Source organism: Klebsiella oxytoca NBRC 105695 (assembly GCF_001598695.1).
GTDB classification, from domain to species: Bacteria; Pseudomonadota; Gammaproteobacteria; order Enterobacterales; family Enterobacteriaceae; genus Klebsiella; species Klebsiella oxytoca.
The window spans coordinates 1-115343 of sequence record NZ_BCZK01000011.1 but is presented as its reverse complement, the minus strand read 5'-3'; the positions used below and the strand labels follow the sequence as shown (position 1 = coordinate 115343).

Below are 115343 nucleotides of genomic sequence, written 5' to 3'. Positions count from 1 at the left end.
TAACTGACCACAATCCCAACAAAAATCAAAAACGCAAATGCGCCCTCCTTAATACTCAGGCACTTCTCCGTCGTTCGACAATAGCCAGTCGAAACGGGCCAACTTTTGTGTCGGGAGTACTCATGACGCTGCCTTTCAAACCCCACGTGCTCGCCCTGCTTTGCAGCGCCGGGCTACTCGCCGCCGCGGGTACGCTGTATGTAAAAAGCCGGGAACCGCAAACCGCTGCCGAGCCCCCTGCCGTTACGCAGACGGCTCAGGCAACCGCCGCCGCTCAGCCGGTGACTACCGCCTTGACTCCCGCGCAGATAGATCAGTGGGTCGCGCCGATTGCGCTCTATCCCGACAATCTACTGTCACAGGTGCTAATGGCTTCGACTTATCCGGGCAACGTCGTGCAGGCGGTGCAGTGGTCGCAGGATCATCCGACGATGAAAGGCGATTCGGCGGTACAGGCGGTGGCAAATCAGCCCTGGGATCCCAGCGTAAAATCGCTGGTCGCCTTCCCCGCTCTGCTGGCGTTAATGGGGGAAAACCCGCCATGGGTGGAAAACCTGGGGAACGCATTTCTTGCCCAACCTCAGGACGTAATGGACTCGGTGCAGCGCTTACGCGCCATTGCCCGGCAAACCGGAACGTTAAAATCCACGCCGCAGCAGAAAATCATTACCGCCACCAACTCCGCGGTTCCGTCAACGTCAACGTCAATGACCACCGCTTCCCGCAGTAGCAGCGCCGTCACCTCCTCCGCCCCGGCGCCAGTGATTATTAAGATCGAATCCACCGATCCGAATGTCGTGTATGTGCCGGCCTATAATCCCTCGGTGGTTTATGGCGCCTGGCCTGACGCGGCCTATCCACCGGTCTACCTGCCGCCGCCTCCCGGCGAGCAGTTCACCAATAGCTTTGTAAAAGGTTTTGGTTTTAGCCTCGGCGTCGCCACCACCTACGCCTTATTCAGCAATATCGACTGGGATGACAATGACCATCATCATGATGACGATCATCACCATCACGATGATGATCATCACGGCGGCTACTCGCACAACGGCGATAACATCCATATCAACGTGAATAATTTCAACCATATCACCGGGCAAAACCTGCCGGGGAATCATGCCAGCTGGCAGCATAATCCCACCTGGCGCGGTAATATTCCGTACCCAAACGACAACATTGCGCAGCAATTCCATCAGACCACTGTTCCCGGTGGGCTGAGCGCGACCCGACATCAGCCAGTCGATCGCAACGCACAGCGTCAGGCTGCAATGACTCAGCTGCAGCAGCGTACCGGCCCGGCGTCAGCAGCAGGTCACTCGAACGCACATGCGCCTTACCGCGATGCCCAGCGTCAGGCCGCATCGCAGCAGCTGCATCAGCTGACCCAGCGCAATAACTATCGCGGCTATGACCAGGCGCAGGCGGTTAATCATAGCGCCGTACAACCGCAACATCGGGAAGCGCTAAAAACGCAAATCCAGACTTCCACAGGGCAGCAGCAGCGCCGCGAACAGTTGCGGACCGCAACGCCCGAGCAACGCCAGCAGAAGCTAAATGACCTCCACGTCAATGCACTCAGCGGTAACGACATCCGCTCTCCCGACTGGCAGTTGCAGCGGGAACGCGGCCTGCAGAGCCGTCATATCTCAGGTTTAAACAGCGAGCAGCGCAGCGCGGTCAGAGAGCACTTATCCGCCCATCGTGAACTGCGCCATCGCTGAGGATACGCAAATGAAAAAATTATTAAAAATGACGCTGCTGGCCCTGGCCCTGACGCCCGGCATGGCGCTAGCTCAGCAGCAGTTTTCCTCCCCTGATGAGGCCGCAAGCGCGCTGGCTGAGGCAATCGGCAGGCATGATGAATCTGCTCTCAACGAGCTGCTCGGCGATAGCTGGCAGCAATTTTTACCGCCAGATGGCATCGACCCTGACGCCGTCGCTCGCTTTCAGCGTGACTGGAAGGTTGGCCACCGTATCGTTCTGCAGGAAAATACCGCCTGGCTGGAGGTAGGCCGGACAGAGTGGCGTCTGCCGATACCCATCATCAAAGATAACGATGGCTGGCATTTTGATATGGCCGCGGCTGAAGATGAGATTCTCACGCGCGCAATTGGTCGTAATGAACTGTCAGCCATTCAGGCTATGCACGCTTACGTTGACGCTCAGCAGGATTTTTATCAGTTAAACCACGCCTGGGCGCAGAAGATTATCAGCAGCGACGGCAAGAAGGATGGGCTCTACTGGCCCGTCGCGCCGGGAGAGGCAGCCAGCCCGTTAGGGCCGGCCTTCAGCCCCGTTGAACCCGGGGAGGGCTATCATGGCTATCGTTTCCGTATTATCAAAGATGGGGGCAATCATGGCGTCGCCCTGCTGGCATGGCCCGCGACATGGGGGAAAACCGGCATCATGAGCTTTATGGTCAACCAGGATGATCGCGTTTATCAGACTAATTTAGGTGAAGAAACGCCGAACAAGGCGCAGGCCATTTCTCAGTTTTCACCTGATAATGGCTGGCAGGCCATCGATCAGTAAAAAAGCCCGGCGCGCGATAACGCCGCCGGGCCATATCGCCGTGATGAGTTAGCCCTGATGAGGCATCAGAGACGGGTCGCCCGCAAAAGCCGGTTTAGTGCTGCTCAACGCCGCTTCGTCAGCGCTGATGCTACCGGAATTCGCCGCCCACACGCCTTCGCGAGTCTTCGTAATCTGCTGATGCTGCATATTTAAATCCTGGCCCATAGCCGCAATATGCGTACTTTCAGTACCGCCGCTGTTATCAGCCCAGGGGATAACGGCATCAGCTGCGCAGGCCATGCCCGAAACTAAGGTTGCTGCCAACAGCGTCGTCGTTAAAAATCTTTTCATCACACACCTCACATATAGTTAATTAGCTATAAGTTTATAGAGTTACTATTTTTCAAGTATTAATAAGGTATGCAATTTTATTAACAGCGACACAGTTCTAAACATCAGGCATAAAAAAAGCGGCTCACTGAGCCGCTTCTTCATTTTGCCTGAAAGAAAAACTTACTTTTTCTTCGCTTTCGCGTTCGGCAGGTCGGTGATGCTACCTTCGAAGACTTCCGCAGCCAGGCCAACGGACTCGTGCAGAGTCGGGTGAGCATGGATAGTCAGCGCGATGTCTTCAGCGTCACAGCCCATTTCAATCGCCAGACCGATTTCACCCAGCAGCTCGCCGCCGTTGGTGCCGACAATCGCCCCGCCGATAACGCGATGAGATTCTTTGTCGAAAATCAGTTTGGTCATACCGTCAGCGCAGTCAGAAGCGATAGCGCGGCCAGAAGCCGCCCACGGGAAGGTGGCGGTTTCATAGCTGATACCTTTCTCTTTCGCTTCTTTCTCTGTCAGACCAACCCATGCAACTTCTGGTTCGGTATAAGCGATAGACGGGATAACTTTCGGGTCGAAGTAGTGCTTCATACCGGCGATAACTTCTGCGGCAACGTGGCCTTCGTGAACGCCTTTGTGCGCCAGCATCGGCTGACCAACGATATCGCCGATCGCGAAGATGTGCGGCACGTTAGTGCGCAGCTGTTTGTCGACGCGGATAAAGCCACGCTCGTCAACTTCAACGCCTGCTTTACCGGCATCGAGGTTTTTACCGTTCGGCACGCGGCCGATAGCGACCAGAACGGCATCGTAGCGCTGCGCTTCCGCCGGGGCTTTTTTGCCTTCCATGGAAACGTAGATACCGTCTTCTTTCGCTTCAACGGCGGTCACTTTAGTTTCCAGCATCAGGTTGAATTTCTTGCTGATACGCTTGGTGAAGACTTTCACCACGTCTTTATCGGCAGCCGGGATAACCTGGTCGAACATTTCAACCACGTCAATCTCTGAACCCAGCGCGTGATATACGGTGCCCATTTCCAGACCGATGATACCGCCGCCCATAACCAGCAGACGTTTTGGTACGGTTTTCAGCTCCAGCGCATCGGTGGAGTCCCATACGCGCGGATCTTCATGCGGAATGAACGGCAGTTCAATCGGACGGGAACCCGCCGCGATGATAGCGTTGTCGAAGTTGATCACGGTTTTGCCGTTTTCGCCTTCCACTTCCAGGGTGTTAGCGCCGGTAAATTTACCCAGGCCGTTAACCACCTTCACTTTACGACCTTTGGCCATGCCAGCCAGACCACCGGTCAGCTGAGTGATGACTTTTTCTTTCCAGGTGCGAATCTTGTCAATGTCGGTTTTCGGCTCACCGAAAACGATGCCGTGTTCGGCCAGCGCTTTCGCTTCTTCGATAACTTTTGCAACGTGCAGCAGTGCTTTAGAAGGGATACAGCCGACGTTCAGGCATACACCGCCGAGGGTGCTGTAACGTTCTACGATGACGGTTTCCAGACCTAAATCAGCGCAACGGAAGGCAGCAGAATAACCTGCGGGACCTGCCCCAAGTACCACGACCTGAGTTTTGATTTCAGTACTCATCATGACCTCTGTAATTTGTATCCGGCGGGTCTGACGCTATAGTTTTTACGCCCATGTCCACCGGGACGTTCTATCCGCAAGCATTTTACAAAATTGTTAACAATTTTGAAACAACAAACGGCAAACGATTTTGTCCTTTATTGCTGGTAACTTCAAAACGCAGAAGAGATTACCAGAAAAAAGCCGGCCGTCAGGCCGGCTTTTCGCTTACATCACCAGGCGGCGAATGTCGCTCAGCATATTGTTGATGATGGTGATAAAGCGCGCACCATCAGCACCGTCGATCACGCGGTGGTCGAAGGACAGAGAGATCGGCATCATCAGACGCGGAACAAACTCTTTACCATTCCACACCGGCTCCATCGCGGACTTGGACACGCCGAGGATAGCCACTTCCGGCGCGTTAACGATCGGCGCGAAGTGGGTGGTACCCAGGCCGCCGATGCTGGAGATAGTGAAGCAACCGCCCTGCATTTCGCCAGCGGTCAGCTTACCATCACGCGCTTTCTTAGAAATCACGGTCAGTTCACGAGACAGCTCGGTTACGCTCTTCTTGTTCACATCTTTAAAGACCGGAACCACCAGGCCATTCGGGGTATCAACCGCCACACCGATGTTGATGTATTTCTTCAGCGTCAGACGCTGGCCATCTTCAGACAGCGAGCTGTTGAAGCGCGGCATTTGCTCAAGCGCAGCGGCAACGGCTTTCATGATGAAGACAACCGGAGTGAATTTCACGTCCAGTTTACGCTTCTCAGCTTCGGCGTTCTGCTGTTTACGGAACGCTTCCAGATCGGTGATATCGGTTTTGTCGAAGTGAGTAACGTGCGGGATCATCACCCAGTTACGGCTCAGGTTAGCACCAGAGATTTTCTGAATGCGGCCCAGTTCAACTTCTTCCACTTCACCAAACTTGCTGAAGTCCACTTTCGGCCACGGCAGCATGCCCGGGATACCGCCACCGGTTGCCGCAGGCGCAGCTTCAGCGCGTTTAACCGCTTCTTTCACGTAAGCCTGAACGTCTTCGCGCAGGATACGGCCTTTGCGACCCGTACCTTTCACTTTCGCCAGGTTGACGCCGAACTCGCGCGCCAGGCGACGAATCAGCGGCGTTGCATGAACGTACGCGTCGTTTTCAGCGAACTCAGATTTGCCTTCCGCTTTAGCAGCAGGAGCTGCAGCAGGTTTCGCCGCCTGAGCCGGAGCTGCCGCAGGTGCAGCGGCTTCTTGCTTAGCCGGAGCCGCTGCAGGCGCTGCGCCTTCCACTTCGAAGACCATAATCAGGGAGCCGGTTGAGACTTTGTCGCCGGTGCTGATTTTGATCTCTTTCACGGTGCCCGCAAACGGCGCCGGAACTTCCATAGAGGCTTTATCGCCTTCTACGGTGATCAGCGACTGTTCAGCGGCAATCTTATCGCCCACTTTAACCATCACTTCAGTGACTTCAACTTCATCACCGCCGATATCCGGAACGTGAACTTCTTTAGAACCCGAAGCTGCCGGTGCAGCAGCAGCCGGAGCGGCTTCCGCTTTTGCCGGAGCTGCGGCAGGCGCTGCGCCCGCTACTTCGAAGATCATGATCAGAGAGCCGGTTGAGACTTTATCGCCGGTGTTAATCTTGATCTCTTTCACGGTACCCGCGAACGGCGCCGGAACTTCCATAGAGGCTTTATCGCCTTCTACGGTGATCAGCGACTGTTCAGCGGCGATGGTGTCGCCCACTTTAACCATGATTTCAGTGACTTCAACTTCATCACCGCCGATATCCGGTACGTGAACTTCTTTTGCGCTCGCGGCTGCAGGCGCAGCGGCGGCCGGAGCGGCTTCTTTCTTCTCTTCCTGCGCAGGTGCAGCGGCTGCTGCACCATCGGCGGAATCGAAAATCATGATCAGTTTACCGGTCTCGGTTTTGTCGCCGACGGAGACTTTAATCTCTTTAACAACGCCAGCCTGCGGAGACGGGACTTCCATAGAGGCTTTGTCGCCTTCTACGGTGATCAGCGACTGTTCAGCTTCAACTTTGTCGCCAACTTTGACCAGAATCTCGGTGATTTCAACTTCATCAGCCCCGATGTCCGGTACTTTGATTTCGATAGCCATTATTCTTTTACCTCTTACGCCAGACGCGGGTTAACTTTATCTGCATCGATGTTGAATTTAGTGATGGCTTCCGCAACCACTTTCTTATCGATTTCGCCACGTTTAGCCAGTTCGCCCAGCGCTGCTACCACCACGTAGGAAGCATCAACTTCGAAGTGGTGACGCAGGTTTTCACGGCTGTCAGAGCGACCGAAGCCGTCGGTACCTAGTACGCGGTAATCATCAGCCGGTACGTAAGTACGAACCTGCTCAGCGAACAGTTTCATATAGTCAGTAGACGCAACTGCCGGAGCGTCGTTCATCACCTGAGCAATGTACGGAACGCGCGGAGTTTCCAGCGGGTGCAGCATGTTCCAGCGTTCACAGTCCTGGCCATCGCGCGCCAGTTCGGTGAAGGAGGTAACGCTGTACACGTCAGAGCCTACGCCGTAGTCGTTGGCCAGGATCTGCGCTGCTTCACGCACGTGACGCAGGATAGAACCGGAGCCCAGCAGCTGAACTTTACCTTTGCTACCTGCAACGGTTTCGAGTTTATAGATACCTTTACGGATACCTTCCTCGGCACCTTCCGGCATCGCCGGCATATGGTAGTTTTCGTTCAGCGTGGTGATGTAGTAGTAAACGTTCTCTTGCGCTTCACCGTACATACGTTCCAGACCATCCTGCATGATGACCGCAACTTCGTACGCGTAAGACGGATCGTAAGAGATACAGTTCGGGATAGTCAGAGACTGAATGTGGCTGTGGCCATCTTCGTGCTGCAGACCTTCGCCGTTCAGCGTGGTACGACCGGAAGTCCCGCCGATCAGGAAGCCGCGAGCCTGCTGGTCGCCAGCCTGCCAGCACAGATCGCCGATACGCTGGAACCCGAACATGGAGTAGTAGATGTAGAACGGGATCATCGGCAGGTTGTTGGTGCTGTAAGAAGTCGCAGCAGCCAGCCAGGAGGCGCCGGCACCCAGTTCGTTGATACCTTCCTGCAGAATCTGGCCTTTTTCGTCTTCTTTGTAGTAAGCAACCTGCTCACGGTCCTGCGGAGTGTACTGCTGGCCGTTCGGGCTGTAGATACCAATCTGACGGAACAGACCTTCCATACCAAAGGTACGCGCTTCATCGGCGATGATCGGCACGAGGCGGTCTTTGATGGATTTGTTCTTCAGCATCACGTTCAGGGCACGTACGAACGCGATAGTGGTCGAGATCTCTTTGTTCTGCTCTTCCAGCAGCGGACGGAAATCTTCCAGGGTCGGCAGCTCCAGCTTCTCAGTGAAGTGGGTCTGACGGCTCGGCAGATAGCCGTGCAGTTTCTGACGCTGGGCGTGCAGATAAGTGTGCTCTTCGGAACCTTCCGGGAAGGTTACATACGGCAGTTTTTCGATATCAGCATCGGCAACCGGCACATTGAAACGATCGCGGACGTAGCGTACGCCGTCCATGTTCATTTTCTTAACCTGGTGAGCGATGTTTTTACCTTCGGCGGTGTCACCCATGCCGTAACCTTTGATGGTATGGGCAAGGATTACGGTAGCTTTGCCTTTGGTTTCCTGCGCTTTTTTCAGTGCAGCATAGACTTTCTTCGGATCGTGACCGCCGCGGTTCAGGGCCCAGATCTGCTCGTCAGTCCAGTCGGCAACCAGCGCTGCGGTCTCCGGATATTTACCGAAGAAGTGCTCACGCACGTAAGCGCCGTCTTTGGATTTGAAGGTCTGGTAATCGCCGTCAACGGTTTCTTCCATCAGCTGGATCAGTTTACCGCTGGTATCTTTACGCAGCAGCTCATCCCAGCGACCGCCCCAGATAACCTTGATAACGTTCCAGCCAGCACCGCCAAAGATGCCTTCCAGTTCGTTAATGATCTTGCCATTACCGGTAACCGGACCGTCGAGGCGCTGCAGGTTACAGTTGATTACGAAGACCAGGTTGTCCAGCTTCTCACGGGTTGCGATGGTGATCGCGCCTTTAGATTCCGGCTCGTCCATCTCACCGTCGCCGAGGAAAGCGTAAACGGTCTGTTTAGAGGTGTCTTTCAGGCCGCGGTGTTCCAGATATTTCAGGAATTTAGCCTGATAAATCGCACCGATTGGGCCCAGACCCATAGAGACGGTCGGGAACTGCCAGAATTCAGGCATCAGTTTCGGGTGCGGATAAGAGGACAGACCTTTACCGTGAACTTCCTGACGGAAGTTGTTCATCTGCTCTTCAGTCAGACGACCTTCCAGGAAAGCACGCGCATAGACGCCCGGAGAGATGTGGCCCTGGAAGTAAACCAGGTCGCCGCCGTCCTGCTCGTTGCGTGCGCGGAAGAAGTGGTTAAAGCACACTTCGTAGAAGGTTGCGGAAGACTGGAAAGAAGCCATGTGGCCGCCCAGTTCGAGATCTTTTTTCGATGCGCGCAGAACGGTCATGATGGCGTTCCAGCGGATCGCAGAACGGATACGACGTTCCAGATCCAGATTACCCGGGTATTCCGGCTCATCTTCAACGGCAATAGTGTTCACGTAGCCGCCGGTCGATGCGCCAGCAGCCACTTTCACCCCGCCTTTGCGGGCTTCAGAAAGGAGTTGGTCAATAAGATACTGAGCGCGCTCAACACCTTCTTCACGGATGACCGATTCGATCGCCTGTAGCCAGTCGCGAGTTTCGATCGGATCCACGTCATTTGGTAAACGTTCTGACATGGGGGGTATTCCTTATCTATCTAATCGTTGATTAATCTGGAACCTGTCCCATTGCGCTCTTTGTTCTTCATGCTTCTGGCTGTCTCTTTGTTGGCTTCGCTACCTCACTCCAGTCGCATAGTTCACTATGCTCCCGGGGATTCGCGCGCTTGCCGCCGCGATACACCCAAAATTATTTTGAACAACTAAAAGTGCAATAAGACAGGTTCTGCGTTTAGTTGCCGCGCTCTAAAAATGGCGCTTAAGAACCGGAGTTCTCATCCTTTCGTTGCTGTAAACGACGCAGTGAGCGTTCACGACGGCTCTGCTCACGGCTACGATCCAGCAAAATTTCCTCTATGAACGCCAGGTGACGATGCGAGGCTTCACGCGCCTGCTCCGGCTCCCCGGCGATTATCGCCTCAAAAATTCGAGTGCGATGATTGCTGACCTGCGGGAGCATTTCCCGGCGGGCGTACAACAATTCAAAATTCTGGCGAACGTTCTGAGCCAGCATTGGCTCCATACAGCGTAGTAGATGGAGCAGCACAACATTGTGCGCCGCTTCGGTGACGGCTATTTGATACTGGACGACGGCATCGGATTCAGCATCAAGATCGCCCGACTGCTGAGCCCGCTCGATAGCCTGATGCAGCTCGCGAATGCGTTCGCGATCTTCATCATTGCTGCGCAGCGCTGCGTAATATGCGGCAATGCCTTCAAGCGCGTGACGGGTTTCCAGCAGATCAAATTGGGATTCAGGGTGGTCGGACAGTAGCTCTACCAGCGGATCGCTGAAGCTCTGCCACAGGCGGCTTTGTACAAACGTTCCGCCCCCCTGGCGACGAAGCAACAACCCCTTAGCTTCGAGGCGTTGAATAGCCTCACGTAGCGAGGGTCGGGAAACGTCAAACTGTTTTGCCAGTTCACGTTCAGGCGGGAGCTTTTCACCGGGGCGCAACGTCCCCTCAAGGATTAAAAACTCCAGCTGCTGCTCTATCACATCGGATAGTTTTGGTTGGCGGATCTTGCTGTAGGCCATATTCCCTGTCTCTGCCATTAGCCCGGAGTCAATTGGTCTTACCAATTCATAGTTCGTATCGCTAAAGTAACAAAGTATTCACCTTCTGTCCATACAGGTTTTGATTGAAATCATTAAACCCGGCACGTTTTAACAACCTTACAGAAATAACATTTCATAAATGTAACTTTGCACAAATGTTGTGTTTACTCACAAGGAGGTAGCATTAACTAAATGGAAACGAAAAATTACGCTATCTGAACCGATTCAACGCCTTTTTTAATGAATATAAATTCACTTAACATGAATAACAGAGAAGAAAGGAGTAGATGCGGAGTATGCTGGCATAATTTACAAATGGTTTCTTTTTGCTCGCTTCGTCATCATCCCTTCATAAAGCAGGTGCATTCAGCGGCGCTTATCACTATTCTCCATGTTACGAAAGGCCTTTTCATGAATTACCCTCTCTGCCTTGCGTAAACAAATAAGTACACATACGGAATTTGATAATTACACACATACAATAATATGTGCGCTACATCACTCGGGGCAAAACGGGGCGCAGGCTCAGTGAAACTTCGCTGACTATGCTATCAGGCAGGGATGGACAGCGAAGAAGTCACCTGATGGATGACGCATACAAACATAATAACCATAACCACACACGAGGTTTCATGATGGAAGGTCAACAGCATGGCGATCGGCTAAAGCGCGGCCTTAAAAACCGCCACATTCAGCTTATTGCGCTGGGAGGCGCTATCGGTACCGGTTTGTTTCTGGGTAGTGCATCCGTCATCCAAAATGCAGGTCCCGGTATTATTCTGGGCTACGCAATTGCCGGTTTCATTGCCTTCCTGATCATGCGTCAGCTGGGCGAGATGGTGGTAGAAGAGCCGGTAGCCGGTTCATTTAGTCATTTCGCCTATAAATACTGGGGCGGCTTTGCGGGCTTTGCTTCCGGATGGAACTACTGGGTTCTCTACGTTCTGGTGGCCATGGCCGAGCTGACCGCGGTCGGGAAATACGTTCAGTTCTGGTGGCCGGAAATTCCCACCTGGGTTTCTGCGGCTATTTTCTTTATCGCCATCAATGCTATCAACCTGACTAACGTCAAGGTGTTTGGCGAAATGGAGTTCTGGTTCGCGATCATTAAAGTTGTCGCCGTTGTGGCGATGATCCTGTTCGGCGGCTGGCTGTTGTTCAGCGGCAACGGCGGTCCGCAGGCTACCGTACGCAACCTGTGGGAGCAAGGCGGGTTCCTGCCGCACGGCTTCACCGGGCTGGTGATGATGATGGCGATTATTATGTTCTCCTTCGGCGGCCTTGAGCTGGTGGGTATTACCGCCGCAGAAGCAGATAACCCGGAGCAAAGTATCCCGAAAGCGACCAACCAGGTTATCTACCGCATTCTGATTTTCTATGTAGGATCGCTGGCCGTTCTGCTCTCTCTGCTGCCGTGGAGCCGCGTGACCGCCGATACCAGCCCGTTCGTCCTTATCTTCCACGAACTGGGCGATACCTTCGTCGCTAATGCCCTGAATATTGTGGTATTAACCGCAGCGCTTTCCGTTTACAACAGCTGCGTATACTGCAACAGCCGTATGCTGTTCGGTCTGGCCCAGCAGGGGAACGCGCCAAAAGCGCTGATGAGCGTCGATAAACGCGGCGTGCCGGTTAATACGATCCTCGTTTCCGCGCTGGTCACCGCGCTGTGCGTACTGATTAACTACTTCGCGCCGGAATCCGCGTTTGGTCTGCTGATGGCGCTGGTGGTTTCTGCGCTGGTGATCAACTGGGCGATGATTAGCCTGGCGCACATTAAATTCCGCCGCGCTAAGCAGCAGCAGGGCGTGGTCACCCGCTTCCCGGCGCTGTTTTATCCGTTAGGCAACTGGATCTGCCTGCTATTTATGGTCGGGGTACTGGTTATTATGCTGATGACTCCGGGCATGGCGATTTCCGTCTATCTGATCCCGGTGTGGATTGCCGTTCTCGGCGTCGGTTATCTGTTCAAGCAGAAAACCGCCAGCGCCGTTAAAGCATAATCATACATCACCTGAATCTGTGCCCGCCCGCCGCTGGCGGGCACAGCGCATTGTTATCTGCTTCACACTTTCCTCGTCATAACCCATTTATCCATATCGTCGACCCTATCCTGCAACGCAATCATCTCTTACCCGACTAATAATCCTCTCCATACCGCAACGGGGAGATCGTCGCTATGAATGGCAATAAGCTTTCAGTTAAAGAGAAAATAGGCTACGGAATGGGCGATGCCGGATGTAATATTATCTTCGGCGCCATCATGTTGTTTGTTAACTATTTTTATACGGATATTTTTGGTCTCGCACCGGCGCTGGTCGGGGTGCTTCTGCTTTCCGTACGCGTTATTGATGCCGTGACCGACCCGATTATGGGGGCAATGGCAGACCGTACCCGCAGCAAATATGGCCGTTTTCGCCCTTGGCTCCTGTGGATCGCTTTCCCGTACGCGCTGTTCAGCGTCCTGATGTTTACCACCCCGGAATGGACGTACAATAGCAAGGTTATCTATGCTTTCGTCACCTACTTCCTGCTCTCTCTGACCTACACCGCGATCAACATCCCCTACTGCTCATTGGGTAGCGTGATTACGAACGACCCGCAGGAACGCGTGGCCTGTCAGTCATATCGTTTCGTATTGGTCGGCATCGCTACCCTGTTGCTCTCCCTGACGCTGCTGCCGATGGCGGACTGGTTCGGCGGCGAGGATAAAGCCAAAGGCTACCAGATGGCGATGACCGTGCTGGCGATTATCGGTATGTGCATGTTCCTGTTCTGCTTCGCCACCGTCCGTGAACGCGTAAAACCCGCAGTCCAGACCAACGACGAGCTGAAAAAAGATCTAAAAGACGTCTGGAAAAACGACCAGTGGGTTCGCATCCTGCTGTTAACGCTGTGCAACGTCTGTCCGGGCTTTATCCGTATGGCTGCGACCATGTACTACGTCACCTGGGTTATGCAGCAAAGCACCCACTTCGCCACGCTGTTTATCAGCCTCGGGGTTGTCGGAATGATGATCGGCAGTATGCTGGCTAAAGTCCTGACCGACCGCTGGTGCAAACTGCAGGTGTTTTTCTGGACCAATATCGTCCTGGCGATTTTCTCCTGCGCGTTCTATTTCTTCGACCCGCACGCCACCATGATGATTATGGTGCTCTATTTCCTGCTGAACATTCTGCACCAGATCCCGTCGCCGCTGCACTGGTCGCTGATGGCCGACGTTGATGACTACGGCGAATGGAAGACCGGTAAGCGCATCACCGGCATCAGCTTCTCCGGCAATCTGTTCTTCCTGAAAGTCGGCCTGGCCATCGCCGGCGCGATGGTTGGCTTCCTGCTCTCCTGGTACGGTTACGATGCCGGCGCGAAGCAGCAAAGCGCTTCCGCGATTAACGGTATCGTATTGCTGTTCAGCGTTATCCCCGGCGTCGGCTATCTGATTACCGCCGGCGTGGTGCGTATGCTGAAGGTAAACCGCGAATTTATGCGGCAAATTCAGTCCGACCTCGAAAAACGTCGGATTAACTACAGCGAGCTCAACGACTATCAGGAACTGAAAACCGGCGAACATGTAAGGAAAGCATAATGAAAAACTGGCCGAACCCATTTATTGAACAACGCGCGGACCCTTATATTCTGCGCCATCAGGATAGCTACTACTTTATCGCCTCGGTACCGGAGTATGACCGTCTGGAAATCCGACGCTCAGCCACCCTTGAAGGCTTGCGCGACGCGCAGCCGGTGGTCGTCTGGCGTAAGCCGGACAGCGGCCCAATGAGCCAGCTCATATGGGCCCCGGAGCTGCATAAAATTAACGGCAAATGGTATATCTACTTTGCCGCCAGCCACACGCACGATCTGGATGCGCTGGGTATGTTCCAGCACCGCATGTTCGCGCTGGAATGCGCGGACAGCGACCCGTTAACCGGTAAATGGCAGGAAAAAGGCCAGATTAAAACGCCGCTTGATACCTTTGCGCTGGATGCCACGACTTTCCGCCATCAGGGTAAGCAGTGGTATCTATGGGCGCAAAAAGATCCTGAAATTAAAGGCAATACCAACCTCTATCTGGCTGAACTGGAAAATCCGTGGACGCTAAAAGGTCAGCCGGTCATGCTGAGTCAACCCGAGTTCGACTGGGAGTGCCGAGGTTTTCTGGTGAACGAAGGCCCGGCGGTACTGTTCCATGGCGACAAGCTGTTCGTCAGCTATTCCGCCAGCGCCACCGACGAAAACTACTGCATGGGCCTACTGTGGATAGACGTCAGCGCCGACCCTCTCCGCCCGGAAAACTGGCATAAAGCGCCGCAGCCGGTATTTCGTACCAGCTATGAGAATCGTCAGTATGGGCCAGGCCACAATAGCTTTACGCAAACGCCGGAGGGAGAAGATGTGCTGGTGTACCATGCGCGCAACTACACCGAAATCGAAGGCGACCCGCTGTATGATCCGAATCGCCATACGCGCCTGAAGCTGATTCGCTGGCAAGAAAACGGGATGCCTGATTTTGGCATCCCGGCAGCAGAGACGAATTAAAAGCGGAACCTGCCCGCCAGCGGGCAGGTGCTTAAATCAACGTACCGTAAATCGTCAGCAGCGCCATAATCACGACCACCACCAGCGATGTTTTTTTCGCCATTGAGACTGCCGCCTTCGGCGTTGCCACTTTATCCACATGCGGCTCGCGCGCAAGTGAATACTGCGCCAGGCGCGTCAGCACCTGATACTGCGAAGAGTGGCGGTCGCCCAGCGAAGCAAACCACGCAGGCAAAGCCTTTTCCCCGTGTCCAATCAGCGCGTAGACCACGCCGACCAGACGTACCGGAACCCAGTCGACTACGTGCAAAATGCCGTCAATCCCCGACTGTAAGCGATGACGCGGCGTCTGATAACGCGCCAGCCAGGTCTGCCAGGCCCGCAGCGTACAATAGGCCACCAGAGTTAGCGGCCCCCACGGTCCGCCGACAACGAACCAGAACAGCGGAGCGAGATAGTAGCGGTAGTTAATCCACAGCAGCGCGTTTTGCAGCTCGCTCAGATATTCACGCTGGTCGCAGCCGGGCGGCACGCCGTGGATCAGGGTGAGCTCGCTGGCCATCGCATCGCAGGCGCGGCTATCGTCGCGCGCCGCGGCTTTCAGATAGGCGTGATAGTGCAAACGCACTTTACCTGCGCCAATACACAGCAAACCAAGCAGGATCCAGAACACCAGCAAAGGAACGTTAAACAGCTGCCCTTGCAGCAGGCGCTGAATAACATACACGACCGCCGCCGCCGCTGCCGTCATCAGTACGGTGGTCAGCAGGGAATAATGCTTAACCCGGCGAAACAGCACTTCCAGCCGGTGATCGAGCTGCCAGTGCTCGCCAAGCTTAAACAAACGCTCGGCTATAAGTACTAACAGCGTAGTGAACAACGTCATGGCATCTCCTTATTCTGACGACGGGGTTAACAGACTGCGAAATTTAGCCCAGTCAAAGGCCGGACCGGGATCCGTTTTACGCACGGGCGCAATATCGCAATGGCCGGTGATATGGTCAGCTATCGCCGGATAAAGCAAGATAAGCTGACGGGTAACCGCAACCAGTTGCTGATACTGCGCGTCGGTATAGGCCAGCGTATCGGTCCCTTCCAGCTCAATGCCGATGGAAAAGTCGTTGCAACGTTCTCGGCCGCGGTAGCTGGAAACGCCCGCGTGCCAGGCACGCTTATCAAAAGGGACATACTGCACGATTTCACCATCGCGGCGAATCAGACAGTGTGCCGAAACGCGAAGATGAGCTATTTCAGCAAAAAAAGGGTGCGCATTCGGATCGAGCGTCCCGCTGAACAGGGCATCAATCCATGGCCCGCCAAACTCACCTGGCGGCAGGCTAATATTATGCACCACCAGCAACGAAGGGGTTTCATTATCCGGACGGCTATCGTAGTGCGGCGAAGGAACCCGACGCGCTTCTACCAGCCATCCCCCGTTCAACTGCATGTTGATCTCCTTATTACTAGCTTATGCATTCGCGGCACCGTGGCCATCGCATCCCCGGCATCATTTGCGCTCTTCTTCAGTTGGCTAACGCCAAAAACTCCACGCTGAAAACCACCGGCGAAATGAAGCGGATGTGGTACGGAAACGTCGTTCAGGTTAGCATGTTTCCCACTTCTGAATCTTATCTATCTGGAGCTTTCTCATGACGCCTCGTCGCTACAATCCCGACCGCCGCCGTGACGCGCTGCTGGAGCGTATTAATCTTGATATTACCGATGCCGTGGCCCAATCCCTGCGGGAAGATTTAGGCGGCGAAGTGGATGCCAATAATGACATTAGCGCCCAATTGTTGCCGCAGGACGCACGCTCGCACGCGGTAGTGATCACCCGTGAAGACGGCGTATTTTGTGGTAAACGCTGGGTGGAAGAGGTCTTTATTCAGCTTGCGGGCGATGATGTTAACTTCACCTGGCATGTTGCCGATGGCGATGCGGTAAAAGCCAATCAGCCGCTGTTCGAGCTGGAAGGCCCTTCGCGTATTTTGCTTACCGGCGAACGTACCGCGCTTAATTTCGTGCAGACACTCTCCGGGGTGGCAAGCGAAGTTCGTCGCTATGTCGACCTGCTGGCCGGCACTAAAACTCAGTTGCTCGATACGCGCAAAACGCTGCCTGGACTGCGCACGGCGCTAAAATATGCCGTTCTTTGCGGCGGCGGCGCCAACCATCGTCTGGGTCTCTCCGATGCCTTTCTGATTAAAGAGAACCATATTATCGCCTCCGGCTCGGTACGGCAGGCGGTAGAAAAAGCGTTCTGGCTGCACCCGGATGTTCCGGTAGAAGTCGAAGTTGAAAACCTTGAAGAGCTGGATGAGGCGCTGAAAGCCGGTGCCGACATTATTATGCTCGATAACTTCACTACCGATATGATGCGCGAGGCAGTCAAACTCACCAATGGCCAGGCAGCGCTGGAAGTCTCCGGCAACGTCACATTCGACACCATTCGTGAATTCGCTGAAACCGGCGTCGATTACATTTCCGTAGGCGCATTGACCAAGCACGTCCGCGCTCTTGATCTCTCTATGCGTTTCCGCTAATTCCCTCGCCCCGGTTTGCACTTCATGCCGGGGCGCACTTTTGCGAACCGACTCGCACGCCAGTAATCTCTCGCTGCAACCCGCAAAAAAAGCCTGGAAGCCTGCTTCCTTAGGCGCGATCCGCTGCTCGTATCGCAGAATAAAGCCCGGCAAAGTGCTCCCGAGGATAACAAGGAGCAACTTATGGACAAACAACGTGGTTTTACTTTAATCGAACTGATGGTGGTCATCGGAATCATCGCGATACTCAGCGCAATCGGCATTCCGGCTTATCAGAACTACCTACGAAAAGCAGCGCTTACCGATATGCTGCAAACCTTCGTCCCTTTCCGCACCGCCATTGAGCTTTGCGCGCTTGAGCACGGCGGCATAACCACCTGCGATGGCGGCAGCAACGGTATCCCTTCGCCCGCGACTACTCGCTATGTCTCGGCCATGACCGTGGCGGCAGGCGTTGTCACGCTCACCGGACAGGAGAGTCTCAATGGCTTAAGCGTCACGATGACGCCGAACTGGGATAACGCTAACGGCATTACCGGCTGGCAGCGCGTGTGCAATATTACCGGTGATAGCGCACTCAAGCAGGCCTGTGAAGACGTGTTCCGTTTTAACTGAGGCCGCAGCAATGAAAACTGAACAATTAATACCTCTCTGCCAGCGCTATCACGCCTTGCTGCTTGACAGCAATGAACACACTATCGCTATCGCCGTGGTTGATTCCCCTGCCCCGGAGCTGCTGGAGGCGCTACGTTTTGCGACTCAGAAAAGGATTGATATCGAATGCTGGAGCCAGGATCGGATGGACAAGCGGCTGCAGGCACCGGGAATAGCAACGCTTGCCCCGCCTGTCGAAGCGTCAGCCAGCATCGTTGAACAGGTCAATAATCTTCTGGAACAAGCTCTGCGCCAGCGCGCATCGGATATTCATATCGAACCAGGCGAACAGCAACTGAGAATTCGCCTGCGGGTAGATGGCGTACTACATTCTCTGACGCCGCTGGCCCCGGAACTTGCCGCACCTATTACCGCCCGGCTTAAGGTGCTCGGCAATCTGGATATTGCCGAACATCGAACGCCGCAGGACGGCCAGTTCACCCTTACGCTCTCAGATCGTCCGATCTCGTTTCGGATCGCTACGCTTCCCTGCCGTGGAGGAGAAAAAATCGTTCTTCGCCTGTTACACCAGGTCGAGCAGACGCTGGACCTCGAAGCGCTGGGGCTCTCTTCACAACAGCTTGCCGCCTTTCGTTCGGCGCTTAACCAACCTCAGGGACTGATACTGGTCACCGGTCCGACGGGAAGCGGAAAAACCGTCACTCTTTATAGCGCGCTGCAGGCGCGAAATCGTGATGAGGTCAACATCTGTAGCGTGGAAGATCCGCTGGAGATCCCCATCGTGGGAATGAATCAAACGCAGATTAACCCACGCGCGGGACTCACCTTTCACAGCGTGCTGCGCGCCCTGCTACGTCAGGATCCCGATATCGTTATGGTGGGAGAGATACGCGATGCTGAAACCGCGGAAATTGCGATAAAAGCAGCGCAAACCGGGCATCTGGTACTCTCAACGTTGCACACCAATTCAACGTGTGAAACGCTGGTTCGCCTGCAGCAGATGGGCGTTGCGCGCTGGATGGTCTCATCCGCGCTCTCGCTGGTTGTCGCTCAACGCCTGGTACGGAAACTGTGCCCGCACTGCCGCCGTGAAACCGGCAGTTCGACCAACGTCCCGCATAGCCTGTGGCCGCGATCGCTTCCTCAGTGGCAGGCTCCGGGCTGCCAGCACTGCTATCACGGCTACTACGGTCGCCTGGCACTCTTCGAACTGCTGCCGGTTAATACCGCACTGCGGCAGGGGATTACCCAGGGCCTTAGCGCTGAGGAAATCGAAACGCTGGCGCGGGAATCCGGCATGATGACGCTGTTTGAAAGCGGCTGTCTGGCTGTAGAGCGTGGGATGACAAGTCTGGAAGAAGTGGTACGCGTTTTAGGGATCCCGCATGGCGACTAAACGACTCTGGCGCTGGCACGGTATCGATGGTCAGGGGATGCCCTGCCAGGGAACGCTCTGGCAGGATAATCGCCCTGAGGCATTGCAAAGCCTGGAGCGAGAACGAATCATCCCGCTTACGCTGCGCCGCTGTAGTGTGCAAAAGTCCCTCTGGCATCCACGCTACAGCGGTGAGGTTATTCGCCAACTGGCCGCCCTTCTCCAGGCCGGTCTTCCCCTTGCTGAGGGGCTTGGACTGCTGGCGCAGCAGCAGCCTAACGCGCAGTGGCAGGCATTGCTGCAAACCCTGGCTGAGGATCTGGCGCAAGGCATTTCGCTTTCAGGCTCCCTTGAAAAATGGCCCGAAGCTTTTCCTCCGCTTTATCTGGCAATGATCCGCACCGGAGAACTTACCGGTAAACTGGAGCTATGCTGCGCGCAGTTAGCTCATCAGCAGCGAGAACAGCGACTGCTTAGCGAAAAAGTCAAAAAGGCCCTGCGCTATCCGCTGATTATTTTGTCCCTGGCGCTACTGGTGGTGATGGGAATGCTGTGCTTTGTTTTGCCAGAGTTTGCTGCCATTTATCAAACCTTCAATACCCCGCTACCGCTGCTGACCCGCGCGGTCATGGGCATTGGCGAAGGGTTAACTCACTATTGGCCATTGCTCGCTGCGCTGCTCGTTTTACCTGCGATACTCAACCGGCTGATTTGCCAGAGGCCCAACTGGCTGCTGTATCGTCAGAAACTTCTCCATAAGCTGCCGGTGTTTGGCAAACTGCTGTGCGGTCAGCGGCTTAGCCAGATATTTACCGTACTCGCATTGACGCAAAGCGCCGGTATCAGCTTTCTGCAGGGCCTGCAAAGCGTGGAAGAAACCCTGAGCTGTCCGCTATGGCGACAAAGGCTGCAGCAGGTTTCCCGGCAAATCACTCACGGCGCGCCCATCTGGCAGGCGCTCACTGACAGCGGAGGATTCACGCCGCTCTGTTTGCAACTGATACGTACCGGTGAAGCTTCGGGTTCGCTGGATACCATGCTGGAAAATCTGGCTCGCCATCACAGTGAGCAGACGCAACAGCAGGCGGATAACCTGGCCACCTTACTGGAACCGATGATGCTGGTCGTTACCGGAACGATTGTCGGCGTACTGGTAGTCGCGATGTATTTACCCATTTTTCATCTGGGCGACGCCATTAGCGGGATGGGGGGATAGCGCTGGCGCAGACGCGCCAGCGAGTTGCGTTACAGGCTGTTGAACACGCGGTTCTCTTGTTCCTGTACGCGAATAAAAGTCGTGCGTTTAGTCAATTCTTTCAGGCGTGAAGCACCAACGTAGGTGCATGCGGAACGCAGGCCGCCAAGGATATCGCGCGCGGTATTTTCAACCGGGCCGCGCAGAGGCAGCTTAACGGTTTTGCCTTCAGCCGCACGATACTGCGCTACGCCGCCAACGTGACGGGTCATCGCCGACTCGGAGCTCATACCGTAGAACAGCATAAATTTTTCGCCGTTCTCTTCAACTACGGTACCGCCGCTTTCTTCGTGACCGGCCAGCATACCGCCAAGCATCACGAAATCCGCGCCGCCGCCGAATGCTTTAGCCACATCGCCCGGCATAGTACAACCGCCGTCGCTGATAATCTGCCCGCCCAGGCCGTGCGCCGCGTCGGCGCATTCAATTACGGCGGAAAGCTGCGGATATCCGACGCCAGTTTTTACGCGAGTCGTACATACGGACCCCGGACCAATGCCAACCTTCACAATATCGGCGCCAGAAAGAACCAGCTCTTCACACATTTCACCGGTCACAACGTTACCCGCAATAATAGTTTTCTGCGGCCAGGCTTCGCGAGCTTTGGCCACAAACTGCACGAAGTGCTCGGAGTAACCATTCGCCACATCAATGCACACAAAGCTAAGCTGCGGGTTCTGCAGCAGTATCTGCTTCGTTTTTTCGAAATCCGCATCGGAAGTGCCGGTTGAGACCATGACATGCTGCAGGACATCCGCAGAAACGCCCTGAACAAACGCCTGCCACTGTTCAACGCTGTAATGCTTATGAACTGCGGTCAGAACGCCAAAAGAAGCCAGCGCTTTGGCCATAGCAAACGTGCCCACCGTATCCATGTTGGCGGCAATGATCGGCACACCAGACCAGGTCTGGCCAGAATGTTTGAAAGTGAATTCACGTTCCAGCTGTACATCAGAACGGCTTTTGAGGGTAGAGCGTTTCGGGCGGATAAGAACGTCTTTAAAACCAAGCTTCAGATCTTCTTCAATACGCATGTGCGAATTCCTGGGGTTAATTGCATTATTGTGAGAGCACAACTCCAGTGACGTTATCATACGCACGAATCATGGCCGCGCAAGACTGCGATTTTCACTTTTTTTACGCTACAATCGTATAAATTTACCTGGTGAATAGACAAAAGCGAACCCGCGATATTTAATCGCCAGCGTATCATTTTTAACCACTTGATTTACATGTGTAAAAAGAATCAGAATGCGTAGTGACAGCAGATTATCGGTTTGATATTACGTCGATAAAACAGCTGCGGCGTCGCTGTCATGTCGTAAATAACGGCGCTGTTAGTTGAAAATATGCATGTAGTCAGTTTCAGGATCGAGGTGTATGACGTACACGGTGGCGTTAACAGGCGGCATTGGCAGCGGTAAAAGTACCGTAGCCGATGCGTTCGCACAGCTCGGCGTTAACGTTATTGATGCTGACATTATCGCGCGCCAGGTGGTGGAGCCCGGTACACCGGGGCTAAGCGCTATTGCTCAACGCTTTGGTGCGCAGATGCTCAACGAAGATGGTACCCTGAACCGTCGTGCTCTGCGCGAGCATATTTTTGCTCATGACGAGGATAAGCGCTGGCTAAACGCGCTGCTGCACCCGCAAATTCAGCAGGAAACGCGTCGGCAGATACAGCTTGCCACCTCGCCTTATATTCTCTGGGTTGTACCTCTACTGGTCGAAAATGGTTTGTCCGCCAAAGCCGACCGCGTACTGGTTGTCGATGTGCCAAAAGAGACGCAAATTGAGCGTACGATGCTTCGCGATCGGGTCAGTCGGCAACATGCGGAACATATTCTTGCCGCTCAGGCGACGCGCGAGCAGCGCCTTGCCGTAGCGGATGATGTTATTGAAAATATGGGTTCACCTGATGTCATAGCATCAGCTGTCGCCCGCCTGCATGCAAAGTATCAACGTCTGGCATCGCAGGCCGCCTCACAGGAAAAACCGTAATGCATACCCCTGTTCTTTTTGAACATCCGCTTAATGAAAAGATGCGCACCTGGCTACGCATTGAATTTTTACTTCAGCAGTTATCCGTTCATCCGGCGATTACCACTCATGCGGATGCGCTGCATTTCTTCCGCAATATCGGCGATCTTTTAGATGTTTTAGAACGCGGTGAAGTCCGTACCGATCTGATGAAAGAGCTGGATCGCCAACAGAGGAAACTGCAATCCTGGGCAGAAGTACCTGGGGTCGATCAGGATCGCATCAATGAATTACGCCAGCAGCTAAAACAATCCGGCAGCACATTAATGTCCGCCCCGCGGATCGGCCAGTATCTGCGAGAAGACCGTCTGATCGCCCTGGTGCGCCAGCGCTTAAGCATCCCAGGTGGCTGCTGTAGCTTTGACCTCCCGACGCTGCATATCTGGCTGCATATGCCGCAGGCATACCGCGATGAGCAGGTCGGTAAGTGGCTGACAAGCCTTGAACCTTTAACGCAATCCTTGCTGCTTGTTCTCGATCTCATCCGCAACTCGGCACCTTTCCGTAAGCAGACCAGCCTGAACGGTTTTTATCAGGACAACGGCGAGGACGCCGACCTGCTGCGTCTGCGCCTGGATCTTGCCAGCCAGCTCTACCCGCAAATTTCAGGTCATAAGAGCCGTTTTGCCATCCGCTTTATGCCGCTGGACAGCGAGCACGGTATTGTGCCGGAACGTTTTGATTTTGAACTGGCCTGCTGTTAAGGAGCGAAAATGTCAGAAGAGATAACCGTTAATTGCCCAACCTGCGGCAAAATTGTGATCTGGAATGAACAGAGTCCACATCGTCCGTTCTGCTCCAAACGCTGTCAGCTCATTGATTTAGGCGAATGGGCGGCGGAAGAGAAACGCATCCCGAGCAGCAGCGATCTGTCAGATAGCGATGGCTGGAGTGAGGATAAAGAGTAAAACCGGGCTAGCCCAAAGATACCTTGCCGGATCGCGGTCTCGCCCGGTCCGGCTTAACTCCCGGCCGCTAGTTTTGCTATCACGGGTTCATTTGCCGGAGGAAAATCTTCGGCGACGAGCGCGCTTTGCGCTATCCAGCGCCCTGGCTGCCCCTCTTTCCCCCACGGCTCGCCATCCCAGCTTTCCACCAGCCAGAACCACAGCGTTATATGACGGTCGGGAAACTGATACTCCAGCTTATCGAACAGGCTGGAAGCTCTCACTGTAATACCCACTTCTTCCTGTAGTTCACGCACTAAGGCCTGCTCTGACGACTCGCCCTCTTCAATTTTCCCACCAGGAAATTCAAGCTTATTCGCCATATGCGCGTCGGCAGCTCGCTGGGTGATGAAAATTTCGCCTCGCGCATTGCGGATAATACCGACGGAAATCTGTAGTGTTTTCATTGTGCTTCTTCCATAAAAAAGGCGCAGATATCTGCGCCCTTGTATTCAACGTTGTTGAGCTTAGCTCAGACGACCGTGGCACTGCTTATATTTTTTTCCAGAGCCGCACGGACAAGGATCGTTACGGCCCACTTTACGCTCGCCGGTTTGTTCAGCCAGCGCGGCCGCAGCTGCGCTCTCATCGTCCTGATGGCTCAGCTGTTGCATCTGCGCCAGACGCTCAGCGTCTTCACGACGCTGCTGCTCCATCGCTTCCACCTCTTCCGGCATCCGCACCTGAACTTTGCTCAGCGTGCTGATCACTTCGTATTTTAGTGATTCCAGCATTGCAGCAAACATAGAGAAGGATTCACGCTTATATTCCTGCTTCGGATCTTTCTGCGCATAGCCGCGCAGATGGATACCCTGACGCAGGTAGTCCATCGCCGCCAGGTGCTCTTTCCACAGTGAGTCCAGCGTTTGCAGCATGACGCCTTTTTCGAAGTGACGCATCATCTCAGCGCCAACCACTTCTTCCTTACGCTGATAGGTTTCAATGGCGCTCTGCAGAATGCGCTCGCGTAGCGTTTCTTCATGCAGCTCCGGTTCTTTATCCAGCCACTCTTTGAGCGGCAGATCGAGGTCGAAGTCATTTTTCAGACGTTCTTGCAGTCCTTCCACATCCCACATTTCTTCCAGCGACTGCGGAGGAATATGGGCATCGATAGTGGCTTTAAATACGTCTTCACGAATGCTGTTGATCGTTTCGCTCACGTCGGTCACGTCGAGCAGTTCATTACGCTGGGTGTAAATAGCGCGACGCTGGTCGTTGGCCACGTCATCATATTCCAGCAGCTGCTTACGGATATCGAAGTTGCGGCTCTCGACTTTGCGCTGGGCATTGGCAATCGCCTTGGTCACCCAAGGATGCTCGATAGCCTCACCCGGCTTCATACCCAGTTTACGCATCATGCCGGACACGCGGTCAGACGCGAAGATGCGCATCAGGGCATCTTCCATCGACAGATAGAAACGGGAAGAACCCGCATCCCCCTGACGACCTGAACGGCCGCGCAGCTGGTTATCGATACGGCGAGATTCATGGCGCTCGGTCCCGATGATATGCAGACCGCCGGCGGCCAACACCGCATCGTGGCGAACCTGCCAGTCGGCTTTGATCTGAGCAATCTGTTCCGGCGTCGGGTCTTCCAGCTGGGCGACTTCCGCCTGCCAGCTACCGCCGAGCATGATATCAGTACCACGGCCCGCCATGTTGGTCGCAATGGTCACTGCTGATGGGTAGCCCGCCTGAGCAACGATGTCCGCTTCGCTGGCGTGGAATTTCGCATTCAGCACGTTGTGCTTGATGCCCGCTTTCGTCAATTCTTTGGAGACCACTTCTGATTTTTCGATTGAAATGGTACCCACCAGCACCGGCTGACCCGCAGCGGTACGCTCTTTAATATCTTCGATAATGGCCTGAATTTTTTCCGCTTCGGTCATATAAACCAGGTCCGCCATGTCTTTACGAATCATCGGGCGGTTGGTCGGAACCACAACGGTATCCAGCTTGTAGATCGAGCTAAATTCAAACGCTTCGGTATCGGCGGTACCGGTCATTCCTGCCAGCTTCTCGTACAGGCGGAAATAGTTCTGGAAGGTAATTGAAGCCAGCGTCTGGTTCTCGTTTTGAATCTCAACGCCTTCTTTCGCTTCCACCGCCTGGTGCAGGCCATCAGACCAGCGACGTCCCTGCATCGTACGGCCGGTATGCTCGTCGACGATGATAACTTCGCCATCTTTAACGATATAGTCAACATCACGGGTAAACAGCACGTGCGCGCGCAGCGCGGCGGTCACGTGGTGCATCAGCATGATATTGGTCGGAGAGTACAGCGACTCGCCTTCATCCATAATGCCTTCATTGACCAGCAGCTCTTCAATCAGCACCAGACCGCGTTCGGTCAGGTTAACCTGGCGCGCTTTCTCATCAACGGAGAAATGCCCTTCGCCGGTAAAGGTCTCGGAGTCTTCTTTTTCCTGGCGGATCAGATGCGGGATGATTTTGTTCACTTTCTTATACATTTCCGAACTGTCTTCAGCCGGGCCAGAAATGATAAGCGGGGTACGTGCTTCATCGATGAGGATGGAGTCGACTTCATCCACCAGCGCATAGTGCAGTTTGCGCTGTACGCGTTCTTCAGGGCTGAACGCCATGTTGTCGCGCAGATAGTCAAAGCCATATTCGTTGTTGGTGCCGTAAGTAATATCGGCGGCGTAGGCTTCGCGCTTGGCTGGCGCAGGCAGGCCAGACATGTTAATCCCAACGCTCATACCGAGGAACTCAAACAGCGGACGGTTGTTCTCCGCATCACGCTGCGCCAGATAGTCGTTGACGGTGACCACGTGAACACCTTTGCCGGTCAGCGCATTAAGATATGCTGGTAAGGTGGCGGTCAGGGTTTTACCTTCACCAGTGCGCATTTCCGCAATGCAGCGCTCGTTGAGGACCATGCCGCCCAGCAGCTGAACGTCAAAGTGACGCATGCCGAAGACGCGCTTACTGGCCTCACGTACAACGGCAAAGGCTTCCGGGATCAGGCTCTCAAGGCTTTCACCTTTTTCCAGACGCGCGCGGAACTCAGCGGTTTTCGCTTTCAGTTCGTCATCGGAAAGTTTTTCCATGGCCGGTTCCATGGCGTTGATAACGTTGACGGCTTTGCGCATACGACGCAGCGTACGGTCGTTACGGCTACCGAATACTTTAGTTAATAATTTGATTAGCATAATAAAATCTCAAACGCCCCGCAGTGCGGAGTCACAAAAAATGGAATGGTCCGTATTTGTTTCAGCTGAGACGTTGAGGCCCGGCGCGTATGCCCGTAACCTGGCTTATCCAGGTACAGACGCGAAACGCACATTGGGAGAAGGTGGGATTGTATGCCACCAGGTGAACGATGACCGGAGGTTTACTCTCCTGCGTCAACAGCGCGCTAAGCGTATCGAGGAGCGCGAGATGCTGCGCCTGCAGCGGTGAAGACTCCTCAGCTACCGGCAGCGCCTGCGGCGCCATCGCAAAAGAGAGATGGCGGATGACCGTACGAATGGCATGCTGATGCCAGTAATCAACGGTAAAATTTGGCCGACGACTGGAAGACTCCAGTAGCGCGAGCTGAGAAAAATTGACTTTAGCAGGGTTGTGGTTGCTGGAAGTTGTTTTTGCCGGCGACGCGGTCTCATGCTCATGGCCGTTGCTAAGCGCAGGCAGGCCAAGGCTAGCCGCGACCATCCCCAACAGGAGATGCGGCCAGAAATACCTTCTGCCAAACTGTCGCCAGCGCGTCAGCAATCCACTCACTTAACTTACCTTTTGTTGGTAACAACCCTGATAAATATTTTGCGTCCAAATACTAACATTAATACGCCATCACGGCAGCAGGAATGAGGGCTCGGGCGGGGTAAAAACGTCTAAAAAAGGAACGAACGCGCAGTAAAGACGGGTAAAACTGGAAGCTGGGTGCAGCGGAAACGCAAAAAGAAAACGACTGGTTCCCTGGCCGGAGAGAGTACCAGGTTACCAGTCGAATTTACTACAGGATCTGGCTTATGCCAGAACCAGTGTCGGCGCGCGGAACGCCAGCGGCATCTCTGCGTCGTCCTCGAAGGTCACATACTCCCAGGCTTCCTGTTTTGCCAGAACAGCCTGCAGCAGTTTGTTATTCAACGCATGGCCGGACTTGTACGCCGTAAATGCACCGATAATATTGTGACCGCACATAAACAGGTCGCCAATCGCATCCAGCATTTTATGACGGACAAATTCGTCTTCAAAGCGCAAACCGTCTTCGTTCAGTACGCGATAATCGTCAACAACGATGGCACAATCGAAGCTGCCGCCCAGGCACAGGCCGCGGGACTGCAGATATTCGATATCGCGCATGAAACCAAAGGTACGCGCACGGCTAATCTGGCGCATAAACGCATCGGCCGAGAAGTTCATTGCGTAGCGCTGGCTGCTGGAGTCAATCGCCGGATGGTTAAAATCAATGGTGAAGTCCAGTGAAAAACCATTATACGGTTTGAATTCAGCCCATTTATCGCCATCTTCGACGCGAACGGTCTCTTTGATACGCACAAATTTCTTAGCGCAGTTCAGTTCATCGATGCCGGCATCCAGCAACAGATAAACGAACGGAGCCGCACTACCGTCCATAATCGGGACTTCCGGGGCATCGACTTCAATAATAATGTTGTCGATACCTAAGCCAGCCAGGGCAGCATTAAGGTGCTCAACCGTCGATATCCGCACGTCATGCTCGTTGACCAGGCAAGTACAGAGCATGGTATCACGCACAGATTTGGCATCAGCCGGAAAATCAACCGGTGGATTCAAGTCGGTGCGACGATAGATGACCCCGGTATTTGCCGGCGCAGGGCGTAACGTCAGGGTGACTTTCTTGCCGGTATGCAAACCGACGCCAGTCGCCTGAACGATACGTTTAAGAGTCCTTTGTTTGATCATCGTATAATCTCGCCAAGTTACCTATCCAACCGAAGTGTACTATACATTCGGCAGGCCAGTTTAGCACAAAGAGCGCAGATGCCCAACTTCCAGCCAATTCTTAATCGGCTTGCTTACGCAGGAAGGCTGGAATATCCAGATAATCCGGCTCTTTTGCGGTTTGCGGCGTATTGTCGTTTACCACTTTCGAAACCGGTTTCTGCTCTTGATTCAGTGGGGACATGCCGTGCTGCTGGTAACGATCCATCACCGGCTGCTGAACCTGCTTGTTGGTGACCAGGGTAATTTCCGGACGTTTGTCCATACCGATACCGGTGGCAACCACGGTTACGCGCAGTTCGTCGTTCATATCCGGGTCCAGAGAGGTACCGATAACCACGGTCGCGTTATCCGAAGCAAATGCACGGATCGTGTTACCCACGGTTTCGAACTCATCGAGACGCAGATCGAAGCCAGCGGTGATGTTAACCAGGACGCCGCGGGCGCCGGACAGATCGATATCTTCCAGCAGCGGGGAAGAGATAGCCATTTCAGCCGCTTCTTCCGCACGGTCTTCACCGCTCGCTACGCCGGAGCCCATCATCGCATAGCCCATTTCAGACATCACGGTACGTACGTCCGCAAAGTCGACGTTCATCAGGCCTGGGCGCGTAATCAGTTCAGCGATACCCTGCACCGCGCCTTTCAGCACGTCGTTAGCCGCACCGAAGGCGTCAAGCAGCGAAATACCGCGCCCCAGAACTTTCAGCAGCTTATCGTTCGGGATGGTGATCAGAGAATCCACGTGCTTGGACAGCTCGGTGATACCCTGCTCGGCGAATGCCATACGCTTCTTGCCTTCAAAATTGAACGGCTTAGTCACGACGGCAACGGTCAGGATGCCTAAATCTTTGGCGACTTCAGCAACCACGGGCGCAGCACCGGTTCCGGTCCCGCCGCCCATACCTGCTGCGATAAACACCATGTCGGCGCCATCAAGAGCAGCACGCAGCGCTTCACGGTCTTCATCCGCTGCGTTACGACCCACTTCCGGGTTTGCGCCTGCGCCCAGCCCCTTGGTAATACCGCTGCCGATCTGGATAGTCTGGCCAACAGCCGTTTTGCGCAGTGCCTGCGCGTCGGTGTTCACCGCGAAAAATTCAACACCCTCAATGCGCTCGCGCACCATGTGCTCAACGGCGTTACCGCCGCCGCCACCGACGCCGATGACTTTAATCACCGCGTCGTTGGTCAGTTCCATAGGTTCAAACATAATTTCTCTCTCCGTTGTGCCTGTCGCCTGAGAACGCTAATTTTCTGCGTTCTCTTAAAAAATTAAAACTCTTTTCGCAACCAACTGTTGAGTCGTTTGATCCACGACCCGACCGTTACGCGTTTTTCCACTTCTGCTTCACCACTGAGATGAGATTCCTTCCCGTAGTGCAGCAGCCCAACCGCCGTCGAGTAATACGGTTCCTGGGCATAATCCGTTAATCCGGTAATGTTCAGCGGCGCGCCAATTCGCACCTGCGTGTGAAACACGCGCTGCGCACAGGCGGCAAGCCCTTCAATTTGCGCCGCACCGCCGGTTAATACAATTCCTGCCGCCAGATGATGCTTGACGCCCTGCTGACGAAGCTGTTCCTGCAGTTGCAGAATCTCTTCATTCACGAGGTTGAGCAATTCGGTATAACGCGGCTCAATAACCTCTGCCAGAGTCTGACGCTGCAGGCTGCGGGGTGGACGCCCACCCACGCTCGGCACTTCGACGTTTTCATCTTTACCAACGATGGAGCCCAGCGCGCAGCCGTGGCGCACTTTAATGGCTTCGGCATCGCTCGGCGGCGTACCGAAAGCGTAAGCAATATCGCTGGTCACAACGTTCCCCGCATAAGGGATCACTTTGGTATGACGCAGCGCGCCGCCGGTATACACCGCGATATCCATTGTACCACCGCCGATATCCACCACGCAGACACCCAGTTCACGTTCATCTTCCGTTAATACGGAATAGCTGGCGGCTAAACCGGCGAAAATGAGCTGGTCGACTTTCAGACCGCAGCGCTCCACCGCTTTGACAATATTTTTCGCCATATCGTTATGGCAGGTAATCAAATGCACTTTTGCCTGCATACGTACGCCAGACAGGCCGACGGGGTTTTTTATCCCCTCCTGGTAGTCAATAGCGTACTCTTGCGGAATAACGTGCAGAACGCGGTGTTCATCGCGCACGCGAACCGATTTGGCGGTATGCACCACGTTCTCGACGTCATCCTGAGTGACTTCTTCTTCAGAAATCGGCACCATACCAATTTCATTTTGACAGCTGATATGCTTGCCTGAAAGCGCCAGATAGACTGACGAGATCTGGCAATCCGCCATCAGTTCAGCCTGGTCAATGGCGCGCTGTACGCATTTCACCACGGATTCCAGGTCGTTCACTCCGCCTTTATCCATACCACGCGATGGGCAACTGCCCACGCCAATGATATTAATCATACCGTCGGGCAGAACTTCCCCTACTAAAGCGGCAACCTTAGCGGTGCCAATCTCCAGTCCAACTACCAGTTTTCTGTCCGTCGCCTTGATCATTGTTGTTCTGCCTGTGCCTGATTCTGTTGTTGATTAGTTTCCTCTGCGGGAACCGGTACCCAACCGACTGCCGCTCCCGAGTCATAACGCAAATCAACGTAGCTTATCCGTTTGCCGTCGGTCTGCGCCTGCTGCTGAAGAACCGGGTAGAGTTCCATAAAGCGCTGAAGCCGTTTCATGGTGTCGCCTCGGCCAAGATTGAGCTTAATATCGTTATTAAGCGTCAATTGCCAGGAGCGACGCGCGGTCATTGCCGCCACTTTCAACGTGAATTTATCCTTTGCCAGCACCTGCCCCATGTCACGGTACCCCTGAAGAACTTCGTTCTCACTACCTTCCGGGCCGTATAACATCGGTAAATTCTGTTTACTGGTGCGATCTGACGGCACGCTGAAAGAATTGCCTTCGACGTCTACCATATGCTGATCATTCCAGCGCGCAATCGGCACATATTCAACCAGATGAATCTTCAATTCGTCCGGCCATTGCTTTCTGACGCTCGCCTGCTTAATCCACGGCAGGCGTTCAATCTGGCTTTGAATAATATTGACGTCCTGAGTCATAAAGGTGCCCGGCGACCCCAATGCCAGTATCGCCTGACGGATATCATCGTTGCGCGTGTAGTGACGCTCTCCGGTGACGACCATCTTCGACAGCGGTAACCGCTGTGCATCTTCCATCCAGCCCAGAACCATCCAGCCGCTGACCAGCACGGTACAGAGCACCGCCAGCAGGAAGAAAATACCTGCCAGACGAGAGCCATTACTTCGACGCGAAGAAGATTCTTCTTCCTCTTCGTGGTTCCGCGTATTCAGCGCAGCCTGCGACATATCACCCCGCCAGGTCCAGAATTCGTACAACAAGCTGCGAGAAGCTCATCCCTGCCTGACGCGCCGCCATCGGCACCAGGCTGTGGCTGGTCATGCCAGGAGAGGTGTTAGCTTCCAGCAGATAAAACTGGCCATCGCTGTCCAGCATCACGTCAATTCTTCCCCATCCCTTGCAGCCAAGGCTATCCCAGGCTTTTTGCACCAGAGCCTGGATTTCTGACTCACGCGCGGGATCTTCGAAGCCTGGGCAGAAATATTGCGTCTCATCAGAGAGATACTTTGCTTCATAATCATAGAAGGTTCCAGCCGCCTGGATACGTATTGACGGCAAAATTTCTTCTCCAACCATAGCGACGGTAAATTCCGGACCACTGAGCCATTTTTCAATCAGAACTTCATCATCATGCTGAAAAGCCAGCGCCAATGCATTTTGTAATGCGCAACTTTCGCTGACTTTTGACATACCGACGCTGGAGCCTTCCCGGCTCGGCTTAACAATCAGCGGCAGTCCGAGAGCCAGGAGTTGCTGTTCAACGTCAGCAGAAAGCCCTGCCTCGAACTGTTTACGGGTTAGCGCAACCCACGGCGCAACCGGCAGTCCGGCGCCCTGCCACAGTAATTTGCTGCGCAGCTTATCCATTGAGATCGCTGAAGCCATCACCCCGCTGCCGGTGTAGGGAAGCTGAATCAGCTCCAGCAGCCCCTGCAACGTACCATCTTCACCGCCGCGACCATGCAAGGCAATAAACGCTTTCTTAAAGCCCATATTTTTCAATTGGGTAATATCAACGTCGCGCGGGTCGACCGGGTGCGCATCAACGCCGGCTTCACGCAGGCCGGCGAGCACCGCAGAACCTGAATTGAGAGAGACTTCACGTTCAGCGGAGGTTCCGCCAAAGAGGACCGCGATTTTATCAGCCATGGCGCTCCTCCTGCGTTTTTTGCGGTTGCAATTTGATTTCCGCCAGGTGACGGGCGATTTTACCGATATTTCCCGCCCCCTGCACCAGCACCAGATCGTTGCCGGTCAATACTGATGCCAGCATCTCTGCCGCTTGCGCCGGATCGGAAACCAGAATCGGGTCGACTTTTCCGCGGCCGCGAATCGTACGGCACAGCGAGCGGCTATCAGCGCCAGGAATGGCGGCTTCGCCAGCAGAATAAACGTCCAGCATCAGCAGAGCATCAACCTGGGTCAGTACGTTGGCAAAATCGTCGTACAGGTCGCGCGTACGGGTAAAACGGTGCGGCTGAAACAACATCACCAGATTTTTATCCGGCCAGCCCGCTCGCGCCGCTTTGATAGTGGCATCCACTTCCGTAGGATGGTGGCCATAATCATCGATCAGCATCGCGGTTCCCGTTTTACCGTTAACCTCAGCTAACGGATATTCGCCGAGGAAATCAAAACGACGCCCGGTACCCTGGAAGCTTTCCAGCGCGCGCAGGATCGCTTCATCATCAATGCCCTCTTCCGTCGCAACGGCCACCGCTGCCGCTGCGTTAAGCGCGTTGTGGCGACCCGGTGCGTTCAGCGTCACCTGAATGACGTCTTTATCCTGACGGACCAGGCGGAAATGCCCCTGAGCGCCGACCTGACGATACTCTTCCACGCGAACGTCAGCATCATCGCTAAAACCGTAGGTGGTGAGCTGGCGACCAACGCGCGGCAGCAGCTCGCGAATCACCGGATCGTCCACGCACATCACCGCGCGTCCATAGAACGGCAGGTTATGCAGGAAGTTGATAAACGTCTGCTTCAGGTTTTCGAAGTCGCCGTGGTAGGTATCCATATGATCGGCTTCGATATTGGTCACGATAGCAACCATCGGCTGTAAATGCAGGAACGAGGCGTCGCTTTCATCCGCTTCGGCAATCAGGTAACGGCTGTGTCCAAGGCGCGCATGCACGCCAGCGGCTTTCACCAGACCACCGTTCACGAAGGTCGGATCAAGTCCAGCCTCTGCATAAATACTTGAGACCATCGCCGTAGTTGTGGTTTTGCCGTGCGTGCCGGCAATGGCAATGCCGTGGCGAAAACGCATCAGTTCCGCCAGCATTTCAGCGCGACGAATAACTGGAATACGCGCTTCGTGAGCGGCGACGATTTCCGGGTTATCCGCAGAAATCGCGCTGGAAACCACGACAACGCTCGCATCGCGCACGTTTTCAGGGCGATGATTGAAATAAATCGTGGCGCCAAGCTGAGTCAACTGTTGGGTCACCGGATTCGGCGCCAGGTCGGAGCCGCTAATCTGATAACCTTCATTGGCCAGAACTTCGGCAATACCGCCCATGCCGGCACCGCCAATGCCAACAAAGTGAATGTGCCGGACGCGACGCATCTCGGGCACTATGGAACGCAGTTTTGCCAGATCTTGTGTATTCATTCTTTACGCCATCAACTTCTTTATTCGGACGGTGATCATCACCGCGATTAGCGCGCCAGTGCTGCGGCGCTCACTTCTTCCGCTACCCGTTCGGTAGCATCCGGAATCGAGGCTCTACGCGCTCGCTCCGCCATATCCAGCAGCGTTTCGCGATCCCAGCCAGCCAGGGTTTGCGCGACGGCATCCACGGTAAACTGCGGCTGCTCGAGGATCTTCGCTGCACCTGCCTTCTCTAACGGCAGGGCATTCCAGTACTGCTGACGATCTTTGTGCTGGAAAGGCACAAACAGCGCCGGTAAACCCGCGGCGGCAATTTCGCTCACCGTCAGCGCCCCGGAACGACACACGACAACATCGGCCCAGGCGTAAGCCGCCGCCATGTCGTCAATAAATTCGGTCACTTTGTGCTGCGGCTGCCCGGCATCGGAATAGGCCCGCTGTACGGTTCCCTGCCCACCTTTACCGCTCTGGTGCCAGATGGTGACAGTAGAGCCCAGCTTCGCCGCCACCTGCGGCATCGTCTGATTGAGCACGCGAGCGCCCTGCGAACCGCCGACGACCAATACGCGAATTGGCCCCTGACGCCCGACTAAGCGCTGTTCCGGCAGCGGGAGCGCCAGCACATCGGTGCGAACCGGGTTGCCCACAACATCGGCATGCGGGAAAGCGCCGGGGAATGCCTGCATCACTTTTTTGGCAATTTTCGCCAGCCACTTATTCGTCAGACCGGCAATTCCGTTCTGTTCATGCAGGACCACCGGGATCCCCAGCGACCATGCCGCCAGTCCGCCGGGGCCGGACACATAGCCGCCCATTCCCAGCACCACGTCCGGTTGAAAACGCTGCATAATCGCCCGCGCCTGGCGCCAGGCGTTGAATATCCTAACCGGCGCCAGCAGCTGCGCCTTCAGGCCTTTGCCGCGCAGGCCGGAAATCTGAATGAAGTCAATTTCAATGCCGTTCTTCGGCACTAAATCCGCTTCCATACGATCCGCGGTACCCAGCCAGCGAACCTGCCAGCCCTGGTCCATTAAATGGTGCGCAACCGCCAGCCCCGGGAACACGTGTCCTCCGGTACCGCCCGCCATCACCATTAACCGCTTTTCCTGACCGCTCATCGAACACCCCGTGTAAACGCCTGGGCTTTTTCCAGACGCGTTTCATAATCAATTCGTAACAGCAACATGATGGCCGTCGACATAATCAGCAGGCTCGAGCCACCGTAGCTGATCAGCGGCAGCGTCAGGCCTTTAGTTGGCAGCATTCCCGCTGCCGCGCCGACGTTAACCAGCGCCTGAAAGCTGAACCAGATCCCAATGGCGCAGGCCAGAAAACCGGAGAAACGGTGGTCAATCTCCAGCGCTTTGCGGCCAATGGACATGGCGCGAAAAGCGACGAAGAATACCATTAAAAGTGCGAGTACCACACCGATATAACCGAGTTCTTCACCGATAATGGCGAAGATGAAATCGGTGTGCGCCTCGGGCAAATATTCGAGCTTCTGGACCGAGTTACCCAGGCCCTGCCCCCACATTTCGCCGCGGCCAAAGGCCATCAGCGACTGGGTGAGCTGGTAGCCGCTGCCGAATGGATCTTCCCACGGGTTCCAGAAAGAGGTCACGCGGCGAATACGGTACGGTTCAGCCAGAATCAGCAGTACGACTGCCGAAAGCCCCATCCCGATAATCGCGATAAACTGCCACAGCTTGGCCCCCGCAAGGAACAGCATGGCCAGAGTCGTGACAAACAGCACCACGACGGTACCGAGGTCAGGCTGCGCCAGCAGTAAAATCGCCAGCACGAAAATCACGCCCATCGGCTTTAAGAAGCCGCGCAGGTTGTTACGCACTTCGTCGCCTTTACGCACAAGGTAGTTGGCGATATAGCAGAACAGCGACAGCTTGGTGAACTCCGCAGGCTGGATACGCAGCGGCCCCAGCGCAATCCAGCGCGAGGCCCCGTTAACCGAGCTGCCGACCACCAGAACAATCAGCAGCATGACGATAGAAGCAATCAGCATTGCAGTACTGTGGCGCTGCCAGAACTCCATTGGCAGGCGCAGCGTCACCATCGCCAGCCCTAGCGCCAGCAGAATGTATAAGCCATCGCGCTTGGCAAACAGAAACGGATCGTTCGCCAGACGCTGGCCTACCGGCATCGACGCCGAGGTCACCATGATGAAGCCGATTGCGGCCAGGCCAAAAGTCAGCCACAGCAGCATCCGGTCATACATCACCAGGCTATCGGTATCTTTTTGCCGTGAGCCCATCACCCAGCCTTTCAGCGCGGCGAACAGCCATGCGAAAATAAACATTCCCGGCAGACGCGGCAGTCTTAGCCGTGGCATTTTCAGGCGCGGGAGTGATAAACGCATCAACCTAACTCCTTCGCCAGGCGAGCAAAGATGTCGCCGCGTTGTTCAAAGTTTTTAAACTGATCGAGGCTGGCGCACGCGGGAGACAGCAGCACCATATCGCCCGGGACAACCTGCGGCGCAATCTGGCGCATCGCCTGCTCCATCGTTTCCGTTTGCACAGCGACATCCGGGCGCAGCGCCGCCAGCTGCGCGCCGTCGCGTCCGAAGCAGTACAGGCGAATGTTGTCGCCGGTCAGGTAACGGCTTAACGGCGTGAAATCAGCGGATTTCCCGTCTCCGCCCAGCAGCAGATAGAGCGTTCCATCAAGATGCAGCCCATTGAGCGCCGCTTCGGTACTGCCGACGTTGGTGGCTTTAGAATCGTTGATCCAGCGCACGCCGTTGTGCTCCAGCACCAGTTGGAAACGATGCGCCAGCCCGGTGAATGTGGTTAGCGCTTTCAGGCTGCTGGCGCGCGGCAAACCCGCGGCGTCAGCCAGGGCCAGGGCCGCAAGAGCGTTACTGTAGTTGTGCTGGCCGCTAATCTTCATCTCTTTGACGTTAAGCACTTTTTCGCCTTTGACGCGCAGCCAGGTTTCGCCCTGCTGGCGGTTCAGGTGATAGTCGCCAACGTCAACGCCGAAGCTGATGCAGCGCTCGTCCGCGCCGCGTACCGGCATGGTTAACGCATCGTCGGCATTGACGATACAGGCCCGCGCATTCTCGTAAATTCGCAGTTTGGCGGCGCGGTACTGCTGAAGCCCCAGCGGATAGCGGTCCATATGATCTTCGGTGACGTTCAGGATCGTCGCCGCTACCGCCCGCAGGCTGGAGGTAGTTTCCAGCTGGAAGCTTGAAAGCTCCAGAACATAGAGTTCGCGTTCAGGATCCAGCAGCATCAGCGCCGGCAGGCCAATATTGCCCCCAACGCCAACGTTCATACCCGCTGCTTTCGCCATTTCTCCCACGAGGGAAGTCACGGTGCTTTTACCGTTAGAGCCGGTGATCGCAACGACAGGCGCCTGCGCCTCGCGGCAAAACAGTTCGATATCACCGACAATTTCCACCCCAGCATCCGCCGCGGCGCTCAGGGAAGGATGCGCCAGAGCGATACCCGGACTGGCGACAATCAGGTCTGCCGTCAACAGCCAGTCTTCATTAAGACCGCTAACATAGCGCTCAACAGCTTCCGGCAGTTTATCCAGCCCCGCCGGCGCAACGCGGGTATCCATCACCCGCGGCGTCACGCCGCGAGCCATGAAAAAGTCCACGCATGACAGGCCGGTCATACCCAGCCCAATAATGACGACTTTTTTACCCTGATAATCTGCCATGATTAACGTACCTTCAGCGTCGCCAGGCCAATCAGCACCAGCATCAGCGAAATAATCCAGAAACGCACGATAACGCGCGGTTCCGGCCAGCCTTTCAGTTCATAGTGATGGTGAATCGGCGCCATGCGGAAAATGCGCTGACCGCGCAGCTTGAAGGAACCGACCTGCAGAATCACCGAGAGCGTTTCCACCACAAATACGCCCCCCATAATCACCAGCAGGAATTCCTGGCGCAGCAGCACGGCGATAATACCCAGCGCGCCGCCGAGTGCCAGCGAACCCACATCGCCCATAAAGACCTGTGCCGGATAGGTGTTAAACCACAGGAAGCCCAGACCCGCGCCAACAATCGCCGTACAGACGATCACCAGTTCACCGGCGTGACGCAAATAAGGAATATGCAGGTAGTTGGCGAAGTTCATGTTACCGGTCGCCCAGGCCACCAGTGCGAAGCCGGCGGCAACGAATACGGTTGGCATAATCGCCAGCCCATCGAGGCCGTCAGTCAGGTTGACCGCATTACCGGTCCCAACGATAACAAAATAGGCCAGCAGGACGTAGAACAGGCCCAGCTGCGGCATCACGTCTTTAAAGAACGGCACCACCAGCTGAGTCGCCGGCGTATCTTTACCTGCCATATACAGCGCAAAGGCAACGCCCAGCGCAATCACCGACATCCAGAAGTACTTCCAGCGCGCAATCAGGCCTTTGGTATCTTTACGCACCACTTTGCGATAGTCATCGACAAAGCCGATGATGCCGTAGCCGACGAGAACCGTCAGTACGCACCAGACGTAGGGGTTGGATGGGTAAGCCCACAGCAGAACGGAGACAACAATGGCGGTCAGGATCATGATCCCGCCCATGGTTGGCGTACCGCGCTTACTAAAGTGAGATTCCGGGCCATCGTTACGTACAACCTGGCCAAAGGAGAGTTTTTGCAGACGGGCGATCATGCGCGGGCCCATCCACAGCGAGATGAACAGCGCGGTCAGCAGGCTGACAATGGCGCGAAACGTCAGGTAGGAAAAGACGTTAAAGCCTGAATAATATTTGACCAAATGTTCGGCCAGCCATACTAACATGTTCCGTTCTCCTGTAATGCGCGTACTACCACTTCCATGGCGGCACTACGTGAACCTTTCACTAAAATGGTCATAATTTTATGTTCTGCGGTAAGCTCGCGCAGGCGAGTCACCAGCGCGGCCTTCTCGCTAAAATGTTCGCCAACTCCGCTGGCGCCGCTGATTTCTGCGCTCAGCGTACCGACGCTCAGTACGCGATCGAGCCCGGCCGCTTTTGCCGCTTCGCCCACCTGACGATGGCACGCCTGGCTTTCCGCGCCGAGTTCAGCCATATCGCCGACGACCAGTACCCGATAGCCCGGCATCTCAGACAGCACCTGTACCGCGGCGGTTAGCGAGCCAACGTTGGCGTTATAGGAATCATCCAGCAGGAGCTGGCTGTCGGTCAGTTGGATCGGGAATAAACGCCCTGGTACTGCTTGCAGATCTTTCAGACCCGCTTTGATCGCCTCATGCGTCGCACCAACCGCCATTGACAGCGCCGCTGCGGCCAGCGCATTAGCGATGTTATGGCGCCCCGGGAGCGGTAGCAGGACATCAACGCTGCCCGATGGGGTTTGCAGGGTAAATTCAGTCCCATGCGACGTCACGTGTACGTTGGTTGCGGTGAAATCGCTGTTGGCGGCATTCGGCGAAAAACGCCAGGTTTTACGCTCGCCAATTACGCTTTGCCAGTTCAGCCAGTCATTATTGTCGGCGTTCATAATCGCGATGCCGTTGAGCGGCAGGCCGGTGTAAATTTCGCCTTTAGCTTTCGCCACGCCTTCCAGAGAGCCAAAACCTTCCAGGTGGGCAGCGGCCAGGTTATTCACTAACGCGGCTTCGGGGCGGGTCAGGCTAACGGTCCAGGCAATTTCGCCCTGATGATTAGCGCCTAACTCGATGACCGCGTAGTCATATTCCTGGGTGAGGCGCAGCAACGTCATCGGCACGCCGATATCGTTGTTCAGGTTACCTGCGGTATACAGCGTATTCCCGCACTGGCTCAGAATCGCCGCGGTCATCTCTTTGACCGAGGTTTTTCCGGAAGATCCGGTCAGCGCGACTACGCGCGCCGGAACCTGCTGACGCACCCATGCGGCCAGTTCGCCAAACGCGAGGCGCGTATCCTTCACCACTACCTGCGGTAAATCGCAGGCCAGCTGACGACTGACCAGCAGCGCGCCCGCGCCGGCAGCTTTCGCCTGTTCGGCAAAATCGTGAGCATCAAAACGCTCGCCTTTTAGCGCCACGAACAGGCAGCCCGCCGTGACTTTACGGGTATCGGAGGTGACGTCATCAATCGCCACATCGCGGCCGTGCAGCTCGCCGCGCGTGATGTCGGCGAGCTGGCTGAGAGTCAAGCGAATCATGCTACCGTCCCCAGCAAACGCGCCACGGTGACACGGTCAGAATAATCGAGCCGGCGATTGCCGACGATTTGATAGTCCTCGTGGCCTTTGCCCGCCACCAGAACGACGTCGTTTTCTTTCGCCTGCATCACTGCATTCGTCACCGCTTCCGCACGCCCCTCCACCGCTCTGGCATGGCCCGCGTCCAGCATGCCGGCCAGAATATCGTTAATAATCACCCGCGGCTCTTCAGTGCGCGGGTTGTCATCGGTGACAACCACAATATCGGCAAACTCTTCGGCGATAGCGCCCATTAGCGGACGCTTGCCTTTGTCGCGATCCCCGCCGCAGCCGAATACGCACCACAGCTTACCGCTGCAGTGCAGACGCGCCGCCTGCAGCGCCTTTTCCAGCGCATCGGGCGTGTGGGCATAATCAACGACCACGGTCGGTTTACCCGGCGCGGCGAACACTTCCATACGCCCGCATACCGGCTGCAGGCGCGCGGCGGTTTTCAGCAGATCGGCAAGCGGATAACCCAGCGCCAGCAGGGTGGCTAACGCCAGCAGCAGATTGCTGACATTAAAGGCGCCCATCAAGCGGCTTTCTATCTCGCCGTTACCCCAGCTGGAAGCAAACTGAACGGTTGCGCCGCTGTCGTGATAGTTCACTGCAGTGGCTTTGAGCCAGCGGCCACGGCAGTTCGGGTTAATGTGATCTTCCATCGATACGGCAACCGCATCCGGCAGTTTCGCCAGCCAGCGGCGACCGACTTCATCGTCCGCATTAACAATCGCCTGACCGCAATGGTGAGTTGAGTAGAGCAGCCATTTTGCCGCTTCGTAATGCTCCATATCACCGTGGTAATCAAGGTGATCGCGGCTCAGGTTGGTGAAGACCGACGCGGCAAACTGCAGCGCGGCGACGCGGTGCTGCACCAGGCCGTGAGAGGAAACTTCCATCGCGGCGAACGTTGCCCCCTGCCCTGCCAGGCCAGAAAGGACGTGCTGAACGTCAACAGCCGAACCGGTGGTGTTTTCCGTTGGGATAACTTTCCCCAGCAGGCCATTGCCTACGGTTCCCATTACCGCACTGGTTTCGCCAAGCAGCTGCGCCCATTGCGCCAGCAGTTGCGTCGTGGTGGTCTTACCGTTAGTTCCGGTGACGCCCACCAGGCGCAGTTGTTCTGAAGGCTGATGGTAAAAACGCCCGGCCAGCGCGGATAAGCGCTCGTTGAGTTGGCTGAGATAGATAACCGGCACCCCGTGCATTTCACGGATCTCGCCGTCATGGGCCTCATCTTTGGCCTCAGCAATAATGGCAGCAACACCTTGCGCTATCGCCTGCGGGATATAACGACGCCCGTCCGCCTGATGACCTAAAACCGCGACAAAAAGATCGCCAGAAGCAGCCACCCGGCTGTCCAGCGTCATTTCTCGCAGAATTCGCTCCGGCGCATTTGGCACCCACGGAGCGAGAAGGTCGCGCAAATTACGATCTGCCACCTGTTCCCTCGCCTTGATTAATCACTAATTCACTTTTTTCAGCCGTTGCCAGCGCATCCGGTTCAATGTTCATGGTACGCAGCACGCCGCCCATGATGGCACCGAAGACCGGCGCGGAAACGGCGCCGCCGTAGTATTTGCCCGCCTGCGGATCGTTGATCACCACCACCAGCGCAAAGCGCGGATGGCTGGCGGGCGCAACGCCTGCGGTGTAAGCAATATATTTGTTGATGTAGCGGCCATCCGGCCCTACTTTTTTCGCCGTACCGGTTTTAATGGCGATGCGATAGCCTTTGATCGCCGCCTTCACGCCGCCGCCGCCGGGCAACGCCACGCTTTCCATCATGTGAACAACGGTACGAACGAGTGATTCCGGGAAGACGCGCTCGCCCGGAACCGGTGGATCAACTTTGGTAATCGACAGCGGGCGATAGATGCCGTAGCTGCCGATCGTTGCGTAGACTCGCGCTAACTGTAACGGGGTTACCATTAGCCCATAGCCGAAAGAAAAGGTGGCCCTCTCTATGTCAGACCACCGTTGTTTTTGAGGGTATAAGCCACTGCGTTCTCCGACCAACCCCAAATTGGTCGCTTTTCCAAGCCCAAAACGTGAGTAAGTATCTACTAACGCTGAGGACGGCATCGCTAACGCCAGCTTAGAAACACCGACGTTACTCGACTTCTGTAGCACCCCGGTCAGGGTCAATTCGCTGTAGCGCGCCACGTCTTTGATTTCGTGGCCGTTAATTCGGTAAGGTATGGTATTCAGCACGGTATTTTCGTTAACAATGCCGCGCTGAAGGGCCGTCATCACCACCATCGGCTTCACCGTTGAACCCGGCTCAAACACGTCGGTAATGGCGCGGTTACGCATGGTATCTTTAGACGTGCCGGCGAAATTATTCGGGTTGTACGAAGGACTGTTAGCCATTGCCAGCACTTCGCCGGTGTTGACGTCGACCAGAACCGCTGTGCCTGACTCCGCCTTGTTGAACGCCACTGCATTGTTCAGTTCGCGATAAACCAGCGCCTGGAGGCGTTCATCGATGCTCAGCGCCAGGTTATGCGCGGCCTGGCTATCGGTGGACGAAATATCTTCTATTACCCGGCCATAGCGGTCTTTACGTACGATACGCTCGCCGGGCTGGCCGGTGAGCCACTTATCGAAGCTCTTCTCAACGCCCTCAATCCCCTGGCTATCAACGTTAGTGAAGCCAATGAGGTGAGCGGTTACTTCGCCCGACGGATAGTAGCGGCGGGACTCTTCCCGCAGGTGAATCCCCGGCAGCTTCAATTTACGGATGTAGTCGGCCATATCAGGGTTCACCTGACGCGCCAGGTAGATGAAACGCATCCGTGGGTTGGTATTGATGCGCGATGCCAGCTGATCCAGCGGCATATTCAGCGCATCGGCCAGCGCCTTCCAGCGGTTGTCCAGGGTGACGCCGCCCGCTTCATGCAGCTCTTTCGGGTCAGCCCAGATCGCTTTTACCGGTACGCTCACCGCCAGCGGACGGCCGGAACGATCGGTTATCATTCCGCGCGCGGTAGAAACCTCCTGCACGCGCAGAGAACGCATATCGCCCTGGCGTACCAGCATGTCCGGGCTAATCACCTGTAGCCAGGCCACGCGGCCCAGCAGGAAGCCCAGCGCCAGCAGAATACAGCCGCACAGCAACGCAAAACGCCAACTGATAAAGTTGGCCTGTTCTTCCTGACGTTTTGCTTTTGGCGTTTTCGGCGCTGCTTTCATGCGTCGCAATAATCCTTATTTCTGTACAACGATATTTTCTTGTGATGGATCGACGTGCTGCATCTGCAGCTTCTCGGTCGCGATCCGCTCAACCCGACTGTGATCGCCGAGAGCATTTTCTTCGAGGATCAGGTTGCGCCATTCAATATCCAGCGCGTCGCGTTCCAGAACCAGTTGTTCGCGCTGCGCCGTTAAGAGGCGAGTATGGTGCGCCGTTGTCACCACCGTAATCGCCGTAATAATGATGCAAATGAACAGGCAGAGTGGCAGCTTCCCGAACCGCAGAAGGTCGTCTCCGATCACGCCAGGCAAAGCATGGCGCTCGTTGCTTCCTATCGACCCTTTAACCTTGCTTAGGGCTTCTGTCACTCTGCCGATCATGCGTTCGTCCTCTCTGCAATACGCAGAACTGAACTACGGGCACGAGGATTTTCAGCTACCTCTTTTTCACCCGGCATCAACTTGCCTAATGCTCTTAGCTCACGGCCGCCCAGTTTTTTAAGCTGCTCTTCGGTCATCGGTAACCCAGCCGGAACCTGCGGACCGCGGCTTTGCTCGCGCATAAAACGCTTCACAATACGGTCTTCCAGCGAGTGGAAACTAATAATTGAGAGCCGCCCGCCCGGGGCAAGCACGCTGAGCGAGCTTTTTAGCGCCTGCTCTATCTCCTCCAGTTCACTGTTTACCCAAATGCGCACCGCCTGGAAGGTACGGGTCGCGGGATGTTTGAATTTGTCTTTCACCGGCGTTGCCGCCGCAACGACCTCCGCCAGCTCTTTGGTGCGCGTCATCGGTTCGATGCGGTTACGTTCGACGATGGCGCGGGCAATACGTTTACCAAAACGCTCTTCACCAAAAGTTTTGATGACCCAGGCGATATCGGCTTCGTCGGCGGTTTGTAGCCATTCAGCGGCAGATTGGCCGCGCGTCGGATCCATACGCATATCCAGCGGGCCATCACGCATAAAAGAAAAGCCGCGTTCAGCGTCATCCAGCTGCGGCGAGGAGACGCCAAGATCGAGCAAAATACCGTCGATCTTGCCGGTCAGGTTGCGCTCGCCTACATAGTCGGCCAGCTGAGAAAATGGACCATGAACGATGGAAAAGCGGGGATCATCGATAGTTTTCGCGACGGCGATAGCCTGTGGGTCACGATCGATCGCCAGCAGGCGTCCCTCCGCTCCCAGTTGGGAGAGGATCAGACGCGAGTGACCGCCGCGGCCGAAGGTACCATCAATGTAGATACCGTCAGGACGAATATTCAGGCCGTTAACGGCTTCATCCAGAAGTACCGTAGTGTGTTTATAATTTTCCATCATTTTACAAAGACAAATCCTGCAGGCGCTCCGACAGTTCCCCGGAAGCGGACTGCTCAGCGTCGATATCTTCCTTGACCCGTTGATACCAGGTCGTTTCATCCCACAGCTCAAACTTATTGAACTGCCCGACCAGCATCACTTCTTTTGTCAGCCCGGCATGTTGCCGCAGCACCGGGGCTATTAATAGCCTCCCGGCGCTATCCATCTGACATTCGCTGGCATGTCCCAAAAGCAAACGCTGTACGCGCCGCTCGGTGGGGTTCATGCTCGATAAACGCGATAATTTTTGCTCGATGATTTCCCACTCAGGCAAAGGGTAAAGCAGCAGGCATGGGTGATGGATGTCAATGGTGCACACCAATTGACCGGAAGCGTCCTCGATCAGCCCGTCGCGGTAGCGCGTCGGCACGGCCAAACGGCCTTTACTGTCGAGATTGACTAACGTTGCCCCACGGAACATGCCAGCCTCACCCCTTTTCGCCACTTTACCCCACAAATTCCCACAAGAAGGAGTTTACGGAGCGGAGGAAAAGCTTGTCAAGCCAGCACGAATGCCAACAGAGCTCAAAAACCCATTATTTACAGCCGATATTCGCCCTGAGGAAAAATCAACCAACAAACGAGGCAAATTAACGTTATGAATATCGGTAAGAAAACAACCAACAAACTTGTAACAGTTAAAAGCAGCAAAATATCTTCTGAGGGAAAATATAAAGTGTCAGTTTGCGACGCGAGCGGCATTTTAGGCCATTCTGATGACCGTTAACAGCACCAGTTTTCATTGGGGAGGCTCTCTTACTGCGGGGTACAGCGCTTTTGGCGAGCATAAGCGTGAGGAAATGAGTGTTAATTCAGCAACTCATCCGCCGAATGTAACAAAATAATACAAATAAATACGCTAATCCTTTTATCGGTTAATTAAACCGCTAAATAAATGGCGCTAAGAATAGAATTAAAAGAGATGTCAGGAAGATTAAGGATTTGTCTGAAAGATCCTTAACCCTGCAATTTTTACGTCATTTATCCAGATTATCGCCAGACGCGTCTCCGTCTGGCGAATTTGCTACGAATAATCCTGGTATTGCGCTCAGCGACGGTTCAGGCTGCCGCGACGATAAAGGTTGCGCCGTATGCGGCTTAAACCCGGTTTGGGCTTCCGCGGTTCATCAAGGCTGGCGAGCACGATCTCCAGCACGCGTTCCGCGACATCGCGGTGGCGCTGAGCCACGGCCAAAACGGGGCACTGGAGGAAATCCAGCAGCTCGTTATCGCCAAAAGTGGCAATGGCCAGTTCAGAAGGCAGCTTCCCTTCCCGGCGCAGCGTGACGTCCATCACCCCCTGCAGTAACGGAAATGAAGTTGTAAATAGCGCCTGAGGCATCGGATGAGTTTCCAGCCACTTTTCGAAAAGCTGGGCCGCGGCTTCTCGCTCATAGCTATTTGCATAGAGGAAATGTACCTCTCGGGGATCGTCCTTCCACGCCGTACGGAATCCCTGCTCGCGCAGGAAGCTCACGGAAAGCTCCGGCAAAGCGCCGAGATACAGCACCGTTTCAGCGGGAAACTTACGCAGCTCCGCACCAAGCATTTCGGCATCATCCTGATCGGCGCCAACTACGCTGGTGAAGTGTTCTCGATCGAGAGCGCGGTCGAGGGCGACAATCGGGAAAGGATCGTTAGCCCAGCGCTGATAGAACGGATGTTCAGGCGGTAATGAGGTGGAAACGATAATCGCGTCGACCTGTCGCTGCAGCAGATGCTCAATACAGCGCATTTCGTTATCCGGCTGATCCTCGGAGCAAGCGATCAATAGCTGATAGCCGCGCTGGCGCGCCTGACGCTCCAGGTAATTAGCGATGCGCGTATAGCTGGTGTTTTCCAGGTCCGGGATAACCAAACCGATAGAACGCGTACGTCCTGCACGCAAGCCTGCAGCAACCGCGTTGGGGTGATAGTTGTGCTCACGAACGACCGCCATCACCTTCTCAACAGTTTTATCGCTAACGCGATACTGCTTCGCTTTACCATTAATCACATAGCTAGCGGTCGTTCGCGAGACGCCGGCCAGCCGGGCGATTTCATCCAGTTTCACAATTGCCCCTTGGGTAATAAGTACAGAACATAACCATTCTTCAGGTACGAGCTCGTTTTTATAACATCTAAGCGCAGAAAAGTAAGCGCAGCAACCGCTTTAGTCCACAGTTCCCACCGAATTCGCAAAAAAATAGCCCGGCACGCTGTGTCGGGCTATTTTTACGTCAGTTTCAGGGCTCAACGCATGATTTTGTCACCGCGAGATAAACCAACCACGCCCGAGCGGGCGACTTCAACAATTCGCGCCACGTCGCGCAGAGAAGCCAAAAACGCATCCAGCTTGTCGCTGGTTCCCGCCAGTTGAACAGTATAGATAGACGGCGTGACATCGATAATTTGCCCGCGGAAGATTTCCGTATTGCGTTTCACCTCATCGCGTCCATAGCCGCTCGCCTGCACTTTCACCAGCATAATTTCACGCTCTACGTGCGCGCATTGCCCAAGCTCGTTAACGCGCAGAACGTCGACCAGCTTATGCAGCTGCTTTTCGATCTGCTCAATGGCTTTCTCATCACCAACGGTTTGAATCGTCATGCGGGAGAGCGTCGGATCGTCCGTCGGCGCTACCGTCAGACTTTCAATATTATAACCACGCTGGGAAAAGAGGCCGATCACGCGGGATAAAGCACCCGATTCGTTCTCCAGTAATACTGATAATATCCGGCGCATAATCAGGTCCTCTCCGTTTTGCTCAGCCACATCTCGTCCATACCGCCGCCGCGGATCTGCATAGGGTATACATGCTCACTGCCATCAACCGTCACATCGACAAAAACCAGTCGATTGTTACGCACCTGCGCCAGCGCCTCAGCGAGTTTCGCTTCCAGTTCCTGCGGGTCGCTAATACGAATGCCCACATGGCCATAGGCTTCCGCTACGCGGGCAAAATCAGGCAGTGACTCCATATAGGATTGCGAATGGCGGCCCGAATAGAGCATATCCTGCCACTGCTTCACCATCCCGAGGTAGCGGTTATTCAGGTTCAGCACCAGCACCGGCAGCTCGTACTGCAGCGCGGTGGAGAGCTCCTGGATATTCATCTGGATACTGCCATCGCCGGTGACGCAAATGACCGTCTCTTCCGGCAGCGCCATCTTCACGCCAAGCGCAGCAGGAAGGCCGAACCCCATGGTTCCCAGACCACCCGAGTTGATCCAGCGCCGCGGTTTATCGAAAGGATAATAGAGAGCGGCGAACATCTGATGCTGACCGACGTCGGACGTTACGTACGCATCGCCGTTAGTCAGCCGCCAGATCGTTTCAATAACCGCCTGCGGTTTAATCTTGCCGCTTTGCGTGTCGTATTGCAGGCAGTGACGCGCGCGCCACTGTTCAATTTGCTGCCACCAGTCGCGAATTTCATCGAGTGGCTGCTGTGTCTCCTCGTGTTCGAGCAGCTCCAGCATCTGTTCCAGCACCAGGCGAGCGTCACCCACAATAGGCACGTCGGCAGGAACGGTTTTGGATATCGAAGTCGGATCGATATCAATATGCAGCACCGTAGCGTTCGGACAGTAGCGGGCCAGGTTATTCGTCGTACGATCGTCAAAGCGCACGCCAACGGCGAAAATCACGTCGGAATTGTGCATGGTCATATTGGCTTCATAGGTCCCATGCATGCCCAGCATCCCTAATGCCTGCTGGTGCGACGCAGGGAAAGCGCCCAGCCCCATCAGCGATGAAGCTACCGGTAACTTCAGTTTCTCAACCAGCGCGTACAGCTGCGGTTCACATTGCGCATTGATCGCCCCGCCCCCTACATAAACGACCGGTTTTTTTGCCGCTATCAGCGTCTGCAGCGCTCGCTTAATCTGCCCTTTATGACCGGACGTCGTCGGATTATAAGAACGCATGCTAACCGTATCCGGCCAGCTGTAGGGCAGTTTTTTAGCCGGGTTGAGAATATCTTTCGGTAAATCCACGACGACCGGACCAGGGCGCCCGCTGGCGGCCAGCCAAAACGCTTTTTTCAGTACGCCGGGAATATCTTCGGTTTGCTTAACCAGAAAGCTGTGCTTTACCACCGGTCGGGAGATGCCAACCATGTCGCACTCCTGGAAAGCATCGTAACCGATTAAGGAGGTCGCGACCTGGCCGGAAAGAATCACCAGCGGGATGGAATCCATATAAGCCGTCGCAATGCCGGTGATGGCGTTGGTCGCCCCCGGGCCCGAGGTCACCAGTACCACTCCGACTTCGCCCGTTGCGCGAGCAAGACCATCCGCCATATGAACGGCCGCTTGCTCATGACGGACCAGAACGTGATCGATTCCGCCAAGGGTGTGTAACGCATCATAGATATCGAGGACCGCGCCCCCGGGATAACCGAACACCTGCTTGACGCCCTGATCGACCAGCGACTGGACGACCATTTCGGCTCCTGACAACATCTCCATGGTTTGCCTCCCGGCTTATTGTTTTTAACGACAGCGGAATCCGATTTCCGCGCGCTCGCACAAGACGAAGCGCAATAGCTTCGCATTGAGATGAATAGACTGCATGCCGTTACCATAACTGCTCGCTTACGGGCAGGCAATTGGCGAGCGTCGGCGCTTGACCGGCATTAAAAGAATAAAAGAAAGATTCGCAGGTAAAACACGGTGAAAAACTTCGGCGATAAGAAAATATGATAGTCAATGCTCGGGGAAAATAACCAACAGCAGCAAATCATCCATTTTTTATCTGACCGCGTTGGTTACCGAACAATGCAAACAGAATAAAATTCTGCATTTAGTGATTTTTGTCACACAAAGCAGGAGCCGAAGCCCCCGTTTGTATTGCGACAGTTTAGCGCTGGCAGATACTCACCAGCAATTCTTCCATCCACTGATGGCCTTTATCGCGGCCTGCCGCTTCATGCCAGGAGAGATAGCAGGTACGGCTATTGACCTTCAACGGTAGAGGTAATATTTGCAAATCCAGCTTATCGGCGAACTCGCTGGCCAGCCAGCGCGGCGCGATAGCGACCATATTGGTTTGGGAAACAACGTTTAATACGCTAACCATTGCGTTGCCTTGATAGGCAATACGAGACTGTTTATCCGCAGTGTCATACCATGGCTGACTAAATGATGCGTAACGATCAAGAGCGACAACGGCGTGCTCCTCCTGATAAATATCATTTTCCATCAGCGGACCGGAAATACGCGGATGCTTGCGACTTGCCACCAGTACCATTTCATCTTTAAATAAAGGTACGCAGGCAAACTCAGGACGACGAAACTCTTCATAACCAATAACGAATTCAATTTCCTGATAGCGTAATTGATGTTCCGTGTTTTGATTCAATGCCGATTTAAAGACCAAATGAATGTTGGGCGCAATCTCGCCAACTTTGTTGAAAATAACCGAAGTTAAAGCGTTATCCAGCGGGCTGCACACGCATAAATTAAAGACCCGCTCGCTGCTGAGCGGCTCAAAGCCCGAGCCCGGTAATTCGTTTTGCACCAGCTGCAGAGCCTGCCGTACGGAACCAAATAGCTGGAAAGCCCGCGCCGTAGGCTGGATGCCGCGCCCATAACGAACAAACAGCTCATCATTAAACATCACTTTCAGGCGCGAGACCGCATTGCTGACCGCCGGCTGGGACATTCCCAGAGAGTGCGCCGCACGGGTGATATTTTGCTCCTGCATTACCGCATCAAATACGGTTAACAGATTGAGGTCGACCATCCGCAGCTGGGGTTTTGTGTTTTCTACCTCAGAGGTCGACTTATATTCAGTACCTTCATTTAACATATTTAACTCCACTGTCACGCTAAATTCCCTTTGCCAAAGTGCAGTAATTAATTCTCAGAATATCATTTATCATGCATATGACATTTACAAAAGGGCAAAGATGAATTTTAGGAATATATCAAGGTTATGAGTGGCGACGAAAAGTCTGCATTTGAAAGTACCCGCGACCACTTAAACCATATTGTTTACTTGATAAAATCAAGTGTACCCATAAATATCAAAAATAAACAATAACAGCAGTGGTTAACTTTAACTTAAGCATTATTAAAATATCAGCTTAAGCCATCCTTAAAATTCACATTTTATTATCATTGATAATGAACCATCATATTCACAAACACATTCACAAAACAAATAAGTTTATAATTTTCATCAGGATATCATCCTGCGCGACAGCGATATCCATGAAGATTCAATTGAAAATAAAAATTATCAAATGGTGAAAATAACTCAACATGAAGTGATGTCCAAAAAAGGATCATCGGCCAAAAAGCGCGATCGTCAGCACAATTAGCTAATGCGCCTGTTAGGTAAAAAGACGTTTTCTACACCCGGGGGTTGACATCAAAACCCATATCCAGTAACTCTAAAAGCATAACGATTTCATCTGGAGCATGACGCAATGATTCGCAGCATTCGCTTTCTCAGCCTACTACTACTAAACGCATCCATTTTGCGCGGTAGGCTGTTGGGCGACGTTCATCGTTAAGTCATCTTCCAGCAAGACTATAAAACCCGCGCCAATGCGCGGGTTTTTTTATGCTCGCTAGCAAGGCGCCAGGACACAGACCAAGGATCTAAACCATGAGCCAGCAAGTCATTATTTTCGATACGACCTTACGCGACGGTGAACAAGCGTTACAAGCCAGCCTGAGTGTGAAAGAGAAACTGCAGATTGCTATGGCCCTGGAGCGGATGGGCGTTGACGTGATGGAAGTCGGTTTTCCGGTTTCATCCCCGGGCGATTTTGAATCCGTGCAAACCATCGCACGCACCATCAAAAACAGCCGCGTTTGCGCGCTGGCCCGCTGCGTTGAAAAAGATATCGACGTTGCGGCGGAATCGCTGAAGGTCGCGGAAGCCTTCCGTATTCATACCTTTATCGCCACCTCGCCGATGCACATCGCGACCAAGCTGCGCAGTAATCTGGATGAAGTGATTGAACGCGCTATCTATATGGTTAAGCGCGCCCGCAACTACACTGACGACGTTGAGTTTTCCTGTGAAGATGCTGGCCGTACGCCGATTGCCGATCTGGCCCGCGTCGTCGAAGCCGCGATAAATGCCGGCGCAACGACCATCAATATCCCTGATACCGTCGGCTACACCATGCCGTTCGAATTCGCCAATATCATAACCGGCCTGTACGAACACGTTCCCAATATCGATAAAGCCATTATCTCCGTCCATACCCATGACGATTTGGGTATCGCGGTGGGTAACGCCCTCGCCGCAGTCCATGCCGGCGCTCGCCAGGTTGAAGGCGCAATGAACGGCATCGGCGAGCGCGCGGGTAACTGCTCGCTGGAAGAAGTGATTATGGCGATTAAAGTGCGCAAAGACATTATGAATGTGCACACCCGCATTAATCACCAGGAAATCTGGCGTACCAGCCAGACCGTCAGCCAGATCTGTAATATGCCGATTCCCGCCAACAAAGCGATCGTCGGTACCGGCGCCTTCGCCCACTCTTCCGGTATTCACCAGGATGGCGTGCTGAAGAATCGCGAAAACTACGAAATCATGACGCCAGAATCTATCGGTCTGAACCAGGTACAGCTGAACCTGACTTCCCGCTCCGGCCGCGCGGCGGTGAAACACCGTATGGAAGAGATGGGCTATAAGGACAGCGACTACAACATGGATCACCTGTATGAAGCGTTCCTGAAGCTGGCGGATAAAAAGGGCCAGGTATTTGACTATGACCTGGAAGCGTTAGCCTTTATTAACAAACAGCAGGAAGAACCGGAGCATTTCCGTCTGGATTACTTCAGCGTGCAGTCCGGTTCCAGCGACATCGCAACCGCCTCCGTGAAGCTGGTCTGCGGCGAAGAAACCAAAGCTGAGGCCGCCAACGGCAACGGGCCGGTTGACGCCATCTACCAGGCGATTAACCGCATCACCGGCTATGAGGTTGAGCTGGTCAAATATGACCTGAACGCCAAGGGTCAGGGCAAGGATGCGCTGGGCCAGGTGGACATCGTGGCAAACTACAACGGCCGCCGCTTCCACGGCGTTGGCCTGGCGACGGACATCGTGGAATCCTCCGCGAAAGCGATGGTTCACGTCCTGAACAATATCTGGCGCGCCGCTGAAGTCGAAAAAGAATTGCAACGCAAAGCTCAGAATAAAGAGAACAATAAGGAAACCGTGTAATGTCGAAGAATTACCATATTGCTGTTTTACCAGGTGATGGTATTGGCCCGGAAGTCATGAACCAGGCAATGAAAGTACTGGAAGCCGTTCGCAACCGTTTTGATATGCGCATTACCACCAGCCAGCATGACGTTGGCGGTATCGCCATCGATCGTCAGGGCACTCCGCTGCCTCAGTCTACCGTTGAAGGCTGCGAGCAGGCTGACGCAATTCTGTTCGGCTCCGTTGGCGGACCGAAATGGGAGCATCTGCCGCCCGCTGAGCAGCCGGAGCGCGGTGCGCTGCTGCCCCTGCGGAAACACTTTAAATTATTCAGCAACCTGCGTCCGGCTAAGCTGTATCAGGGGCTGGAAGAGTTTTGCCCGCTGCGCGCCGATATCGCCGCCAACGGCTTCGACATTTTATGCGTGCGTGAACTGACCGGCGGCATTTACTTTGGCCAGCCGAAGGGTCGCGAAGGTAGCGGTCAGCATGAAAAAGCATTTGATACCGAGGTATACCACCGCTTCGAGATTGAGCGTATCGCGCACATTGCCTTCGAATCCGCCCGTAAACGTCGTCACAAAGTGGCTTCTATTGATAAGGCTAACGTCCTGCAGTCCTCTATTTTATGGCGTGAAATCGTTAGTGAAATCAGTAAGCAGTATCCTGACGTTGAGCTGTCGCATATGTACATCGACAACGCCACCATGCAGCTGATTAAAGATCCGTCTCAGTTCGACGTTCTGCTGTGTTCCAACCTTTTCGGCGACATCCTGTCTGACGAATGCGCCATGATTACCGGTTCGATGGGCATGCTGCCGTCAGCCAGCCTCAACGAGCAAGGCTTTGGTTTATATGAACCAGCAGGTGGCTCCGCGCCGGATATCGCCGGCAAAAACATCGCTAACCCTATCGCGCAGATCCTCTCGCTGGCGCTGCTGCTGCGCTACAGCCTGGATGCCGACAACGCGGCCACTGCGATTGAGAACGCGATCAACCGCGCATTAGAAGAAGGCGTACGTACCGGCGATTTAGCGCGCGGTGCGGCGGCGGTCAGTACCGATGAAATGGGCGATATCATTGCCCGCTATGTCGCTGAAGGGGTGTAATCATGGCGAAGACGTTATACGAAAAATTGTTTGATGCTCACGTCGTTTATGAAGCGCAAAACGAAACCCCGCTGCTGTACATTGACCGTCATCTGGTTCACGAGGTGACCTCGCCGCAGGCGTTTGACGGCCTGCGCGCCCATAAACGTCCGGTACGCCAGCCGGGTAAAACCTTCGCCACGATGGATCACAACGTATCGACGCAAACTAAAGACATTAATGCCTCCGGCGAAATGGCGCGTATCCAGATGCAGGAGTTGATTAAAAACTGCAAAGAGTTCGGCGTTGAACTGTATGACCTGAATCACCCTTACCAGGGCATCGTGCACGTGATGGGGCCGGAACAGGGTGTGACCCTGCCGGGCATGACCATCGTCTGCGGCGACTCCCATACGGCAACCCATGGCGCATTCGGCGCGCTGGCATTCGGTATCGGCACCTCCGAAGTCGAGCACGTTCTGGCAACGCAGACGCTGAAGCAGGGCCGCGCCAAAACCATGAAGATTGAGGTCAAGGGTAAAGCAGCCCCAGGCATCACCGCCAAAGATATCGTTCTGGCGATTATCGGTAAAACCGGCAGCGCCGGCGGCACCGGTCATGTTGTCGAATTTTGCGGCGAAGCCATCCGTGATTTAAGCATGGAAGGCCGTATGACTCTGTGCAATATGGCGATCGAAATGGGCGCGAAAGCGGGCCTGGTGGCGCCAGACCAAACCACCTTCGATTACGTGAAAGGCCGTCTGCACGCGCCGAAGGGCCAGGATTTTGACGAAGCCGTCGCCTGGTGGAAGACCCTGACTACCGATGATGGCGCGACGTTTGACAGCGTTGTCACGCTGCAGGCGGAAGATATTGCTCCGCAGGTCACCTGGGGCACCAACCCAGGGCAAGTGATATCCGTCACCGACATCATCCCGGATCCGGCATCGTTCAACGACCCGGTAGAGCGCGCAAGCGCGGAAAAAGCGCTGGCCTATATGGGGCTGAAATCTGGCGTACCGTTAACCGAAGTAGCGATTGATAAAGTCTTTATCGGTTCCTGCACCAACTCGCGCATCGAAGACTTACGCGCGGCCGCCGAGATCGCTAAAGGCCGTAAAGTGGCGCCGGGCGTTCAGGCGCTGGTCGTTCCTGGTTCCGGCCCGGTGAAAGCGCAGGCCGAAGCGGAAGGTCTGGATAAAATCTTTATTGAAGCCGGTTTTGAGTGGCGTTTACCCGGCTGCTCTATGTGCCTGGCGATGAACAACGACCGCCTGAATCCGGGCGAGCGCTGCGCTTCCACCAGCAACCGTAACTTTGAAGGCCGTCAGGGCCGCGGCGGGCGCACCCATCTGGTTAGCCCGGCCATGGCAGCCGCGGCGGCCGTTACCGGTCATTTCGCCGATATCCGTAGCTTGAAATAAGGAAACCCTCATGGCAGAGAAATTTATCCAACATACCGGCCTGGTGGTTCCGCTGGATGCCGCGAACGTCGATACTGATGCAATCATTCCAAAACAGTTTCTGCAGAAAGTCACGCGTACCGGTTTTGGCGCCCATCTGTTTAACGACTGGCGCTTCCTGGACGATAAAGGCGAACAGCCTAACCCGGAATTCGTGCTGAACTTTCCGGAGTATAAAGGCGCCTCTATCCTGCTGGCGCGAGAAAACTTCGGCTGCGGCTCCTCCCGCGAGCATGCGCCGTGGGCGCTGACCGATTACGGTTTTAAAGTCGTCATCGCGCCCAGCTTCGCCGATATCTTCTATGGCAACAGCTTTAACAATCAGCTGCTGCCGGTCACGCTGAGCGAAGAACAGGTTGATGAGCTCTTTAAGCTGGTCCAGTCTCAGCCCGGCATTAAGTTTGAAGTCGATCTGCAAGCCGAGGTCGTGAAAGCTGGCGATAAATCCTGGAGCTTTAAAATTGACGCTTTCCGCCGCCACTGCATGCTTAACGGCCTGGACAGCATCGGTCTGACCCTGCAGCACGAAGAGGCCATCTCGGCCTATGAGAAAAAACTGCCGGCTTTTATGAATTAAGGCGAACCGCCATTGCTATCTCAGCCCGGACGAACATCCGGGCTTTTTTCTGCCGATGAAAATGAGATCTAGCGCACATATATAATATCCAGACTGATTTGATAGATAGAAAAATTTGCCGATAAAAAAATAAATCATTATCAATTGGGCATCTATTCAATCATTCACCTACTTTTTTTGTGTCATTCCACAAGTACAAGTAAAAATTCGATTGAAATATTTAAGATAAAAACATGAATATGTGAATCGAATGTTAATCCCATAGAGTCCCCCTATAGCTCCACGCAAAAAAAAGCATTATTTTTCTATTGGACGCCTCGTTATCTTTCCCCACAGAGAAATATTAACTTTGGACCGGCCAGGATCGCCCAATAGCGGCCATCAGGCATCCAGTGGAGAGAGCATATGAGCCACTACCCCCATCTTTTTTCCCCGTTGACCATTAACGGGATGACAATAAAAAACCGCATCATTATGCCGCCAATGGGGACCAACCTGGCGAGCCTGAACGGTGAAGTCACTCAGGAACAGATTGACTACTATGAGCTACGCGCGCGGGGCGGCACAGGACTCATCACTATCGAGAATATTTGTATCGATTTTCCATTCGCTTCTAATGGCACAACCCAGCTGCGTATCGATAACGATCAGTATATTCCGCGCCTGTTCAAATTAACCGAAACCTTACATAAACACGGCGCCTGCGTCGGTATTCAATTAAACCACGCTGGCGCATCGGCCTATGCATATCGCCTGAACGGCGAAATGCCGCTTTCCTCTTCCAGCACGCCGTCCAAAAAGAACGGTAATATTCCCCGTCCGATGACGCACGACGAGATATATCATGCCGTCGATAAGTTTGGTGATGCTGCGGAGCGCGTTCGCCGCGCTGGTTTCGACTGTGTGGAAATTCACGCCGGCCACTCTTATTTAATTAGTCAGTTTTTATCACCGCTGTTTAATAAGCGTACCGATGAATTTGGCGGCAGCGTAGAGAATCGCGCCAGAATATTAACCTTAATCGTCGATAAGGTACGCGCCTGCGTTGGTCCGCGTTTCCCGGTCAGCCTGCGTATTAGCGCCGATGACTTCCTGGAGGGCGGGAATACGCTCGAAGATTCCTTGCGGATCCTCGAATTGTGCCAGGAGAAAGTCGATATTATCAACGTCTCCGCCGCGCAAAACGACAACCTGAATTTCCAGATTGACCAGATGTCTCTGGAAGATGGCTGGAAGCGCTATCTCTCCCGTGCGGTACGCGACAAATTCCACAAGCCAACGGTAATTGCCGGCAATATCCGTACCCCGAAAGTCGCTGAAGATATTATCGCCAGCGGCGATGCTGACCTGATAGCCATTGGCCGCGGACTGATCGCCGAGCCGGAGTGGGTACAAAAAGTGCAGAGCGGTAACGAGCGTTTGATGCGGAAATGCATCTCCTGCAACATCGGCTGCGCGGATCACCGCATCGCCCGCTCCCGCCCTCTGCGCTGCTCGATTAACCCGGATATTATCCACGGCGATGCCTATAAACAGCAGCGCGTTATCCGCGATACCAACGTCGTGGTTATCGGCGCGGGTACGGCGGGAATGGAAGCGGCCTGCACCGCGGCGGAAGTCGGCTGCCATACCTGGCTGCTGGAAGAGAAGCACAGCATCGGCGGACTGGCCAGCGAGATCTCCCTGCTGCCGGAGAAAAAGCGTATCGCCGATTTTCCGCAGTTTATGAAAAACCGTATCGCCTCGCTCGATAACCTGATGCTGCAGGTCGGCAAGCGCGCCACCGTGGCATCCGTTTCCGCTCTTCGCCCGGATTTAATCGTCAACGCAACCGGTTCAGTTCCTCTGCTGCCGCCAATTGAAGGACTGCGCGAGAACATCGATGTCGAAGGCGGAAACGTCTTCTCCATCACCAACATGATTCATCATCTGGACCAGTTTGCCGATGCTACAGGTAAACGCATCGCTGTCGTCGGCGCAGGCGCCGTAGGTCTGGATGTTATTGAATACTTCTCCGCGCGCGGCGCCAGCGCCGTGCTTATCGAGATGCAGGACGCGCCGGGACGCGACCTGGACATCATTACTAAAAATGCCATGTTGACCATGCTCGATGAACATCACGTGGAACAGCACATGCGTACGCAGCTGGTTGCCGTCACCCCAACGCATTTCACCGTTAAAAATGCGGATGGCACCTTTGACATTCCTTTTGATTACGGCTTCGTCTGCCTGGGAATGCGCGCCAATACCGCCGGTCTCACTGAGATTGAACAATGGGCCAGAGCCAATAACGTAAAAATAATGAACATCGGCGACAGCCTGATGGCCCGGCGAATCATTGATGGCGTGCGCGAAGGGCGCAACGTGCTGGACACCCTCGAAGATATGGGCGCTCTCGGCAACCGCGAATCGACAAAAATTCCATTTCTAACATATTGAGGACTTTATCATGGCAGAACGTATTACTGGACACACCGAGCTGATTGGCCTGATTGCGACCCCGATTCGTCACAGCATGTCGCCGACTATGCATAACGAAGCCTTTGCCCATCTGGGACTGGACTACGTTTATCTGGCGTTCGAAGTAGGTAATGAAGAGCTGAAAGATGTCGTACAGGGTTTTCGTGCATTAAAACTGCGCGGCTGTAACGTCTCCATGCCGAACAAAACGGAGATTTGCCAGTATCTGGACAAACTCTCGCCGGCGGCAGAACTGGTTGGCGCGGTGAATACCGTGGTGAACGACAATGGCGTCCTGACCGGCCATATCACCGATGGCACCGGATATATGCGCGCGCTCAAAGAAGAAGGCATTGATATCATCGGCAAAAAGATGACCGTTCTGGGCGCTGGCGGTGCGGCAACCGCGCTCTGCGTTCAGGCCGCGCTTGATGGCGTCAAAGCGATCTCCATCTTCAACCGCAAAGATAAATTCTTCGCCAACGCAGAACAGACCGTTGCCAAAATCCGTAATAACACCAACTGCGAGATCCACCTGTTCGATCTGGACGATCATGACAAACTGCGCGCGGAAATCGACAGCAGCGTCATTCTGACCAACGCCACCGGCGTGGGGATGAAACCGTTTGAAGGCCAGATGCTGCTGCCTGACGACAGCTTCCTGCGCCCGGACCTGATCGTTTCTGACGTGGTCTACAACCCGCGCAAAACTTATCTGCTGGAAGTGGCTGAGAAAAAAGGCTGCCGCACCATCAACGGTCTGGGGATGATGCTCTGGCAAGGCGCGCGCGCTTTTGAAATCTGGACAGGCAAAGAAATGCCGGTTGAACACGTCAAAAATATCCTGTTCTAAGGATGGGCGCGATGAAAAATCAATATGTCCCAACGGCAGCTGGGCTATATCTTAACTATCTGATCCACGGTATGGGGGTTTTGTTAATTACCCTCAATATGGCGAATCTGCAGGAACAATGGGGAACCGACGCTGCCGGCGTCTCCATCGTTATCTCGTCGCTCGGGATCGGTAAGCTCGCCACGATCGTGACAGGATTCCTGTCCGACCGTTTTGGTCGTAAACCCTTTATCTATCTCGGCATAGCCAGTTATGTGGTGTTCTTCCTCGGTATTCTGCTGACGAAAAACATCTATCTGGCCTACTGCTGCGGCATTATGGCGGGCCTGGCGAACAGCTTCCTCGACTCCGGTACCTATCCGGCGCTGATGGAGTCTTTCCCTAACTCCGCCAGCCGGGCTAATGTGTTGATCAAAGCCTTTGTCTCTGCCGGGCAGTTCCTGCTGCCGTTCATTATCGGTGCGCTGATATGGGCGAATATGTGGTACGGGTGGTCGTTTATCATCGCTGCAGCATTAATGATCCTGAGCGCGGTCTACCTGATAAAAATGCCTTTCCCGGATCATCGGGCGAAAAAGGAAACCGCAGAGAAATCAGTGACTGCCGCCGCCGCTCCGCAGGCGGACTCCGGCAAACTGGATATGGTCATCTTTACCCTGTACGGTTATATCGGTATGGCGACTTTTTATCTGGTAAGCCAGTGGTTAGCGCAGTACGGCGAGTTCGTTGCCGGCATCCCTCACGAGTCGGCTATTAAACTCTTGAGCGTCTATACTGCCGGTTCACTGACCTGCGTATTCGTCACTGCGGCTTTTGTTAAAGAGGTATTCAGCTCAGCCGTCGCTATGATCATCTACACTTTCCTGTCGATGATTTCACTGCTGATCGTTTGCCTGTTCCCGACGCCAATGATTGTGACCGGCTTTGCCTTTATCATCGGCTTTGCCGCCGCAGGCGGCGTGCTGCAGATAGGCGCGACCATCATGGCTATGAGCTTTCCGAACGGGAAAGGCAAAGCCACCGGGATCTTTTATACCGCAGGAAGTCTGGCCAGCTTTACGATCCCGCTGATTACGGCAAAACTGTCGAAGATTGGTATCGCCAGCATTATGTGGTTCGATCTTCTGATCGCTATCGTCGGCTTTGTGATCGCCCTGTACATCGGTTATCGTCAGCTTCAGGTTCGCGCCGCTGCAAAAACATCCCGCGTTGCAGCAACCGCCTGATGGTCAATGACAAAAAGAATAATGGATACCAACATGACTAAAGCAGTAACAGTAAAAAACATCACCTTCCAGGAAGGGGAAACCTTAATCTGCGTACCGCTGATCGGCAAAACGCTTGCCGAGCTGCAGACTAACGCACGCGCGCTGGCTACCGCCGGAGCCGATATTATCGAATGGCGCGTCGATCACTTCACCCAGGTCAGAGAAACTGAGCAGGTTCTGCTGGCGCTGGGCGAAATTCGCCAGCTGCTGAAAGAGATTCCTCTGCTGTTTACCTTCCGCAGCAAAAAAGAGGGTGGCGAAACGGAAATTAGCGACGAAGCCTATTTTGAGCTGAATCGCCAGGCGGCCGTTAGCGGTCTGACCGACGTGATTGATATCGAGCTGTTCAACGACGAAGCGCAAATTCGCTCGCTGGTGAGCGATGCCCACGCTGCGGGCGTTAAAGTTATCATGAGCAATCACGATTTTCATAAAACGCCAGCTCAGGAAGATATCATCTACCGTCTGCGTCGCATGCAGGATCTTGGTGCTGACCTGCCGAAGATCGCGGTTATGCCACAGTCGCCGCAAGATGTTCTGACCCTGCTTTCGGCAACGCTGACGATGAAAGAGAAGTATGCCACTCGCCCATTAATCACGATGTCGATGGGTAAATCCGGCGGCGTGAGCCGGGTAACCGGCCGTTTGTTCGGTTCAGCAATGACCTTTGGCACCGTCGGTCAGGCTTCTGCGCCAGGGCAAATCGCCATTACCCAGCTGCGTGAGCTGATGGATATTCTTTCCTGATGAAACCATCGCCCGGAGGTCACCCTCCGGGCATCTTGTTATCTGATTTTTTGGCTGTCATTAATAATGACATCTTTAAATGACTGAATGGCCGGGGAAAGTACCCGCTCCTTCATGGTCGCCAGATAGATATAACGCGGAGGAATGGCATTTTTGATCGTCAGGATATGCACGTTGTAATACGACAGCGCGGAAATTCTCGGCATAATCGCAATACCGTAATCAATACTAACCAGCCCCGCCATCGCCGTATCCTCATCAACGTAGCAGGCAATATCCGGAACCAGTTTTTGCTGCATAAACACGTTATCAATAAAAGGTCGCAGACCGCTATTTTCTGAAAAATAGATATAGGGGTAGTGGATCGTCTCCACCAGGTCGACTTCATTTTCATAAAGCCTGGCCAGAGGATGATCTTTTGCCGTCACTACGACCAGTTCTTGTTGAATAATAGGAATAAAGTCAATATCCGGTTCATCCGCAATATAGGAACAAATAGCCAGATCGCTTTTTCCGGCTTTCAGTTCCTGGAGAAGGGTTAACGAGGTTCCCTGAGTAAAAGAAAATGTCACATTGTGACGAGATGGTGACAGCGAATATTTATTAATTAACTGCGGAACAACATATTCGCCCATGGTATAAATAAATGCAATGCGAATATTTTCTTTGTTCTCAGCGCTATTTTTTTGCAACGTCATACGGCCATTTTCTAACGAGGCCAGCGCGTCTTCCACGTAGGGCAGAAAGCGCCTACCATTCTGCGTAATCTTGACATTGCGCCCTTTCCTGGCAAATAGCGCCACTCCCAGCTCTTTCTCCAGTTCAGATATGGCATGGCTGAGGGACGGTTGGGTGATAAAAAGGCTGGAGGCAGCTTCAGTGTAATGCTCAGTTTCTGCCAGTCGCTTAAAATAATAAAGTTGCTTTAGGTTCATTATTTTTGCTCGTATAATATAAAAATAAAACTAATGTGCTTAATATACCATACAAGCTATCTATGATGAGCCGGAAAGGAGAAATATCGGAGTCATATCAAATATTGTTTTACCATTTCGTTCAAGGGGTAACAAGGCATGACCAATCATCGATAGAGTCAATACTTAAGCAGAGTATTTCTGCATGCATAAATACATGCAAAAATATTTTAAACTTTAAAGGAACTCTCTATGAGGACACTCAATGCTCAGGAACGGCCGATTTTGCCGTCGGCCACGCAAAAGCGAACTAAAACACGAATTGTAATTTTAATGTTACTATCGATCGGGACGATGATAAATTATCTCGATCGTACTATTTTAGGTATTGTTGCACCTAAGTTAACGAGCGAAATCCATATCGACCCGGCGATGATGGGTATCGTTTTTTCCGCTTTCGCCTGGACCTACGCGCTGGCGCAAATTCCCGGGGGAATGTTTTTAGATCGCTTCGGTAATAAATTAACTTACGCGCTTTCTATTTTCTTCTGGTCAACCTTTACCCTATTACAAAGCTTTTCCGTAGGCTTAAAATCATTGCTGCTGCTGCGATTAGGTTTAGGCATCAGCGAAGCCCCCTGCTTTCCGGTGAATAGTCGGGTCGTGAGTAAATGGTTTCCCCAGCATGAACGCGCTCGGGCAACGGCGACTTACACCGTCGGTGAATATATTGGACTGGCCGCATTCTCCCCGCTACTTTTTTTAATTCTGGAGCATCATGGCTGGAGAACGCTATTTTTCCTGACCGGCGGTTTGGGCATTGCATTCACTTTTGTGTGGTGGAAATTTTATCATGAACCGCATCAGTCAAAGACTGCAAATAAAGCAGAGCTGGAATATATCGGCGTAGAAAATACGGCTGGCGCCGATGAAAATATCCCGTTTAACTGGCCCGATGCCAAACGCCTGCTGTGCTGCCGACAGATTATCGGCGCCAGCCTGGGGCAGTTTGCCGGTAACACCACGCTGGTTTTCTTCCTGACCTGGTTTCCCACTTATCTGGCTAACGAACGCCATTTACCGTGGCTTCACGTGGGTTTCTTCGCCTCCTGGCCGTTCCTGGCCGCGGCTATCGGTATCTTTTTCGGCGGTTGGGTATCCGATAAAATCTTAAAGAAAACCCGTTCCGTAAATATTAGCAGAAAGCTGCCCATTATTTCCGGGCTGCTGCTTTCGAGCTGCATCATCATTGCTAACTGGGTCGAGAGTAACACCGCTGTTATTATTATTATGTCGATCGCTTTTTTTGGTCAGGGCATGGTTGGACTCGGCTGGACGCTTATTTCAGACATTGCGCCTAAAAACATGGGCGGACTCACCGGGGGGATCTTCAACTTCTGTGCAAATATGGCGTCAATTATTACCCCGTTAATTATCGGGGTCATCATATCCATGACCGGTAATTTTTTCTACGCGCTGATTTATATCGGATTAACCGCGCTGATTGGCGTTATCGCTTATATTTTTATTATCGGCGATATAAAAAGAATCGTGTTGAAATAACCCGCCGGGACGCTGCCCCGGTAGCCAGCCGGGGCGGTAACGACAATCAGATATCTTTCACCCGGCTGGTCATAAATAGCGTCACCAGCGAGATAGCGGCAATTGTCCAGTAGACGCTGGCGTGCCCATAGCTTTGCGACAGTGCGCCCTGAATCACCCCGGCCAGAATCACCCCGGTAGAGATACTGTTGGTAAACAGCGTCGTCGCGGCGCCCGCCCGTCCGGGCATCAGATCCTGAAACCACAGCATGCCAATGCCGGCAACAATGCCGATAAACACGGCATTAAACAACTGTAACACCAGCAGCGCCACGCGGTCGTGAAACAGAATCAGACCGACATAAAACAGCACGCCCGCCGCCACCGCAGTCACCATCATCTTGCGTTTCCCCCAGCGCTTAACGTAATAGCCCGCCAGGATCATCGCCGGGATCTCCAGCCCGGCGGCGGTGCCCATCAGAATCCCCGCGAGGCTATCGGGAAGGCCAAGATCGCTACTGATCCACAAAGGCATATCAATGATATACATGGTGTTGCAGGTCCACATCAGCGTCGAGGCAATAAACAGCATGCGTACGTTTTTATCGTGCCATCCTCCGGCCTGTACCAGAACTTCAGCGCCTTCCGAGGGTTGTTCAACGCGGGCGACCGAGGGCAGCTTGAAGGCAATCAGCGCCAGGCTAATAACAAAGATCCCGGCAGCAATCGAAAACATGGTGGTGAAGCCGTAGTTCAGCGCCAGCATAAAGGCCAGCGGCGGGCCAATAACCCATGCCAGCGAGAGCTGCGCACGCATTATCGAACTGAACATCACCACTTCACGCGCCGAGCTATCAGCATATTCCCGCGCGAGAGCAAAAAGCTGCGGCATCGCGGCATTCGCCACGGAGGCCAGCATAACCCCGCAGGTAATCAGCGTCAGATAGTGGCGATTAAAAGCAAACAGCAGCGCGTTTCCCACCGCCATCAGGCAGCAAAACATAATCAGCCGTCGGCGATCGCCCCGACTATCGGAGCGCTTAGCCAGCGCCAGGCTGACCAGTATGCCGGCAATGGCGTTAACCGTATAGAATAGCCCTACCCAGAAAGGCTGCGCGCCCACTTCGCGGCTGAGAAATAAGCTGAGCGTCGGCGCCTGCAGCGCGCCTGCGATTCCCATCATGAAAGCGACAAGCATAAAAGCGGCGTAAACGCCGTTAAGACGTCGACCCATCGTCATTAACCACAGCATGAAATATCCTTAAGCACGCGAAGAAAACGAAAAAAGCCAGCAGAAGTTTTCTGCTGGCGGGTGATTCTATACTCTATGGATTTCGAGTTGCGGGCAGGCGGCCAGAACGTAAGTCCCTGGGAACATAGATAACTATGTGACCTGGGCGAGCGGGCGCAGCCAACGCACCTGCAGCTTGAAAGACGACGAGTATAACACCAATACTCAGTCACACATGATGTCTGCAAGTCAATGATCAGAGGCCTGCGACGTAACTCCCCACTGCATCAGTTCGCCGAGAATTTCCTGCTGTCTTCCTGCCATCAGGCGGGCCAGCCAGGACGCATCCTGCGTCGCAGAAAAGTAGCGTTGGTAGAACTGTTTAATGGTTGACCCCATCATATTCACCTCCTCGCTTCATCGACGTTGATTATTGACTTAATATAGGAAGTAATAAATTGCTGAGTTTTTATCAGGAGTTCCCCTTTTATGTCTTCCGGTCGTTTACAACAGCAGTTCATCCGCCTGTGGCAGTGCTGCGACGGCAAGTCGCAGGAGACAACGCTGAATGAACTGGCAGAGATGCTAAGCTGCTCGCGTCGTCATATGCGTACCTTACTCAACATGATGGAGGCGCGCGGCTGGCTGACCTGGGAGGCGGAGGCCGGACGCGGCAAGCGTTCCCGGCTCGCTTTTCTCTATACCGGTCTCGCGCTGCAGCAGCAGAGGGCGGAAGATCTGCTGGAGCAGGACAGAATCGATCAGCTGGTGCAGCTGGTTGGCGATAAAGCCGCCGTCCGCCAAATGCTGGTTTCCCATTTAGGCCGCAGCTTTCGCCAGGGTCGGCATATCCTGCGCGTGCTCTACTACCGGCCGATGAAAAATCTGCTGCCCGGCAGCGCGCTGCGCCGCTCGGAAACCCATATTGCCCGGCAGATTTTTAGCGCCCTGACGCGAGTAAATGAGGAAAATGGGGAACTGGAAGCCGATATTGCTCACCATTGGCAGCAGATCGCGCCGACCCACTGGCGTTTTTTTCTGCGTCCAGGCATTCATTTTCACCATGGGCGTGAGCTGGAGATGGAGGATGTCATCGCCTCCCTGCAGCGCAGTAACGCGCTGCCGCTCTTCTCTCACATCGAGCGTATCGACTCCCCCACCGCCTGGACTCTCGACATTCATCTCAGCCAACCCGACCGCTGGCTACCGTGGTTGTTAAGCCAGGTACCGGCCATGATCCTTCCGCATGAGTGGCGAACGATGGAGAATTTCTCCAGCATCCCCGTGGGGACAGGGCCTTACTCGGTTGTGCGAAATAATCAGAATCAGCTCAAAATTCACGCCTTCGACGACTATTTCGGCTACCGGGCGCTGATCGATGAAGTGAACGTCTGGGTTCTGCCGGAAATCAGCGAAGAGCCCAACGGTGGGTTAACGTTACAGGGCACCACGCAAAGCGAAAAGGCGGTGGAAAGCCGTCTGGAAGAGGGGTGTTATTACCTGCTGTTCGATGCCCGTAGCCCGCTCGGCGCGAACAGCGCGGTACGCCAGTGGCTAAGCTATGTATTCCAGCCCGCTAATCTGCTCTATCACGCGGGTGAGCACTATCAGGGCAATTGGTTCCCGGCGTATGGCCTGCTGCCCCGCTGGCATCATGCGCGCAGCCACGCCTGTGAAAAACCGCCCGGTCTTGAAACGGTCAGGCTGACCTACTACCAGGACCACGTCGAGCATCGCGTGATGGGCGGGATCATGGCGACGCTGCTGGCCGAGCATCAGGTTAAGCTGGAGATCCAGGAACTGGAGTATCAGGAGTGGCACCGCGGTGAGGTGGTCAGCGACGTATGGCTCAACAGCGCCAACTTTACGCTGCCGATCGATTTCTCCCTGTTTGCCTGGCTGTATGAAGTTCCCCTGATTCGCAATTGTATCCCCATCGACTGGGAGCAGGACGCCGCTCGCTGGCGCGCGGGTGAGCTGAATCCGGCGACCTGGAGCCAGCAGCTGTTGGCCAATCAAACCGTGGTGCCGCTCATTCACCACTGGCTGATGATCCAGGGGCAGCGCAGTATGCGCGGCGTACGTATGAACACGCTCGGCTGGTTTGACTTTAAATCCGCGTGGTTCGCGCCGCCGGAGCCGTAATGCTTTCAGTCCGCTGACAAAATCATTACACTAACTGCCGTTCTCAACGGGGTGCTAATAAACATACGCAATCTCATTCAAGTTGCTTCAACGCGCGGTTAGCGCGGAAGCAACCCGAAGATAAAGCGTATGGGCTGAGAAAATACCCGTCGAACCTGATCCGGATAACGCCGGCGAAGGGATTTGAGGCCCTCTCAAAATCCTTTGCCCCCCCTTTTTCTGAGGTGCAAAGTGTTGAAAAAATTACTCCCCCTGCTGGCGCTGGCCGCCGCGCCCGTTTTTGCCAAACCGCTGCTCACCGTTTATACCTACGACTCATTCTCCGCCGACTGGGGCCCTGGCCCGGCGGTTAAAAAAGCCTTTGAAGCCGACTGCGGCTGCGAGCTGAAGTTCGTGGCGCTGGAAGATGGCGTCTCGCTGCTCAATCGTCTGCGGATGGAAGGCAAAAACAGCAAAGCCGACGTAGTGCTGGGGCTGGATAACAACCTGCTGGAAGCGGCTTCGCAAAGTAAGCTGTTCGCCAAAAGCGGCGTCCCTGCCAGCGCGGTGAACGTACCCGGCGGCTGGAACAACGACACCTTCGTCCCGTTCGATTACGGCTATTTCGCCTTTGTTTACGATAAAAACAAGCTGAAAAATCCGCCCAGGAGCCTGAAAGAGCTGGTTGAGGGCGAGCAAAAATGGCGGGTGATTTATGAAGATCCGCGTACCAGCACGCCGGGTCTGGGCCTGCTGCTGTGGATGCAAAAAGTCTACGGCGATAAAGCGCCGGAAGCCTGGCAGAAGCTGGCGGCGAAAACCGTCACCGTCACCAAAGGCTGGAGCGAAGCCTACGGCCTGTTCCTGAAAGGCGAAAGCGATCTGGTGCTGAGCTACACCACCTCCCCGGCTTACCACATTATCGAAGAGAAGAAGGATAACTACGCCGCGGCAAACTTCGCTGAAGGACACTATTTGCAGGTCGAAGTCGCCGCCCGCACCGCGGCCAGCAAGCAGCCGGAACTGGCGGAAAAATTCCTCAAATTTATGGTATCGCCGGGCTTTCAGAATGCGATCCCCACCGGCAACTGGATGTATCCGGTCACTCAGGTTGCGCTTCCGCCAGGCTTTGACGCGCTGATGAAACCGCAGACGACCCTCGAATTTACACCGCAACAGGTGGCCGCCGAACGTCAGAACTGGATTAACGCATGGCAACGCGCCGTCAGCCGCTAGCTGTCGGCTGGCTCCTGCCGGGACTCACGGCGGCCATCGTTCTGGTCGTCGTGGCGCTGGCCGCCTTTCTGGCGCTATGGTTCAGCGCCCCGGAGACCACCTGGAAAGCGCTTATCAGCGACGGCTATCTCTGGCACGTGGTGCGTTTCTCCTTCTTGCAAGCCTTCCTTTCCGCGCTTTTTTCGGTGCTACCGGCGATATTCCTCGCCCGCGCTCTGTACCGGCGACGTTTCCCCGGGCGCACGCTGCTGCTGCGCCTTTGCGCGATGACCTTAATCCTGCCGGTACTGGTGGCGGTCTTCGGTATTCTGAGCGTCTACGGTCGTCAGGGATGGCTGGCTGAATTAAGCAACGCGTTCGGCTGGCAGTGGGAATTCTCGCCCTACGGGCTACAGGGGATCCTGCTGGCGCACGTGTTCTTTAATATGCCGATGGCTACGCGCCTGCTGCTGCAGACGCTGGAAAATATCCCCGGCGAGCAGCGGCAAATCGCCGCCCAGCTCGGCATGCGCGGCTACGTCTTTTTCCGGCTGGTTGAATGGCCGTGGCTGCGGCGGCAAATCCCGCCGGTTGCGGCGCTGATCTTTATGCTCTGTTTCGCCAGCTTTGCGACCGTGCTGTCGCTGGGCGGAGGTCCGCGGGCCACGACGATCGAGCTGGCGATTTACCAGGCTCTCAATTTCGACTACGACCCGGCGCGCGCGGCGATGCTGGCGCTTATCCAGATGATCTGCTGTCTCGGGCTGGTGTTGCTTAGCCAGCGCCTGAGTAAAGCGCTCGCCATCGGGGCCAGTCATATCCGCGGCTGGCGCGATCCCGACGACCGGCTATATAGCCGGCTGTGCGACACGGCGCTGATCGGCGCTGCGCTTTTACTGCTGCTACCGCCGCTGCTGGCGGTGATAGGCGACGGGCTGAACAGTAATCTGTTTAGCGTGCTGCAGCAGCCCGCGCTTTGGCAGGCGCTGTGGACATCGCTGCGTATCGCCCTTGCCGCCGGACTCTTAAGCGTCATCCTGACCATGATGCTGCTGTGGAGCAGCCGTGAGCTCCGCGCCCGCCGTCGCCCTCTCGCCGGTCAGGCGCTTGAGCTGAGCGGCATGCTGATCCTCGCCATGCCGGGCATCGTGCTGGCCACCGGTTTCTTCCTGCTGCTCAATAATAGCGTGGGCCTGCCGGAATCCGCCGACGCCATCGTCATTTTCACCAATGCGCTGATGGCGATCCCCTACGCGCTTAAGGTGCTGGAAAACCCGATGCGCGATATCGCCGCCCGCTACGGTACCCTCTGCGAGTCGCTGGGGATGCACGGCTTTACCCGCCTCCGGGTGGTCGAGCTTCGCGCTTTAAAACGGCCGCTGGCCCAGGCGCTGGCCTTCGCCTGCGTGCTGTCGATTGGCGATTTCGGCGTCGTAGCGCTGTTCGGCAACGAAGATTTTCGTACTCTGCCCTTTTATCTGTATCAGCAAATTGGCTCTTATCGCAGCCAGGACGGCGCCGTCACCGCCCTCCTGCTTCTGCTGCTGTGCTTTTTACTCTTTAGCGTGATTGAAAAACTTCCGGGACGCGATGCTAAAACTGAATGATGTGACCTGGCTTTATCAGCATCTGCCGATGCGTTTCACGCTTGCCGTCGAACGCGGTGAGCGCATTGCGGTTCTTGGTCCCAGCGGCGCCGGGAAAAGTACGCTGCTGAACCTGATTGCCGGTTTTCTGCCGCCTGCCAGCGGCAGTATCGAGATCGATGGTCAGCCCCATACCTACACGCCGCCCGCGCGTCGCCCGGTATCGATGCTGTTTCAGGAAAATAATCTGTTTAACCATCTCACCATCCGCCAGAACATTGCTCTGGGAATGCATCCGGGGCTCAAGCTGAACGCGACGCAGATCGCCCGCCTGCAGGCCATTGCCGGGCAGATGGGAATCGACGCCTTGTTAGAGCGGCTGCCGGGCGAGCTTTCCGGCGGCCAGCGTCAGCGTGCGGCGCTGGCGCGCTGTCTGGTACGCCAGCAGCCGGTACTGCTGCTGGATGAGCCCTTCTCCGCGCTCGATCCCGCGCTGCGTCAGGAGATGCTGACCCTGGTTGCCGACATCTGCCGGCAACAGCAGCTGACGCTGTTAATGGTCTCGCACAGCGTGGAAGATGCTGCGCGTATCGCGCCGCGGTCGGTGGTCGTGGCTGAGGGACGGATTGCCTGGGATGGCGAGACCGCCGCGCTGCTCAACGGCAGCAGCAGCGCCTCGGCGCTACTGGGAATTAGCGCAAAATAACCTTATGCAGGATGTCGAGATAGACCGGCATCAGCGGATGACGGAAGGCGAGCACCAGGGCCGCGACGGCGGCGCATACCATCAGCGGCGCGATCCACAGCAGGCGCGAACGCGGCAGAAAGCGGGTGAGACGATCGCCGGCGCTTTTGGCGCTGCGCCACAATCGCCAGCACAGCCACGCCGCCAGCCACGCCAGCAGCGCCGCCCCCAGCAGCAGCCACTTAAAGCTGGCGCTATTCTCATCGGCCGGAATATCAATTGCCGCCCCGGCTAGTATCCCCGGTAAGAAGTAGAGCGGCGGCCATAGCAGGCAGCCAATGATATTCGGCGGAATGAATTTCGCGACCGGCAGATCCAGCATCCCGGCGACCATCGGCACCAGCGGGCGCGTTGGCCCGACAAAGCGGCCAATCAAAATGGTAAACATGCTGTGCTGATGCAGCGCATGTTCGGTTTTATCCAGCAGCGCTTTGTTTTTCTTTAAAAAAGACCAGCGATGCAGCGGCTTTTTAAACCGCCAGCCAAGCCAGAATGAGATCCAGTCGCCGAGCAAACAGCCGATAATCCCCGCCAGCCACGCCTGCCAGAAGTTAACCTCTCCGCTGCCGATCAGCGCCCCCAATCCGGCCATCATCACCGTTCCCGGTAAGATAAGCCCCACCAGCGCCAGCGACTCGAGGAAGGCGACCAGCAGAACGGCTATCAGGGAATAGACCGTCGATTGAGTAATAAAGTGTTCCAGCAATGCTTGCATAATGTACCCGGATTAAAAACGAAGCACGGATTCTCCGGAGCCGTTCATACTTCGTCAAGCCATCATTTGTTTGTATAGTTTACTGGCTGTGTTAAAAATCCGGGCCATCATTTCACTTTCTTTACTTTTTATTCACACCCAGCGCGAAACTCGCTCGGGCTGGCGCCGGTGCATTTCTTAAACACGCGCGAAAAGTAGAGCTGGTCCTCAAAACCGACGTTACGGCCAACGGTAGCGATCGGCATCCGCGTCGTGCTCAGCAGCAGCTTGGCCTGGCTAATGCGCTGATCCTCCCGCCACCCCAGTACGCTGATCCCTAACTGCTGGCGGAACAGATGCGACAGGCGCGACGGCGACAGGCACACGTGCTGGGCGACGCTGGCAATGTCGAAATGGCTGTCCGCCAGATGATCGCTGATGTACTGGCAGGCATCGCGCACCCGGTTATCCAGCGGCGGATGCAGCGATTCATTGATGGCCTCCATACGGCGCAGCAGCAGTTGCTCCATAAGATTGATCGCCAGCAGCTCGGAATAACGCCCCGCGCCCTGCCCGGCCTCCACAATCTGCCCGAACAGCTCGCCAAAGCGCGCCTGCCACTGCTCATCCGGGCGGAAAAAGCCGGTCTGGGCAAAAATCGTTGGCCAGTTAAGCCATTCATGCCAGTAGGCGCGCGGCCGGAAATAGACCCACTGGTGATACCACTCGCGGGCATCGGGATGGCGGCCGTAGTGGTGTATCTCTCCCGGCGGAAACAGCAGCATATCGCCGGGGCGGCAGATAAACTGCTCCCCGTGGTTATTGATCACCCCTTCGCCGCGGATCGTCAAATTAAGGATATAGCCCTTCATGCCCAGCGGACGGTCAATAAAGAAATCCAGATAGCCGTCGGCCTCAATCGGCGTCAGGCCCGTCACCAGATGGGCATTAAAAGAGTAACCCGGCAACAAAGGATCGTTTTGCGTTTCAGCCATAAACTCTGCTCTCCCGGAGACATTAAGGACACCAATTGTCCATACCTTGCATTTTATCCTCAGGCTGAAGACCCGTACTGCGATGCGCGTTAGAAATCGGATTAAAACCCGCCTCATCTCGGCAAAAACTGAGCACGGCGCACAATTCAGGCGCTTTGAGCGCATAACTGAAGTGTCTATAAAGACGGCAGGAAAGTCCACATTGAATATTTGCACGGCGTCACACTTTGCAGCTTCACAGCAATATAGTCCATAAGATTAGCGAATACGGCCTGACGGTTTTCAGCCCAGATATCTACTGTTGCACCATGAATGATTTTTAGCATGGAGTAACAGTATGGCAATTGCGATTGGCCTCGATTTTGGCAGTGATTCAGTACGCGCCCTGGCGGTAGAGTGCGCGACCGGCGAAGAGCTCGCCGCAAGCGTCGAGTGGTATCCGCGCTGGCAGGAGGGGCTATTCTGCGATGGCCCGAACAACCAGTTCCGTCATCATCCACGCGACTATATCGAATCAATGGAAGCCGCGCTGAAAAGCGTCCTCGCCGCCCTTAGCGCCGAACAGCGCGCTGCCGTCGTAGGTATCGGCGTTGATAGCACCGGCTCAACGCCCGCGCCCATCGACGCTGACGGCAACGTGCTGGCGCTGCGCGAAGAGTTCGCCAACAACCCCAACGCCATGTTCGTGCTGTGGAAAGACCATACCTCGGTGGAGGAGGCGGAGGAAATTACCCGCCTGTGCCACCAGCCCGGCAAAGAAGATTACTCCCGCTATATCGGCGGTATCTACTCCAGCGAATGGTTCTGGGCCAAGATCCTCCACGTGACTCGCCAGGACCGCGCCGTCGCCGAGGCCGCCGCGTCGTGGATTGAGCTGTGCGACTGGGTGCCGGCCCTGCTTTCCGGGACGACGCGCCCGCAGGATATTCGCCGCGGCCGCTGCAGCGCCGGGCATAAATCCCTTTGGCATGAAAGCTGGGGCGGCCTGCCGCCAGCCGGGTTCTTCGATGAACTTGACCCGATAATTAACCGGAACCTGGCCTACCCGATGTTCAGCGAGACCTGGACTGCGGATCTGCCGGTCGGCACGCTGACCGCCGAATGGGCCGCGCGTCTGGGCCTGCCGCAAACCGTCGCCATCTCCGGCGGCGCATTCGACTGCCATATGGGCGCCGTCGGCGCCGGAGCGCAGCCAAATGCGCTGGTTAAAGTTATCGGCACCTCCACCTGCGACATTCTGATCGCCGATAAACAGAGCGTTAGCGAGCGCACGGTAAAGGGCATTTGCGGCCAGGTTGATGGTAGCGTCGTGCCTGACTTTATCGGTATGGAAGCGGGGCAATCCGCCTTTGGCGACATCTACGCCTGGTTTGGCCGCATTCTCGGCTGGCCGCTGGAGCAGCTGGCGCAGGCCCACCCGGAACTTAAAGAACAGATCAAAGCCAGCCAGAAACAGCTGCTGCCCGCGCTGACCGACGCATGGGCGAAAAATCCGTCTCTCGACCACCTGCCGGTAGTGCTGGACTGGTTTAACGGGCGCCGTACGCCGAATGCCAACCAGCGTCTGAAAGGGGTCATTACCGATCTGAACCTCGCCACCGACGCCCCGGCGCTGTTCGGCGGGCTGATTGCCGCCACCGCCTTCGGCGCCCGCGCCATTATGGAGTGCTTCACCGAACAGGGGATCCCGGTCAATAACGTGATGGCGCTCGGCGGCATCGCGCGCAAAAACCCGGTGATCATGCAGGCCTGCTGCGATGTGCTGAATCGCCCGCTGCAAATCGTCGCGTCCGATCAGTGCTGCGCGCTGGGCGCGGCTATCTTCGCCGCCGTTGCTGCCGGCGTCTACCACGATATTCCTGCCGCGCAGGAGCAAATGGCCAGCCGGGTGGAAAGCACCCTGCAGCCTCGCCCGGCGCAGGCGCAACGTTTTGAACAACTCTATCAGCGCTACCAGCAGTGGTCGCTCAGCGCGGAACAACGTTACCTCCCTTCGACTGCAAAAGCGGAATCCGCGCCGCAATCTCAGGCAGCCTTCACCCATTAAGGACATGAAAATGACAATTTTTGATAATTATGAAGTGTGGTTCGTCATCGGTAGCCAGCATCTGTATGGCCCTGAAGCGCTACGTCAGGTGACAAAGCACGCAGAACATGTGGTGAACAGCCTGAATGCGGAAGCCAAACTGCCGTGCAAACTGGTGCTTAAGCCGCTGGGTACCACGCCGGATGAGATCACCCATATCTGTCGCGACGCAAACTACGATGATAAGTGCGCCGGGATGGTGGTGTGGCTGCATACCTTCTCACCGGCGAAAATGTGGATCAACGGCCTCACGATCCTGAATAAACCGCTGATGCAGTTCCATACTCAGTTCAACGCGGCGCTGCCGTGGGACAGCATCGATATGGACTTTATGAACCTGAACCAGACCGCCCACGGCGGCCGCGAATTTGGCTTCATCGGCGCGCGGATGCGTCAGCAACACAGCGTGGTAACCGGCCACTGGCAGGATAAAGAAGCCCATCAGCGCATCGGCGCATGGATGCGTCAGGCGGTTTCGAAACAGGATACCCGCCACCTGAAAGTGTGCCGTTTCGGCGATAACATGCGTGAAGTGGCGGTCACCGACGGGGATAAAGTCGCCGCGCAGATTAAGTTTGGTTTCTCGGTTAACACCTGGGCGGTGGGCGACCTGGTACAGGTCGTCAATGCGGTCACCGATGGCGAAATCAGCGCCCTGGTCGATGAGTATGAAAGCAGCTATCGCCTGACGCCAGCGGTGCAAATCCACGGTGATAAGCGGCAGAACCTTCTTGATGCCGCGCGCATTGAGCTGGGGATGAAGCGCTTCCTGGAACAGGGCGGCTTCCACGCCTTTACTACCACCTTTGAAGATTTGCACGGCCTGAAACAGCTTCCGGGTCTCGCCGTACAGCGTCTGATGCAGCAGGGCTACGGCTTTGCGGGCGAAGGCGACTGGAAAACCGCCGCCCTGCTTCGCATCATGAAGGTGATGGCAACCGGTCTGCAGGGCGGCACCTCCTTTATGGAGGATTACACCTACCACTTCGAGAAAGGCAACGATCTGGCGCTGGGCTCGCATATGCTGGAAGTCTGCCCGACCATCGCTACCGCGGAGAAACCGATTCTCGACGTCCAGCCGCTGGGCATCGGCGGGAAAGCCGATCCGGCGCGCATCATCTTTAACACCCAGACCGGCCCGGCGATCGTCGCCAGCCTGATCGATCTCGGCGATCGCTATCGTCTGCTGGTGAACACCATTGAGACGGTGAAAACGCCGCACGAGCTGCCGAAGCTACCGGTGGCCAATGCGCTGTGGAAAGCCCATCCGGATCTGCGCACCGCGTCCGAGGCCTGGATCATTGCTGGCGGCGCGCACCATACCGTCTTCAGCCATGCGCTGACCCTTGATGATATGCGCCAGTTCGCAGAGCTACAGGATATCGAACTGACCGTGATTGACAACGAGACCCGCCTGCCCTCCTTCAAGGATGCGCTGCGCTGGAACGAAGTGTATTACGGTTCAAAACGCTAAGAGATCGTCCCCTCACCCTTACCCTCTCCCATAAGGAGAGGGTACCGCTCGGGCGCGAAACTGCTTTTCTCCCCTACCCTTGAACCGGGAAGAAAAGTTCGGGCACGGGACGGCTTCCTCCCTGGCCCTCCGGGAGAGGGTCGGGGTGAGGAGAAGCTGACTCGCCAGCTATTCGGAGCACATTATGTTAGAAGATCTTAAACGCCAGGTTCTCGAAGCCAACCTGGCCCTGCCAAAGCACAATCTGGTCACTCTCACCTGGGGCAACGTCAGCGCCGTCGACCGTGAACGGGGCGTGCTGGTGATTAAACCCTCAGGCGTCGACTACAGCGTCATGACCGCCGAGGATATGGTGGTGGTCAGCCTGGAGACCGGCGAAGTGGTTGAAGGCCAGAAAAAACCCTCGTCTGATACCCCGACCCACCGTCTGCTGTATCAGGCATTCCCGACGCTGGGCGGTATTGTCCACACTCATTCGCGTCACGCCACCATCTGGGCGCAGGCCGGACAGTCGATTCCCGCTACCGGCACGACCCACGCCGACTATTTCTACGGCGCGGTTCCCTGCACCCGGCTGATGACCGACGACGAGATCAACGGCGAGTACGAGTGGCAAACCGGCGAAGTGATCGTCGAAACCTTTCGTGAAAAAGGCATCGATCCGGCGCAAATGCCCGGCGTGCTGGTGCACTCTCACGGGCCGTTTGCCTGGGGTAAAAACGCCGAAGACGCAGTGCATAACGCCATTGTGCTGGAAGAGATCGCCTATATGGGCATCTTCTGCCGCCAGCTGGCGCCGCAGCTGCCGGAGATGCAGCAGACGCTGCTGGATAAACACTATCTGCGCAAGCACGGCGCGAAAGCCTATTACGGGCAATAAACCCGCGCTCTCCCCGGCTCGCGCTGCGCTTAGCCGGGCTACAGGTTCACAGCCGTCTGCGGACCTGGTAGCCCGGACAAGGCGCGTCAAGCGCCGCCTCCGGGGAACAGCGTGCAACACCGCCTCCGTTTTTTTCCCGGCTCGCGCTGCGCTCAGCCGGGCTACAGGTTCACAGCCGTCTGCGAGCCAGGTAGCCCGGACAAGGCGCGTCAAGCGCCGCCTCCGGGAAATAGCGCGCGGCACTGCCTTTGAAAACAGACAACCGCGCCACACCTGTATAAAATCCCAGCATTACTCGGTGAACCAGGCTATAATCAGGCCTGGTTTTTACTGATGAGAGCACGGCGTGACGCAGCCACGAGAAGGTTTTTTACTGACCCGTCACTGGCGGGATACCCCGCAGGGCACCGAACTGACTTTCTGGCTGGCGACCGATGACGGCCCGCTTGAGGTCACGCTGCCGCCCCAGGAGTCCGTGGCGTTTATCCCTGAATCCCAGCGCGCGCAGGTTGAACGCCTGCTGCAGGGGGAAAACGGCCATCGCCTTGCCCCGCTCAGCCTGAAAGATTTTCATCGCCAGCCGGTTTTTGGCCTTTACTGCCGCGCTCACCGCCAGCTGATGCGGCTGGAAAAAAAGCTGCGCGAAAACGGCGTCACGGTTTATGAAGGCGACGTTCGCCCGCCGGAGCGCTATCTGATGGAGCGCTTTATCACCGCCCCGGTGTGGGTTGAAGGCGAGTCGCGCGGCCAGCAGCTGGTCAACGCCCGGATGAAGCCCAATCCCCACTACCGCCCGCCGCTAAAATGGGTTTCGCTGGATATTGAAACCAGCCGCCACGGCGAGCTCTACTGCATCGGTCTTGAAGGCTGCGGCCAGCGGGTTGTCTATATGCTCGGGCCGGAGCCCGCCTCGCCCCCTGCCGTCAACTTCCAGCTAGAGTACGTCGCCAGCCGCCCGCTGCTGCTGGAAAAGCTTAACGCCTGGTTTGCCGCTCACGACCCGGACGTGCTGATCGGCTGGAACGTGGTGCAGTTCGATTTACGCGTCCTGCAAAAGCACGCCGAGCGCTATCGCATCCCGCTGCTGCTCGGGCGCGGCAACAGCGAACTGGAGTGGCGCGAACACGGTTTTAAGAATGGCGTCTTCTTTGCTCAGGCCAACGGCCGCCTGATTATCGACGGCATTGAGGCGCTGAAATCCGCGTTCTGGAACTTCTCCTCTTTTGCGCTGGAATCGGTCGCCCGCGAGCTGCTCGGCGAGGGCAAAGCCATTGATAATCCCTGGGATCGGATGGATGAAATCGACCGCCGTTTTCACCAGGATAAACCGGCGCTGGCCACCTACAACCTGCAGGACTGCGAGCTGGTCACCCGCATCTTCCATAAAACCGAGATCATGCCGTTTTTGCTGGAGCGCGCGACGGTCAACGGCCTGCCTGCGGATCGCCACGGTGGTTCGGTCGCCGCCTTCAGCCACCTCTATTTTCCACGCATGCACCGGCTCGGCTACGTCGCACCGAACTTCGGAGAAGTGCCGCCGCAGGCCAGCCCTGGCGGCTACGTAATGGATTCACGCCCCGGTCTGTACGACTCTGTGCTGGTGCTGGACTACAAAAGCCTGTACCCGTCGATTATCCGCACCTTCCTGATCGACCCGGTGGGGCTGGTTGAAGGTCTGGCGCAGCCCGATGACGCTCACAGCACCGAAGGCTTTCTCGGCGCGCGCTTCTCGCGAGATAAGCACTGCCTGCCGGGGATTGTCGGGCAGATCTGGCACGGGCGCGACGAAGCCAAGCTGCATAAAAACAAACCGCTGTCGCAGGCGCTGAAGATCATTATGAACGCCTTCTACGGCGTGCTCGGCACCAGCGCCTGCCGCTTTTTCGATCCGCGCCTGGCCTCTTCCATTACCATGCGCGGTCACGCGATTATGCGCCAGACCAAAGCGCTGATTGAATCCCAGGGCTATGACGTTATCTACGGCGATACCGACTCCACCTTCGTGTGGCTCAAGCGGGCCCACAGCGAAGAGGAAGCTGGCGCTATCGGTCGGTCGCTGGTGGCCTTCGTCAACGAATGGTGGGCGACGGAGCTGGGCAAAGAGGGGCTCGCCAGCACCCTGGAGCTGGAGTTTGAAACCCACTTCTGCCGCTTTCTCATGCCTACCATTCGCGGCGCGGATACCGGCAGTAAAAAGCGCTACGCCGGGATGATTCAGGAAGGCAGCGAGCAGCGCATGGTGTTTAAAGGCCTTGAGACGGTACGCACCGACTGGACGCCGCTGGCCCAGCAATTTCAGCAGGAGCTTTATCTACGCATTTTCCGCCATCAGCCCTATCGCGACTATGTGCGCGAAACCATTGATAAGCTGATGAACGGCGAGCTTGACGATCGACTGGTCTATCGCAAACGCCTGCGCCGTCCGCTGGCGGAGTATCAGCGCAACGTGCCGCCGCACGTGCGCGCGGCGCGGCTGGCTGATGAGCACAACGTTCGGCTGGGTAGACCGCAGCAGTATCAGCAGCGCGGCAGCATTAAATACGTCTGGACTACCGGCGGGCCGGAACCAGTGGATTATCAGCAGTCGCCGCTGGATTATGAGCACTATCTCTCTAAGCAATTAGAGCCTGTCGCCGAAGGAATACTTCCCTTTGTCGACGACGATTTTGCTACAATAGTGACGGGGCAACTGGGGCTATTTTGATTTTTTCTCACTCGTTCCGTCAGCACAAAAGCCGCAAAATGAAGGGTGAGGAGGACGTGACGAACGTTCCGCCATCCAGTAATATAGCGCCCTTTCCATTCCTGGACCCAATTTTGACGCATCTCCGATTCTCCATGGAGATGATCAACTATTGCCTGCAATTAAAGAACTAAAGAGCCGAACATATATGCCTTTTACACTTGGTCAACGCTGGATTAGCGACACAGAGAGCGAACTGGGATTAGGGACGGTCGTTGCGCTGGACGCGCGCATGGTGACCCTGCTTTTCCCCGCCATCGGCGAAAACCGTCTGTACGCACGCAACGACTCCCCGATCACCCGCGTGATGTTTAACCCGGGCGACACCATCACCAGCCATGAAGGCTGGCAACTCCAGGTTGACGAAGTTAATGAAGAGAACGGCCTGCTGGCCTACACCGGCACCCGACTCGACACCCAGGAAGCCAACGTTACCCTGCGTGAAGTGCTGCTCGACAGCAAGCTGGTTTTCAGCAAACCGCAGGACCGTCTGTTCGCCGGACAGATTGACCGTATGGATCGTTTTGCCCTGCGCTATCGCGCGCGCAAATTCCAGAGCGAACAGTACCGCATGCCGTGGAGCGGCCTGCGCGGTCAGCGCACCAGCCTGATCCCGCATCAGCTGAATATCGCTCATGACGTTGGCCGCCGCCATGCGCCGCGCGTCCTGCTGGCGGACGAAGTGGGTCTGGGTAAAACCATCGAAGCCGGGATGATCCTGCATCAGCAGCTGCTCTCCGGCGCCGCCGAACGCGTACTGATTGTCGTTCCGGAAACCCTGCAGCACCAGTGGCTGGTGGAAATGCTGCGCCGCTTTAACCTGCGCTTCTCGCTGTTTGACGATGAGCGCTATGCCGAAGCGCAGCACGATGCAATTAACCCGTTTGAAACCGAACAGCTGGTGATCTGTTCGCTGGATTTCGTACGCCGCAGCAAGCAGCGTCTGGAACACCTGTGCGAAGCGGAGTGGGATCTGATGGTCGTTGATGAAGCGCACCACCTGGTCTGGAGCGAAGACGCCCCGAGCCGGGAATATCAGGCGATTGAACAGCTGGCCGAATGCGTGCCGGGCATTCTGCTGCTCACCGCGACGCCGGAGCAGCTGGGAATGGAGAGCCATTTCGCCCGTCTGCGCCTGCTCGACCCCAACCGTTTCCACGACTTCGCCCAGTTTGTTGAAGAGCAGCAGAACTACCGTCCGGTTGCCGACGCCGTCGCCCTGCTGCTGGCTGGCAATAAGCTGAACGACGCCGAGCTGAACGCGCTGAGCGATCTGATCGGCGAACAGGATATCGAGCCGTTATTGCAGGCCGCCAACAGCGATCGCGATGATGCCCAGGCCGCTCGTCAGGAGCTGGTGTCAATGCTGATGGACCGCCACGGTACCAGCCGCGTGCTGTTCCGCAATACCCGTAACGGCGTCAAAGGCTTTCCGAAACGCGAGCTGCATACGATTCGTCTGCCGCTGCCGACCCAGTACCAGACGGCCATCAAGGTTTCCGGCATTATGGGTGCCCGCAAAACGGCCGAAGAGCGCGCCCGCGACATGCTCTATCCGGAGCAGATTTATCAGGAATTTGAAGGCGATACCGGTACCTGGTGGAACTTTGACCCGCGCGTTGAATGGCTGATGGGCCATCTCACCAGCCACCGCTCGCAGAAAGTGCTGGTGATCTGCGCTAAAGCGGCCACCGCGCTGCAGCTGGAGCAGGTTCTGCGCGAGCGCGAAGGCATCCGTGCAGCGGTGTTCCACGAAGGGATGTCAATTATCGAACGCGACCGCGCCGCCGCCTGGTTCGCCGAGGAAGATACCGGCGCTCAGGTGCTGCTGTGTTCTGAAATCGGCTCGGAAGGCCGCAACTTCCAGTTCGCCAGCAACCTGGTGATGTTCGACCTGCCGTTCAACCCGGATCTGCTGGAGCAGCGTATCGGTCGTCTTGACCGTATCGGCCAGGCCCACGATATTCAGATCCACGTTCCGTATCTGGAAAGAACCGCCCAGTCGGTGCTGGTGCGCTGGTATCACGAAGGTCTGGACGCGTTCGAGCACACCTGCCCGACCGGCCGTACCGTTTACGACAGCGTGCATAATGAACTGATTAACTATCTCGCCGCGCCGGAAAATACCGACGGCTTCGACGACCTGATCAAAGCCTGCCGCCAGCAGCATGAAGCGCTGAAAGCGCAGCTGGAACAGGGCCGAGATCGTCTGCTGGAGATCCACTCCAACGGCGGAGAAAAAGCCCAGCAGCTTGCGGAAAGCATTGAAGAACAGGATGACGACACCAGCCTGATCGCTTTCTCCATGAACCTGTTCGATATCGTCGGCATCAACCAGGACGACCGTGGTGAAAACCTGATTGTCCTGACCCCCTCCGACCATATGCTGGTACCGGACTTCCCTGGCCTGCCGGAAGATGGCTGCACCATTACCTTTGAGCGTGACGTCGCCCTGTCCCGCGAAGACGCGCAGTTCATCACCTGGGAGCATCCGCTGATTATCAACGGTCTGGATCTGATCCTCTCCGGCGATACCGGCAGCAGCACCATCTCGCTGCTGAAGAACAAAGCGCTGCCGGTAGGTACCCTGCTGCTGGAGCTGATTTACGTCGTTGAGGCCCAGGCGCCGAAGCATCTGCAGCTCAACCGCTTCCTGCCGCCGACGCCGGTGCGCATGCTGCTCGACAAAAACGGCAACAACCTTGCCGGTCAGGTGGAGTTCGAAAGCTTTAACCGTCAGCTGAGCGCGGTAAACCGCCACACCGGCAGCAAGCTGGTCAACGCCGTCCAGCAGGACGTCCACGCCATTTTGCAGCAGGGCGAAGGCCAGGTGGCCAAAGCGGCCCAGGCCCTGATCGACGCCGCACGTCAAGAAGCCGACGATAAGCTGTCGGCCGAACTGTCGCGCCTTGAAGCGCTGCGCGCCGTTAACCCGAACATCCGCGATGATGAACTGGCGGCTATCGAGAGCAACCGTCAACAGGTCATGGACGCGCTGGCGCAGGCGGGCTGGCGCCTGGATGCGCTGCGCTTAATCGTGGTCACCCACCAGTAACGGAACGCGAATATGGCGATGGAAAACTACAATCCGCCGCAGGATCCCTGGCTGGTTATCCTCTACCAGGATGAGCACATTATGGTGGTCAACAAGCCAAGCGGCCTGTTGTCCGTACCGGGCCGGCTGGCTGAGCACAAGGACAGCGTGATGACGCGCATTCAGCGCGATTTCCCGCAGGCCGAGTCGGTGCACCGGCTGGATATGGCGACCAGCGGCGTGATTGTGGTAGCCCTGACCAAAGCGGCAGAGCGCGAGCTTAAGCGGCAGTTCCGCGAACGCGAGCCGAAAAAGCAGTACGTCGCCCGCGTCTGGGGGCACCCGGAAAAAGCCGAGGGTCTGGTGGATTTACCGCTGATTTGCGACTGGCCGAACCGGCCAAAGCAGAAGGTGTGTTACGAAACCGGCAAAGCGGCGCAAACCGAGTATGAAGTGCTGGAGTTCGCGACGGACAACACCGCCCGCGTGCGCCTGAAGCCGATTACCGGGCGTTCGCATCAGCTGCGCGTGCATATGCTGGCGCTGGGCCATCCGATTCTTGGCGACCGCTTTTATGCGTCGCCGGAAGCGCTGGCCATGGCGCCGCGTCTGCTGCTGCACGCTGAAACCCTGACCATCACCCATCCGTCATTCGGTAATACGATGACGTTCCGCGCGCCGATCGACTTCTGATCGTTCAAATCTGTCCCGGGTCTTGCCGCCAGCGGCATACCCGGGCAATTCCTCGCTCATCATCGCAGCGGAACACCGACGTTAGTCGCGGGCAAACCACGCATCAATCATCTGCTCAACGCGGGCGACAACCTCCCCGGTGTCATGACGGCGGCTGCGCGCGCAGGCGTGCGCAGGTTCATCGCACAGCAGGCAGCGGCGCTGGTTTTCCCCCATAGACTGACGGCCAACCAGGCCATCTTTCGGGCAAATAACGTCGATATCCCACAGGCGGCCCAGCGGATGGGTATGCTCAAGATCGGTACAGAAGGCTTTGATTTCACTGGCGGCGTGATCGACGCACCACAGCGCTTCCGGACCGGTCGGCAGCCACAGCACCTGGCGATCCAGCGTCTGCCAGCGGTGTTTCCACAGCATCTGATCGCAGGCCTGCAGCGCTACGCCCATCATATTACGGTAGCGAATGCTGTCTTTCACCGCGCCCGGGGTCACCAGGGTCAGCGAAATCACCGGCCGCTGATAATGGGCTAACCAGTCGGCCTGACGCGCGGCGCGCTGCTCTTTCGCCGCCAGCAGCGCTTCCATGCTTACGCCCTCACGGGCGAGAGTATCCACTGACATTTGTTTCTCTCCTCACTCAATTACAGGCAGCGGACAGGCTGCCGTCGCAGTCGCGAATAATGGCGCTGATTGTATCGCTAAACGATCCCTGTTTTGGAGACGGGGCGCAGATATTTTCTGCGCCATTTAGCACGAAAAAGCAGACTTAGCGGTTATAAAAAAGTTAAATCAGGCCAGAAAGTGACTGAGGAACAGCAGACCCAGCGAAACATTAATCGCGCCGCCGATCCTGGTTGCGATCTGCGCGAACGGCATCAGGTTCATGCGGTTGCCGGAGGTCAGTATCGCCACGTCGCCGGTACCGCCCTGACCGCTCTGGCAGCAGGAGACAATCGCCACGTCAATCGGGTACATGCCAATCTTTTTGCCGACCAGGAAACCGGTCGCCACCAGCGCCGTTACGGTGCTGATAATCACCAGCAAATTGGTTACGGTAAACGCGTTGACCAGCTCCTGCCACGGGGTGATCGCCACGCCGACGGCAAACAGAATCGGATAGGTAACCGCCGTGCGGAAGAACTTATACACCATCTGCGATCCCTCCTGCAGGCGCGGAGAGACGCCGTTCACCAGCTTCAGCAGCACCGCGAGGAACAGCATGCCCACCGGCGCGGGCAGGCCGATGGTCTTCTGCCCCAGCATGCCCAGCATATAGAGCAGCACCGCCAGCAGCGCGCCGGAGGCCAGCGTCGTTACGTCCATTTTGCCCTCGACGGGCGTTTCGCGATGCGTCTCGTTGCGGCGGTTCGGCATCAGCTGTCCCTCACCGGTCAAATGCGGAAAACGCTTGCCCAGCTGATTTAAACAGCCGGAGATAACAATCGCCGTCAGGCTGCCCAGCATCACCATCGGCAGAACGCGCCCAAGCGCCACGCCCTGATCCATATGCATCAGCGCGGCGTAGCCAATCGACAGCGGGATCGCTCCCTCGCCGACGCCGCCGGCCATGATCGGCAGGACGATAAAGAAGAACACCTGGAACGGCTCCAGCCCTAGCGCGGTACCGACGCCGACGCCAACGACCATGCCGACGATTTCTCCGCACAGCATCGGGAAGAAAATCCGCAGAAAGCCCTGAATCAGCGTGGTGCGGTTCATGCTCATAATGCTGCCGACGATAATGCAGCAGATATAAAGATAAAGAATGTTGGTCGACTTATAGAATTTGGTGGTCGATTCCACCACCACCTCCGGCAGCAGGCCGTAATGAACCAGCGCAGAAGGAATAAAAGTCGCGCAGATGGCCGCTGCGCCAAGCTTACCCAGAACCGGCAGGCGTTTGCCGAATTCACCGCAGGCAAAGCCGAAAAAGGCCAGCGTCGCCACCATCACGACGATATCGCTCGGCAGCTTGCCGCCTAAACAGTCCAGGGCAATCAGGCCGCCGGCCAGCAGAAAGAGCGGCAGCGGGATAATACCGACTTTCCAGTTATCGAGGATATGCCACCAGCGCTGCTTAAGCGGCGCTTTCGGGGTATTGATAGGGTCGATGGTTGCAGAGAATGCATTGTCTGTGGTGCTCATAATTAAGCCCTCTGGTTATTATTATTTTTCAGGTTAGAGGGCCATCCGCAGAGTTAATGTGAGGATCGACAGATTAAAAAAGAAGTTTTAATGGTCACTATGGTTTTTATGGTTTCTATTATTATTGTGAAACCGCTCTGATTTATGGTCGTGGTTTTTAAGGTTTTTAAATCCAGCGCCTGATTAACCTTGATAAATTCCGCGCCAGCAGATAATTGTGGTTTCCGGACGCCTGCGAAGGGGGTCACCGTTTTCCCTCAGCCACGATGTCGGTATGGCCAAAGATGATACAGTGCCGCATCCCTGATACGGTGCAATAGAATTATGAAGGTTTCATTTCAATTTAAGCTGTTCATTTCACTGGTCGCTTTTTTCTCAGTGCTTTTCGCGCTGCTGGGCGTGTATTACTATTTTGACGCCAGCCGTCAGCTTTATCAGGAAATGAGCGCCCGCGCGAAAATACAGGCGCAAGAAATTGCCCTGATGCCGGATTTACGCCAACAGGTCGCGCGTGAAGACGCGCTGGCGATAAAACCTTTTATGCAAAATATCGCCGCCCACAGCGACGCCAGCTTTATTGTCATTGGCGACAGGCGAGGCGTGCATCTGTTTCATTCGGTCCACCCGGAATGGGTCGGCACGCGGCTGGTTGGCGGCGATAACCAGCCGGTGCTGGAGGGGAAAAGCGCCACCACCATCCGCAAAGGGGGACTGGGGATTTCCCTGCGCAGCAAAGCGCCGATTTTCGACGATGCGGGCCGGGTCATCGGTATTGTTTCCGTCGGCTACCTTACCAGCTATCTCGACAGCATCACGCTGGAAAAAGTCATCAATATCTTTGTCGCCGCAGTGCTGCTGTTGATTGCGCTGTTTATCTTCTCCTGGTACTTCACCCGCAGCATTAAGAAGCAAATTTTCTCGCTGGAGCCGCGGGAAATCGGCCTGCTGGTGCGCCAGCAAAAGGCGATGATGGAGTCGATATACGAAGGGGTGATCGTAATTGACCATCACCGGCGTATCGAAGTGATAAATCATGCCGCCCGCAGCCTGCTCGGACTGAGCCAGCCGGCGCATCAGCTGCGCGGTAAGTCTATCGATAGCGTCATTACGCCGCAGCCGTTTTTCGCCAGCGGGGAGATGCTCGAAAACGATACCCACGACGAGCTGTGCCGCTTTAATCAGCTGACCGTTCTCGCCAGCCGGGTGCGTATCCTGCTGGAGAGTGAACTGCAGGGCTGGGTGATCACTTTCCGCGACCGCGACGAAATCAACTCGCTGAGCGCCCAGCTTAGCCAGGTGAAGCGCTACGTTGATAATCTGCGCATCATGCGCCATGAACAGCTGAACCGTATGACCACCCTTTCCGGCCTGCTGCATATGGGCCACTATGATGAGGCGATTCGCTACATTCAGGCGCAGTCGGAGCATGCCCAGGAGCTGCTGGACTTTATCTCATCACACTTTAATTCGCCGACGCTGTGCGGTCTGCTGCTGGGCAAAGCCGCCCGCGCGCGGGAAAAAGGGGTTGAACTGAGCTTTGACCCGGCCTGCCGCATTGACCGTCCGCTGCCGTCATTGATGGAGTCCGAGCTTATCTCTATCATCGGTAATCTGCTGGATAACGCTATTGAGGCTACCCAGCGCGCCGAACTGCCGCACGAACCGGTCGAGATTCTGATTCAGCTCAACGCCCGGGAATTAATGATTGAAGTCGCCGACCGCGGCGTCGGTATTCGTCCGGAGATCCGCGAGCATATTTTTGAGCGCGGCGTCACCACCAAAACCCGCGGCGATCACGGTATTGGCCTGTATCTTATTGAGCGCTACGTAACCCAGGCCGGCGGCACAATTGAAGTGGCCGACAACGCCCCGCGCGGCGCGATTTTTACGCTGTTTATCCCCGCCAGCGGGCCAGCCCATCCGCAAGAAGAGACGCACTATGCATCATGACCTGGTCGATGTTCTGATCATCGAAGATGAAAGCGAACTGGCGCGGCTGCACGCCGAGCTTATTCAAAAACACCCGCGCATGCGGCTGGCAGGCACGGCGGCCTCCCTCGCCCAGGCGCGGCAGAGACTCAACGCCAGGCCGCCCCAGCTGGTGTTGCTGGATAATTATCTGCCGGACGGCAAAGGGGTCACGCTGATGAACGACCCGATCATGGCCCAGGCTAACTGCTCGGTGATCTTTATCACCGCCGCCAGCGATATGGAAACCTGTAGTCTGGCAATCCGCAACGGCGCCTTCGACTACATTCTTAAGCCGGTGTCATGGAAGCGCCTGAGCCAGTCCCTTGAACGGTTTGTGCAGTTCTACGATCAGCAGCGCGAGTGGAAGATTGTCGACCAGCAGAACGTGGATTCGCTGTATCAGCTACAGGCCAAAAACTATCGTGCCGATAGCGGCAGTAAAGGGATTGAAGAAAAAACGCTGGCGCTGGTGCAAAATCTGTTTACCGGCGATCAAGAACGCTGCTTTTCGGTCGATGACGTGGTGAGCGAGGCTGGATTGAGCAAAACCACTGCTCGTCGCTATCTGGAGCACTGCGTGGAAATCGGCTTTCTGGAGGTGGAAATGCTGTACGGCAAGATTGGCCATCCGCGGCGTATGTACCGCCGCGCCGCCAGCCCATCGTGACGCCTCCCCCGCCCGGGAGAGGCCGGTCGTTCAGAAGCCGCGCTGTTCTTTGATCAGCTCCCAGGCTTTCTGGATCTCCTGCGCTTTCTGCTTAGCCATCTCCATCATTTCCGGCGGTAGCCCTTTCGCCACCAGCTTATCCGGATGGTGCTCGCTCATCAGCTTACGATAGGCGCGCTTGACGGTGGCGGCATCATCAGTCGGTTTTACCCCCAGCACATTGCAGGCATCTTCCAGAGTGGGCCCGCGCTGCGCCTGCTGCCAGCCGGCGTTGCCGCCGCGCTGGCCGTAAGATTGCTGCTGCGACCCGCCGCCGAACTGCGCCCCGCCCTGCATCATGCGCAGGAACTGCTCAAACTGAGCGCGGGAGATGCCCAGCTCATCGGCAATCACAAACAGCACTTCACGTTCGTTGGGATGCAGATCGCCATCGGCAAAAGCCGCCTGCAGCTGAATTTCCAGAAACATCCGAATTAAATCAAAGCGGCCAAAACAGACGCTGCGCAGCTGGCGCATTTTCTCACGCAGCGGATAGTCATCTGATTTCCCTACCCGAAACGCGTGCTGTGCCGCCGTCCGCGCTTCGCCATGAAGATTCATGCGATCCATCAGCAAATTGGCGACGTGGATATCGGCTTCGGTGACGCGCCCTTTTGATTTGGTCAGGTGCCCCATCACTTCAAACGTCGTCGAGAAGAACAGCGACTGGCGCTCCTGCTGGTTGGCAAAGACGTTCAGCCGGCGGCTGCGCGCGCGGTCAAACATATGCCCGATTAAAAAGCCCAGTACCACGCCCCAAAAGCCGCCGCCCATCATCAACGCAACCGCAACGCCAATTATTTTACCCAAATACTGCATAGACTCCCCAATCTCTCTGCCGCCAGTTAAGCTATATCTGACCGCACGTTACAAAGCGTTTACGCCTCGGTCAATTGTGGGACATAGCCTATAATTTGCTTTATCATACTCGTCATTCTACACGGTGCCTAACGCTCGGGCTCGAAACGGGCAGGATTAACACTAGCGCGATTTAGACGAGTAAGTTAGGCTCTGACCGTTTGCAAGCCGCTGCCACACGATGACGGAACAACAAATACAACGTATGAAAAAACGTATTCCCAGCCTCCTGGCCACCATGATCGCCAGCGCCTTGTATAGCCAACAGGGCCTCGCTGCCGATCTCGCCACGCAGTGTATGCTTGGCGTCCCAAGCTACAATCGTCCTTTGGTCGAAGGGAAACCCAACGACCTGCCGGTGACGATCGATGCCGATCATGCGAAAGGCAACTACCCTGATAACGCCGTATTTACCGGCAACGTCGATATTAATCAGGGAAACAGCCGGCTGCAGGCCGATGAGGTCCAGCTCCACCAGCAGCAGGCGGAAGGCCAGCCGCAGCCGGTGCGGACGGTTGATGCCCTCGGCAACGTGCACTATGACGATAATCAGGTGATCCTCAAAGGGCCGAAGGCCTGGTCGAATCTCAACACCAAAGATACCAACGTCTGGCAGGGCGATTACCAAATGGTAGGCCGTCAGGGGCGCGGTACCGCTGACCTGATGAAGCAGCGCGGTGAAAACCGCTACACCATTCTGGAAAACGGCAGCTTTACCTCCTGTCTGCCGGGCTCTGACACCTGGAGCGTGGTCGGCAGCGAAGTTATCCACGACCGCGAAGAGCAGGTGGCTGAGATCTGGAACGCGCGCTTTAAGCTCGGTTCAGTGCCGATTTTTTATAGTCCTTACCTGCAGCTGCCGGTGGGCGATAAGCGCCGTTCAGGTTTCCTGATCCCCAACGCTAAATACAGCACCAAAAACGGCGCGGAGTTCTATCTCCCTTACTACTGGAATATCGCGCCTAACTTTGACGCCACCCTGACCCCGCACTATATGAGCAAGCGCGGCGGCGTGATGTGGGAAAACGAATTCCGCTATCTGACCAAAGCAGGGACCGGTTTATTTGAGTTCGACTACCTGCCGTCGGATAAAATTTATCATGACGATCATTCGAACGACAGCAACAGCCGCCGCTGGCTGTTCTACTGGAACCATTCAGGCGTCGTAGACCAGGTGTGGCGTTTCAACGCCGACTACACCAAAGTCAGCGACCCGGACTACTTTAACGATTTCAGCTCCAAATACGGTTCCAGTACCGATGGCTATGCCACGCAGAAACTCAGCGCCGGCTACGCGAATCAGAATTTCGATGCCACCGTATCGACCAAGCAGTTCCAGGTCTTTGACCGCGACTCAAGCAATGCCTATTCCGCCGAGCCGCAGCTGGACGTGAACTACTACCAGAACGACGTCGGCCCGTTTGATACGCATCTTTATGGCCAGGCGGTGCATTTTGTTAACTCGAACAGCAAAATGCCGGAAGCAACGCGTCTTCACCTTGAGCCAACCATCAACCTGCCGCTGTCTAACGGCTGGGGAAGCATCAATACTGAGGCAAAACTGCTGGCCACCCATTACCAGCAAAGCAACCTTGATAGCTACAACGCGGCCAACGGCACTGACTATAAAGACTCCGTTAACCGCGTCATGCCGCAGTTTAAAGTCGACGGCAAAATGGTTTTCGAGCGCGATATGCAAGAGAACTATACCCAGACGCTTGAACCGCGCATGCAGTATCTGTATATCCCGTATCGTGACCAGAGCAAGATCGGCAGCTACGACTCAACGCTGTTGCAATCAGACTACAGCGGCCTGTTCCGCGACCGCACCTACAGCGGTCTGGACCGTATTGCGTCCGCCAACCAGGTCTCCACCGGCATCACATCTCGCGTTTATGATGCCGCCGCAGTTGAACGTTTTAATATTTCCGTTGGTCAAATCTACTATTTCACCGAAGCACGTACCGGTGACGACAACATCAACTGGGAGAACAACGACACGCGAGGTTCACTGGTATGGGCCGGGGATACCTACTGGCGCATTACCGACGACTGGGGTTTACGCGGGGGAATTCAGTACGATACGCGTCTGGATAACGTCGCGACCAGCAGCGGAACCGTGGAATACCGTCGCGACGAAAACCGTTTAGTACAACTTAACTATCGTTATGCAAGTCCGGAATACATTCAGGCGACTCTGCCTTCGTATTCCACCGCTAAGCAGTATAAAGATGGTATTTCGCAGGTGGGAATGACCGCCAGCTGGCCAATCGTCGATCGTTGGGCAGTCGTCGGCGCGTATTACTACGATACGAATACCAGAAAGTCAGCGAACCAGATGTTAGGGGTGCAGTATAGCTCCTGCTGCTACGCTATCCGCGTTGGCTATGAACGTAAGATCAACGGCTGGGATAACAGCAGCAGCGAAAGCAAATACGACAATACCTTCGGCTTTAACATTGAGCTGCGCGGCCTGAGCTCCAATTACGGTCTCGGCACCCAGCAGATGCTGCGTTCGAACATTTTACCGTACCAGAGCTCCCTGTGATGTGGCTGGTTTAAACGTAATCCGCAATTGCGGTTAATTGAAATGGAAAAAGTATGAAGAACTGGAAAACGCTGCTTCTCGGTATCGCCATGATCGCGAATACCAGTTTCGCTGCCCCACAGGTTGTCGATAAAGTAGCGGCTGTCGTCAATAATGGCGTTGTTCTGGAAAGCGACGTCGATGGCTTGATGCAATCGGTAAAACTTAACGCCGGCCAGGCCGGGCAGCAGCTGCCGGATGACGCCACCCTGCGTCATCAGATCCTTGAGCGTCTGATCATGGACCAGATTGTCCTGCAGATGGGTCAGAAAATGGGCGTGAAGATCTCTGACGATCAGCTGGACCAGGCTATCGCCAACATCGCCAAACAGAACAACATGACCATGGATCAGATGCGCAGCCGTCTGGCCTATGACGGTATTAACTACAACACCTATCGTAATCAGATCCGCAAAGAGATGCTGATTTCGGAAGTGCGTAACAACGAAGTACGTCGCCGTATTACCGTTCTGCCGCAGGAAGTTGAAACCCTGGCGAAGCAGATTGGCGATCAGAACGACGCCAGCACCGAACTCAACCTCAGCCACATTCTGATCCCGCTGCCGGAAAACCCCACTTCCGAGCAGGTGGCAGAAGCTCAGGACCAGGCCAACTCGGTGGTTCAGCAGGCGCGCAGCGGCGCGGATTTCGGCAAACTGGCGATCACCTACTCAGCCGACCAGCAGGCGCTGAAAGGCGGCCAGATGGGCTGGGGTCGTATTCAGGAACTGCCGGGCATCTTCGCCCAGGCGCTGAGCACGGCTAAGAAAGGCGATATCGTTGGTCCGGTACGTTCCGGCGTTGGCTTCCATATCCTGAAAATCAACGATATGCGCGGCGGCAGCCAGAATATCTCCGTGACTGAAGTTCACGCCCGCCACATCCTGCTGAAACCGTCGCCGATCATGAATGACAATCAGGCCCGGGCAAAGCTGGAGCAAATTGCGGCTGACATTAAGAGCGGCAAAACCACGTTTGCTAAAGCGGCAAAAGAGTTCTCTGAAGATCCGGGTTCGGCAAACCAGGGCGGTGATTTAGGCTGGGCAACGCCGGATATCTTCGATCCGGCCTTCCGCGACGCTATTCTGCGCCTCAATAAAGGCCAGACCAGCGCACCGGTTCACTCATCCTTCGGCTGGCACCTGATTGAGCTGCTGGATACCCGCAACGTCGACAGAACCGACGCCGCGCAGAAAGATCGCGCTTACCGCATGCTGATGAACCGTAAATTCTCTGAAGAAGCGGCTACCTGGATGCAGGAACAGCGCGCCAGCGCCTACGTTAAGGTACTGAGCAACTAATCGCATTAGCCTCATACACAACATCACTCAGGGTGTATCGAGGCGGCTCGGCGAATCGCCCTGGTCTCTGACTGGGGCGACGAAGCGCAGCCAGTAAGAGAACGCCTGAAGGATGAAGTGTATGAATCGAGTTGTTATCACTCCCGGCGAACCTGCCGGGATTGGCCCCGACCTCGTTGTGCAGCTTGCACAGCGCGACTGGCCGGTCGAGCTGGTGATTTGCGCCGATGGCGCTCTGTTATCCGACCGGGCAAGCCTGCTCGGTCTTCCTTTATCGCTTCTGCCTTATGACCCTACCGTTCCCGCTACGCCGCAGCGCGCAGGCACCCTGACGCTTCTTCCCGTCGCTCTCAATGCGCCGGTTGAGCCAGGCGTGCTCAACGTCAGCAACGGCAGCTATGTGGTGGAAACGCTGGCCCGCGCCTGTGATGGCTGTCTGAACGGCGAATTCGCCGCGCTGATTACCGGGCCGGTGCACAAGGGCATTATCAACGATGCGGGGATCGCCTTCACCGGTCATACCGAGTTCTTTGAAGAGCGCTCGCAGGCCAGTAAAGTGGTGATGATGCTGGCGACCGAAGCGCTGCGCGTGGCGCTGGTGACCACTCACCTGCCGCTTAAAGCAATAAGCGATGCGATTACCCCCGAGCTGCTGCGGGAAATCATCACCATTCTGCATCACGATCTGCGCACCAAATTTGGTATCAATAACCCGCACGTGCTGGTTTGCGGCCTGAACCCGCACGCGGGCGAAGGCGGCCATATGGGCACGGAAGAGATTGATACCATTATTCCGGTGCTGGAAGAGATGCGCGCGAAGGGGATGAATCTCAGCGGCCCGCTGCCGGCAGATACCCTGTTTCAGCCGAAATATCTCGACCATGCCGATGCGGTACTCGCGATGTATCACGATCAGGGCCTGCCCGTGCTAAAATACCAGGGCTTTGGCCGCGGCGTGAATATTACGCTCGGTTTACCATTTATTCGCACTTCCGTTGACCACGGCACCGCGCTTGAACTTGCGGGCCAGGGGAAAGCGGAAGTCGGCAGTTTTATCACGGCGCTTAATCTCGCCATTAAAATGATTGTTAATACTCAATGAATAATCGAGTCCATCAGGGCCACTTAGCCCGTAAACGCTTCGGGCAAAACTTTCTCAACGATCGGTTTGTGATCGACAGCATTGTCTCGGCCATCAATCCACAGAAAGGCCAGGCGATTGTTGAAATCGGCCCCGGCCTCGCCGCGCTGACCGAACCGGTCGGTGAACGCCTCGACCAGCTCACCGTTATCGAGCTGGACCGCGACCTGGCCGCTCGTCTGCAAACGCATCCGTTCCTCGGACCAAAGCTGACGATTTATCAGCAGGATGCGATGACCATGAACTTCGGCGAGCTGTCGCAGAACATGGGCCAACCGCTGCGCGTATTCGGCAACCTGCCGTACAACATCTCGACCCCGCTGATGTTCCATCTGTTCAGCTATACTGATGCCATTGCCGATATGCACTTTATGCTGCAAAAAGAGGTGGTCAATCGTCTGGTTGCCGGGCCGAACAGTAAGGCGTATGGTCGACTAAGCGTCATGGCGCAGTACTACTGCCAGATTATCCCGGTGCTTGAAGTTCCGCCGAGCGCCTTTACGCCGCCGCCTAAAGTTGATTCCGCCGTGGTGCGCCTGGTGCCTTACCGCACGCTGCCGCATCCCGTTAAAGATGTGCGCGTGCTGAGCCGCATCACGACAGAAGCCTTTAACCAGCGTCGGAAAACGATCCGCAACAGTCTGGGCAATCTGTTCAGCGTTGAAGTTCTGACCGAGCTGGGCATCGACCCGGCGAAGCGCGCAGAGAATATTTCCGTGGCGCAGTACTGTCAGCTAGCTAACTGGTTATCTGAGAACGCGCCCACCAAGGAGAGCTAACCATGATTAATTCGCCCCGAGTTTGTGTACAGGTGCAAAGCGTCTATATCGAATCGCAATCTTCTCCGCAAGAAGAGCGCTACGTCTTCGCTTATACCGTCACCATTCGCAATCTGGGGCGGACTCAGGTTCAGCTTCTTGGCCGCTACTGGCTTATCACCAATGGGCACGGTCGTGAGACCGAAGTCCAGGGGGAAGGCGTTGTCGGCGAGCAGCCGCATATTCCGGCCGGCGGTGAATACCAATATACCAGCGGCGCGGTCATTGAAACGCCGCTGGGCACCATGCAGGGACATTATGAGATGATCGATGTGAACGGCGCGCCGTTCACCATTGAAATCCCTGTTTTCCGTCTCGCAGTACCCACTCTCATCCATTAAAACAATGTCTACATACCTTATTGGCGACGTTCACGGTTGCTACGATGAACTGATCGCACTATTAGAGCAGGTGGAGTTTAACCCTGAGACTGATACGCTGTGGCTGACGGGCGACCTGGTCGCGCGCGGCCCCGGTTCGCTCGAAGTACTGCGTTTCGTGAAACAGCTTGGCGACAGCGTACGCATCGTGCTGGGCAATCATGACCTGCACCTGCTGGCGGTCTTTGCGGGCATTAGCCGCAATAAACCCAAAGATCGGCTGAAATCGCTGCTTGAGGCGCCGGACGCCGACGATCTGCTCAACTGGCTGCGTCGTCAGCCGATGATGCAAATCGATGAAGAGAAAAAGCTGGTTATGGCCCACGCCGGGATCACGCCGCAGTGGGATCTGGAAACCGCTAAACAGTGCGCTCGCGACGTGGAAGCCGTGCTTGCCAGCGACTCCTATCCGTTCTTCCTCGATGCGATGTACGGCGACATGCCGAACAACTGGAGCAACGAACTGAGCGGACTGGCGCGCCTGCGCTTTATCTCTAACGCTTTTACCCGCATGCGCTACTGCTTTCCGAACGGCCAGCTGGATATGTATGCCAAAGAGGCGCCGGAAAACGCGCCCGCGCCGCTCAAGCCGTGGTTTGCTATTCCCGGGCCGGTGGCCAGCGAGTACAGTATTGCCTTCGGTCATTGGGCTTCGCTGGAAGGGAAAGGCACGCCGGAAGGGATTTACGCGCTGGATACCGGCTGCTGCTGGGGCGGCGATCTGACCTGCCTGCGCTGGGAAGATAAGACGTACTTCACGCAGCCGTCAAACCGGCAGCCAAATCTTGATGAAGGCGAGGCGATCGCCTCCTGAAGAGAGTCACCCCGGTGAGCGAACGCCACCGGGGAAAACCTTAGCGACGCTCCAGAATCTCGAAGCAGTAACTATGGGAATTCTGCGCATCAGCATCGTGGAACTCGCTGAATACCGACTCCCACTCGTCCGGATCGTAATCCGGGAAATGAGTATCGCCTTCCACTTCCGCATCAATATGGGTCAGATAAAGCTTTTGCGCTTTTGGCAGGAACTGCTCATAAACGCGTCCGCCGCCGATCACCATCATCTCTTCTACGTCGCCGCAAGCGGCGATGGCTTCATCGACCGACTTCACCCACTGCACGCGATCGTCGGTGCCGGGCTGGCTGCTAATAACGATATTTTTACGCCCCGGTAATGGGCGACCGATAGATTCCCAGGTGAGACGCCCCATCACTACCGGTTTGTTTAAGGTATTGCGCTTAAACCAGGCGAGATCGGCAGGCAGATTCCACGGCATGGCATTTTCCATACCAATGACGCGATCTACCGCTAACGCCGCAATCAGACTGATCATTGAATAATTCCCGAATGCAAAAAATTGCCGCCACTATACGGAAAGCGTAATACTTCGTCGACTAGGCGGAGAGTAAAGAATCAGAAAATTTTAAGATTTGCTGGCGAGCCCACGTAAGCCCCGTGAGCCGCCAGACAGGATTTAAATTGAAAACAAAATGTTACTTGTAAAGCTAACGTAACACCCTGAATTCCCTCTTATGCCGGGGGTTTATTTTCCGGCTCATCAGCGATATCACCGGTATGCCTCCCCTCTTCCGTTCCTTGCCAGCCATGACGCTGAACCAGCGATAAATGATTGCGGTCTTCGTTGATTATTCCGGTCAGCATATCGCTGGTGCGCTTGAATACCGCCACCCGCGAGGCCGCATCGTTTTCCGCCATGGCCACCATCTCTTCGACCATTTGCAGGTTGAAACGGCGGAACAGATCGGCGCGCTCGCGGGCCTCGTAGGCTCCCAGGCCCAGCGCCTCAAGCGTCATACGCCCGGACTTCAGCGCCGCTTCAAAGGTTTCACGCTCCGGCGCCTCAACGCCTGCCTGGCGCAGCTTAATGTAATGATCGACATCGCGGGCGCGGGAGATGATCTGCAGATGCGGAAAATGCTCTTTTGCCAGCTCCGCCAGCTGCAGGTTTGTCTGCGGATCGTCGATGGCGTTAATCAGCACTTCCGCTTTTTCCGCCCCCGCCGACTCCAGCAGGTCAACCCGCGTCGCATCGCCGTAGAACACCTTCATATCAAACTTACGCAGGGTATCGACGTGGTCAGGATCGTGATCGAGAATCACCATCTTCACGCCGCTGGAGAGCAGCACGCGGCCGGCAATCTGCCCGTAGCGGCCAAAGCCGGCAATAATTACCCGCGGCTGCTCTTCGTCAATTTCATCCGCCTCGCGCTCCTGGCCGCTGGTGGATTTCTCCAGACGGGTCAGCAACACCAGCAGGATTGGCGTGGCAGCCATCGATAGCGCCACCGCCAGGGTCAGCGCCTTCGCCCATTCGCCGTCCAGGACATCGGCCATCTGCGCCGCGCCGAAGACCACAAAGGCAAATTCACTCCCCTGCCCCAGCAGCACCGCAAACCAACGGCGCTGCGCGCGAGGTACGCCTAACGGCCTGGCGATCAACCACAGCATCAGGGATTTAATCACCAGAAATCCCACCAGCAAAATCAGGATCCGCAGCGGATGAGTCACCAGAGTACCGAAGTCGATAGACATCCCGACGCCGATAAAAAACAGCCCCAGCAGCAGCCCCTTAAACGGTTCAATATCGCTTTCGAGAGCGTGGCGGTACTCCGAGCTCGCCAGCAGCACCCCGGCCAGGAATGCCCCCATCGCCATCGACAGCCCAACCTCTTCCAGCAGCAGCCCGAAGCCAAACACCAGGAACAGGGCCACGGCGCTGAAGACTTCACGCAGGCCGGAGCGCGCAACAAAACGCAGCATCGGCCGGGTCAGATAGCGGCCAAGCACCACCACCAGCGCCAGCGCACCCGCCACTTTCAGGGCAGAGAGTGCAAACGCGCCCAGCGTCGTCGAGCCGCCGCTCGCCGCCAGCAGCGGGATCATCGCCACCAGAGGAATAGCCGCAATATCCTGGAACAGCAGCACCGCAAAGGCGCTCCGGCCCAGCTGGGTGACCGTCAGGTTACGCTCGTTCATCGCCTGCATAGCGATAGCCGTTGAAGAGAGCGCCAGCGTCATGCCAATCAGCTCGGCAACCTGCCAGCGCAGACCAAGCGACATGCAGAACAGGCCGATCAGCACGCCGCAGACGACCATCTGCAGCGCCCCACCGCCGAACACCGAAGCGCGAAGTTTCCACAGGCGCTGGGGATCGAGCTCAAGACCGATAACGAAAAGCATCAGCACCACGCCGATTTCCGCGAAGTGCAGAATCGACTCGGCGTCGGTGACCAGCCGCAACCCCCACGGGCCAATAATGCAGCCGGCAATTAAGTAGCCGAGCACCGACCCTAAGCCCAGACGTACGGCAATCGGCACGATCAGCGCGGCGGATCCTAAATAGATGAGCGCCTGTATCAGCGTATGGCTATCCATGGTTGTGCGCCTCCTGCCATTCGATTAAGCGTTGCCGATAGCGGCGCGCCTGCGCCTGTAGGGTTTCGTCATCGCAGATAAAAGTGCAATGCATCGCAAACGGCGGTAGCCATGTCATGCCGCAGTAGAGGGCTGTCGCCTGCAGCGGCTGCGCCAGGACGTCGAAACCGGGAAAGGAACCAATATCAAAGTGGCTTTCGCCGCCGCCGGTAGTAACCGCCCACATCAGCGATTTACCGCGCAGCGCGATACCGTTGTGACCGTATGCCCAGCCGTGCGCCAGCACTTTATCCATCCACAGCTTGAGCAGCGGCGGCACGCTGTACCACTGCATCGGATGCTGCCAGATAACCAGATCGGCACGGGCCAGCGCCGCCTGCTCGGCGGCGATATCAATATTAAAGTCAGGATAAAGCTGATAGAGGGAGCGTATCTCTACGCCGTCAAGCGTCCCTGCCTGCTCAAGCATCCGCTTATTCGCATGCGAGTGCTGCGGATAAGGGTGCGCATAAATTATGAGGATCATTGATTAGCCTGCGTTAGCTCTTGTTGTAATCAGCAAGAGTGTAGACAGTTAATTGAATCGCTTACAATGATAAGTGTGATTTATCTCTCATTCAGGGCGAGGATCGCTCAGGCAGGGGTGACCCCGCGATACGGGGCCATGAATAACGCTTAGTTATCCAGTTCATCCATCGATTTAACCTGATCGCGATTGATCTGCTCGGTACGACCGGTTTCCGCGTTTTCGTAGGACACCAGACCGGTGTCGTCATCCACCTGGGGTTTGCCATCGGTGACAATAGTTTTGCCATCGGTGGTTTTTAGCGACTGATTAGATGAACAGCCAGCCACGGTGAAAAGCGCAGCAGCGGCAAAAATAGCGGCGGTGAGGGGCTTGTTGTACATGGTGTTTCTCTCCCGTTATTCAGTCATATTCATTATCACCCTAACCACTTTAGGCTAGCTGACTGTCCGGGGAGAGAAAACCAGAACTCTCCGAAGTGGCCTGTTAGCGCCGATCCCTCTGTTTTTGTTCGAAGTTCACCGCCGCGCCGATCAGGTTAGCATCGTTGCGGTATTGGCAGAGCACCACCTGCGGTAAAAATTCTGCTAAATCTTTTTCATTCACCAGCTCGTTCAGGCGCTGCTTGATGCCGTTAAAAATCCTATCGCTGGCGGAGATACCGCCGCCGATAATCAGGCAGTCTGGGTCGTAGCACACCTGCAAATTCAGTAAGCCTATCGCCATCCAGTGGTAAAACTGCGCCACTTCCTGCTGCGCGATATTGTCGCCCTCCTCAGCCAGGCGAAAGACATCCTCTCCGGAGACGGAGTCAGCCGCCAGCGACATGCGCCGGGCATAACGACGCGCCGTAGCGACGGCGGTTGCCAGTTCGCTAAAGGTTTGCCCCTCGTGCAGGGTCATCATGCCAAATTCCCCGGCGTAGCGATGGCTGCCGTGGCGCAGGACTTTATTGTCGACAATGGCGCCACCGATACCTGAACCGGCAATCACAAACAGTACGCTGTCATACTCGCGGCCCGCGCCCAATGCCGCCTCGGCGATACCCGCCGAGTTGGCGTCGTTCTCAATGCATACCGGCAGTGAAAACAGCCCGGAAAGCTCTTCGACGATGGGAAAGTGATGAATATAGGGAATGGCGCTCAGGCCGCTAATGACCCCGCTCTGCGGATCCACGCACCCAGGAGCACTAATTGAGATCCCATTAATGGCGTAGCGCGACTGAAACTGTTGATAAAGTTCCAATAGCCGATTTTTCATCTCTTCCCAGCTATCAGGCGTCTCAACCGATGCGGTATCCTTCAGCTCCCCCTGCTGCCAGACGCCATATTTAATCGATGTACCGCCCCAATCAAACAAAAGTATCGCCATGTCGTTATCCTTGCGTGCGTCATGAAATGGTTTTGTTCCATTAAGGATGAACCCTCTCCCGCCATTTCGCTTTATCGCAACGCAAAAAAAAAAGCGCCTCCGGCGTTGGCCACCGGAGGCGCTTTTACTGGCAGATGAGATTACTTTTTAATCTGCGCGTGCATTTCCTGCACCGAGGTCACTTTCTCTATCGCGTTGGCATTGAGGGCCATTGCGGTAGCGAAACCGCCGTTCAGCGTGGTGTCGTAGTGCACTTTGTACTGCAGGGCGCTGCGGCGAATCAGCTTGGAGTCTTCAATCGCCTGACGGCCTGCGGTGGTGTTGATGATGTAGGTGTATTCGCCATTCTTGATGCGGTCCTGAATGTGCGGGCGGCCTTCATGCACCTTGTTCACCAGACGCGGGTTGATGCCGGCTTCGCCCAGCACAATCGCAGTACCGTGGGTTGCATCCAGCTCGAAACCAAACTTCAGCAGTTTTGCCGCCAGATCCACCACGCGCTCTTTGTCGCCTTCGCGTACGGAGAGCAACGCGCGTCCCTGTTTCTTCATCGTCGAGTTGCTGCCTAACTGCGCCTTGGCGAACGCTTCCGCGAAGGTGCGGCCAACGCCCATGACTTCACCGGTAGAGCGCATTTCTGGCCCTAACAGCGGGTCAACGCCCGGGAATTTGTTAAACGGCAGAACCACCTCTTTCACCGAATAGTACGGCGGGATGATCTCTTTAGTGACGCCCTGCTGAGCCAGCGTTTTGCCCGCCATCACGCGCGCCGCGACTTTCGCCAGCGGTACGCCGGTGGCTTTCGAGACAAACGGGACGGTACGCGCCGCGCGCGGGTTGACTTCAATCAGGTAGACTTCGTTGTTTTTGACCGCAAACTGCACGTTCATCAGACCGCGTACCTGCAGCTCAAAGGCCAGCTTCTGCACCTGCTCGCGCATCACATCCTGAATTTCCTGGCTCAGGGTGTAGGCCGGCAGCGAACACGCGGAGTCGCCGGAGTGTACGCCCGCCTGCTCGATATGCTCCATGATGCCGCCAATCAGCACCATTTCGCCGTCGCAGATGGCATCGACGTCAACTTCAACCGCATCGTCAAGGAAGCGGTCCAGCAGCACCGGCGCATCGTTAGAGACGCTGACGGCGGTCTGGAAGTAGCGACGCAGGTCGATTTCGTCGTAGACGATTTCCATCGCGCGGCCGCCGAGAACGTAGGACGGGCGCACCACCAGCGGGTAGCCAATCTCTTTCGCCTTCTCGACCGCCATTTCGATCGCGGTCACGGTGGCGTTCGCCGGCTGCTTCAGCTTCAGGCGGTCAACCGCGTGCTGGAAGCGCTCACGGTCTTCCGCACGGTCGATTGCATCCGGGCTGGTGCCGATAACCGGCACGCCTGCGGCTTCCAGCGCGCGCGCCAGCTTCAGCGGCGTCTGGCCGCCGTACTGCACGATAACGCCTTTCGGCTTCTCAATGCGCACGATTTCCAGCACGTCTTCCAGCGTCACCGGTTCAAAGTAGAGGCGGTCAGAGGTGTCGTAATCGGTAGAGACGGTTTCCGGGTTACAGTTGACCATAATGGTCTCGTAGCCGTCTTCGCGCAGCGCCAGGGAGGCATGGACGCAGCAGTAGTCGAACTCGATGCCCTGGCCGATACGGTTCGGGCCGCCGCCGAGCACCATGATTTTATCGCGGTCAACGGACGGATTGGCTTCGCACTCATCTTCATAGGTGGAGTACATATAGGCAGTATCGGTAGCGAATTCCGCCGCGCAGGTATCCACGCGCTTGTAGACCGGGTGCAGGTCATACTGGTCGCGCAGCTTGCGGATTTCCGCTTCGCGCACGCCAGCCAGCTTCGCCAGACGCGCATCGGCAAAGCCTTTACGCTTGAGCTGACGCAGGAAGTCGGCGTCGAGGCCGGTAATACCGACTTCAGCCACTTTCTCCTCCAGACGCACCAGCTCTTCAATCTGCACCAGGAACCAGCGGTCGATATTGGTCAGGTTGAATACGCCATCAACGGAGAGGCCCGCGCGGAAAGCGTCAGCGATGTACCAGATACGCTCAGCGCCAGCATCTTTCAGTTCGCGGCGAATCTTGGTCAGCGCTTCCGGATCATCGAGGCTCACTTTCGGGTCGAAGCCGGTAGCGCCGACTTCCAGGCCGCGCAGCGCTTTCTGCAGGGATTCCTGCTGGGTGCGGCCAATCGCCATCACTTCGCCCACCGATTTCATCTGGGTGGTCAGACGATCGTTGGCGCCGACGAATTTTTCAAAGTTGAAGCGTGGGATTTTGGTCACAACGTAGTCGATGGACGGCTCAAACGACGCCGGGGTGCGGCCGCCGGTGATATCGTTCATCAGCTCATCAAGGGTGTAACCGACCGCCAGCTTCGCCGCCACTTTAGCGATCGGGAAGCCGGTGGCTTTCGAGGCCAGCGCCGAGGAGCGGGAGACGCGCGGGTTCATTTCGATAACGATCAGGCGGCCATCTTTCGGGTTCACCGAGAACTGAACGTTGGAACCGCCGGTCTCTACGCCGATTTCACGCAGTACCGCCATCGAGGCGTTACGCATGATTTGGTACTCTTTATCGGTCAGGGTCTGTGCCGGCGCGACGGTGATAGAGTCGCCGGTGTGGATGCCCATTGCGTCGAAGTTTTCAATAGAGCAGACGATGATGCAGTTGTCGTTTTTATCACGCACCACTTCCATCTCGTACTCTTTCCAGCCAATCAGCGACTCATCAATCAGCAGCTCATTCGTCGGCGAGAGATCCAGACCGCGTTCGCAGATTTCTTCGAACTCTTCGCGGTTGTAGGCGATACCGCCGCCGGTGCCGCCCATAGTAAAGGAAGGACGGATGATGCACGGGAAGCCAACTTCAGCGGCAACCGCCAGCGCTTCTTCCATGGTATGTGCGATCCCGGAACGCGCGGTGTCGAGGCCAATTTTCTTCATTGCCACGTCGAAACGGCGGCGGTCTTCCGCTTTATCAATCGCGTCGGCGGTCGCGCCAATCATGGTCACGCCGAACTCTGCCAGCACGCCCTGACGCTCCAGCTCCAGCGCGCAGTTCAGCGCCGTCTGGCCGCCCATGGTCGGCAGAACCGCATCCGGACGCTCTTTCTCAATGATCTTGCGCACCACTTCCCAGTGAATCGGCTCGATGTAGGTAGCATCGGCCATTTCCGGGTCGGTCATGATGGTGGCCGGGTTAGAGTTCACCAGAATGACGCGGTAGCCCTCTTCGCGCAGCGCTTTACACGCCTGGGCGCCGGAGTAGTCAAATTCACACGCCTGACCGATAACAATCGGGCCCGCGCCCAGAATCAGGATGCTTTTTATATCTGTACGTTTTGGCATGGCTCTCTTAACTCCTGATTATTTCGCGGACTGACGGTACTGCTTAATTAACTCGATAAAATGGTCGAACAGCGGTGCGGCATCGTGCGGGCCGGGGCTCGCCTCCGGGTGTCCCTGGAAGCTGAACGCCGGTTTGTCAGTACGATGAATCCCCTGCAGGGTGCCGTCGAACAGCGACTTATGGGTGACGCGCAGGTTGGCCGGCATAGACGCTTCATCCACCGCGAAACCGTGGTTCTGCGCGGTGATCATCACCACGTTGTTATCAATATCTTTTACCGGATGGTTGCCGCCGTGGTGGCCGAACTTCATCTTCACGGTCTTCGCGCCGCTCGCCAGCGCCAGCAGCTGGTGGCCGAGGCAAATGCCGAATACAGGAACGCTGGTTTCCAGAAACTTCTCAATCGCGTCGATAGCGTAGTCACAAGGCGCCGGGTCGCCGGGACCGTTGGACAGGAAGATCCCGTCCGGATTCATCTTCAGCACCTCTTCGGCAGGAGTCTTAGCCGGAACCACCGTCAGACGGCAGCCGCGGTCTACCAGCATGCGCAAAATGTTGCGCTTGGCGCCGAAATCGTAGGCCACCACGTGAAACGGCAGCTCGCTTTCCGCTTTGGCTTCCGGCAGGTCACCCGCAAGGGTCCAGCTTCCCTGCGTCCAGCTGTAGGTTTCTGCGGTGGTTACTTCCTTCGCCAGATCCATACCGTTAAGGCCCGGGAACGCTTTTGCCTTTTCCAGCGCCAGCTGCGCATCCGGGCTATCGCCGGCGATGATACAGCCGTTCTGCGCGCCTTTTTCACGCAGCAGGCGGGTCAGCTTACGGGTGTCGATATCGGCAATCGCTACAATGTTATGGCGCTTCAGATAAGAAGAGAGGTCTTCGGTATTGCGGAAGTTGCTGGCAATCAGCGGCAGATCGCGAATGACCAGACCCTGCGCGTGTACCTGAGAAGATTCTTCATCGGCGGCATTGGTGCCGACATTGCCGATATGGGGATAAGTTAGAGTGACGATTTGGCGGGAATAGGAAGGATCAGTGAGGATTTCTTGATAACCGGTCATTGAAGTATTGAAAACGACTTCCCCAACCGCCGTGCCGGTAGCCCCAATGGCCCGACCGTGAAACTGGGTTCCGTCTTCCAGAACCAATAGCGCTGACTTAATCAAAACACCCTCCAGAGAATATCCACTCACTTTATTTGCATATTAATTCATAATGTAGATCTGAATCAATGCAAATCTGTTGCCCGCAGAATTTTGGCAAACGGCGGCATTCTGGAGAGATGGCGGGTAAAAGTCAACTTAAAGCGGATATTTTTAATCTTGTTTCAGGCGACTACTCTGTAATCTCTGCTTTAAGCGGCAAAAAGATCAACTAACTCGCCTGGGAAAACGCTTGCGGAGGCGGAAGAGTGTAAAAACTGCGCTCAAGGTGTAAAAAAGTGGACCGGATGGTCAAAATTTACAATAAAACAACAAAATTATGGTAGATAATGTATTTTTTTGAAGAGTTCAGCCAATAAAAATCGCAAAAATCAAAAAATAAAGAAGGGCAATAAAGCATTGCCCCTTGCAATCAATTACTTATTGAAAGCAATAACCACATCACGATGGGTAATAATCGTTATAAAGAGTTCAGTTCAAGCACATCACGCATATCAAAAAGACCATTTTTCTTGCCTTTTAGCCATAATGCAGAGCGAACGGCACCATTTGCAAAAGTCATCCGGCTGGAAGCCTTATGGCTGATTTCAATACGTTCGCCGATATCCGCAAACATCGCCGTATGTTCGCCGACGATATCCCCGGCGCGCACGGTTGCAAAGCCGATGGTGCCGGGAACGCGCTCACCGGTATAGCCTTCGCGACTGTATACCGCACACTCCTTCAGATCTTTATCCAGCGCGCCGGCAATCGCCTCGCCCATCGCCAGCGCCGTACCTGATGGCGCGTCGACTTTATGGCGATGATGCGCTTCAATAATCTCAATATCGGTATAGTCGCCCATCACCTTCGCCGCTTTCTCCAGCAGCTTAAGCATAACGTTAACGCCAACGCTAAAGTTTGCGGCAAAGACGATGGCGATCTCCTGCGACGCCTCGCGAATGGCCTGCTTCCCGGCGTCGTCAAAACCGGTGGTGCCGATAACCATGCCTTTACCATGTTGACGGCAAAAAGCGAGATGGTTCAGCGTGCCTTCCGGACGGGTGAAATCGATGAAGACATCGAAATCGTCTTTTACCGCCTCAAGGCTGCTCTGCACCACCACCCCTGACTTGCCCGCGCCCGCCAGTTCGCCCGCATCGCTGCCGAGCAGCGAGGAACCTTCGCGCTCCAGCGCCGCGCCAAGCGCCGCGCCTTCCATCTGCTGTACCGCCTGAATTAACTGGCGTCCCATCCGGCCGCCCGCGCCCGCGATGGCCACGCGGATATGTGCATCATGCATAGCTATTCTCTTTTGTTAACACTACGTAAATTGTTTTCAGAGTAACCAGCTCAACGATGAGCCGCTACTCAAAAACACCGATAATTAGAAATTTATGACAAACTGCCGCCGATATCAGTAAAAACTATACGATTATGCCGGGAATCGGCCATTGGGCAGAGAGAAGGAATGAACAAATGGGCTGGAACCCCGGTTCAGCCATGTGCAGGTCAATCCGGGGTCAGCTATCGATGAAAAACCGGGCAATTAATGCAGGAACATCTCCCCGGCAGGAAAACCAGACAGGAACCAGGTTACCGCCAGCAGGTCAGCGCTGCCGCCAGGGCTAAGATGGCGAACAATCAGTTCATCATCGAGCTGGCGCAGCGCTTCCAGCCCGCCATCGGCCAGCACTCCGCCTTCCCACAGCAGCTTTTGCGCCTGCTGCTGAACAAAATTCAGCCCTTCCAGCCCACCGCGCGATACCAGATTGGTATCGTCATTCCAGGCCATCAGATGCAGCAGGGTCTGCAATAACGCCAGATTGGCGTCGCCGGTATTCGCCATGACGCGATTGAATACCGGCATCGCCTGAGTGCGCACGGTGTGAAAGCCGCTTTCCGCTTCGCCTCTGGCGCCGGAGAGCCCGTAGCGCAGGAAATGCCCTTCGCCTTTGCTCACCTTCTTTCCTTCAGAGAAGGAGAGCTCGCGCGCCACCAGGCCGCGACAGAATCGGGCCACCTGATCGCAAACCCGATGCTGTTCAACCGGCTCCCCTCTGGCAACCAGTCTTCCCGCCGCCGCGCAGAGCAGGCCAAAAGCGAAGATCGCGCCGCGATGGGTGTTCACCCCGCCGGTGGCTTCCAGCATATCCGTCTCGCAGGCCATGCCCACTGGACGCAGCATCGTCAACACCTGTTCCGGCGTGATATTGGCGGTGTCGTGTCCCATAATGAAAAACTTCTCCATCCACGGGGCGACAACCGCCGTACTGGCCTCAAAGGTGGCCAGATCCATATCCCGATGCGCGCCAGCATTACGAATATCCACCAGACCCGGCTTCGGCGTCAGGCGAACTTCAGTCAGTAGCGCCCGTCCCACGCGAGAAACCATCTCCTCAGCCGTCACCGTTTGACGGCTCAATGGCCGATGCTGGCTTATTATCACTTCGCTCATGCCTTTCTCCTCAGCGCGTTTAACCAGCGGTTTTAACCTGACGAATCACGTCGATCACCGAACCATCGCGATAGCGCACCACGGCCACGACCCGATCGGTGAATTCGATCGGATCAGGCTTGCCGGTCAACAGTTCGGCGCGCTGCTGTAGCTCTTCGATGGTCATGAGCTGGATGCCCGCGTTACGCAGGTTATCAATCAGGTCCTGACGCGCCGGGTTAACAGCAATACCGTGGTCGGTCACCAGCACATCCACGCTGGCCCCCGGCGTGACGCGAGTCAGGACTTTCTCCACCACGCACGGAATACGCCCACGCACCAGCGGCGCGGTGATAATGGTTAAATCCGCGCCTGCCGCCGTATCGCTATGGCCGCCGGACGCCCCGCGCAGGACACCGTTGGAGCCGGTCATCACGTTAACGTTAAATCCGGTGTCGATTTCCAGCGCGCTGAGCATCACCACATTCAGGCGTTCGCAGGAGATCCCTTTCGAACCGGGATTGGCGTACTGATTAGCGGAAATTTCGATATGGTTAGGGTTGTTCGCCAGCGAACGGGCGGCATCGCCGTCGAAAGATTGGGTATCCAGCAGCGCTTTGATCAAGCCCTTTTCATGCAGATCGACCATCGTGCCGGTAATCCCGCCCAAACCAAAGCTGGCGGTGATATTGTTACGACGCATCTTATCTTCGAGGAAGCGGGTTACCGCCAGCGATGCGCCGCCGGTACCGGTTTGCAAAGAGAAGCCCTCTTTGAAGTAGCCCGAATGTTCGATGACTTTGGCCGCCTGGCGGGCGATCAGCAGCTCGCGTGGGTTGCTGGTCAGACGGATCGCGCCAGCGGTGATTTTCGCCGGATCGCCGACTTCATCAACCTGCACGATCAGATCCACCTGATCCTGGGCGATGCTGGCCGGATAGTTCGGATAATCCACCCACTCTTCGGTCAGCAGTACCACGCATCTGGCGGCATCGGCATCCACTTTAGCGTAACCCAGCGAGCCGCAGCGGGATTTACCGCTAAAGCCGTTGGCGTTGCCATATTCATCGCAGCACGGCACGCCGAGGAACGCCACGTCAATGGTTAGCTCACCGGTTTGCACTAAATACGCCCGGCCGCCGTGGGAATGGATTTGTACCGGGTTTTCCATCAGCCCGGCGGAGATCTCTTCCCCCAGCTTCCCGCGCAGACCGGAGGTGTAAATCTGCCGGATCACGCCGTTTTTTATGTGCTCGATCAGCGGCCAGTGGGCGTCGATCAGCGAGCTTGAGGCCAGCGTCAGATCGCGAAAGCCCATTTCAGCCAGCTTCGCCACCACCATATTGACCACCTTGTCACCGCCGCGAAACGCGTGATGGAAGGAGATGGTCATACCGTTTTGCAGCCCGGAGCGGCGAATCGCCTCCTCCAGCGAAGCGCAGACTTTACGCTGCCGCTTTTCGCTTTCACTGGCCAGCCACGGACTCTTTGCCGTTACCCCTGCGTAAGGTTCTAATCCTTCCGGCATGACGTACTGTTGATTAAGCATTGCCACGGTCTCTTTCATTATTTCCTCCTTAATCACGAATGCCGGAAGCCGACAGCGCCACGACTTTGCGCGCATGATCGATAATCGGTCCATCTATCATCTTGCCGTTTAGCGAGACCACGCCGAGTCCGCGTTCTTCCGCCTCTTCCGCCGCCGCGATGACGTCCCGCGCATGCTCAACTTCTTTCAGCGTTGGGGCATAAACCTGGTGCAGCAGCTCAATCTGGCGCGGGTTAACCAGCGATTTGCCGTTAAAGCCGAGATTTTTCGCCAGATTCGCTTCCGCGAGGAAACCCTCTTCATTGTTAATGTCCGACCACACGACGTCATAGGCCGCGATTCCGGCGACGCGGGCCGCGTGCAGCACCGCGCAGCGGGCGTAGAACAGCTCCGTGCCGTCGCCGCGGCAGGTCCCCATATCCATGACGTAGTCGAAGGCCGCCAGCGCAATGGCCGACAGACGCGGACTGGCGCGGGCGATTTCTACCGCGTTCACCACGCCCAGCGCCGACTCAATCGCCGCCATTAATTTGGTGCTGCCCACCTCCCGGCCGCACTCGCGCTCAATACGTTCGACGTGAGCCTCCAGCTCATGAATATCTTCTTTGCTATCGGTTTTCGGCAGACGCACCATGTCGACGCCAGCCCGCACCACCGCCTCAAGGTCGGCAAGGCCGAACGGCGTGCTGAGCGGGTTAATACGCACCACGGTTTCCACATCCCGGTAGAGCGGATGCTGGAGCGCATGATGCACCAGCAGGCGAGCGGTATCTTTTTCTCGTAGCGAGACGGCGTCTTCGAGGTCAAACATCACCGCGTCAGCGCCGTAGACAAAAGAGGTGCTTAACATCGCGGCGTTGGCGCCGGGGATAAACAGCATACTGCGACGAGGTTTCATAGCTGGCTCCATTGCGGTTGAGATTGTTGCGCCGCGCGCAGCGCTGCGGCCTGGACGCGAGCCTTCAGCACGCATTCGAGCGCGCCTTTATCATCGACGACGACGTTCGCCCGGGTAACGCCAAGCTGGGTCAGCGTCTCTCTGACGACGCGTTCAATCGCCGCGCCAAACTGCTGCTTCACAATGCTGTCGATTTCAAGCTGAATACCTGGCTCATTCGCAGGCCCAATCCTGACCATCACATCGCTGGACTCCAGCGTGCCGGCCAGGGCGTCAATCATCATTTCCATAGAGGCTGATCCTTAGTTATGGCGGTAAAATCAGGCGGTCTGGCGTTCGCTTTCCGCCAGATGCATCAGAAAAGCGAGCGTTCCCGGCGGTACCAGCGGCTCGATAGCCGACCACTGGCGCTGCTGATACAGCTTGCGCACCCGGGAAGCGGAAATCGGCGCGCCCTCTTTCTCAACCCGCGCCAGCTCAACCACTTCAATGGTCGGCGCGTCGCCGGGCACTTCCAGCAGCTGTCGCATACGCAGGTTGTAATTACGGGTTAATTCGCACAGCGGTTCGCTGCCGACAAAGCGGTGGGTGACCCCCAGCGCCGGAGCTAAATGTTCGCGAAACAGCTGCAGATCGATCTGGCAGTGGCAATCGTCAACCACGCCTTTGTCTTTCAGGAAGTAGCCGGGGAAAGTGGCGCGCGAGATCAGATAGGACGATCCCGGATGCAGGGTCACGTTATCGATCCCGGCGATCCCCTGCTCGATCAGCGCCACGCGATCCTGGTAGCTGAAAAATGAAGCATCTTCCTTCACCACGAAAAGATGCAGCCAGTCGCACTGGCGAGCGGCTTGCTCCACCAGCCAGCGATGCCCCAGCGTAAAGGGATTGGCGTTCATTACGATGGCGCCGATTTTTTCTCCGGGCTGGCGATACATCCTGAGCTGGCGGCAATAGCGGGCCAGGCGTTCGCGGCTGTTCTCCATCAAAACGGCCCTGTCGCCCGCACGGGCGATAGGCCAGAAACCGGCGCAGGAAAAGAGGGCCGCGTTATAAGGTTTAGTGAACAGAAACAGCTCGCTGCGGCCCAGCTCATACGCCAGGGTCATCAGTTCAGTCAGCAGCTTCAGGCTAAGCCCTTCTCCCTGCAGCGACGGGTCGACGGCAATGCACTTCAGCACGCATCCGGCAATCGCGCCGCAGCCAACAATGCGCCGCTGGTACTCGGCGACAATCACTATTTCGCAATCCGCCTCGAGCGAGAGCTGATGCTGATGAAGAAAGAGGTCAACGGCCTCTCGCCGCCGGGGATCTTTCTGTACCACGACGCGTTTTAATATCAGATTCATTTTTTTCGCGCTTCATTGACCAAAACGAGCTGTATTTCGCCACCGTTCCCGTAGCGGTTCTTTTATTTGAATCACACTTTTCCCCGTACCTTAATTTGCTTTATGGTTTTTATGTTGTTAATTAATTCAGAAGAATAAAAACAATTAAATTAATTAAAAACACGACTAATCAGTGAACGTAATCACATATCGCCGTAGCGCATCTTTATTATTATGCCGCCGTCCTATTATTGCTTTTTCTAACGGCATTATTCCTTTTTTTAACAGGGTGACGTCATATGACTAATATGAGCCAGGCTCCTTCGACGGAGAAAAATGGTGTAAGTGAACTGCTGAAGTTTAAAATCTTCGGCATGCCGCTTCCGCTATACGCGTTTGCGTTAATCACTTTACTACTTTCACATTTTTATAACGCGCTGCCGACCGACATTGTTGGCGGCTTCGCCATCATGTTTATTATCGGCGCCATCTTTGGCGAAATTGGCAAACGGCTGCCGATATTTAATAAATATATTGGCGGCGCGCCGGTGATGATCTTCCTCGTAGCTGCTTATTTCGTTTACGCAGGCATTTTTACCCAAAAAGAAATTGATGCAATCACTAATGTGATGGATAAAAGCAATTTCCTGAACTTATTCATCGCAGTTTTGATAACTGGCGCAATTCTCTCGGTTAACCGTAAACTGCTGTTGAAATCGCTGCTGGGTTATATTCCGACGATCCTTATGGGGATCCTCGGCGCATCTATCTTCGGGATTATCATCGGCCTGTGCTTCGGTATTTCCGTAGACCGCATCATGATGCTGTACGTTCTGCCGATTATGGGCGGCGGCAACGGCGCAGGCGCGGTTCCGCTGTCCGAAATTTATCACTCCGTCACCGGCCGCTCCCGTGAAGAGTACTACTCCACCGCGATTGCCATTCTGACCATCGCCAATATCTTCGCCATCGTTTTTGCCGCACTGCTCGATATTATCGGTAAAAAACACACCTGGCTGAGCGGGGAAGGCGAACTGGTACGTAAAGCCTCCTTTAAAGTCGATGATGATGAAAAAGCAGGCCAGATTACCCATCGCGAAACGGCGGTCGGCCTGGTGCTCGCCACCACCTGTTTCCTGCTGGCCTACGTCATTGCTAAGAAAATTTTGCCAAGCATTGGCGGTGTCTCAATCCACTATTTCGCCTGGATGGTGCTGATCGTCGCGGCGCTGAATGCTTCCGGCCTCTGCTCGCCGGAGATCAAAGCCGGGGCCAAACGCCTGTCTGACTTCTTCTCTAAGCAGCTGCTGTGGGTACTGATGGTCGGCGTCGGCGTGTGCTACACCGACCTGCAGGAAATTATCGACGCGATTACCTTCGCGAACGTCATCATCGCTGCGGTAATCGTTGTAGGTGCTGTCGTCGGGGCGGCCGTCGGCGGCTGGATGATTGGCTTCTTCCCGATCGAATCCGCCATCACCGCAGGCCTGTGCATGGCTAACCGCGGCGGCTCAGGCGACCTGGAAGTGCTCTCTGCCTGTAACCGTATGAATCTTATCTCTTATGCGCAAATCTCCTCCCGTCTGGGCGGCGGTATTGTGCTGGTCATCGCCAGCATTGTGTTCGGCATGATGATGTAACCAACACGCACGATGGCGATGTTTGAGCGTCAACCACAGCGATGCCAATTAGGGGCCAGAGCCGGGGGCGGCTTCGGGAAATCCACCCTACTCCTTAGCCGGAAGTATCGTTTGGTTAGCCTTCAAACACGCCGTCGTGCCCTTACTTTAGGGTTTTTCAATGACTGAAGCTGTACTGCTGGGTGAAGGCTTCACCCTGATGTTCCTCGGCATGGGGTTCGTGCTGGCGTTTCTGTTTCTGCTGATTTTCGCCATCCAGGGCATGTCCGCCGCCGTCAACCGCTTCTTCCCCGAACCGGCTGTCGCGCCGAAGGCGGCACCTGCGCCCGCCGCCGCGCACGCTGACGATTTCGCCCGCTTAAAGCCGGTGATTGCCGCCGCCATCCACCACCATCGCCGCCTTAACCCTTAATTCACGGAGGAATCCATGACCGTTGCCATTACCGATGTCGTCCTGCGCGACGCCCACCAGTCCCTTTTCGCCACCCGCCTGCGCCTTGACGATATGCTCCCCGTCGCCGCTCAGCTCGACGACGTGGGCTACGGCTCCCTCGAATGCTGGGGCGGCGCCACCTTTGACGCCTGCATCCGCTTCCTCGGCGAGGACCCGTGGGTCCGCCTGCGCGAGCTCAAAAAGGCCATGCCGAAGACCCCGCTGCAGATGCTGCTCCGCGGCCAGAACCTGCTCGGCTACCGCCACTACGCCGATGACGTGGTGGAGCGCTTCGTTGAGCGCGCCGTCAAAAACGGCATGGACGTGTTCCGCGTCTTCGACGCCATGAACGACCCGCGCAACATGAAAGCCGCCCTGCAGGCGGTGCGCAGCCACGGCGCCCACGCTCAGGGCACGCTCTCCTACACCACCAGTCCGGCCCACACCCTGCAGACCTGGCTGGACCTGACTGAACAGCTGCTGGAGACCGGCGTCGACTCCATCGCGATTAAAGACATGTCGGGCATTCTCACCCCGGGGGCCGCCTTTGCGCTGGTCAGCGAAATCAAAAAACGCTATGACGTGCGCCTGCACCTGCATGCTCATGCCACCACCGGGATGGCGGAGATGGCCCTGCTGAAGGCCATCGAGGCGGGCGTCGACGGCGTTGATACCGCCATCTCTTCCATGAGCGCCACCTACGGCCACCCGGCCACCGAGGCGCTGGTGGCGACGCTGGCGGGTACTGAGCACGACACCGGGCTGGATATCCTCAGGCTGGAGAGCATCGCGGCGTACTTCCGCGAGGTGCGCAGGAAATACCACGCCTTCGAAGGCCAGCTGAAGGGCACCGACAGCCGTATCCTCGTGGCCCAGGTGCCGGGCGGGATGCTCACCAACCTCGAGGGCCAGCTGAAGCAGCAGAACGCCGCCCACCGTCTGGATGAGGTGCTGGCGGAAATCCCCCGCGTGCGCGAGGACCTCGGTTTCATCCCGCTGGTCACCCCGACCTCGCAGATTGTCGGCACCCAGGCGGTGCTGAACGTGCTGACCGGCGAGCGCTACAAAACCATCGCGAAGGAAACGGCCGGGATTCTGAAGGGCGAATACGGCCACACCCCGGTCCCGGTGAATGCGGCATTGCAGGCCCGCGTGCTGGAAGGGGCAGAAGCCATCACCTGCCGCCCGGCGGACCTGCTGAAGCCGGAGCTGGCGCAGCTGGAAGCCGACGTGAAACGTCAGGCGCAGGAGAAGGGCATCGTTCTGGCGGAGAACGCCATCGATGACGTGCTGACCGTGGCCCTGTTCCCGCAAATCGGCCTGAAGTTCCTGGAGAATCGCAATAACCCGGCGGCGTTCGAGCCGGTACCGCAGGCTGAAGAGGTCAAACCGGCGGCAAAAGCCGCTAAACCGGCGGCCTCCGGCGTCTACACCGTGGAAGTGGAGGGCAAGGCCTTTGTGGTGAAGGTCAGCGACGGCGGCGATATCAGCCAGCTGACGGCGGCCGCGCCGGCAGCCTCTTCCGCCCCGGCTCAGGCGGCCGCCCCGGCAGGCGCCGGCACGCCGGTGACCGCGCCGCTGGCGGGCACTATCTGGAAGGTCATTGCCGCGGAAGGCCAGACGGTGGCCGAAGGCGACGTGCTGCTGATTCTGGAAGCCATGAAGATGGAAACCGAAATCCGCGCTGCACAGGCCGGGACCGTGCGCGGTATCGCGGTGAAATCCGGGGACGCGGTGGCGGTGGGCGACACCCTGATGACCCTGGCGTAAGGAAAAGGACGC

The 115343-nt window shown here is 55.8% G+C and carries 95 protein-coding genes and 1 riboswitch; of the genes, 43 read left to right on the top strand and 52 right to left on the bottom strand.

Going from position 1 to position 115343, the window contains the following annotated elements; translation table 11 throughout:
• Window positions 1-122: 122 nt before the first annotated feature.
• Complete coding sequence (locus KO1_RS18965) at window positions 123-1721, top strand: DUF3300 domain-containing protein (RefSeq protein ID WP_004108066.1); 1599 nt, start codon at window positions 123-125, stop codon at window positions 1719-1721.
• A gap of 10 nt (window positions 1722-1731) precedes the next feature.
• Window positions 1732-2532: a DUF2950 family protein gene (locus KO1_RS18960; RefSeq protein ID WP_004108074.1), complete on the top strand. Its 801-nt coding sequence runs from the start codon at window positions 1732-1734 to the stop codon at window positions 2530-2532.
• A 48-nt stretch (window positions 2533-2580) separates the two neighbouring features.
• Here KO1_RS18960 and KO1_RS18955 read toward each other — a convergent pair whose 3' ends face one another.
• The 5 genes from KO1_RS18955 to pdhR all read right to left on the bottom strand — a co-directional run bounded on the left by KO1_RS18955 (window position 2581) and on the right by pdhR (window position 10251).
• A complete protein-coding gene (locus KO1_RS18955) occupies window positions 2581-2865 on the bottom strand; it encodes a hypothetical protein (RefSeq protein WP_004108075.1) in 285 nt (94 codons plus the stop codon).
• A 162-nt stretch (window positions 2866-3027) separates the two neighbouring features.
• On the bottom strand, window positions 3028-4452 hold the full coding sequence (gene lpdA / locus KO1_RS18950; protein ID WP_004098637.1) for a dihydrolipoyl dehydrogenase: 1425 nt from the start codon (window positions 4450-4452) through the stop codon (window positions 3028-3030).
• Between the two features lie 207 nt (window positions 4453-4659).
• On the bottom strand, window positions 4660-6552 hold the full coding sequence (gene aceF / locus KO1_RS18945; RefSeq protein WP_004108076.1) for a pyruvate dehydrogenase complex dihydrolipoyllysine-residue acetyltransferase: 1893 nt from the start codon (window positions 6550-6552) through the stop codon (window positions 4660-4662).
• A gap of 14 nt (window positions 6553-6566) precedes the next feature.
• Window positions 6567-9230, bottom strand: a complete 2664-nt coding sequence (aceE, locus tag KO1_RS18940) for a pyruvate dehydrogenase (acetyl-transferring), homodimeric type (RefSeq protein WP_004108078.1) — start codon at window positions 9228-9230, stop codon at window positions 6567-6569.
• Between the two features lie 241 nt (window positions 9231-9471).
• A complete protein-coding gene (pdhR, locus tag KO1_RS18935) occupies window positions 9472-10251 on the bottom strand; it encodes a pyruvate dehydrogenase complex transcriptional repressor PdhR (protein WP_004098632.1) in 780 nt (259 codons plus the stop codon).
• 653 nt (window positions 10252-10904) lie between these two features.
• Here pdhR and aroP point away from each other — a divergent pair.
• From aroP to KO1_RS18920, 3 genes are all read left to right on the top strand, one after another.
• Window positions 10905-12275, top strand: coding sequence for an aromatic amino acid transporter AroP (gene aroP / locus KO1_RS18930; protein ID WP_160886621.1), 1371 nt, complete (start codon window positions 10905-10907; stop codon window positions 12273-12275).
• A 176-nt stretch (window positions 12276-12451) separates the two neighbouring features.
• Window positions 12452-13858, top strand: a complete 1407-nt coding sequence (locus KO1_RS18925) for a glycoside-pentoside-hexuronide (GPH):cation symporter (RefSeq protein ID WP_004108084.1) — start codon at window positions 12452-12454, stop codon at window positions 13856-13858.
• Window positions 13858-14808 (top strand): glycoside hydrolase family 43 protein, encoded by a 951-nt coding sequence (locus KO1_RS18920; RefSeq protein WP_016807529.1) that lies wholly within the window; start codon window positions 13858-13860, stop codon window positions 14806-14808. Before KO1_RS18925 ends, KO1_RS18920 begins: the two co-directional genes overlap by 1 nt.
• A 31-nt stretch (window positions 14809-14839) precedes the next feature.
• Here the strand turns inward: KO1_RS18920 and ampE are convergent, their stop codons facing one another.
• Complete coding sequence (gene ampE, locus KO1_RS18915; protein WP_004108089.1) at window positions 14840-15694, bottom strand: beta-lactamase regulator AmpE; 855 nt, start codon at window positions 15692-15694, stop codon at window positions 14840-14842.
• 9 nt (window positions 15695-15703) lie between these two features.
• Window positions 15704-16255: a 1,6-anhydro-N-acetylmuramyl-L-alanine amidase AmpD gene (gene ampD, locus KO1_RS18910; protein ID WP_004108091.1), complete on the bottom strand. Its 552-nt coding sequence runs from the start codon at window positions 16253-16255 to the stop codon at window positions 15704-15706.
• 202 nt (window positions 16256-16457) lie between these two features.
• Here ampD and nadC point away from each other — a divergent pair, with 202 nt between their 5' ends.
• The 4 genes from nadC (at window position 16458) to hofC (ending at window position 20557) form a co-directional block, all read left to right on the top strand.
• Window positions 16458-17351 (top strand): carboxylating nicotinate-nucleotide diphosphorylase, encoded by an 894-nt coding sequence (gene nadC, locus KO1_RS18905; protein WP_004108093.1) that lies wholly within the window; start codon window positions 16458-16460, stop codon window positions 17349-17351.
• A 183-nt stretch (window positions 17352-17534) separates the two neighbouring features.
• Window positions 17535-17966 carry a prepilin peptidase-dependent pilin gene (gene ppdD / locus KO1_RS18900; RefSeq protein WP_004108095.1) on the top strand — a complete coding sequence of 144 codons (432 nt, stop codon included), beginning with the start codon at window positions 17535-17537 and terminating at the stop codon, window positions 17964-17966.
• A gap of 10 nt (window positions 17967-17976) precedes the next feature.
• Complete coding sequence (gspE, locus tag KO1_RS18895) at window positions 17977-19362, top strand: type II secretion system protein GspE (RefSeq protein WP_004108097.1); 1386 nt, start codon at window positions 17977-17979, stop codon at window positions 19360-19362.
• Window positions 19352-20557, top strand: a complete 1206-nt coding sequence (gene hofC / locus KO1_RS18890; protein WP_004108099.1) for a protein transport protein HofC — start codon at window positions 19352-19354, stop codon at window positions 20555-20557. The genes gspE and hofC overlap by 11 nt, the downstream gene beginning before the upstream one ends.
• 29 nt (window positions 20558-20586) lie before the next feature.
• Here the strand turns inward: hofC and KO1_RS18885 are convergent, their stop codons facing one another.
• The gene (locus tag KO1_RS18885) at window positions 20587-21630 is read right to left on the bottom strand and encodes a GMP reductase (RefSeq protein ID WP_004108101.1); all 1044 of its coding nucleotides are present in this window, start codon (window positions 21628-21630) and stop codon (window positions 20587-20589) included.
• Window positions 21631-21976: 346 nt separating this feature from the next.
• On the opposite strand from KO1_RS18885, the gene coaE reads away from it, so the two are divergent.
• Genes coaE through yacG form a run of 3 tightly spaced genes read left to right on the top strand, consistent with a single transcriptional unit; the run spans window position 21977 to window position 23544 of the window.
• A complete protein-coding gene (coaE, locus tag KO1_RS18880) occupies window positions 21977-22597 on the top strand; it encodes a dephospho-CoA kinase (protein WP_024273729.1) in 621 nt (206 codons plus the stop codon).
• The gene (gene zapD / locus KO1_RS18875; protein ID WP_004108104.1) at window positions 22597-23340 is read left to right on the top strand and encodes a cell division protein ZapD; all 744 of its coding nucleotides are present in this window, start codon (window positions 22597-22599) and stop codon (window positions 23338-23340) included. The genes coaE and zapD overlap by 1 nt, the downstream gene beginning before the upstream one ends.
• 9 nt (window positions 23341-23349) lie before the next feature.
• A complete protein-coding gene (gene yacG, locus KO1_RS18870; RefSeq protein WP_004108106.1) occupies window positions 23350-23544 on the top strand; it encodes a DNA gyrase inhibitor YacG in 195 nt (64 codons plus the stop codon).
• A 53-nt stretch (window positions 23545-23597) separates the two neighbouring features.
• Here the strand turns inward: yacG and mutT are convergent, their stop codons facing one another.
• The 23 genes from mutT to leuO form a co-directional block, all read right to left on the bottom strand.
• Window positions 23598-23990, bottom strand: a complete 393-nt coding sequence (mutT, locus tag KO1_RS18865; RefSeq protein WP_024273728.1) for an 8-oxo-dGTP diphosphatase MutT — start codon at window positions 23988-23990, stop codon at window positions 23598-23600.
• Window positions 23991-24050: 60 nt separating this feature from the next.
• Window positions 24051-26756 carry a preprotein translocase subunit SecA gene (gene secA, locus KO1_RS18860; protein ID WP_004108109.1) on the bottom strand — a complete coding sequence of 902 codons (2706 nt, stop codon included), beginning with the start codon at window positions 26754-26756 and terminating at the stop codon, window positions 24051-24053.
• Between the two features lie 61 nt (window positions 26757-26817).
• The gene (secM, locus tag KO1_RS18855; protein WP_004108110.1) at window positions 26818-27327 is read right to left on the bottom strand and encodes a secA translation cis-regulator SecM; all 510 of its coding nucleotides are present in this window, start codon (window positions 27325-27327) and stop codon (window positions 26818-26820) included.
• Between the two features lie 246 nt (window positions 27328-27573).
• A complete protein-coding gene (lpxC, locus tag KO1_RS18850) occupies window positions 27574-28491 on the bottom strand; it encodes a UDP-3-O-acyl-N-acetylglucosamine deacetylase (RefSeq protein WP_004098599.1) in 918 nt (305 codons plus the stop codon).
• Between the two features lie 100 nt (window positions 28492-28591).
• On the bottom strand, window positions 28592-29743 hold the full coding sequence (ftsZ, locus tag KO1_RS18845; protein WP_004108111.1) for a cell division protein FtsZ: 1152 nt from the start codon (window positions 29741-29743) through the stop codon (window positions 28592-28594).
• A gap of 62 nt (window positions 29744-29805) precedes the next feature.
• The gene (ftsA, locus tag KO1_RS18840) at window positions 29806-31062 is read right to left on the bottom strand and encodes a cell division protein FtsA (RefSeq protein ID WP_004098594.1); all 1257 of its coding nucleotides are present in this window, start codon (window positions 31060-31062) and stop codon (window positions 29806-29808) included.
• Window positions 31059-31892 (bottom strand): cell division protein FtsQ, encoded by an 834-nt coding sequence (gene ftsQ / locus KO1_RS18835; RefSeq protein WP_004108112.1) that lies wholly within the window; start codon window positions 31890-31892, stop codon window positions 31059-31061. Before ftsQ ends, ftsA begins: the two co-directional genes overlap by 4 nt.
• A 1-nt stretch (window position 31893) precedes the next feature.
• Window positions 31894-32814: a D-alanine--D-alanine ligase gene (locus tag KO1_RS18830; RefSeq protein WP_004108113.1), complete on the bottom strand. Its 921-nt coding sequence runs from the start codon at window positions 32812-32814 to the stop codon at window positions 31894-31896.
• On the bottom strand, window positions 32807-34282 hold the full coding sequence (gene murC / locus KO1_RS18825) for a UDP-N-acetylmuramate--L-alanine ligase (protein ID WP_004108115.1): 1476 nt from the start codon (window positions 34280-34282) through the stop codon (window positions 32807-32809). Before murC ends, KO1_RS18830 begins: the two co-directional genes overlap by 8 nt.
• A gap of 47 nt (window positions 34283-34329) precedes the next feature.
• Window positions 34330-35400, bottom strand: a complete 1071-nt coding sequence (murG, locus tag KO1_RS18820) for an undecaprenyldiphospho-muramoylpentapeptide beta-N-acetylglucosaminyltransferase (protein ID WP_016807523.1) — start codon at window positions 35398-35400, stop codon at window positions 34330-34332.
• On the bottom strand, window positions 35397-36656 hold the full coding sequence (gene ftsW / locus KO1_RS18815) for a cell division protein FtsW (RefSeq protein ID WP_004098587.1): 1260 nt from the start codon (window positions 36654-36656) through the stop codon (window positions 35397-35399). Before ftsW ends, murG begins: the two co-directional genes overlap by 4 nt.
• Window positions 36656-37972, bottom strand: a complete 1317-nt coding sequence (murD, locus tag KO1_RS18810; protein ID WP_064407081.1) for a UDP-N-acetylmuramoyl-L-alanine--D-glutamate ligase — start codon at window positions 37970-37972, stop codon at window positions 36656-36658. The genes ftsW and murD overlap by 1 nt, the downstream gene beginning before the upstream one ends.
• Window positions 37973-37974: 2 nt before the next feature.
• Window positions 37975-39057: a phospho-N-acetylmuramoyl-pentapeptide-transferase gene (gene mraY, locus KO1_RS18805; protein ID WP_004098585.1), complete on the bottom strand. Its 1083-nt coding sequence runs from the start codon at window positions 39055-39057 to the stop codon at window positions 37975-37977.
• Entirely contained in the window at window positions 39051-40409 is a 1359-nt protein-coding gene (gene murF / locus KO1_RS18800; protein WP_024273726.1) for a UDP-N-acetylmuramoyl-tripeptide--D-alanyl-D-alanine ligase, read from the bottom strand. Before murF ends, mraY begins: the two co-directional genes overlap by 7 nt.
• On the bottom strand, window positions 40406-41893 hold the full coding sequence (gene murE, locus KO1_RS18795) for a UDP-N-acetylmuramoyl-L-alanyl-D-glutamate--2,6-diaminopimelate ligase (protein WP_024273725.1): 1488 nt from the start codon (window positions 41891-41893) through the stop codon (window positions 40406-40408). The genes murF and murE overlap by 4 nt, the downstream gene beginning before the upstream one ends.
• Window positions 41880-43646, bottom strand: coding sequence for a peptidoglycan glycosyltransferase FtsI (locus tag KO1_RS18790; RefSeq protein ID WP_004098582.1), 1767 nt, complete (start codon window positions 43644-43646; stop codon window positions 41880-41882). The genes murE and KO1_RS18790 overlap by 14 nt, the downstream gene beginning before the upstream one ends.
• 15 nt (window positions 43647-43661) lie before the next feature.
• Window positions 43662-44027: a cell division protein FtsL gene (gene ftsL, locus KO1_RS18785; RefSeq protein ID WP_002888550.1), complete on the bottom strand. Its 366-nt coding sequence runs from the start codon at window positions 44025-44027 to the stop codon at window positions 43662-43664.
• Window positions 44024-44965 carry a 16S rRNA (cytosine(1402)-N(4))-methyltransferase RsmH gene (gene rsmH, locus KO1_RS18780; protein ID WP_004108121.1) on the bottom strand — a complete coding sequence of 314 codons (942 nt, stop codon included), beginning with the start codon at window positions 44963-44965 and terminating at the stop codon, window positions 44024-44026. The genes ftsL and rsmH overlap by 4 nt, the downstream gene beginning before the upstream one ends.
• 1 nt (window position 44966) lies before the next feature.
• Complete coding sequence (gene mraZ / locus KO1_RS18775) at window positions 44967-45425, bottom strand: division/cell wall cluster transcriptional repressor MraZ (RefSeq protein WP_004108122.1); 459 nt, start codon at window positions 45423-45425, stop codon at window positions 44967-44969.
• Window positions 45426-46052: 627 nt separating this feature from the next.
• Window positions 46053-47057, bottom strand: coding sequence for a catabolite repressor/activator (gene cra / locus KO1_RS18770; protein WP_004098577.1), 1005 nt, complete (start codon window positions 47055-47057; stop codon window positions 46053-46055).
• Between the two features lie 179 nt (window positions 47058-47236).
• A complete protein-coding gene (ilvN, locus tag KO1_RS18765) occupies window positions 47237-47728 on the bottom strand; it encodes an acetolactate synthase small subunit (protein ID WP_024273724.1) in 492 nt (163 codons plus the stop codon).
• 2 nt (window positions 47729-47730) lie between these two features.
• The gene (gene ilvI / locus KO1_RS18760) at window positions 47731-49455 is read right to left on the bottom strand and encodes an acetolactate synthase 3 large subunit (protein WP_004108124.1); all 1725 of its coding nucleotides are present in this window, start codon (window positions 49453-49455) and stop codon (window positions 47731-47733) included.
• A 391-nt stretch (window positions 49456-49846) separates the two neighbouring features.
• Window positions 49847-50815, bottom strand: a complete 969-nt coding sequence (gene leuO / locus KO1_RS18755) for a transcriptional regulator LeuO (protein ID WP_097365569.1) — start codon at window positions 50813-50815, stop codon at window positions 49847-49849.
• Window positions 50816-51419: 604 nt separating this feature from the next.
• Here leuO and leuL point away from each other — a divergent pair.
• The 9 genes from leuL to aroD all read left to right on the top strand — a co-directional run bounded on the left by leuL (window position 51420) and on the right by aroD (window position 61611).
• Complete coding sequence (leuL, locus tag KO1_RS28940; protein WP_009654551.1) at window positions 51420-51506, top strand: leu operon leader peptide; 87 nt, start codon at window positions 51420-51422, stop codon at window positions 51504-51506.
• Window positions 51507-51601: 95 nt separating this feature from the next.
• Window positions 51602-53173, top strand: a complete 1572-nt coding sequence (gene leuA / locus KO1_RS18750) for a 2-isopropylmalate synthase (protein WP_004108142.1) — start codon at window positions 51602-51604, stop codon at window positions 53171-53173.
• Window positions 53173-54264 carry a 3-isopropylmalate dehydrogenase gene (leuB, locus tag KO1_RS18745; protein ID WP_024273723.1) on the top strand — a complete coding sequence of 364 codons (1092 nt, stop codon included), beginning with the start codon at window positions 53173-53175 and terminating at the stop codon, window positions 54262-54264. The genes leuA and leuB overlap by 1 nt, the downstream gene beginning before the upstream one ends.
• A 2-nt stretch (window positions 54265-54266) precedes the next feature.
• Entirely contained in the window at window positions 54267-55667 is a 1401-nt protein-coding gene (gene leuC / locus KO1_RS18740; RefSeq protein WP_004108147.1) for a 3-isopropylmalate dehydratase large subunit, read from the top strand.
• Window positions 55668-55677: 10 nt separating this feature from the next.
• The gene (leuD, locus tag KO1_RS18735; RefSeq protein ID WP_004108149.1) at window positions 55678-56283 is read left to right on the top strand and encodes a 3-isopropylmalate dehydratase small subunit; all 606 of its coding nucleotides are present in this window, start codon (window positions 55678-55680) and stop codon (window positions 56281-56283) included.
• A 405-nt stretch (window positions 56284-56688) separates the two neighbouring features.
• Window positions 56689-58722, top strand: a complete 2034-nt coding sequence (locus KO1_RS18730; protein ID WP_004108151.1) for an oxidoreductase — start codon at window positions 56689-56691, stop codon at window positions 58720-58722.
• A gap of 10 nt (window positions 58723-58732) precedes the next feature.
• The gene (locus KO1_RS18725) at window positions 58733-59596 is read left to right on the top strand and encodes a shikimate dehydrogenase (RefSeq protein ID WP_004108154.1); all 864 of its coding nucleotides are present in this window, start codon (window positions 58733-58735) and stop codon (window positions 59594-59596) included.
• An 11-nt stretch (window positions 59597-59607) separates the two neighbouring features.
• Window positions 59608-60822, top strand: coding sequence for an MFS transporter (locus tag KO1_RS18720; protein ID WP_016807515.1), 1215 nt, complete (start codon window positions 59608-59610; stop codon window positions 60820-60822).
• A gap of 33 nt (window positions 60823-60855) precedes the next feature.
• Window positions 60856-61611: a type I 3-dehydroquinate dehydratase gene (gene aroD, locus KO1_RS18715; RefSeq protein ID WP_004108159.1), complete on the top strand. Its 756-nt coding sequence runs from the start codon at window positions 60856-60858 to the stop codon at window positions 61609-61611.
• Between the two features lie 38 nt (window positions 61612-61649).
• Here the strand turns inward: aroD and KO1_RS18710 are convergent, their stop codons facing one another.
• Window positions 61650-62546, bottom strand: coding sequence for a LysR family transcriptional regulator (locus KO1_RS18710; RefSeq protein WP_004108162.1), 897 nt, complete (start codon window positions 62544-62546; stop codon window positions 61650-61652).
• A 231-nt stretch (window positions 62547-62777) separates the two neighbouring features.
• On the opposite strand from KO1_RS18710, the gene KO1_RS18705 reads away from it, so the two are divergent.
• Window positions 62778-64088 carry an MFS transporter gene (locus KO1_RS18705; RefSeq protein WP_023320320.1) on the top strand — a complete coding sequence of 437 codons (1311 nt, stop codon included), beginning with the start codon at window positions 62778-62780 and terminating at the stop codon, window positions 64086-64088.
• Window positions 64089-64134: 46 nt separating this feature from the next.
• Here KO1_RS18705 and KO1_RS18700 read toward each other — a convergent pair whose 3' ends face one another.
• Together KO1_RS18700 and sgrT are read right to left on the bottom strand one after the other, a co-directional pair.
• On the bottom strand, window positions 64135-65319 hold the full coding sequence (locus KO1_RS18700) for a sugar efflux transporter (RefSeq protein WP_016807513.1): 1185 nt from the start codon (window positions 65317-65319) through the stop codon (window positions 64135-64137).
• A 228-nt stretch (window positions 65320-65547) separates the two neighbouring features.
• Window positions 65548-65700 carry a glucose uptake inhibitor SgrT gene (gene sgrT, locus KO1_RS27460; RefSeq protein ID WP_004108171.1) on the bottom strand — a complete coding sequence of 51 codons (153 nt, stop codon included), beginning with the start codon at window positions 65698-65700 and terminating at the stop codon, window positions 65548-65550.
• A gap of 87 nt (window positions 65701-65787) precedes the next feature.
• Between sgrT and sgrR the strand changes: the two genes are divergently transcribed.
• The 4 genes from sgrR (at window position 65788) to thiQ (ending at window position 70929) form a co-directional block, all read left to right on the top strand.
• The gene (sgrR, locus tag KO1_RS18695; protein ID WP_017145005.1) at window positions 65788-67443 is read left to right on the top strand and encodes an HTH-type transcriptional regulator SgrR; all 1656 of its coding nucleotides are present in this window, start codon (window positions 65788-65790) and stop codon (window positions 67441-67443) included.
• Window positions 67444-67480: 37 nt separating this feature from the next.
• A riboswitch (TPP riboswitch) is annotated at window positions 67481-67643 on the top strand.
• Window positions 67644-67674: 31 nt separating this feature from the next.
• Complete coding sequence (gene thiB, locus KO1_RS18690) at window positions 67675-68658, top strand: thiamine ABC transporter substrate binding subunit (protein ID WP_023320318.1); 984 nt, start codon at window positions 67675-67677, stop codon at window positions 68656-68658.
• Window positions 68634-70244: a thiamine/thiamine pyrophosphate ABC transporter permease ThiP gene (gene thiP, locus KO1_RS18685; RefSeq protein WP_004110539.1), complete on the top strand. Its 1611-nt coding sequence runs from the start codon at window positions 68634-68636 to the stop codon at window positions 70242-70244. Before thiB ends, thiP begins: the two co-directional genes overlap by 25 nt.
• Window positions 70228-70929 (top strand): thiamine ABC transporter ATP-binding protein ThiQ, encoded by a 702-nt coding sequence (gene thiQ, locus KO1_RS18680; protein ID WP_004110537.1) that lies wholly within the window; start codon window positions 70228-70230, stop codon window positions 70927-70929. Before thiP ends, thiQ begins: the two co-directional genes overlap by 17 nt.
• Here the strand turns inward: thiQ and KO1_RS18675 are convergent.
• The gene (locus KO1_RS18675; RefSeq protein WP_004108185.1) at window positions 70916-71683 is read right to left on the bottom strand and encodes a DedA family protein; all 768 of its coding nucleotides are present in this window, start codon (window positions 71681-71683) and stop codon (window positions 70916-70918) included. The genes thiQ and KO1_RS18675 overlap by 14 nt on opposite strands.
• A gap of 128 nt (window positions 71684-71811) precedes the next feature.
• Window positions 71812-72657: an arabinose operon transcriptional regulator AraC gene (araC, locus tag KO1_RS18670; protein ID WP_004098545.1), complete on the bottom strand. Its 846-nt coding sequence runs from the start codon at window positions 72655-72657 to the stop codon at window positions 71812-71814.
• Window positions 72658-72994: 337 nt separating this feature from the next.
• On the opposite strand from araC, the gene araB reads away from it, so the two are divergent.
• The 6 genes from araB to rluA all read left to right on the top strand — a co-directional run bounded on the left by araB (window position 72995) and on the right by rluA (window position 83567).
• Complete coding sequence (gene araB, locus KO1_RS18665; protein ID WP_017145007.1) at window positions 72995-74704, top strand: ribulokinase; 1710 nt, start codon at window positions 72995-72997, stop codon at window positions 74702-74704.
• Window positions 74705-74714: 10 nt separating this feature from the next.
• Window positions 74715-76217 carry an L-arabinose isomerase gene (gene araA, locus KO1_RS18660; RefSeq protein WP_004110533.1) on the top strand — a complete coding sequence of 501 codons (1503 nt, stop codon included), beginning with the start codon at window positions 74715-74717 and terminating at the stop codon, window positions 76215-76217.
• 184 nt (window positions 76218-76401) lie between these two features.
• On the top strand, window positions 76402-77097 hold the full coding sequence (gene araD / locus KO1_RS18655; RefSeq protein ID WP_017145008.1) for an L-ribulose-5-phosphate 4-epimerase: 696 nt from the start codon (window positions 76402-76404) through the stop codon (window positions 77095-77097).
• A gap of 346 nt (window positions 77098-77443) precedes the next feature.
• Window positions 77444-79801 carry a DNA polymerase II gene (gene polB, locus KO1_RS18650; RefSeq protein ID WP_017145009.1) on the top strand — a complete coding sequence of 786 codons (2358 nt, stop codon included), beginning with the start codon at window positions 77444-77446 and terminating at the stop codon, window positions 79799-79801.
• Window positions 79802-79988: 187 nt separating this feature from the next.
• Window positions 79989-82895: an RNA polymerase-associated protein RapA gene (gene rapA, locus KO1_RS18645; RefSeq protein WP_004108196.1), complete on the top strand. Its 2907-nt coding sequence runs from the start codon at window positions 79989-79991 to the stop codon at window positions 82893-82895.
• 12 nt (window positions 82896-82907) lie between these two features.
• On the top strand, window positions 82908-83567 hold the full coding sequence (gene rluA / locus KO1_RS18640; RefSeq protein ID WP_004108199.1) for a bifunctional tRNA pseudouridine(32) synthase/23S rRNA pseudouridine(746) synthase RluA: 660 nt from the start codon (window positions 82908-82910) through the stop codon (window positions 83565-83567).
• An 81-nt stretch (window positions 83568-83648) separates the two neighbouring features.
• On the opposite strand, the gene citX is transcribed toward rluA, so the two are convergent.
• Together citX and KO1_RS18630 are read right to left on the bottom strand one after the other, a co-directional pair.
• The gene (citX, locus tag KO1_RS18635) at window positions 83649-84188 is read right to left on the bottom strand and encodes a citrate lyase holo-[acyl-carrier protein] synthase (protein ID WP_017145010.1); all 540 of its coding nucleotides are present in this window, start codon (window positions 84186-84188) and stop codon (window positions 83649-83651) included.
• A 168-nt stretch (window positions 84189-84356) separates the two neighbouring features.
• A complete protein-coding gene (locus tag KO1_RS18630; RefSeq protein ID WP_004108203.1) occupies window positions 84357-85712 on the bottom strand; it encodes a 2-hydroxycarboxylate transporter family protein in 1356 nt (451 codons plus the stop codon).
• Window positions 85713-86036: 324 nt separating this feature from the next.
• On the opposite strand from KO1_RS18630, the gene KO1_RS18625 reads away from it, so the two are divergent.
• Window positions 86037-87662 (top strand): ATP-binding protein, encoded by a 1626-nt coding sequence (locus KO1_RS18625; protein WP_004108206.1) that lies wholly within the window; start codon window positions 86037-86039, stop codon window positions 87660-87662.
• Window positions 87652-88350 (top strand): response regulator, encoded by a 699-nt coding sequence (locus KO1_RS18620; RefSeq protein ID WP_004108208.1) that lies wholly within the window; start codon window positions 87652-87654, stop codon window positions 88348-88350. Before KO1_RS18625 ends, KO1_RS18620 begins: the two co-directional genes overlap by 11 nt.
• A 30-nt stretch (window positions 88351-88380) precedes the next feature.
• Here KO1_RS18620 and djlA read toward each other — a convergent pair whose 3' ends face one another.
• A complete protein-coding gene (gene djlA, locus KO1_RS18615) occupies window positions 88381-89208 on the bottom strand; it encodes a co-chaperone DjlA (protein WP_004108210.1) in 828 nt (275 codons plus the stop codon).
• Window positions 89209-89452: 244 nt separating this feature from the next.
• Here djlA and lptD point away from each other — a divergent pair, with 244 nt between their 5' ends.
• The 6 genes from lptD to apaH all read left to right on the top strand — a co-directional run bounded on the left by lptD (window position 89453) and on the right by apaH (window position 96288).
• Complete coding sequence (lptD, locus tag KO1_RS18610; protein ID WP_024273722.1) at window positions 89453-91795, top strand: LPS assembly protein LptD; 2343 nt, start codon at window positions 89453-89455, stop codon at window positions 91793-91795.
• Between the two features lie 53 nt (window positions 91796-91848).
• Window positions 91849-93135 carry a peptidylprolyl isomerase SurA gene (gene surA / locus KO1_RS18605; RefSeq protein WP_004108221.1) on the top strand — a complete coding sequence of 429 codons (1287 nt, stop codon included), beginning with the start codon at window positions 91849-91851 and terminating at the stop codon, window positions 93133-93135.
• Window positions 93136-93247: 112 nt separating this feature from the next.
• Window positions 93248-94237: a 4-hydroxythreonine-4-phosphate dehydrogenase PdxA gene (gene pdxA, locus KO1_RS18600; protein ID WP_024273721.1), complete on the top strand. Its 990-nt coding sequence runs from the start codon at window positions 93248-93250 to the stop codon at window positions 94235-94237.
• Window positions 94234-95055 (top strand): 16S rRNA (adenine(1518)-N(6)/adenine(1519)-N(6))-dimethyltransferase RsmA, encoded by an 822-nt coding sequence (gene rsmA, locus KO1_RS18595; RefSeq protein WP_004108225.1) that lies wholly within the window; start codon window positions 94234-94236, stop codon window positions 95053-95055. The genes pdxA and rsmA overlap by 4 nt, the downstream gene beginning before the upstream one ends.
• Window positions 95056-95057: 2 nt before the next feature.
• Window positions 95058-95435 carry a Co2+/Mg2+ efflux facilitator ApaG/CorD gene (gene apaG, locus KO1_RS18590; protein ID WP_004108227.1) on the top strand — a complete coding sequence of 126 codons (378 nt, stop codon included), beginning with the start codon at window positions 95058-95060 and terminating at the stop codon, window positions 95433-95435.
• A 4-nt stretch (window positions 95436-95439) separates the two neighbouring features.
• On the top strand, window positions 95440-96288 hold the full coding sequence (gene apaH, locus KO1_RS18585; RefSeq protein ID WP_004108229.1) for a bis(5'-nucleosyl)-tetraphosphatase (symmetrical) ApaH: 849 nt from the start codon (window positions 95440-95442) through the stop codon (window positions 96286-96288).
• 40 nt (window positions 96289-96328) lie between these two features.
• On the opposite strand, the gene folA is transcribed toward apaH, so the two are convergent.
• The 13 genes from folA to citC all read right to left on the bottom strand — a co-directional run bounded on the left by folA (window position 96329) and on the right by citC (window position 111509).
• Window positions 96329-96808, bottom strand: a complete 480-nt coding sequence (gene folA, locus KO1_RS18580; RefSeq protein WP_004108231.1) for a type 3 dihydrofolate reductase — start codon at window positions 96806-96808, stop codon at window positions 96329-96331.
• Between the two features lie 197 nt (window positions 96809-97005).
• Window positions 97006-98871 (bottom strand): glutathione-regulated potassium-efflux system protein KefC, encoded by a 1866-nt coding sequence (gene kefC / locus KO1_RS18575; protein ID WP_004108233.1) that lies wholly within the window; start codon window positions 98869-98871, stop codon window positions 97006-97008.
• Entirely contained in the window at window positions 98864-99397 is a 534-nt protein-coding gene (gene kefF, locus KO1_RS18570) for a glutathione-regulated potassium-efflux system oxidoreductase KefF (protein ID WP_004108234.1), read from the bottom strand. Before kefF ends, kefC begins: the two co-directional genes overlap by 8 nt.
• A 149-nt stretch (window positions 99398-99546) precedes the next feature.
• A complete protein-coding gene (locus KO1_RS18565; RefSeq protein ID WP_024273720.1) occupies window positions 99547-99780 on the bottom strand; it encodes a YgdI/YgdR family lipoprotein in 234 nt (77 codons plus the stop codon).
• 103 nt (window positions 99781-99883) lie between these two features.
• Window positions 99884-100768 carry an ROK family protein gene (locus KO1_RS18560; protein ID WP_016807498.1) on the bottom strand — a complete coding sequence of 295 codons (885 nt, stop codon included), beginning with the start codon at window positions 100766-100768 and terminating at the stop codon, window positions 99884-99886.
• Between the two features lie 140 nt (window positions 100769-100908).
• Window positions 100909-104133, bottom strand: a complete 3225-nt coding sequence (carB, locus tag KO1_RS18555; RefSeq protein ID WP_004108241.1) for a carbamoyl-phosphate synthase large subunit — start codon at window positions 104131-104133, stop codon at window positions 100909-100911.
• An 18-nt stretch (window positions 104134-104151) separates the two neighbouring features.
• On the bottom strand, window positions 104152-105300 hold the full coding sequence (carA, locus tag KO1_RS18550) for a glutamine-hydrolyzing carbamoyl-phosphate synthase small subunit (RefSeq protein ID WP_017145012.1): 1149 nt from the start codon (window positions 105298-105300) through the stop codon (window positions 104152-104154).
• Between the two features lie 457 nt (window positions 105301-105757).
• Window positions 105758-106579 (bottom strand): 4-hydroxy-tetrahydrodipicolinate reductase, encoded by an 822-nt coding sequence (gene dapB, locus KO1_RS18545; protein WP_004108255.1) that lies wholly within the window; start codon window positions 106577-106579, stop codon window positions 105758-105760.
• A gap of 246 nt (window positions 106580-106825) precedes the next feature.
• Window positions 106826-107671: a triphosphoribosyl-dephospho-CoA synthase CitG gene (gene citG / locus KO1_RS18540; RefSeq protein WP_375294017.1), complete on the bottom strand. Its 846-nt coding sequence runs from the start codon at window positions 107669-107671 to the stop codon at window positions 106826-106828.
• 82 nt (window positions 107672-107753) lie between these two features.
• Complete coding sequence (citF, locus tag KO1_RS18535; RefSeq protein WP_004108265.1) at window positions 107754-109280, bottom strand: citrate lyase subunit alpha; 1527 nt, start codon at window positions 109278-109280, stop codon at window positions 107754-107756.
• 10 nt (window positions 109281-109290) lie between these two features.
• A complete protein-coding gene (citE, locus tag KO1_RS18530; RefSeq protein WP_004108268.1) occupies window positions 109291-110160 on the bottom strand; it encodes a citrate (pro-3S)-lyase subunit beta in 870 nt (289 codons plus the stop codon).
• Window positions 110157-110450, bottom strand: a complete 294-nt coding sequence (gene citD / locus KO1_RS18525) for a citrate lyase acyl carrier protein (RefSeq protein ID WP_004108271.1) — start codon at window positions 110448-110450, stop codon at window positions 110157-110159. Before citD ends, citE begins: the two co-directional genes overlap by 4 nt.
• 30 nt (window positions 110451-110480) lie before the next feature.
• Complete coding sequence (gene citC / locus KO1_RS18520) at window positions 110481-111509, bottom strand: [citrate (pro-3S)-lyase] ligase (protein ID WP_004108274.1); 1029 nt, start codon at window positions 111507-111509, stop codon at window positions 110481-110483.
• A gap of 278 nt (window positions 111510-111787) precedes the next feature.
• On the opposite strand from citC, the gene citS reads away from it, so the two are divergent.
• The 3 genes from citS (at window position 111788) to oadA (ending at window position 115331) form a co-directional block, all read left to right on the top strand.
• Window positions 111788-113128 carry a citrate/sodium symporter CitS gene (citS, locus tag KO1_RS18515; protein ID WP_004108277.1) on the top strand — a complete coding sequence of 447 codons (1341 nt, stop codon included), beginning with the start codon at window positions 111788-111790 and terminating at the stop codon, window positions 113126-113128.
• 160 nt (window positions 113129-113288) lie between these two features.
• The gene (locus KO1_RS18510) at window positions 113289-113540 is read left to right on the top strand and encodes an oxaloacetate decarboxylase subunit gamma (RefSeq protein ID WP_004108279.1); all 252 of its coding nucleotides are present in this window, start codon (window positions 113289-113291) and stop codon (window positions 113538-113540) included.
• Window positions 113541-113555: 15 nt separating this feature from the next.
• Window positions 113556-115331, top strand: a complete 1776-nt coding sequence (gene oadA / locus KO1_RS18505; protein ID WP_024273718.1) for a sodium-extruding oxaloacetate decarboxylase subunit alpha — start codon at window positions 113556-113558, stop codon at window positions 115329-115331.
• Window positions 115332-115343: the final 12 nt, after the last annotated feature.

Bases quoted from the DNA above. Each gene is read 5' to 3' on its own strand.
- KO1_RS18965 (WP_004108066.1), top strand. From the start codon at position 123: ATGACGCTGCCTTTCAAACCCCACGTGCTCGCCCTGCTTTGCAGCGCC.
- KO1_RS18960 (WP_004108074.1), top strand. From the start codon at position 1,732: ATGAAAAAATTATTAAAAATGACGCTGCTGGCCCTGGCCCTGACGCCC.
- KO1_RS18955 (WP_004108075.1), bottom strand. From the start codon at position 2,865: ATGAAAAGATTTTTAACGACGACGCTGTTGGCAGCAACCTTAGTTTCG.
- lpdA (WP_004098637.1), bottom strand. From the start codon at position 4,452: ATGAGTACTGAAATCAAAACTCAGGTCGTGGTACTTGGGGCAGGTCCC.
- aceF (WP_004108076.1), bottom strand. From the start codon at position 6,552: ATGGCTATCGAAATCAAAGTACCGGACATCGGGGCTGATGAAGTTGAA.
- aceE (WP_004108078.1), bottom strand. From the start codon at position 9,230: ATGTCAGAACGTTTACCAAATGACGTGGATCCGATCGAAACTCGCGAC.
- pdhR (WP_004098632.1), bottom strand. From the start codon at position 10,251: ATGGCCTACAGCAAGATCCGCCAACCAAAACTATCCGATGTGATAGAG.
- aroP (WP_160886621.1), top strand. From the start codon at position 10,905: ATGATGGAAGGTCAACAGCATGGCGATCGGCTAAAGCGCGGCCTTAAA.
- KO1_RS18925 (WP_004108084.1), top strand. From the start codon at position 12,452: ATGAATGGCAATAAGCTTTCAGTTAAAGAGAAAATAGGCTACGGAATG.
- KO1_RS18920 (WP_016807529.1), top strand. From the start codon at position 13,858: ATGAAAAACTGGCCGAACCCATTTATTGAACAACGCGCGGACCCTTAT.
- ampE (WP_004108089.1), bottom strand. From the start codon at position 15,694: ATGACGTTGTTCACTACGCTGTTAGTACTTATAGCCGAGCGTTTGTTT.
- ampD (WP_004108091.1), bottom strand. From the start codon at position 16,255: ATGCAGTTGAACGGGGGATGGCTGGTAGAAGCGCGTCGGGTTCCTTCG.
- nadC (WP_004108093.1), top strand. From the start codon at position 16,458: ATGACGCCTCGTCGCTACAATCCCGACCGCCGCCGTGACGCGCTGCTG.
- ppdD (WP_004108095.1), top strand. From the start codon at position 17,535: ATGGACAAACAACGTGGTTTTACTTTAATCGAACTGATGGTGGTCATC.
- gspE (WP_004108097.1), top strand. From the start codon at position 17,977: ATGAAAACTGAACAATTAATACCTCTCTGCCAGCGCTATCACGCCTTG.
- hofC (WP_004108099.1), top strand. From the start codon at position 19,352: ATGGCGACTAAACGACTCTGGCGCTGGCACGGTATCGATGGTCAGGGG.
- KO1_RS18885 (WP_004108101.1), bottom strand. From the start codon at position 21,630: ATGCGTATTGAAGAAGATCTGAAGCTTGGTTTTAAAGACGTTCTTATC.
- coaE (WP_024273729.1), top strand. From the start codon at position 21,977: ATGACGTACACGGTGGCGTTAACAGGCGGCATTGGCAGCGGTAAAAGT.
- zapD (WP_004108104.1), top strand. From the start codon at position 22,597: ATGCATACCCCTGTTCTTTTTGAACATCCGCTTAATGAAAAGATGCGC.
- yacG (WP_004108106.1), top strand. From the start codon at position 23,350: ATGTCAGAAGAGATAACCGTTAATTGCCCAACCTGCGGCAAAATTGTG.
- mutT (WP_024273728.1), bottom strand. From the start codon at position 23,990: ATGAAAACACTACAGATTTCCGTCGGTATTATCCGCAATGCGCGAGGC.
- secA (WP_004108109.1), bottom strand. From the start codon at position 26,756: ATGCTAATCAAATTATTAACTAAAGTATTCGGTAGCCGTAACGACCGT.
- lpxC (WP_004098599.1), bottom strand. From the start codon at position 28,491: ATGATCAAACAAAGGACTCTTAAACGTATCGTTCAGGCGACTGGCGTC.
- ftsZ (WP_004108111.1), bottom strand. From the start codon at position 29,743: ATGTTTGAACCTATGGAACTGACCAACGACGCGGTGATTAAAGTCATC.
- ftsA (WP_004098594.1), bottom strand. From the start codon at position 31,062: ATGATCAAGGCGACGGACAGAAAACTGGTAGTTGGACTGGAGATTGGC.
- ftsQ (WP_004108112.1), bottom strand. From the start codon at position 31,892: ATGTCGCAGGCTGCGCTGAATACGCGGAACCACGAAGAGGAAGAAGAA.
- KO1_RS18830 (WP_004108113.1), bottom strand. From the start codon at position 32,814: ATGGCTGATAAAATCGCGGTCCTCTTTGGCGGAACCTCCGCTGAACGT.
- murC (WP_004108115.1), bottom strand. From the start codon at position 34,282: ATGAATACACAAGATCTGGCAAAACTGCGTTCCATAGTGCCCGAGATG.
- murG (WP_016807523.1), bottom strand. From the start codon at position 35,400: ATGAGCGGTCAGGAAAAGCGGTTAATGGTGATGGCGGGCGGTACCGGA.
- ftsW (WP_004098587.1), bottom strand. From the start codon at position 36,656: ATGCGTTTATCACTCCCGCGCCTGAAAATGCCACGGCTAAGACTGCCG.
- murD (WP_064407081.1), bottom strand. From the start codon at position 37,972: ATGGCAGATTATCAGGGTAAAAAAGTCGTCATTATTGGGCTGGGTATG.
- mraY (WP_004098585.1), bottom strand. From the start codon at position 39,057: ATGTTAGTATGGCTGGCCGAACATTTGGTCAAATATTATTCAGGCTTT.
- murF (WP_024273726.1), bottom strand. From the start codon at position 40,409: ATGATTCGCTTGACTCTCAGCCAGCTCGCCGACATCACGCGCGGCGAG.
- KO1_RS18790 (WP_004098582.1), bottom strand. From the start codon at position 43,646: ATGAAAGCAGCGCCGAAAACGCCAAAAGCAAAACGTCAGGAAGAACAG.
- ftsL (WP_002888550.1), bottom strand. From the start codon at position 44,027: ATGATCGGCAGAGTGACAGAAGCCCTAAGCAAGGTTAAAGGGTCGATA.
- rsmH (WP_004108121.1), bottom strand. From the start codon at position 44,965: ATGATGGAAAATTATAAACACACTACGGTACTTCTGGATGAAGCCGTT.
- mraZ (WP_004108122.1), bottom strand. From the start codon at position 45,425: ATGTTCCGTGGGGCAACGTTAGTCAATCTCGACAGTAAAGGCCGTTTG.
- ilvN (WP_024273724.1), bottom strand. From the start codon at position 47,728: ATGCGCCGGATATTATCAGTATTACTGGAGAACGAATCGGGTGCTTTA.
- ilvI (WP_004108124.1), bottom strand. From the start codon at position 49,455: ATGGAGATGTTGTCAGGAGCCGAAATGGTCGTCCAGTCGCTGGTCGAT.
- leuL (WP_009654551.1), top strand. From the start codon at position 51,420: ATGATTCGCAGCATTCGCTTTCTCAGCCTACTACTACTAAACGCATCC.
- leuA (WP_004108142.1), top strand. From the start codon at position 51,602: ATGAGCCAGCAAGTCATTATTTTCGATACGACCTTACGCGACGGTGAA.
- leuB (WP_024273723.1), top strand. From the start codon at position 53,173: ATGTCGAAGAATTACCATATTGCTGTTTTACCAGGTGATGGTATTGGC.
- leuC (WP_004108147.1), top strand. From the start codon at position 54,267: ATGGCGAAGACGTTATACGAAAAATTGTTTGATGCTCACGTCGTTTAT.
- leuD (WP_004108149.1), top strand. From the start codon at position 55,678: ATGGCAGAGAAATTTATCCAACATACCGGCCTGGTGGTTCCGCTGGAT.
- KO1_RS18730 (WP_004108151.1), top strand. From the start codon at position 56,689: ATGAGCCACTACCCCCATCTTTTTTCCCCGTTGACCATTAACGGGATG.
- KO1_RS18725 (WP_004108154.1), top strand. From the start codon at position 58,733: ATGGCAGAACGTATTACTGGACACACCGAGCTGATTGGCCTGATTGCG.
- KO1_RS18720 (WP_016807515.1), top strand. From the start codon at position 59,608: ATGAAAAATCAATATGTCCCAACGGCAGCTGGGCTATATCTTAACTAT.
- aroD (WP_004108159.1), top strand. From the start codon at position 60,856: ATGACTAAAGCAGTAACAGTAAAAAACATCACCTTCCAGGAAGGGGAA.
- KO1_RS18710 (WP_004108162.1), bottom strand. From the start codon at position 62,546: ATGAACCTAAAGCAACTTTATTATTTTAAGCGACTGGCAGAAACTGAG.
- KO1_RS18705 (WP_023320320.1), top strand. From the start codon at position 62,778: ATGAGGACACTCAATGCTCAGGAACGGCCGATTTTGCCGTCGGCCACG.
- KO1_RS18700 (WP_016807513.1), bottom strand. From the start codon at position 65,319: ATGCTGTGGTTAATGACGATGGGTCGACGTCTTAACGGCGTTTACGCC.
- sgrT (WP_004108171.1), bottom strand. From the start codon at position 65,700: ATGATGGGGTCAACCATTAAACAGTTCTACCAACGCTACTTTTCTGCG.
- sgrR (WP_017145005.1), top strand. From the start codon at position 65,788: ATGTCTTCCGGTCGTTTACAACAGCAGTTCATCCGCCTGTGGCAGTGC.
- thiP (WP_004110539.1), top strand. From the start codon at position 68,634: ATGGCAACGCGCCGTCAGCCGCTAGCTGTCGGCTGGCTCCTGCCGGGA.
- thiQ (WP_004110537.1), top strand. From the start codon at position 70,228: ATGCTAAAACTGAATGATGTGACCTGGCTTTATCAGCATCTGCCGATG.
- KO1_RS18675 (WP_004108185.1), bottom strand. From the start codon at position 71,683: ATGCAAGCATTGCTGGAACACTTTATTACTCAATCGACGGTCTATTCC.
- araC (WP_004098545.1), bottom strand. From the start codon at position 72,657: ATGGCTGAAACGCAAAACGATCCTTTGTTGCCGGGTTACTCTTTTAAT.
- araB (WP_017145007.1), top strand. From the start codon at position 72,995: ATGGCAATTGCGATTGGCCTCGATTTTGGCAGTGATTCAGTACGCGCC.
- araA (WP_004110533.1), top strand. From the start codon at position 74,715: ATGACAATTTTTGATAATTATGAAGTGTGGTTCGTCATCGGTAGCCAG.
- araD (WP_017145008.1), top strand. From the start codon at position 76,402: ATGTTAGAAGATCTTAAACGCCAGGTTCTCGAAGCCAACCTGGCCCTG.
- rapA (WP_004108196.1), top strand. From the start codon at position 79,989: ATGCCTTTTACACTTGGTCAACGCTGGATTAGCGACACAGAGAGCGAA.
- rluA (WP_004108199.1), top strand. From the start codon at position 82,908: ATGGCGATGGAAAACTACAATCCGCCGCAGGATCCCTGGCTGGTTATC.
- citX (WP_017145010.1), bottom strand. From the start codon at position 84,188: ATGTCAGTGGATACTCTCGCCCGTGAGGGCGTAAGCATGGAAGCGCTG.
- KO1_RS18630 (WP_004108203.1), bottom strand. From the start codon at position 85,712: ATGAGCACCACAGACAATGCATTCTCTGCAACCATCGACCCTATCAAT.
- KO1_RS18625 (WP_004108206.1), top strand. From the start codon at position 86,037: ATGAAGGTTTCATTTCAATTTAAGCTGTTCATTTCACTGGTCGCTTTT.
- KO1_RS18620 (WP_004108208.1), top strand. From the start codon at position 87,652: ATGCATCATGACCTGGTCGATGTTCTGATCATCGAAGATGAAAGCGAA.
- djlA (WP_004108210.1), bottom strand. From the start codon at position 89,208: ATGCAGTATTTGGGTAAAATAATTGGCGTTGCGGTTGCGTTGATGATG.
- lptD (WP_024273722.1), top strand. From the start codon at position 89,453: ATGAAAAAACGTATTCCCAGCCTCCTGGCCACCATGATCGCCAGCGCC.
- surA (WP_004108221.1), top strand. From the start codon at position 91,849: ATGAAGAACTGGAAAACGCTGCTTCTCGGTATCGCCATGATCGCGAAT.
- pdxA (WP_024273721.1), top strand. From the start codon at position 93,248: ATGAAGTGTATGAATCGAGTTGTTATCACTCCCGGCGAACCTGCCGGG.
- rsmA (WP_004108225.1), top strand. From the start codon at position 94,234: ATGAATAATCGAGTCCATCAGGGCCACTTAGCCCGTAAACGCTTCGGG.
- apaG (WP_004108227.1), top strand. From the start codon at position 95,058: ATGATTAATTCGCCCCGAGTTTGTGTACAGGTGCAAAGCGTCTATATC.
- apaH (WP_004108229.1), top strand. From the start codon at position 95,440: ATGTCTACATACCTTATTGGCGACGTTCACGGTTGCTACGATGAACTG.
- folA (WP_004108231.1), bottom strand. From the start codon at position 96,808: ATGATCAGTCTGATTGCGGCGTTAGCGGTAGATCGCGTCATTGGTATG.
- kefC (WP_004108233.1), bottom strand. From the start codon at position 98,871: ATGGATAGCCATACGCTGATACAGGCGCTCATCTATTTAGGATCCGCC.
- kefF (WP_004108234.1), bottom strand. From the start codon at position 99,397: ATGATCCTCATAATTTATGCGCACCCTTATCCGCAGCACTCGCATGCG.
- KO1_RS18565 (WP_024273720.1), bottom strand. From the start codon at position 99,780: ATGTACAACAAGCCCCTCACCGCCGCTATTTTTGCCGCTGCTGCGCTT.
- KO1_RS18560 (WP_016807498.1), bottom strand. From the start codon at position 100,768: ATGGCGATACTTTTGTTTGATTGGGGCGGTACATCGATTAAATATGGC.
- carB (WP_004108241.1), bottom strand. From the start codon at position 104,133: ATGCCAAAACGTACAGATATAAAAAGCATCCTGATTCTGGGCGCGGGC.
- dapB (WP_004108255.1), bottom strand. From the start codon at position 106,579: ATGCATGATGCACATATCCGCGTGGCCATCGCGGGCGCGGGCGGCCGG.
- citG (WP_375294017.1), bottom strand. From the start codon at position 107,671: ATGGTTTCTCGCGTGGGACGGGCGCTACTGACTGAAGTTCGCCTGACG.
- citF (WP_004108265.1), bottom strand. From the start codon at position 109,280: ATGAAAGAGACCGTGGCAATGCTTAATCAACAGTACGTCATGCCGGAA.
- citE (WP_004108268.1), bottom strand. From the start codon at position 110,160: ATGAAACCTCGTCGCAGTATGCTGTTTATCCCCGGCGCCAACGCCGCG.
- citD (WP_004108271.1), bottom strand. From the start codon at position 110,450: ATGGAAATGATGATTGACGCCCTGGCCGGCACGCTGGAGTCCAGCGAT.
- citC (WP_004108274.1), bottom strand. From the start codon at position 111,509: ATGAATCTGATATTAAAACGCGTCGTGGTACAGAAAGATCCCCGGCGG.
- citS (WP_004108277.1), top strand. From the start codon at position 111,788: ATGACTAATATGAGCCAGGCTCCTTCGACGGAGAAAAATGGTGTAAGT.
- KO1_RS18510 (WP_004108279.1), top strand. From the start codon at position 113,289: ATGACTGAAGCTGTACTGCTGGGTGAAGGCTTCACCCTGATGTTCCTC.
- oadA (WP_024273718.1), top strand. From the start codon at position 113,556: ATGACCGTTGCCATTACCGATGTCGTCCTGCGCGACGCCCACCAGTCC.